Raw genomic sequence first — 115343 nt, 5'->3', positions numbered from 1 at the left:
GAAGTTATAGGTTATTGAGAGTTAGAAATGTACACCATTGAAATTGAAGCTGTTACCGAGTTTACGCCTGAAGTCTTCGAACTGATCCAAACAAGCTATTCAAGCATTCCTGAATTTGAGCAAGGTTATGCTAGCCAAGAGATCGCTACACGCTTACTCGCGGGCCCGGCATTATTGCTTATCGCAAGAGTAGAGGGTGAGATTGCAGGCTTTAAGTTGGGCTACCAAACTGAAGACCAAGTTTTTTACAGTTGGCTAGGTGGTGTTGCACCTGATTTCCGTGGTCTAGGCTTAGCTAAGAGCTTACTTGAGTATCAAGAGCGCTGGGCGACTGAGCAAGGCTATCAACGTATCGATGTTAAAACCCGTAACTGCTTCCCTAGCATGCTAAACATGCTTATCAGCAGCCAATACCAGATCACAGCAATGATTAGTGATACTCAGAATCACAGTCAAAATAAGCTGCACCTACAGAAACAGTTCTAACACTGGTTTTGTATGAGCTTAAGAAAAGTGAGTAAATTTGCTAAAAACGTGTAATAAAGCTTGCAAAGCCAAATGAGAATGATTATTGTTAACTTGCGTTCTAGAACTCGAATTAACAAATAAAGTTCTCATCATCTCGATTTGTTAAATGAGTTTTTACAGCATGATATTGCTCACACACTCTTAAGTGGCCGGGATGATTTCTCGGCTTTTTTTTGCCTGTAATTCACGGTCAGTCATATTTCAACTTGGAAGCAGGGTTTACCATGTAAACAATCAATCGTAATTGCATGTTTTTGCTGAAAATAATTAATTTACAGCAAAAAGTAGCACTTTTTTTACTATATATACTTGCAACACCAAATGATAATGATTATTATTTGCATGCGTTCCAAAACTCGGAAATAACTTAAAGGCATCTCATCTCCTGCAAGTTAGAGTTTATTTAAAGCACGACATTGCTCACACACTCTTTTGGCCGAGATATTATCTCGGCTTTTTTTTGCCTGAAATTCAGTTGCCATCTAGAGAAATAGAGAAGAGATTAGGAGCAGCGAATGGGCAAGCTATTCAGCACTACCCACACTCTGTATGATTTCTTGTATACCAATCAATGATTATTGTTTCGACATGTCATTGTGCTTACCGCTAAACAGCAAGCCTTCGTAGGGAGCATTACTCTGGTCTTCAATAGCCTTATGGTACAAGCCGATGGTAAATAAGCTCCCCTTACCCACTGTCGAACTCACTTCAATGGTGCCACCAATACGCTTAATAATGCCGTAGCTAAGCGATAACCCTAGGCCAGTACCGTCCTTACGGGTGGTGAAAAACGGATCAAAAATGCGGTTAAGTTCCTCTTCCGGGATCCCTTTACCTTCATCTTCCACTTCGATTTTTACCCCGATAGGCTCGCCATGCTGCACCCAATCGTAAGTGCGGATCCAGATCCGTCCCTTACCATTCATTGCATGGGCCGCATTTACCACAAGGTTAATCAACACCTGCAGCAGTTGTGGGCGATTGACCTGTATAGGATAGCTGGCATTAAGCTCTTGATTGAGCACCACCTCCTGTTTCTGAATAGAGTGGCGAACCAACACCAACATCTCTTCAATAATTGGCGTGATCTGATGCATCTCAAGTGGTGCATTAAATTCGCCTGGACGGCTGTACTGCAACAAACTACGAATAATGGTGCTAATCCGTCCCACTTGCTGAATAACCAGTTCTATCTCTTCTTCGACATCAACCGCTCTATCGCCTAGCTCGTATTTAAGTAACTCCATATTGCCTAGGATCACCGCGGTCGGATTGTTGATCTCATGGGCAATACCTGCCGTTAATTCACCCAAAGCGGTCAATTTCTCATTGATCACCAGCTGTTGGCGGGTCTCATTTAACAGGGCCACGTTGGCCTGTAGCTCTTCGGTCTTTTCTTGCAGGCTACGAGTACGCTCCTCAACCTTGACCTCAAGTTGCTCGGCGGCAGCTTGAATTTGGCTATTGCGTCGCTGCAACAGATCCAACATGCGGTCAAACTGCTCGGCAAGATTAGATAGCTCGTTGTCACTGTCTAATCCCAGTGAGCCTATACGCAAGTTTCGACCGGATTGCACCGCTTTAACCACATGGTGAATACGCTCAATCGGTTGCAATAAACTGTAGGCACCACGATATACCAACCAACCCGATACCAGCAGCACCAACATCAAGATGGTACCGAGCTCAATAATGTTGAGTAAGTAGTTATGGATAAATGGGGATTCAGAGAAGCCGGTATAGATCATACCGATCCGCTTACCGTTAATATCTTTAAGTGGTGAATAGGCCGAGATAAACCAGTCGTTAAAAACAAAGGCTCTATCGACCCACAGTAGCCCTTGATTTAGCACCTTCTCGCGTACTTCAGATGAAACCAAACTACCTAGCGCACGACCTTGTTTATCATCGCCTTGTGGAAAAAAGTGCAGCGGAACATTGGTACTGATGCGGATATTATCGAGAAAAATGGTGACGGTACCGATAGAGCGTTCAGGCAAAGTCCCTTTGTCGTACACTAAGTCTCGAATATGGTCGACAATACGCGTATCACGATTAAGCATGATGCCGCCATCTAGATACCAAGCCACATTGCCATTAATATCGGCAACTGGCAGCAAGCTTCTGCTTAACAGGCCACGCTTCTCTTCGTGTTTATTTGGCTCATGTGCCCGCAAGGTCTTAATGACGGTCACTTCCGCTCTTTCAGCGAGCTCTGGGTCGATGCGAGATAAACGACTTGGTTCGAGCACCATTAACCCAGAAAAAGGTGCTAATCCTTCAATATGCGGCAGCATCTGCCTAAGATCGGGGTCAGCTGCAGCCTCGGACACACTGACTAAACGTAAGAAATCTAAGTTAAGGTCTTTTTTTGCCTTATCCAAAACCTGTTGCAGATTATTGCGCTGCAGGGTGGGGTGGTTACCTATTTGACGAAAATCATTCTGAAATGGCCAAGATTCCATCACCAGCTCAAGCTGTTTCTCTTGATTGTCTTGAACGGTTATCAAGGTGCTATTGGCGACGGTCAAATCGGCTTTGACCTTCATAAACAGCTGCTTACCCGTATAGCTTATATTCCAATAGATAGTAATAAAAACCAAACTCACAAGTGTGAGTAGGATAGGCAACAAGGTCAAAATCAAGATACGATAACGCACCTTCGCCTGCATCTGCTGCCAACTCACACCAAACATATTGGAAAAAAACGACACCGATACTCCTCCTAGAGCGATCTCTTTATTATTCTTCTTTGTCGGCTTCGCCGCCAAACCACTCTTTATACTTACGATCTAGGGTTTTACGTGATACTCCTAGATCCCTTGCCGCCGCAGATTTATTACCACCATGCACGTCAACAACGCGAGTCACATGGTCACGCTCAACATCTTTAAGCGCCCATTGCAGTGGGTAACCCGATTCGCCCAACGTTTCAGCCTTAGGTTGTGCTTTCCAATACTCGGCAGGTGGTTTTCCCAGTAGGATACAGCGTTCAATCATATTTCGCAGCTCACGAATATTACCTGGCCATTCGTGTTGTTGCAGCTTTAATAGATCTTCATGACTCCAAACCACCTCTTTTACACCCAATTCGGCAGCTAACTGGCAGGTAAAGTGATGAGTTAGCTCTACAATATCTTCTGGGCGCTCACGCAGAGGCGGGATCACGATATCGAGCACGTTGAGGCGATAATACAAGTCACGTCTGAAGTTACCCGCTTCCACTTCTTCTGAAAGCTTACGATTGGTTGCCGCTAATACGCGCACATCGATGTTAATCTCTTTCTCACTGCCGACAGGGCGAATAGTACGCTGCTCGAGCACACGCAATAATGCCGTTTGCATCTTAAGCGGCATTTCACCAATTTCGTCGAGGAAGATAGTCCCGCCAGAGGCAAAGCTAAATAAGCCTTCTCTGTTACCTTTCGCACCAGTAAAAGCGCCTGCAGAGTGCCCAAATAGCTCACTCTCTAACAGTTCAGGGGCAATAGCGCCACAGTTAACCGGGACAAATGGACCTTGGCGGCCACTGAGAATATGCAGCTGTCTGGCCACCAACTCTTTACCAGTGCCTGATTCACCCTCGATCAAGACCACTGCATTGGTCGGCGCCACACGTTCGATAACATGCTTCACTTCTGTCATCGCATCGCTTTGACCAATAATGGTCGAAGACTGATTGAAAGACACTTCTCTGCGCAGCATCAAGTTCTCACGCTTGAGTAAGCGGCGTTCGATACAGCGGTCAACGGCCTTCATCATCTGTTCAAGGTGGAACGGCTTCATAATGAAATCAGATGCGCCAGCACGTAATGCCTTTATCGCCACATCCATATCGGCATAGCCGGTCATAAAGATAATATCAGAGCGTCTCTCTTGATCGTTAAGCGCCTCATGCCACTCGATCCCCGAGCGTCCAGGCAGACGAATATCGACAATTAGCAGATCAAAATGGCAGCGTGAACGCAGTTGCTCCGCATCTTCAACACTCGAAGCGGTTTCAACTAAGGCAAATTTCTTCGCTAACGCTTTCTTTAGAAAGCTGCGCATGCCCGGTTCATCATCGACGATCAATACAGATACAGCAGAAGGAAGTGGCTTCATATTATTCATTCTCTGTCCCACCCTGTCTTATGGAGGGACATTTTGACTCATTATGAACCGAGTCTATCATCGAACCAGTCCCAATAGGTCACTATGAACCATGTAATCGCGATCTTGGGACATAATGTCTGTGCTTTTTTTGTCATCGATGCGACTAAGCTCACACCGGAGTTACAAATGTGAACTGAAATAAGCCAATTCAAGCATGGCATCAAACTTGCTTTTCATGAGCACTGAATTCGATTTTTAACAGGCGCTCAGGTATCGAGTGGCCAATTTTAATTTTCCAAGGAGTAAAAATGCTAAACCTTAAACGCGTTATTGGTCTTGCGGTTACCGCAGCACTAGTTGTTGGTATGCCAGCCCAAGCTAACGAAGTTATCAAACTTGCGACAACAACCAGTACTGAAAACTCAGGCCTATTAAAGAACCTACTGCCAACCTTTGAAAAAGAAACTGGCTACAAGGTACAAGTTATCGCGACGGGTACTGGTAAGGCGCTTAAACTTGCTCGCCAAGGCGACGTTGACGTTGTAATGACTCATGCACCAGGCGCTGAAGCGAAATTTGTTGAAGAAGGTTATGGTCATCTACCACGCGGTATCATGGAAAATGATTTTGTTGTTCTAGGCCCAAAGAACGACCCAGCTCAAATCCGTTCAAGCAAAACAGCCGAAGAAGCTTTTGCTAAAATCGAAAAATCAGGCGTACCTTTCATTTCACGTGGTGACAACTCAGGCACCAACATGAAAGAACTACTGATCTGGAAGAATGCTAATATTACTCCAGACTTCAAAGGTTACACGGCTGTTGGTCAAGGTATGGGCAAAACCCTACTTATGGCTAGCGAATTAGAAGCTTATACACTATCTGACCGTGGCACTTTTGTTGCTTATTCAGGTAAAATAGACTTAGCAGTAGATTTTGATGGCGGTGCAGCACTGGCTAACCCATATCAAATCATACTAATCAGTGAAACCAAGTACCCAACACTAAACCACAAGGGTGCTAAGGCATTGAGCGACTGGCTGATCGGCGCTGAAGCGCAAGGCATGATCAACAATTATAAAGTTCAGGGAGAACAATTGTTCAAGGCAACTTATAGCGAATGAATGAAGGCTGGTTAGCCCTTATACAGCAGGCATTAAGCCTGCTGTTTTCATTGGACCCAGAAGTGTGGTCCATCATATCTGTCTCTTTTTCAGTATCATTTGCGGCTTTAGCGATCACGCTACTGCCTTCGATGGTATTGGGCTTTCTATTGGCCTTTGCACGCTTTCCCGGCCGCTGGTTAGTCACCAATCTCGTCCAAACATTGCAATCTATCCCTACGGTTGTGATAGGCCTGCTGGTCTATCTGCTACTCACCCGCATGGGGCCGCTTGGCGATTTGAAATGGCTGTTTACCCAAAAAGGCATGATTCTTGGCCAGATGCTTATCTGCGCCCCAGTACTTGTTGCCATGAGCCAAGCCGCCTTTACCAGTGTTGATCGCAGAGCATGGGAAACTTCCCGTACCTTAGGCGCACCAGCATTGAGTGCGATATGGGCGGTCTGCAGAGAGCTTAAAGTTCCACTATTATTAGCTATTGTTGCCGCGTTTAGCCGTATCTTGACGGAAATCGGTTGCTCCATGATGGTTGGCGGTAACATAGCGGGAGTGACTCGTAACATTCCTACCGCTATTGCACTAGAAACCAGTAAAGGCGACTTTGCACAGGCGATTGCACTCGGACTTGTGCTACTCGTCTTAGCACTGATTTTAAACTTTGCCCTAGGTACGTTAAGAGGCAAAGCCGAGCCGAGGAGTCATTAAGCAAAATGGCAACTATCAATAGAAAAATCAACGCTAGGATCATCGCAACAAATATTGAGATGCGTTTTGAGAACAAGCACCTTTTTAGCGCAACTAAACTGGTGTTCGAGCAAAACCGGGTGATCCACCTGCAAGGTGACAATGGCTGCGGTAAAACCACCTTGATGAAGCTACTCGCTGGATTTATCGAGCCAACGGCAGGAACCATTCAAGCACAAGGTTTCTCGGCTGCCCCATGGTGGCGCAGCAACTCTATTACCGGCAAAGCCATCTATCTACATCAGCACCCTTACCTTTTTGAAGGCAGTGTGATGTATAACTTAACTTATCCATTAAGATTTTTAAGTACAGATAGAGAGATCCTCAAGGACCGAACCGAGCAGGCGATAGATAAGGCGCAACTGCGTCACTTGCTCACTCAGGCCGCCTCGAGTTTATCTGGTGGTGAGAAACAACGTTTAGCGATCGCCAGAGCCTGGATTATTCAGCCCAAGCTATTAATGCTAGATGAACCTACTTCCAATATGGATAAGCACTCTCAACATCTGGTATTGCAGATGATTGCCGATCTAAAACAACAAGGCACAGGCATGCTAATTAGTAGCCATCAGACTTGTATGCTGACTAAAGTGTGCGATCATGCCTGGCTAGTTTGCGATAAGACCATTACAAGCAGTAATATCAGTGCCAATCAAGATATTGCTAAGGCTCACATAGATGTCTCAACGAGACTCAATGTGTCGATTGGGTAAATTCATTGGTAATTTCAAATAAAACTGCAATAAACAATAGGATAACAGTGATGACAGCACAAGTTGATGCAGTAATCCTTGCTGGCGGAATGGCCAGACGCATGGGTGGAAACGATAAGGGCTTAGTCGAACTAGAAAATCGCCCTATGATTGAACATGCAATCGAGCGGATACAACCTCAAGTTAAGGAGATCCTGATCAACGCAAATCGAAACCAAAACCGTTATTCTGAGTTTGGTTTTAAAGTGATCAGCGACCAAGATACTGGCTATTTAGGACCACTTGCTGGCATGATCACCGCAATGAGCAATACAGACGCGGAATATTTATTAGTCATTCCTTGCGATTGCCCACTGTTACCGACAGATTTAGTCGCTAGAATGCTAGCGAAATTGACGGCTGAAGACGCAGAACTCGCCGTCGCTAGCGATGGCAAGCGTGAGCAACCCGTTGTTATGTTGCTAAAGCCAAGTTTACGTGCATCCATGAAGGCATTTTTAGATGCCGGCGAACGCAAGATCGATTTTTGGTACGCCAAGCATCACTATGTGGTCGCCGAGTTTTCAGATCAGCCAAATGCATTCGTAAACGTAAATACGCCAGAACAAAAACAGCAGCTTGGCGAAGCCATAGCTAATGAGAAAAATTACTAGAGGTGTAAATGAGCATACCTTTTACTAATCCGTTACCTATTCCTGTACTCGGATTCTGTGCTTATAGCGGTACAGGCAAGACCACATTATTAAAGCAATTAATCCCGGAACTTAATCGCCGCGGTGTGCGACTCGCAGTCATTAAGCATGCTCATCATAATTTCGATGTCGATATCCCCGGTAAAGATAGCTATGAAATGCGCAAAGCCGGCGCAAAGCAGATGTTAGTTGCTTCCCATGTGCGCTGGGCATTGATGACGGAAGATGCAATAGACTCAGACCCAGAGCTACCTCACCTGCTGAAACAGATTGAAGCCGACAAGGTCGATATCGTCCTCGTCGAAGGATTTAAAAAGCTCGAACTGCCCAAGATTGAACTTCACCGCGCCGCTCACGGCAAACCTTTCATCCATACCCATGATGACAATATCCAAGCTATTGCCTGCTGTGATGACACCCAGCTACCAAGTGAGCTGCGCCGTCTAGATATCAACAATATCGCTCAAATCGCGGATTACGTTAGCGAGTACATTGCCGCGTGGAAACCTTGCCCAATCGACCTACCAATGGCACCAACCTGTGGCTGTGAGCTAGATAACAGCAGCACACTGTCTGTGCGCCAAGGTATCGATAGGATCCTATCTTATGTAACGCCTTTAACTGCCACTGAATCTGTTGAACTTGATGAGCTAGAGAGCCGTATACTAGCCAGTGATGCAATCTCACCAATAAATGTGCCACAACATATCAACTCGGCGATGGACGGTTACGCCTTTAAGCTAAATGACGAGCCAAACGCATCTTACAAGATGGTTGGCGAAGTGATGGCAGGCTATGCCTATGATGGCACACTCCAAGCGGGTGAAGCGGTACGCATCATGACAGGCGCGCCACTACCAGCCGGAGCCGATACGGTTCAGCTGCGTGAGCTTGCCAATGAGCAAGACGGCGAAGTACGCTTTGAAGGCAAAATGAGCCTAGGGCAACATATTCGCCAAGCGGGCGAAGATATTGCACAAGGTGCAACCGCTCTTGCTGCTCACACCCGCCTACACGCTGCAGAGCAAGGTCTATTGGCTTCATTAGGCTTTGGCGAGTTACCGGTATTTAGACGTCCTAAAGTTGCCGTATTCTCTACAGGCGATGAAGTTTGCCAACCGGGCGAGCCGCTGAAAGCTAACTGCATATTCGATTCAAACCGCTACACCATCAAGTCGATGGCGAAAAAGCTGGGTTGTGAAGTGATCGATTTAGGGATCATCCAAGATTCAGAAGCGGCGCTCGCTCAGGCGCTAAAAGATGGCGCAGCGCAAGCCGATATCGTGATCAGCTCTGGTGGTGTGTCGGTCGGTGATGCCGATTATATTAAGACGGTACTTGAGCAAGTTGGACAGATTAACTTCTGGCGTATCAATATGCGCCCGGGGCGTCCACTCGCTTTCGGTCAGATTGACGACTCGCTGTTCTTCGGTTTACCGGGTAATCCGGTTGCCGTGATGGTATCTTTCCTGCAGTTTGTGCAGCCAGCGATCCGTAAGCTTGCTGGTGAGCAAAACTGGGCACCGACTATGGTGCCAGCCATTACCGATAAACCACTGCGCAGCCGTACAGGTCGTACAGAGTTTACCCGCGGTATCTATCACTTAGCTGCCAATGGCAAGTTACATGTAACCACAAGCGGTGCTCAGGGCTCAGGGATGCTTAGCTCTATGGTAAAAGGAAACTGTCTCATCGTGATTGGCGAGAAAGATGAACAGTTAAATCCAGGTGACACAGTTTACATTCAACCTTTTGCCGACCTCCTTTAGGGGTCATGTAGGTAGTTAGTATGAGTTTAATCGTTGACACTTTTGGTCGCACGGTAGAATACCTGCGGCTATCCGTCACAGACCGCTGCGACTTTCGCTGCGTGTACTGCATGAGTGAAGATCCCTGCTTTTTAGGCCGGGAACATGTACTTAGCCTAGAGGAATTGGCTTGGGTCGCCCAAGCCTTTACCGAATTAGGTGTTAAGAAAATTCGTTTAACTGGTGGTGAGCCCTTAGTGCGCACTGACTGCGATCAGCTAGTGAAGCTATTGGGTAAGTTACCAGGGCTTGAAGAGTTGTCGATGACAACTAATGGATCGCGCCTGACCCGCTTCGCGCAAGAGATGCACGATTCCGGTTTAAATCGACTCAACATCAGTCTAGATACGTTAAAACCGGACCTATTCACAGAGCTGACTCGTAACGGCAAAGTCGATCGCGTTATCGCCGGTATCGATGCCGCTATTGCCGCAGGCTTTAAGAAGATCAAGGTCAATGCGGTGATCCTGCGCGGCCAAAACGATGATGAAGTCTTAGATCTGATTGAGTTTTGCCGCGAACGCGACTTAGATATCGCCTTCATCGAAGAGATGCCACTTGGGGTGATTGATGAGCGTAAGCGCAGCCGTCACTGCAGCAGCAAAGAGATCCAAGAGATCATCAAACAGCGTTATGAGCTCATCCAGTCCAATAGACGCACCGGCGGTCCAGCGCGTTACTACACCATGCCCGGCAGCGATATTCATGTGGGCTTTATCTCGCCTCACAGCAATAACTTCTGCCACGAGTGTAACCGCGTCCGCGTCACGGTAGAGGGCAAACTGCTACTCTGCTTAGGTAATGAAAACTCGGTCGATCTCAAAGCGATTGTGCGTGAATTCCCCGGTGATATTGAAAAGCTCAAAGTCGCGATTCTAGAAGGCATTCAGCACAAGCCAAAAGAGCACCATTTTGATCCCAATGGTGAAACGCAGATCTTGCGGTTTATGAATGCAACAGGTGGTTGATTTAACTGTTGCTTGAACAGTTAATTGTCGCTTGTTTGGTGGTCTGGTGTTTTCTGCAGCCACAGAGTTTGATTGTTAGCTTGTGCTATATACACAAAACCCGACGTCACTGTCGGGTTTTGTTTTATTTAGGGCTACGTCCCCAGAAATAAATTAGCCACGAGCCCTTTCAACTAGTGATTTAGCATCAATAATAACCTCTTCAAAAAACCTTGCAGCTAAACGCTCTCCAGAAGGGCAACCCAACCTTGGCTTATTATGACGAAGGCTTAAATTCTCGCACCACGTAACTATTTCCAATTCCTTAGCACTTGATAAAGCCAAAACCTGATTATCAAACCACTGCCGTACAGTAAGTCTATATTCATTTTGAGAATTACTACTTTCAAGTTTTTCAATACGTTCTTTTACTTCAGAAATATCACCACTAACAGCCTTTACTTCCTGCTCTAGTTTATCCTGTTTTAGAATCGTATCAGCTAGAGCTCTTGAGTTTTGAGCAATAATTTCAGCCATTTGTGATAAAGCAGAACCTTGCGGAGTTATAGGTGCGGGATATACTCCATGCTTCGTTAACGAGGGTACAACATCGTGATACAACCAACGCTGAAATTTACGACCTGCTGGAGAGTCATCAGACCCCATTACACGGTTTAATCCTGGTTGGGTGACAAAAGTTTCCACTTCTAACCCTGGAGTTGGTTTTGGATGTGGCAGATTCTTAAATTCATCGTCATCTAAATCATGGATTTGGCTTTTTATTAAATTAGGGATATATCTTGCAGGATTCCTTTCCCCCATGCCTTTGTTTTCTTTATTTAAAAGAATAAAAACATCATTTAGCGAAAAATGAAGTATGTTATCTATGTAAAGCGTTCTAATATCAGTTTCACCAGAAGTACCTTCATAACACACATTAACTAAATTATTATCCATCTAAAAGCTAACTCCAATGTTTCATAAACCCCACTAAAGTTTATTCTATAGCGGCATGATTCCCTCTTAATATCCAACCCACGTTATCACCACTAAGTAACTGTTGCAAATAAACTAATACATAAATCAGGTTTTAAAAAAACTTAAGATATCAGAGATGAAATGCATCTTATTAGTTATTAATTTTTGAATTTTTTTCTCGATGCTTACAGTCGTTCCATCGTGGTTCCAATTGCCTGCGGCAGGCGCATGTGCAGATACTTCTGAGGCTCGCTTGTCGTCATCCCTGACCGCTCAACGAAAACATCCATGTTTTCGACGGCCTCAGCCGCATCTACACCGAGTTTGAAAAGCACAACTTTTCAACTTCTGCGTTAGACCTATAAAAAGAAAGAAAAAAACAAAGACACAGCACGACCAATATCAACTCAAAAGTTAAAGGAAACACCGATTCCCCTTCGAAGTTGCCGAAATACGTTGGAATAAATCACGTGAGCCCGACAGGGATGTCGGGTTAGCTTTCGCGGGGCAGGATGCCCCATCGGAAGCGTTAGTGATTTATCCATAAGTATGAGGATCAACAACTTCGTCGGGGCGTCATGGTGGATGCAAGGGCGAAGTCCATAAATATGGACTCTCTGAGCGAGAGCCATGGACGGCGAACTGGCCATTGAACAAGGATGTTCTTGATAAGGACGAGCAGTCCTCCTTGCCGGGTGTGGGATGGAATCCCACGACGTTGGTCAGGCGCAGCCTGATAGATTTATCAAACGAAGTTTGATTGATCGAGTTGTTAGACGCCGTCTAACTTAAAAATCAGGCGCAGCCTGATGCATTACCAATGTGGAACGAAGCGCCACTACTTTAATTGTTAGACGAAGTCTAACTTAGAGGTCAAGCGAAGATTGAAAGCAAAATAAAGGGCACTATAAGCGCCCTTTATGGTATCGAGAGAAATGGCTAATGAATGGTAATCGGGATAGTAGTCACCAAAGTATCCACCCCATTTGGCGTTTGCACTTCGATTAACAGTGCACCCGAGTTTGCAGTATCTTCCCCCTTTACGAGTATGCCAAAACTTAGCCCGCCTGAAGCATTAGTCGAAGGCCAGATGTAACTGCTTTTACTCACAACCGTTCCTGCCGTTGCGCTGATACTCACCTTAGTTCCGGCTGGCATCTGTTGAGCATTGATATCTTTTATGATCAGTGAAACCTGCCCCGTCTCTTTGCCATATAAGTCCAATACACCATCGCCGTTGTCATTTGCACTGTCTAGCACAGTAATATCACTTCCATATGCAGTACTTCCCGACATGATCAAAACTAGACTACCTCGAACATTGATAGACTTGGAGTTAGAGACTCCATCAGCGCAGCCACTATGGACAGGATCGCTACACAACACACCATTATAGAGCTGGTCTCGCACAGTAAATGCACCGTCACCATTAAAGTCTATCAACTCCTCTAGCCCATCTTCATTGAAGATGCCATCTTCGTTGTAATCGTTAAAGGCTTCATCCATATCATTTGAGCGCCCCGCGACATCTTGCGCCAAAAAGGCCGTCATCTCGGTAGCATCGAAGCGACCATTACCATTAGAGTCTGGGAACGACTCTTCACCAATCGCAGTAGCCGTAATCGTCGCACGGCCATTTAGCGGGCGTGGGTTCTGACTCGTCCAAGTCACACTACACTCCCCACTTTCCGTGAAGCAAGAAGGGCCAATTGCTCCTCCCTCGGTGACAAATGAAACTGCGGTGCCATCGGGTGCGAGATTATTGAAAGCATCGGCTAACCTAGCGGTCACCTGCACCTGCTCGCCATCATAGCTCCAGCCCTCGGCGTTTAAGATCTCTGCAGAAAGTGAAAAACTATTTTGATCTGGGATCCCGGTCGATACGACTAGGGTACTAGATTGGCTGGATAAAAGTGGATTACTGCTGTCGATAGTTGCCGTGACTCTTACCGGAGTCGCCACAGTACCAGAGGTCACAATGGTTTGGACTATACCGCTTCCGTTGGTGCTCGCCTGTGTAGGTTGTATTTTTAGTCCACCAACTTCGGTATTCAAAGCAAAATTCACTGAAGCATTACTGACAGGGTTGCCATTGGTATCCAGCACCTTAAATAGAACCGTCGATGACTCCCCCCTTCCTGAGCCCAAGATACCAATATTACTCGGTGTCGCCGAAACAAATACAATACTGCCCCTTTCAGCCGCCAGAACACTAATGCTTCCGGTTGCAAACAGGTTGATCCCCCCAGCGTTGGCACTGATATTAATGGTATCGTCACCAACGCAGCCCTTGGCTAGATAAGTACTCGTTGCGACGCCATTGACTAGCATCACCGGCGAACTCATCTCCGCTAACGGCGTCGACAGTAAAGAGCAACCAGAGCTAAAGAAAACGTCTATGGCTTCCTTAAAAGGCTGCCCTTGTTCATCGACAATCATCACAGACACACTCGCAGTGCCGCCCGCCGACAGCGAACTTGTGCTCACCTCGGCAACACCAGGTTGAAGTGGATCGCCGCTGCCAATCTCTAAGTTGGTGGCACCGATGACGATAATTGCCGTATCTTGCTCACCAGACACAAGGCTTGCGGTTACCGTTCCGGCTCCGAGTTCACTACCGGCATAGATAACCACACTGGCATTACCTTCATCATCGGTAACTGCGGTTGTAATGGGTAATTCTCCAAGCGTGCTGCCAAAGGTGACAATAACAGACTCGGTGATACCACTGACATTAGCGACCAACTTACCCGGATTTATCGAGGAGATAGATGAGATCTCATTACCCTCAGCATCGGTAACGGTTAGAGAGACCTCATAGATAACAGCCGCTGTAGGCGCTGCATTATCGTTGATTAATTCACAGGGAACATTGTTAGGACATACGGGGCCATCACCATCATCTCCACCGCAAGCTGTTAATATGAAACTTAAAAAGACAAGAGCAAATATTTTATTGAAGGGCACCATATCTATCTCCATATAAAGCTTAGGTGTATACGAGGTGTATAAAAATAAAGCACTCAATAGGTATAGGTGAATATCCGTAATATTTCACATTTAATTTTGCTAAGCAGTGGAGTATCAACCCCTTGGTTCTGAGCTCTTAATCTCAGATTTTTCGCTTCATAAAACCACTGGTGACTGACTGTTGCTTGAACAGTTTGCTCGCTGTTGGTGGTTTGTTTTGCCTACGCGGTGAACCTTTGCTTCATCAATTCTTAGGTAGTTCTTGATACCCCTTTCAACATAGTGGTTCCAATGGCCTGCGGCCAGCGCATGTGCAGAGGTAGGGCTCACCCAAAGCGGTGAACCTTTGCTTCATCAATGCTTAGGCTGCATTTGATGTATCTTCCAACATCAATAGTTCCAATGGCCTGCGGCCAGCGCATGTGCAGACACTTCTGAAGCACGCTGCAAGCACATCCCTGTGAGCTCTACGGTTTCATCCCTGAAACCGAAGGCTTCAGCCGTATCTACACGGGTTAGAAAAGCACAAACATCACCCATTGAATTCTCAATAAAAATTCGAGACTGACGTTCATAGTGAACTTACGGAAAACACCGACTTCCCCATCGAAGTTGCCGAAATACGCAGATGACTCTTTATCTAAAGTAATGCCGTAGAGCCATCATGGATGATGGTTCAGGCTCGGGGGGACATGGATGTCCCATCTGAGCCGTTAGGCGATTTTTATTGGAGTATGAGGATCAACAACTTCGTCTGGGGCGGCGGGGACTCTTGTGAAAGAATTAGGCAAGAGGGGATTGCTGTTGATCCCCTCTTGGCCGAGTGTGAGCTGGAAGCTCACGATTTTTATCAAGCGCAGCTTGATTGCTTACCGCTGCAAAGCGGCGATCTGGGATGGAATCCCACGACTTTGGTCAGGTGCAGCCTGATAGATTTATCAAACGAAGTTTGATTGATCGAGTTGTTAGACGCAGTCTAACTTAAAAGTCAGGCGCAGCCTGATGCACCAAAAAGTGGTAAATGACGGTACACCCACCGTTAGCATAATTTGTGGTTACATCAACTTGCAGATACACTTATCAGATACCCATATCAAACAAAAAGCTGAAGTAACAATCATGGCTTTATCCCGTAAGAAGTGGAATACCATCATCATCCTCGCATCTATTTTGATGATATCGGTGCTGACCGTCATTGACGATAACAGTAAGATAACGCCACTGCAGACCCAAGCACTATTCGACAAGTCAGCACCATTGTCACAACTACAATATGGCGAGCTTTGGCTGCAGAAACGCCAGTCTGGCTGGCAATGCAGCGCTAGAGTGCTCAACTGTTTAGAGTGGGCTAATGCGTGGGATCAAGTGCATATTACAGCTCTAACCGATAAACCTGAGACTGAAGGTGAGCCTGTCGAACTGGTGATCCAAGTCGACGATCTGGTTGATGCCCAGCTGTGGATTTTATTTAGTCAGCAAGGCCTGCTAAAGTCACCTGCGGGCAATTGGTACCAGATCCCTCCAAGCTTACGAGAAAGTTTAGCTCCCATTGTTCGCGCTCAAGCAAACTAAGCTCGTAATCTAAGGCTGTAATCCAAGGCAGTAAGCTAAGCCTGCCTTATAACGAAGCTGCAGCTATCACTAAGATAACCATAAAAGAGAAAGCAAATGCCGGAACTCCCTGAAGTTGAAGTCACCAGGCAAGGTGTATCGCCTTACCTTATTGATAATCAAGTTACTGACTTAATCGTCCGTAATCCGTCACTAAGATGGCCCGTTCCCGAGATTGCTAAGCAGATTATCGGCCAAACAATTCGTAATGTACGTCGCCGCGGTAAGTACCTGCTGATTGATACCGACGCGGGTACCACCATAGTGCATCTGGGCATGTCGGGTAGCTTACGCATTCTGCCCGCCTCTACCCCAGTGGAAAAGCATGACCATATCGATCTGGTGCTCGCTAGCGGAAAAGCACTGCGCTTTAATGATCCAAGACGCTTTGGGGCATGGCTCTGGTGTGAACTACCTGAGCAAGCGCATCCGCTACTATCTAAGCTGGGCCCTGAGCCGCTGACAGATGCCTTTAACGCCCCTTACCTACTCGCAGCCTTGGCCAATAAGAAAAAGGCGATAAAGCTGTGCTTGATGGACAATCATATCGTAGTGGGTGTCGGTAATATTTACGCTAACGAGGCGCTGTTTGCAGCAGGCATTCACCCGCAAGCCGAAGCGGGTAAAGTGGATGCCGAGCGCATTGAAATTTTAGTCAGTGAAGTAAAACAGATCTTGGCTAGTGCCATTAAACAAGGTGGCACCACCTTGAAGGACTTTACCAATGCAGACGGTAAACCGGGCTACTTCGCCCAGAAGCTACATGTCTATGGTCGTGGCGGCGAGACCTGCACCCAATGTGGCCATCTACTGAGTGAGATTAAGCTTGGTCAGCGAGCAACGGTATTTTGTAGTTTGTGCCAAAAGCTTTAAAAGAAGGACCTAGGTTCTAGGGCGCTGCGCTTCGAGGACGGACTACGTCCTGCTAGGAAGAGCAAAAGCAAATGCCAAAAACACTACCTTTGCCCCTGCTTAGCTTTTACGTAGGTCGATATTTATGCCGACAAACCCTTTATGTAAAACCAAGCTTGATGGGCTAAAGCCCAACCTACAAAAGAACACATTCTTTCCCGGCTTTAACCGTCCTTGCTTGTACGGTCTTAGCTGTTATCGTCTTAGCTTTTCCTAGGTTTTTCCTAGAACCTAGATCCTAGGGCGCTGCGAGGGCGGGCTGCGTCCTGCTAGGAAGAGCAAAAGCAAATGCCAAAAACACTACCTTTGCCCCTGCTTAGCTTTTACGTAGGTCGATATTTATGCCGACAAACCCTTTATGTAAAACCAAGCTTGATGGGCTAAAGCCCAACCTACAAAAGAACACATTCTTTCCCGGCTTTAACCGTCCTTGCTTGTACGGTCTTAGCTGTTATCGTCTTAGCTTTTCCTAGATTTTTCCTAGAACCTAGATCCTAGGGCGCTGCGAGGGCGGGCTGCGCCCTGCTAGGAAAGCAAAAGCAAATGCCAAAAACACTACCTTTGCCCCTGCTTAGCTTTTACGTAGGTCGATATTTATGCCGACAAACCCTTTATGTAAAACCAAGCTTGATGGGCTAAAGCCCAACCTACAAAAGAACACATTCTTTCCCGGCTTTAACCGTCCTTGCTTGTACGGTCTTAGCTGTTATCGTCTTAGCTTTTCCTAGGTTTTTCCTAGAACCTAGATCCTAGGGCGCTGCGCTGCGAGGGCGGGCTGCGCCCTGCTAGGAAAAGCAAAAGCAAATGCCAAAAACACTACCTTTGCCCCTGCTTAGCTTTTACGTAGGTCGATATTTATGCCGACAAACCCTTTATGTAAAACCAAGCTTGATGGGCTAAAGCCCAACCTACAAAAGAACACATTCTTTCCCGGCTTTAACCGTCCTTGCTTGTACGGTCTTAGCTGTTATCGTCTTAGCTTTTCCTAGGTTTTTCCTAGAACCTGCTTTTCCTAGAACCTTTTTTAAACCGTCTCAGCCTTTCCGTAGGTCGGTATTTATGCCGACAAACCCTTTATATTAAACTAAGGTTGATGGGCTAAAGCCCAACCTACAGAAGAGAACATGCTTTTCCGTCTTCGCTTGAACCGTCTCAGCTTGTATCGTCTTAGCCTTTCCTAGGTCCTAGCCCCTGCCTTTCCTAGAACCTAGGACCTAAAATCAATCCATCCACCGTCCTGGTGTCGGGGTGAAATACTGATAACGCTTATCAGGCTCGGCACAGGTGGGCAGCAGATTGTCTTTGCTTAACAGTACCCAGTCATCACGGTGAGCAACACCCATGCTTTTCGCACCAGTAAAGTTAAAGCAGTTAAGCTTTTGATGATCGCCGACTAAGATAAAGCGCTTATCTCCTTCATGCATCCACTGCCATGCATTACGCTCTTGCTGCTCAAGGGGTGCAAGGTAGCTAAAGTGGGTAATATCCACCGGAGAGAACAATATGAACTGCTCTTTAAATTTAACTAAACCAAGCTGACCATCTGGGCCTATCGCCTTAGCCGCATTGGCCATCAGGGCTTGCGGCGTGCGCATAGGCTCTAAAATGCTGTAGCCCCATGTGCCCATTACAATCCAGGTTAGTGCTAGGCTGATCCCCATTCTCACCATGGCTTGTGAACGGCGCAGCAGCAATAGAACTGCAAACCAGATAATACCCACCGTCAGTAGCAGGTAGCCCATATGCGTTAAGTCAGCCGAATAATCGGCCATCGCCTTAACGATAGCGGGGTGATGAATAAGCGCTAAAACACCAGCTGTGGTGAATACCAATCCGAGCAACCAGAGTAAGCCTGTTAGGCCCCATTCAAACCAGCGCTTGGTATCTGCACCAGTAATAATCGCCGATAGTGCTAATGCGAGCATAGGCAGTGCTGGCAAGATATACACACCACGTTTGCCTGGGCTAATGCTAAAGAAAACCAGCACTAGCACGACCCAAACCAGCAATATGGCAATGATAGGCTCAGCTTTGATCTTGGCAACCACTCGTTGCCAGTGAGCAATAAACAGCAGCGGCAACGGGAACCACATTACCGGCACCACACTCACTAAGAAGTAATACCAAGGCTTGATATGGTGCCAAGCATTAACGTAACGCTCACCCGTTTGCTTAAATAGAATGTTGTTTTGATATTGGATCAGCTCTGGTGTGCCCTGACTTTGGACAATCAGCACCATAGGCACCAGCCAACAGGCAATCACTGCCAGCATCGCCAATGGCCCTGCTAGGCACCACCATTTAAGGCGGCCTTTAAAGAGATCTTTTTGGATTAGTGCGTAAGCGATAATCGGGAGCAGCATCAGCAGTGGCAAGAAACCCACGCCTTTGGTGATCACCCCTAGCCCCATAAACGCCCAGCCCGCGAAATACCAACGCCAATGAGGCCCCGTCATAAAGTGTCGCAGCAAACCATAGCAGCCCAAGGTGATCCAACACATCACCATGGCATCAATCTGCGCATTTTTACTCTGAATTAAAAACTGCGGAGCCAACATCAACAGTAGGGCGGCATTGCGGCCGACACGCACACTCCACAGTCTCGAACCTAGATCATAAACCAGAAATAGCGTTAGAAAACCAGCTAGGGCATTCGGCAATAAAAAAGCGACTTTTAAGCTGCCCGTTAAGCCATAAAATAGCGCGATAGCCCACATAAACACGGGTGGCTTATCAGGATAGAACTCGCCTCCGCGTTGTGGGAAAAACCATTGACCAGAATCCACCATCTCTCGGGCCACTTCGGCAAAACGAGGTTCGTCGGCCGGCCAAGGAGAACGCCAGCCAATGCCGACAAGCAAAATCACTGCGGCGAACAGCAATAGCATGCTCAGCACTTGATAATAGTCATCACTATTGAATCGTTGTTGTAGCGATTTCAATACCATTTTTATTAAACCTTGTTGTTAAAGCCAGTTGTTAAAGCTTGTTGTTAAATCTTATTATTCATCGGTGACGATCTCATCGACCTGTTTACGCAAGCGCGTTTTATACAGATAAGCACCAATCAGCGAGGAGAAAATAAACAGCACGATACTAATGATTAAATTGTTATGATCTGACAGACCGATGCCGGCACCTGCAAAGCTAAAAATAAGCATCTGCGGCAGATATCCAACGCCACTGCCCGCAAAAAACTTCCACGCACTCACATGCGTCGTGCCTGCAAATAAGTTAGTTAAGGCGTTACTGCCAATAGGCAGTAATCGAATCATCAGTACCTTCAAAAAAGTACGATGAATGATCAGCCGCTCAAAACGAAATAGTTTATCTTTAAAGCGTTTCTTAAGGCTGCTTCTGAAAGTTAATCGAGCAAAATAGAAGGTGATCACACAACCGAGCAGTGCTGATAAGGTTGCTAGCAGTGCGCCATACACACCGCCTAAGGCAAAGCCCAATACGAACGCTATAACTTGACGGGGTCCACCCACACTGGTGAACGCTGCCCCCATAAGAAACAGCACAACCAAGGCGCTGTTTCCGTTATTTTCGACGTAGTTTCCTACCCAGTTGCTATCAGTTAAGTGCTCAAATAGCCCCTGCTGGGCAGCAAACATCAGCAATACTAGTATCGCGATGACGACTAATGTTTTAGCTAAGCGCTTCATCGCTACTCAGCCCTTGTCGTCTCAGTTTTGACTACATTGGGTAAACGTGTTCTACGGTTAAGCCACATCACTCCCATGATATCGACAATCCCCACCCAGACGCGGTTCCACGCAGTGTACTTAGACTCACCCTCCATACGATCTCTATGATTCACCACCGACACTTTAATCTCGCCGCCATGACGACGAATAAGAGCAGGGATATAGCGGTGCATATGATCGAAATAGGGCAGCTTCAAGAAGCTAGCTTTAGGAAATACCTTTAAGCCACAGCCAGTATCGGGCACACCATCACCGAGTAGCGCATCACGAATTTTATTGGCGACGCGAGATTGAAAACGCTTCCAAGAAGTGTCTTTACGGTTCTTACGGTAACCCGCGATACAAAAATCACTGTGAGTCATGGTGGGAATAAGATCTAACATGGCGGGAATATCGGCAGGATCATTCTGACCATCGGCATCTAATGTCACGATAATGTCACCGCTAGCGTTTTGCACACCAGTATGCAGCGCGGTACTTTGGCCAGTACTTTTTTCATGGCGAATCGCTTTCGTTGAACACCCGAGTCGCTCACCTGTACGCAATAACTCTCCGAAGGTGTCGTCGTTACTGCCGTCATCCACCACGATCACTTCAAAGGGCGTTTTGTCTTTTAGGGCGCGATGGATCTCTTCCACTAAAGGGCCAATATTAGCTTGCTCGTCTTTTGCTGGGATTACGACTGAAATCAAAATACTTACTCCAAAAAGTGGTTAGAGCTAAAACATAGCTCTGTTCAATCTTTAACTGAAACCATTACAAAGAAGTGTGTTAACTCTTGGTGAGCGCAGGGAAATTCAGGCTTTCCTCTATTACTACCACCATGCCTCTCTATACCGAAACGACTTAAGTTTCCGGTGTAACTTACAGAAAAAGATAAGCTTTAAAAATACTAACTTACTTCAACCCATCATTATGTAATTTTTAGCAAATGGGCTCAAATAGAGAGCAGCACAAGTACCATCTTCTGCACTGCAGTTCTCATATTTTTCAATACGAAAAAGCCAACGCTTTTGGCGTTGGCTCTATTCATTTAGCTAGAACTTGTACTCGTAAGTACTAAATACTGTGGCATTGTTTTCGTTGTTTTGCGCCTCAAACTCTGATTGAGACACAGTGCCACCCACACTCATCATGCCCTTCCAAATTGGCATGCGATAGCTCAGTTCCAGCATCAACAAGTCCTCTTTAAGAGGTTGTGGCGCCCAACCATGGCTCGGACTCTTACCATCTTTATTGAGCTGAGCATAACGCAGCAGCGAGGTAAAACCTTTGCTATTAGCAAACTGACCAATCAAGCCCAAAACATAGACATTGGCGTCACTGTCATAGGTGCTGCCTAAGGCGCGGCCATAGTAACGTGAACCACTCTGATAAGTTGAATGCTCATAGAAACAGTTGAAGGCGTTCTCATCTTCGCCGCAGAACACCATGGTGTCGGTATACTCGAGAAACAACTTATACTGCTGACCATCTAAGTTAAAGCGGGTATCGGCACCAAACATCGAGCCACAATCTACGATATCCCATGGCGCAGAGCTTTTAGCATCCTCACAGGTTCTCTCGTAGTAAAGCCCAAACGGTACATTGTACCAAGTGTCGCTAAAGCGGATGTCGTAACCCGCCATCTGGTTGCCGTAGTTACTGCAACCCACTTCATCAACGTTATCGGCACGGCAATCGCGCTGACCCGTGATCGATTTAAAGGCACTTTCCCACGTACATTCCTGGCCATCACCACAAAATTGTGTGGTCCACGACAACCCGATTTCTAACTGTCTAAAAGGGCGGATAGAGCCGCGAAAATTCCATAACAGTGCATTAGGAGCATATCGCTCCTCTTCAAAGCGGCTAATACCAGCGGTAAATGTCCAAGGCCCAAGCCAAGACAGCCAAGGTGTCTCGAAGGCCTGAGCATTATTACGGCTCATCATGAGTGAGGGCATTGGCCTGGCATTATTAGACTTATGTAGCGCCGAGTCGAAACCTGGGCCCCACCACTGTTCGACGGCGCCAAAGGTAAACATCCAGTTGCCTAACGCCATGGCAAGATAGGAGTCATCGAAGCGAAACTCTTCGTCATCACTCGGTTTGTAATTGGCTGAAGCCGAGATCTTATAGGCAAACCTTTCACCTAAATACTCGTAAGATGCGCCCAGCTCACCCTGCTCACGGTAATCTGAGCCAAAGTGTTGAAAACGCGCAGGGTCACTCGCTGCTGCAAGCTTAATACTGGTATTACCGCGATTATCGACCGCATTACGGTAGTAGTAATTCACACGAGCAAAGGCTTCTACTAACCCAGGACTTAGTGTCGAGGGCTCTACCTTGGCTAAATCACCACCAATCCCCGACCACATCAAGGGGTAGGTATTAACCGGAACGGTAATGACTCCCGCATCGGCAAGAGCTTGAATATCGGCTCTCAGATAGATATCGGAGGTATCGACCCAAGGTGCTGCAATGCTAGCCCCTGAGAAGACTAAGGCTAAAACAGATAAGAACCTAACAATATAAAACCGAATAAACTTATGCATGGACAACTAGTTAGCCTTTTTTGTTAATGCATTTGCGACTTCTGCGTGAACAAACTGACTCACATCGCCACCATGAAGAGCCACCTCTTTCACTAAGGTCGATGAGATAAATGAGTTCTCTTCTGCAGGCGTGAGAAACACGCTTTCAAGATCAGGGCTTAAACGACGATTCATATTGGCTAGCTGAAATTCATATTCAAAATCCGATACCGCGCGTAAGCCTCTGACCAACACGCTGGCATTTTGCTCCTTTGCAAAATCAACGAGTAGACCACTAAACCCCACCACCTCGACATTATCTAGGTGCGCAGTAACCGTTTTGAGTAGCTCGACTCGTTCTGCAAGGGTAAATCTAGGCTGCTTTGAAGGGTTTGCCGCAATGCCGATGATGACATGCTCGAATAAATTTGCCGCACGCTCAATCAAATCGGCATGACCATTGGTAACAGGGTCAAAAGTTCCTGGATATATGGCTCGCTTGTGCACGTTAAAGTCTACCCTTAGTGTTGTAACTTAGCAGTCTGAACTACCTAGAAATTCATAGCCCTAATGTAAGGGCTTTTTAAGGCCCCTATCCTACTCGTTATCGAGTGAATTGTGAATGCAAAAGCCGAGATAAGCGACAATGCTCACCGAGCCATTAACTTATCCCGTCGATCGGAAACATAGGGTTAACACTATTAACTTGCACTAGCCTTTTTCAGTTTAGGCCAGTCTAATTGGTGGGGCTGCTGCCAAACGTTAAGCTGCTGGCAAACGGCACTATCTTGGAAGTGGTCACCGGTGACGGGGGCAACGGTATATTCATACTGTTTGTCTTGGTAATCAAAGTGCAGACTGTAGGCATGCAGATAGCCTCTATCGGCCTCTTCACCACCGTAAAGGGTATCGCCTAGGATTGGCACGCCTATGCTGGCCAGTGCCACTCTAAGTTGATGAGTTTTACCGCTATGGGGTTTGAGCAGATACAAACGCTCCCCCTCGGCAATAGAATGGGAAAAGAACTGGGTAATTGCCGGGTTGTCGGTACTGCGAAGCAGTTTATGCATACTACGACGAGACTTAGCCATATCACCAATCACCCAGCCTTGTTTCTTCTTCGGCTTACCCTTTGCTAGCGCTAAATAATACTTTTGCACCAGATGCGCCGAAAACATGCGGGTAAACTCTGCGGCAGCGGCACTCGACTTTGCCAGAATAATAAGCCCTGAGGTCAGGGTATCGAGTCTATGTACGGCGTAGAGCTTAATCCCGAGATCGGCCTCGGCTTGAGCGACAACGCCAGCGCTGCCATCTTGGCTATGAAAATGCACTTCAGTTGACTTATTAATAACAATAAAGTCGTGCTCATCGGCAATGACTCGATACATAGATAGGGGGTTCCACAGGTTGGCAGTAGCGTAGCTTGGCTAGCACAAAGATTAAAAAGTAATAATAACCTTTAGGCCAGGCTGATTATCGGTTAGCGCTATTTTAGCATTATGTCGCGACAGAATCGCCTTCACCATAGATAAACCTAACCCTGTGCCTTTGTGGTGACGACTGGGGTCTAAACGCACCAAGCGCTCGAATACCTTCTCACGAGAAGCCTCAGGGATCCCCGGACCATTATCTTGAATAGAGATGACATTGCGATTCTGTGAAATGCAAATTTCAGCACCTTCTCCAGAATATTTAACGGCATTATCGACCAAGTTAAATAGCGCTTGGAACAATAGATACTTGTCACCACGGACCTGAAACTCTTCACCCGTTGTCAGTTTCAATGATTGACCATTAAATTCGGCCATCGCATCCGCCATTTCAAACAGATCTTGGCTGATATTGATTAAGCTGACATCTTGTAACTCCAGAGTTTGCTGACCCTCTTCGATGCGCGTCAACGACAGCATGGCATCGAAAGTCGCTAAGCAATGATCTAGCTCTTCGGTGAGGATGGCACAGCCCTCTTCAAGCTCCTCTTTGGGTTTACTCGGCAGTTGCTCAAGCCCAATACGCAAGTGAGACAAAGGTGTACGTAGATCATGGGCGATATTGTCGGTGACCCCACGCACAGCCGCTAAGTTCTGCTCTAGTGCATCGAGTACTCCGTTAAACTGCCGTGCCAGCATATCAAATTCATCTTGACGCCAGCTCACTGGTAATCGAGTCGAATATTGCCCCTGTTCAATCCGCTTGCTCAAGCGGTTGTACTGTACGAGACGGCGTAAAATGGCTTTAGAAAATAGATAGCCCAGCGCCAGCGTCAGCACAAGGGTCAACATCAGTGCAGTAATTGCGGCATTGGTAAATTTATCGATTAAGGCACCGAGCTGATCCACTCGGGTCGCGATAAGCATAGGACCATAGCGCGTCATCACCATGCCACCAGTTAAGATGTGTAGCTTTTCGGGACCACCAGTAAATACCGGAAACTCATGCTTCTCGGGCAACATAGGCATATCTTTAGGGATCATGCTTAGAGAGCCGACAAGATCGGCGGTGTCGCGCCAGACAATCAAGGCAACTTTAGGATCGGCACCGCGTACCTGAGTCGCAAAGCTACGTCTATCCAGGGTCAGTGCCATCTGTTGATAGCGAGTCCTTTCAGCATCGAGATGCAGGTCCAACTGATGCTCTTGTTCATTGATCAGCTGACGATACATCCCCAGTAACAAGGTGCCAATAATGACGGTTACTAGGGCTGAAAATATGATGGTAATGCGCCAAGCACTACTCTGATAGGGCTTAATGCCCTTGGCGTAACCGATATCCAGCACCTCGAACCGTTTCGATTAATTCGCCATGGCCTAGCTCTTCAAACTTACGTCTTAGCTTAGCGATATGCACATCGATAACATTAGTACGCGGATCGAAATGATAATCCCACACAGCTTCAAACAGTAGCGTGCGACTGATAACTTGATTCACATGTTCCATCAGGTACTTAAGTAACTGGAACTCTTTCGGCTGCAGCAAGATCTCTTGCCCATCTAAGGTCACTTTACGTGTCAGCAGTTCAATAGTGAGCGGACCGACATTCAAGTCGGTAATAGTGGGCAGCGATTCACCACGTTGCATTAACTTTTCGGCGCGAACCAACAATTCAGAGAAAGCGAAAGGCTTTGTCATATAGTCATCGCCACCAGCACGCAAACCTTTGACTCGCTCGTCAACGTGACTGAGTGCAGACAAGATCAATACTGGTGTTTGACTACCCGTGGCGCGTAGCGCCGCTAACAGTTTTAGCCCGTCTAGCTGTGGCAACATACGATCCAAAATGATCAAGTCGTACTTCATGCTGGTAGCCAGCAATAAGCCTTGATGACCGTCTGTTGCCGTTTCTATATTGTGCCCTTGCTCAACAAATCCCTTTACGACATATTCGATGGTAGTCGCATCATCTTCAACCATGAGTATTTTCATGTTTTAGTTCCATTTGAGCAGTGGTAATAATTGTTTATTTTCAATATCGAAGGCTAACTGACGTTTACCATCAATATCAAGTATTTCTAATTCTATATAGCTGATCTCTAGATCATTATCAACTTCAGCTTTGACAATATGACCGCGGGTTTCTTCGCCGACTAGGATTAACATCTCCGACAGCGATAAACCATTTTGTTGTAGCATTACTACACCAGCAAGCTCGTCATTATCATCTTTTTTAAGACGCCCGACTTCGCGCTCTTTTAAGCTGCCATCTATCGCTCGATATTCGTAGCTTGTAATGGTTTTAGCTTGCGGATCGATTATCTTGAACTCATAAACCAATTCACCATTTTCGATATCCACTTCAAATTCAGAGATCACCCCTTCATGCTGCAGCTCAAGCTTCTGCATTATTTCTGTAGGCGAGGGATAATTCCCCGTAGACATCATTGAATACAAGCCTTGTCCAGCAAACGAACTACCAGAAACTAACAACAAACCAATCAGCCAGCGAGCCATGGCTCCTCCAAAAAATAAAACACTAAACCACTTTCAATAAAGGATTATTCAGAAACCAGACGTATGCTGTCAATTTCTATTTCAATACCTTGCCACTCATCATCAACTTTACCGACAAGTTTGACTTTAGAGTCATCCGATACTTCAATATCACGCCAAAGTACGTTATCAATTTCAACTTCTACCTCGCCACTATCGTCGCGAAATAGGTACTTTTCATCGCCTAGGTTTTGTACTAAATAACCCGTTAGCTCAACTGGAGTGTCATCTTTTGCTTTAGCTGCGTCTGACGCCGTCTTAACCTGAGTTGCAGGGCCTGGACCATTGTAAGCAGCGAAAGCTGGTAGCGTTAATACCGCTGATAATATGATTAAGCCGGTTAATTTTTTAGACATAAAATAGTACTCCTCTCAATATATGAGTCTAGTTTATGCCATTGTGCATAACATCTAGATGGAGCAAAGATTAAACTTTGATCATATGGCTAAAGCATAGGAGAACGCCGATAAACCCCACCTAAAAAGGCGACTTTTCCAGTATATGGATTAGCTCAGATTTTAACGCCACAGTGGTTTGTGTGCCTACGGTTAACTCCAATTCCTGCGCTAAGTGTAATGGCACTTCGGCATGGATCTTATGCTGTACGCCAGCGACACTAGCAAGCACTCGCACCGTCTCCCCCATGGCCAACATAGAGTCAATAGTAATATCGAGTTTATTGAAGCTACGGCACAAACGCCCCTTCTTAATCGAGTTAAAGCGCACGCCTTGGTTAGGCACCACCCAGCGCACCTTAGTGCCAACATCTAAGCTATCGAAATAGGTACTGGCGATCAGATGTTCACCAAACTTAAGCCAAGTGATCTGCCGCTCCTCTTCCTGAGCAATCACATGAGCATCGAAGATATTACGCAATCCCATCTGTTTAGCCACAGCCTCATCTCGCGGGCGCGTCAGCACCTCACGTGGTCGACCTTGTTGCAGCATCTTACCTTGGCTAATCAAGATCATGCTATCCGCTAACAGCATGGCTTCATTCAAATCGTGAGTCACCATCACCACAGGGATCGCTAACTGCTCTTTAAGGCGAGCCAGCTCTAGATATAAACGTTCACGGGTTTCTCTATCTACTGCAGAGAAGGGTTCATCCAGCAGCAATACCGAAGGCTCACGCGCCAAGGCACGAGCCAGTGCCACCCGTTGGCGCTGGCCGCCAGAGAGTTGCGCCGGCAATCTGTCAGGCAGACCATGTAGGTTCACCCGCTCAAGCCAATCTTTCGCTCGGGCTTCTCGCTCAGCCTTAGGGATATGATCCAGCGCGGCGACCACGTTCTCTAACGCGGTTAGGTTAGGAAACAAGCCAAAATGCTGCGGCACATAACCCAAGTGACGTTGCTGCGGCGTCAGCTGTATGCCCTGCTCTTTGCTAAACCAGTGTTTATCACCATAGCGGATCTCACCACCTTCAGGTAGCGTCAAACCTGCAATCATCCTCAGTAGAGTCGACTTTCCGCCCCCTGATGGGCCAACAACCGCTAAGACCTCGCCAGCCTTACAACTGAACTCGGCATCTAATTTAATGTGTTTAGTCTGTTTTATACGACAATATAGATCAGCGACGCTTTGCGACATACTGTCCTCCAACACGACGCGATAGACTTGTCGTTAACGCCAGTACGGTAATCGCAAACAGCAGTAATACCAGAGACATATTGCCCGCGCTGGCAAAATCAAACGCCTGCACGCTATCATAGATAGAGATAGCAATGGTCTTAGTCTCACCGGCAATATTACCGCCCATCATCAGTACCACGCCAAACTCACCGAGAACATGAGAAAAACACAATACCATTGCGGTTAACACGCCGGGCCAGACCATAGGCAGTTCAATTTTAAATAGCACTTTCAAGCGACTCATACCACAGCAAGCCGCCGCATCACGTACATCTTCAGGTACCGCTTCAAAGGCGCGTTGGATCGGCTGAATCGCAAAAGGAATATTAACGAGGATGGAGGCGACGACTAAGCCGGAGAAGTGAAATACCAATTGGTGGCCAAGTAGTTGTTCTAGCATTCGACCGAGCCATGACTCACTACCGAGCCCCACCAGTAGATAGTAGCCGATCACCGTTGGAGGTAGCACCAGCGGCACCATCACCAAGGCTTCGACCCAAGACTTACCGGGAAAATGTCGATAAGCCAAAAAGCGTCCCGCTAAAATTGCCAGCGGGATCAAGATAAGCACAGTCACACTACTGAGCTTAATCGATAGCAATAACGCTTCCCAATCCATTAATTCATCGCTCTCGAAAAGCCATAATTAGCAAATACACCTTGAGCCTGTTCAGACTGCAGATAGGTATAAAATAGCTTGGCCGTTTCACCCGCTTTTAAGGTTAGCACCATACGCTGATCCAATGGTGTATAGTATTTTTGCGGGATCACTACGTAGTTAGCACGCGCTTCGAAAGGTTTTGCCACGGCCAGCGACAAGGCAACGATACCACCTTGAGTCGCACCGCTCACGGCAAATTGCGCCGCTTGAGACACGTTTTCACCAAACACCAGATATGGTTGAATCGGCTGCCACAGCCCTAATTTTTTAAGCACCTCTTCGGCACGCTCACCGTAAGGAGCATGATCAGGATTGGCTATCGCAAAACGTTTTAGCTGGTTTGCGGCCATCAACTGCTTAAGCCCCTCTAAGTCAGGGTCTAAGGTTAATGGCGACGACTTAGGCGCGGCAATCGCAAGCTGACCTACCGCATAAACCACGCCATCATCGAGTGTCTGCTTAGCCATAGTCAGCTGCTTGATATAACGCTCGTCGGCAGAAAGGAACAGCTCAAATGGGGCTCCATGTCGGATCTGGGCAACAAAATTGCCAGAGGAACCATAGGAGATCCGCACTTTGCGCCCAGTCTCTTGGGTAAATTGTTTGGCAATATCATCGAGGGCAAACTTAATACTCGATGCCGCAGCTATCGCTGGTACATCTTGCGCCGCTGACGCGCCGTTACTTATTGCTAAAAAGGGCAGCAATAGAGCAAGCACCATAACCCTAAACTTCATTGAGCTGAACTCCTTGAATTAAAGCGTTTGCTACGCTTTTTTATCCCACATTTTTGCGGCTTGTTCATCGGCGTCACGGGCTTCAACCCAGTTTGCGCCTTTATCACCCGCTTCTAATTTCCAAAACGGTGCTTTTGTCTTAAGAAAATCGATCAAAAACTCACAAGCAGCAAAGGCTGCCTTGCGATGAGCACTCGTGACACCAATAAATACGATCTGCTCACCCAGAGCCATGGCACCAACACGATGAATAATGGTGACCTTGTTTAGCGGCCAACGCTCACGCGCCTCGACTTCAATCTGATTCAACACCGCTTCTGTCATGCCAGGGTAATGCTCAAGCGTTAGATCGGTCACTGCACTGCCATCGTTAAAGTCACGTACCTTACCGACAAACGTCACTACCGCACCATCGCTGTTATCTTGGCTGATTAAGTGATATTCCTCTGGGACATTAAAGTCTTGGGTCTGAACACGGATCATCTTAACCTCCAGTTACTGGTGGGAAGAATGCCACTTCGTCACCATCAACAATCGGCGTATCCCACTGGCTGATGGTTTGATTTACTGCAACCAATAGCTTGTCTGACGCCATAATCTTGGCCCACTTGTCATCGGTCGCGGCTAACGTTGCACGCAAGCCTTCGGCTGTTTGAGTGTGTTCACCCGCTTCAATTTTAACGCTAGCGGTGCCAAGCAGTTCTCTAATTTGTGCGAAAAATAATACGTTAATCATATTGGTCTCTATACCTTAAAGTGCCCAGACTTACCGCCACGTTTCTCTGTTAAACGAACCTGAGAAATCACCATATCTTTTTGAACTGCTTTACACATATCGTAGATGGTCAGTGCAGCAGTTGAAGCCGCCGTTAATGCTTCCATTTCAACGCCAGTCTTACCCGAAAGCTTACAAAGGCTACGGATCCATACGCGGTTATGCTCAGGTTGTGCTTCTAGCTCAACCTCAACCTTAGTCAGCATTAGCGGGTGACAAAGTGGAATGAGATCGGAGGTCTTCTTCGCCGCTTGAATGCCCGCAATACGTGCGGTAGCAAATACATCACCTTTGTGGTGACTGCCACTCATGATCATCTCTAAGGTTTCACTCGCCATCTCAATATAGGCTTCGGCTCGCGCTTCACGCTCGGTAACAGACTTATCTGTCACATCTACCATGTGAGCATTACCATCGGCATTAATATGGGTAAAAGCATGGGTCATTGGGTTTACGCCTTCTAATAAATTTGGGTCAAGGTACCTAAAAACAGCACCGTAAAACTTGTCTCGATGAGACCTATTCGGTGATTTTTTTTACATGCATCACAAAGTTACAAGGACGATGTGTTGCATCAAGTTGTTCTTTAATCAGCTTATTCCAGCCAGTCTTGCAAGCACCTGTGGAGCCTGGAAGACAGAAGATAGCGGTTTTATTGGCGATACCACCTAAGGCACGCGACTGCACCGTCGAAGTACCAAGCTCGGTATAAGTGATATGACGGAAAAGCTCTCCAAAGCCTTCGATATCTCTATCGAACAATGGCTTAACCGCTTCAGGGGTATTGTCCCTATCGGTAAAACCTGTTCCGCCAGTGGTAATGATCACCTGCACATCATCGGAGGCGATCCATTGGGATAGTACCGAACGGATCTGGTATTTATCATCTTTGATAATCTGACGTTCGGCAAGCTTATGCCCAGCCTCAAGCAATGCGCTCTCAAGAAAAGCACCCGATGTATCCGAATCAAAATCGCGGGTGTCAGATAAGGTTAAAACAGCAATGTTTAGCGCCGAAAACTGGCTTTGAGTGCAGTGTCCCATTATGGTCTCTTATTTATTCGAGTCATAGCGATAATTATACCTAGCTTCTGACGCAACTAAGTTGCGTCAGATCAGAGTTTAATTAGCCGCCGATAGAAGCGAGGTGCTGCGTAACACCTGTAATGCCATCGTGTAAGAAGTGCGTTTGCTTCTTCTGCGCGAGCTGGCCATGCAAGCGTTCAACTAACTCCGCTTGCTGATCGCTCGTTTGCAGTAGATCGCGCAGGTCAACGCCATTTTCGGTGAACAGGCAAAGATGAAGCTTTCCATTTGCCGACACACGTAGGCGATTACAACTGGCACAGAAATTCTTCGCGTAAGGCATGATAAGCCCGATGCGACCTTGGTAGTCTTGATGACTGAAGTTTTGCGCTGGACCATCATCAGCCGCAGGCGTATCGAATTGCCATCCCGCCTGTTCTAGCTGCGACTTGATGTCGTTACCCGCTAGATGGTGCGCCTTGAAATAATCATGGCCTAAACCCGTTTCCATCAGCTCAATAAAGCGTAAATCAATGGGGGTGTTTTTAATCCAGTGCAGAAAACGTGGCAGATCTTTATCGTTGAGGCCTTTTAGCAGCACGGCATTGATTTTAACGCGCTCGAAGCCTGCTTCTAGCGCCGCATCCACGCCACGCATCACCTCATCAAATTTATTCTCACCAGTGATCTGGTAAAACATCTTTGGATCTAAGCTATCGACCGAGATGTTGATACGTCTAAGCCCAGCGTCATACCACTCTTGGGCATGCTTAGCTAAACGGTAACCGTTGGTCGTGGTGGCAATGGTTTTAATCTTATCGTTGTCATTAACGATACGAATAATATCGGTGAAGTCTTTACGTAGGGAGGGCTCACCACCTGTGATGCGGATTTTTTGGGTGCCGACTTGCGAGAATGCCGAAACGAGGTGCTCGATTTCATTGAGATCGAGAAACTTGGGCTTACCGTCAGGGCGGTAGCCATCGGGGAGGCAATACGTACACTTAAAGTTACATACGTCAGTGACTGACATACGCAGGTAATGAAACCGTCGACCAAAATTGTCTTGTAGTTGGGACATGATCACCTTTCCAAGTAAGGGGAGGTGAGATCATTTCTTTTCTCACCCCGGTGGCGTTATTGCCACGGCTAAAAACCCGTATCTGTCTCGACGTAGGGTAAGAAGCTCGGAGAACCGTCAACCTTGATTATAGGCGTATTTTTGTGACAAACCATACCCCAAACCCCACATTTGCCGTCAAAAACCAACACATATAAAGTTTTTGTGACAGTTATCACGCCAAAAAATGCTTAAAATATCTGCATACTTAGCTTAGAAACGCTGTGCCCTTGACTGATTTTGAGGTAAGGTGCACTAAAACATTAAAACACCCGTTTATAGTCCGATGGATGCAATCGGCACTATTGTCATCGGGGGAAATAAGAAGGAAAGGTGATCTGATGGAACGCGAATCGATGGAATTCGATGTGGTAATCGTGGGTGCTGGCCCAGCAGGTTTGGCAACGGCATGTCGTTTAATGCAAATATCTCAAGACACTGGCCAAGAGCTAACAGTCTGCGTGGTCGAGAAAGGCTCTGAAGTCGGTGCACATATCTTGTCTGGCGCAGTGTTCGAACCCAAAGTGCTCGATGAGTTATTTGACGACTGGCGCGATAAGAATGCTCCTCTACTCACCGCCGTGACTCATGATGAAATTCATATGCTCAGCTCGGCAACCGCTGCGCGCGCCATGCCTAATGCACTTCTCCCTAAAACCATGCATAACGAAGGCAATTACATTATCAGTGTCGGTAACCTTTGTCGCTGGCTCGCCGAGCGCGCCGAAGAGTTAGGTGTCGAAGTCTTCCCGGGTTTCCCTGCAAGCGAGTTACTGTTTAATCCTGATGGCAGCGTTAAAGGCATTCAAATTGGTGACATGGGGGTCGGCGAGGATGGTCAACCTAAAGACGGCTATGAGCCGGGCATGGAACTACACGCTAAATATACCGTATTTGCTGAAGGCTGCCGCGGCCACCTAGGCAAGCAGCTTATCGAGAAGTATCACCTCGATAACGGCAAGACTGCGCAGCACTACGGTCTCGGCTTTAAAGAGATCTGGACGGTACCGAGCGAGCAACATGAACTCGGTAAGGTTGTGCACACCGGTGGCTGGCCGCTCACAGAGGGCGCCTCTGGTGGCGGCTTCATGTATCATATGGAAGACAACCAAGTTGCTGTTGGTTTGATTATCGACCTTAACTATAAAAACCCCCACCTAAGCCCGTTCGATGAGTTCCAGCGCTATAAGACACACCCCGTTATCGCTAAGACCCTCGCTGGCGGCGAGCGTATCTCTTATGGTGCAAGAGCCATCACGAAAGGTGGCCTAAACTCATTGCCTAAACTGACCTTCCCGGGCGGTATGATTATCGGCTGTGACGCTGGCACGCTGAACTTTGCCAAGATCAAAGGCACACATACGGCGATGAAGAGTGGCATGCTAGCGGCAGAGACACTGGCACAGGCTATGATGGCCGGTGTTGAACCGGGTAAAGATCTCGACTGCCTACAAGACCGTTTCGATGAAAGCTGGCTCAAAGAGGAGCTATATACATCACGTAACTTCGGTCCGGCCATGCATAAGTTTGGCACCTACTTAGGCGGCGCGTTTAACTTTATCGATCAAAACTGGTTCGGCGGTAAGTTGCCTATTACTCTAAGGGACGAGAAGCCTGATTATGCGCAGATGGCTGAATCCAGTGCCTACAGCAAGATTGACTACCCTAAACCTGATGGCAAACTGAGTTTCGATAAGCTCTCTTCGGTTTATCTGTCTAATACCTTCCATGAAGAAGATCAGCTCTGTCACCTGCGCCTTAAAGACGCTCGTATCCCCATAGAGGTGAACTTGGTGAAATATGATGAACCAGCGCTGCGCTACTGCCCTGCTGGTGTGTATGAAATTGTCGAAGAAGCGGGTGAGAAGAAGTTTGTTATCAACGGACAAAACTGCATTCACTGCAAGACCTGTGACATCAAAGATCCAAGCCAAAACATCACTTGGGTCACTCCAGAGGGCGGCGGCGGACCAAACTACCCCAATATGTAGTTGCGCTTACGACTAGCCCAAGTAAAGAACCAAACAAAAATGCCTATCGAATATCATCGATAGGCATTTTATTTTTCAGAGCACTTAAAATAGGTTAATTACACTCTTGGCTTAATGAAGTTAATCGTTAGCGGATATTTGTAACTCACGCCGTCACTCGCCTTAATCGCGGCGATAATTGTCACTATGACATCGAAGATGGCTAAAATACCAAATAGAAAAAATCCGATACCGACGAACATAAGTATTCCACTGATAATAAAGTAGATAATGATACTTATCTTAAAGTTAAGGCAGTTTCGCCCACAGCTTTCCACAAATGCATATTCATCGCGCTTCATCAGCCAAACGATAAGCGGGCCTAAAATACTGCCAAAAGGGATCAGGTAACCCGAAAAACTCGCCAGATGTACCAATACCCCCATATTCTTTTCATCTTGGGTCATACTCTCCACTCCTTGAAATCACTTGTGTCCATTAGTTTGCTTGCGGGCCATATAGGCGCATTTGCCAATCTTCGATGGCATTGTTTTCAATACGGCGTTGCAGGCTATGTACCCAAGCAACGGCTAACCCTTTGCAATCAGCTAAACGTTGATATTGTTCGGCATTAAATTCAGGTAAGAAATAGATATGCATCGCCTCGGCGACACTGATATCGGTCAAGCGCTCAAGCAACACCACACTGTCGGTTTCATAAATAGTTCCGGGCTTTATTACTCGATAAAACCAGCCGCAACGTCCACTTTGCTGCATAGCTAAAGCAAACTCGTTATGACCGAACTGCAAATTAAGTTTAAAGCAGGGTGAGCGCGGCTGAGTTACTTGCAGCTCGACTTCACCGATTTTAATAATATCGCCAATATGGACTTGGGTTTCATCTAAGCCAACGGTGCTGATGTTCTCCCCCATGGCAGGGGCATCTTTAAAGCTTGCCATCATGTCCCAACGACGATACTGACCGTAATGTTCTCGTGGAAAATGATGCAACACCCGATCAAGACCACCATGATGCTTAGGATCGGCTTGAGTATCACCGACAACAGCTTGGGTGCCGACTTGTAGCTCTGTGGCTCTACTCTTGTGATTGATCCCCGAAGTTACACTAGCTAGCTCTACTATCGCTTCACCTAGGTATAAACCAGAGATCTGCTCAACTAATATTTGAGATTCCATCAATATCGACTCTGTAGAAAAACGTAAACTATGCTAACACCATCACCTATGGATGTAGCAGCTTAATTGAGTTGCAAATTAAAGTGATACTCTATATCCGAGTTAACCCGCTAATAGGAAAGAACCACTCGATTACGTCCCTGCTCCTTGGCTTGATAGAGTGCAATATCAACACGATTGATCAGGTCTTCGGCCGTTTCAGATGCGCGGTGCTGCGCAGCACCACAGCTCAAGGTGACATTGATTTCACAACCATTGACTCGCAATAGTCGCCCTGCCACCAGCTCTCTTATCCTCTCGGCTAGCTCACTGCTCTGGCTTAAGCTGCAGTTAGGCAGCAAGATCAGAAACTCCTCACCGCCCCAACGACAGAGTAAGTCATCCTCTTTAAGCTGGCTTTTTAGCATATGACTAACGGTTTGGATAACCAAGTCACCAATATTATGCCCGTAAGAGTCATTGACTAATTTAAAGTGGTCGATATCCATTAATAGTAATGACATCGGCCTGCTATCAAGCACGGATCTCGTTAATGAGTTTGCAAAATGTTCTTCGAAAGCTTGTCGATTAGCCGCACCTGTTAGCTTGTCGGTTGATGCCATCAATTCCAACTTTCGCTGATATTTACCCAAGGTCATATTAGCGATGATCAGGACCCCGATGGTGACTAACAAACTTAATCCGATATTAGCCCAAAAGGTGGTTAACAGCTTTTGCTCACCCCGCGCTTCATCCTGCTCCACAATTAAGTGCCACTTAAACTCCGGCACCAAACGACTATTAAGGAAGATAGTTTTCCCCGCTTTTTGATACGAGAATGAAGTGCTTGGGCTGGCAAGTATTCGAATTGCTAGCTTTTCAAGGCCGAGGCTAGTTTGTAGGGTCGCAGCACCATCATACTGTTGACTATGCAAGGTAATATTGCCTTGCCTATCGGTAAAATATACGCTGCGGTTATAACGAGTTTGATAGAGTTCAATGAGACGCTTTACACTTTCAACCGCCAAGCCAACCCCGGTAACCCCTATAAAGTTTCCCTCAAAATCAAAGACCTTATAGTTAACGTAGATAACGGTTCGATTCTGATCTGCGGTATCTGGATCGATATTCACTTCATATTGTTCATATTCGGGTAGGGAGCGTACTCGAAAATACCAGGCATCTTCCGGATCAATATCTTTAATCCGTTTGAGCACGCCACTCGAATGGTAATAGTTACGCGTAGCTTCTGAAACAAAAAAGCTGGTGACCGTGCCATACTTATCTTGGATCTCTTTCAGATAGCGAATAAGTTTCTCAGGGTTCTGTTCTTGGTTAATGGTCCAATCTCGAACGAAAGTATCCTGTGCCATCAATGAAGAGATAAAAATAGGTTTAAGCAGATCTTGTTGAATTTCTGAGTAAATATTATCGCTAGTGAGGGGTAAATTATTTTCTTTTATTTGCTCAGTTAATGAATCATGGGCGACCTGATAACTAATTCCACTCGTCACCACGAAGGCAACTAATAGCAATAAGGATAAAATCCAAATAAAACGTTTCTTATCGTTCCAACCCTTATCACCCATAATAGCCCTCACTCAACATCAGCAAACTTAGCAGTTTAATTGCTCGATATTGTTAAACTTTTGTGAATAATAACTGAAAACTAAGGTGCTCGCATCGCCTTTTACTCTATTTAAGGCATAGATAAAAGGATACCCTGTCGGAACAACAGGGCATTAGAGTTATAAAATGGGGGTTTTCGGTCAGCTTGCTGAGCAGTAGAGCGGAGCAATACAAATATGAGACAGCTCCAATAGCACCGCTACTCCGCCGTTAAATAGTGTTTCAAACCCTTACCTGGAATTGAGCTATTACAGGCCACCGCAAAACCAGACCAAATGGCTGCTTCCTGCATTGCTGCGACGATCTCTTTTTGACTAACTAAGGCGTGAATAAGCCCAGCCGCATAGGCGTCCCCCGCCCCTGTGGTATCTACAACTTGACTGGGTACCGCCGCGACCAGTACAGACTCTGCTGCGCTATATAGCATCGCCCCGTTTTCACCGTCGGTAACCACAAAGTACTTTAGATCATTCCCTGATATCGATTTTGCAAACTCCCATGGGTCGCCTTCACAGCGGCCTTGCATATCACTCAGTGAAGCAATAAGTACATGACAGGGTCGTGCCCGTTGATCTTTTGCTAGCTGAGCGACCACCCAGCAATACGGCATAGCAGTCTTAGCCCAACTGGCAGCCCCCTCGCTTGAAGAGTTGATATAGAGGACATCGACATTTTGCCAGTTTGGCGGCAACGGCAGTTCGAACTTGGGTCGCTCGGGTCTGATGATGGTTCGCTCACCGTCCGGCGTCATCATCAACAGCATCTCACCAGTACTACCTGCACGGCGCTGGATCAGGCTGCAATTAATTCCTTGAGTGCTGGCCTCGGCGAGTAACCAGTCTCCCACATCATCGCGGCCTACCTCTGTGACCAGTGATACCTGATGCCCGGCCCAGACGAGGCCAATACCCGTATTGGCACCGCCGCCACCTAAGCGCTGACCACCATCTTTATAATGAAATCGACCACCGGTTTTAATGGGATGGTTAAGCAAAAAAATACGATCACAATTGAGGTTTGCTACCAATAATATATTCGCCATGACAGCTCGATAAGAATGACTATTAACTTGATAGTAAGAGATTTCGACAGAGGTGCCAAGTCAGGCTTTAGTTTCCAATGCTTAAACAAAAAGGGTGAGCCCTTAAGCATCACCCTTTCTTTGGTCTAGGCCTGTAATCCCAATCGGTATCATCACCAGCCTATCAAAATTAAATCAGCATACGATTACATATCGCAAGCTTTAAGTGGCTTACGTAGCTGAGCACGTACGTTATCCATACCCGAATAGAACTCTTTCATCATCAGCAGTCCCATCATCTTACCGTTATCGGTAACGATCAACTTATCCGGGTCTGTTGGATCATTTTTAATGGCGCCAATGGCTTTCATCGATGCCATCTCTTTGAACAAGGCAGTATCGAGATTCACCCCAAAGGTCTCACGGAAATACTTACGCGACAGACGACCAGAGAACATACCCAGTAAAAAGCGGTATTGCATCACTTCCTTGCGGCCATAATTCTTCTGCTGATCCACGCCCATACGACCAGTTGCAATCCGCTCTTGGTAATTTCTTAATGAGAAGGTATTCACATAGAGTGTATCGTTTAAGAAACTAAACGAGCCCGAACCTACACCTAAATACTCATCGTAATCGATAACGTATTCGTCGAAGCCTTCATTATTCGCCTTACCAAATGCCCATGCCGATAGCTGGTTATACTGACCATTCAAACTATTTAGGATCTGGCGGTACTGACGCGCCATATCGCCATGTGGGGCCGCCAACTTACCCTTTACGCTCTTACGTGTTTGGTGAGTAATCATCAGCGGATAAGTGGTGATTTGGCGTGGATCCAAACGAGACGCCATATCCAAGTCATGCTGAATCACTTCATCGGTTTGACCGCGGAAGCCAAAAATCAAGTCTACGTTGATAATTGGAAATAGCTCTTTTGCCGCCATGATCTTATCAAAAGTTTGCTGACCCGAGCCAAACTTCTCGATGCGATCTGTCATGGTCAGAATATCATCGTTAAAGCTTTGTACGCCGATAGACATACGATCGACCAAGCCTTCAAGCTGTTTAAAGCCAGGGCTATCAAGATGCTGTGGATCTGACTCACACGACACCTCTTTGATACTCGGGAATAGCTTTTTTGCGTGCTCAATGGTACGGGCAAGCTCATCTTCTAATACGGTTGTGGTGCCACCACCGATATACATGGACTCAAAGTCGTAACCTAGGGCTTTAACCATATCCATCTCTTTACGCAAAGAGATAAAATACGCGCGCGCCTTATCTTCTTTAAACAGAAAGCGGTGGAAAGTACAGAATGAGCATAGGGTGTGACAGAAAGGAATATGCGCATACAGCATGTACTTCTTGCCTTCGATAGGATTAGGCATCATCTCAGCCGAAACCGTGTCCAGTCTTAGATTGCGATCAACATAAAACTGCATGACTTTCTCCATACCGCTAATCATCCAGTTAGGTGTGGTGATATCTGCGTTATATGGTTGAGCAGTTTCAGGCAAAATAATTGAAGACATAAAAGTTCCTATAGAAGAATGCTAATTACAAAAGAACCGAAAAATTGGAATGCACTAGCGGGAGGCAAAATTAGCACTTTAAATAAGCACAAAACGTGATTTGGTTATAACTTAGCGTTTCCTATCAATGAAATGTAGGGATTTTTGTTAAGCGGGTCATACTTTAGCGATTGCGCATAAAACATACAACCCCATCCACATATAAAAACACCCCAACTACTAATAGCTGAGGTGTTTAGGCATTAAGTGTAAAGAGGATTACTCTTTGTACTTAAGAGTACCGTTTTCTTTGATCTCATCGAACCAAAGATTGTGGTGCTGGCTGGCCCATGTTTCATCACAGTAACCTGAAACCATACACTCCATACCACCTTCAGACATAACCGTTGCCATAAAGATATGCACGATTGAGAAAGCAGTAATGATGATTGCAGCGACAGAGTGAAGAATTAGTGCCACTAAGCTTAGCGTACGGCTAGGCTCGAACAGGTTCGGGAATAGCAACAGCATACCCGATGCTGAAACCACTAGACCGAACACAGCGAATGCCCAGAACCATAACTTCTCACCCGCGTTAGCAAAACCTGCATCAGGATGCTTGCCTTTAAATGGACCGAAGTTGATGTAACCACCAACAACCATCATCCACTTAAGGTCATACATCTTAGGCATTTGGTTCTTAGCCCACAGCACTGTCATAAGCGCCCAACCGATCATGAACGGGATCGCCATGATGTCGTGGATCTGCTTAGCAGCGTTAACTAGAGCGCCCCAGAAGCCTTCACCGATGTACGGCTGGAAGAAGAAGCGTCCAGCAAGTAGCGTTAAGCCTGTCAGGATCAATAGCAGGCAAGGGATCGCACCTAACCAGTGAATAGATACGTCAAACTTAGACCAACGGTATACCAGCTTACCAGAGTAACCGCCATGAAGCTTAGAGATGCCGTTCACTTTGATAAACAGTACAAAGATGATGATCATGCCGAAAAGGGCTGCCATCATTGCTGGAGCAAGAATATCACTACGCAAGTCAAGTACACGTAGGTCATACATGTTAATTGCTTGACCGTGGAATTCACTTGTTGAAGTCGTACGACCCTCTTCGCCAGCTTTAAGCTGGGCCCAGACTTGGCCGTTGTTCACTTCAATGGTGTCGCCTACTTTGTCACTTGCGTTAGCAAATATAGACACACTGAAGAACAGTGCAATTGCCACGCCTATGTGTTTGAACCATTTGTTCATATCAACTCCTGATTGCTGCAAGCCACCTAAAATAGACAGCTTGCAGCGATTATGGACTAACTTAATATTTAAGGTTTAGCCCCAAACATTTTTGTTAGAACCACGGTATGCAACACGCTCACGGAAGATGGCAGAAACAACTTCTGCGTCACCCGCTAGTAGTGATTTAGTTGCACACAACTCAGCACACATAGGTAGCTTACCTTCAGCAATACGGTTTGCACCGTACTTCTGACGCTCTGCATCAGAGAAGTTCTCTTCTGGGCCGCCGGCACAGAAAGTACACTTGTCCATAACGCCACGAGCACCAAACGCACCCTGTTTAGGGAACTGAGGCGCGCCGAATGGGCAAGCGTATAGGCAGTAACCACAACCGATACAAGTATCTTTGTCGTGCAATACGATGCCATCTTCTGTCTTGTAGAAACAGTTTGCTGGGCAAACAGCCATACAAGGTGCATCGCTACAGTGCATACATGCTACTGAGATAGACGCTTCGCCTTTCTCACCATCATTGATAGTCACTACGCGACGACGTTGAATTCCCCACTCTAGAGCAGAGTCGTTTTCGTTCTTACATGCTGTGACACAACCGTTACACTCGATGCAGCGCTTGGTATCACATAAAAATTTCATTGTAGCCATTCTGGCAATTCTCCTAGCGAATACTGCAATTATGCTTTAGCAATCTGACAAAGTGATGCTTTAGTTTCCTGCATCTGAGTCACAGGGTCATAACCATAAGTCATTACCGTGTTTGCAGACTCACCAACAATGTAAGGTTTAGTGCTAATTCCACCAGATTCTGGGTATTGCAGCTCTTCACCATGCATAACACCAGCAAAGTGATAAGGCATCCAAGTCACACCAGGCTTAACGCGTGGAGTTACCATCGCCTTGATCTTAATGCGTCCGCCTTCAGCACCTTCAACCCAAACATCATCACCGTCACGAAGACCGCGATCAACAGCATCTGCAGGGTTGATTTCGATGAACATTTCTTGCTGAAGTTCAGCAAGCCATGGGCAAGAACGAGACTCTTCACCACCACCTTCGTACTCAACCAAACGGCCAGAAGTTACGATTAGTGGATACTTCTTATCTAGATCGTCAGAAATCACTTTGTCTTGTAACGTTTTGAATAACGTTGGTAGACGGTGTACTTGCATGTCGTTATGAGTAGGATACTTCTCAATTAGATCACGACGTGAAGTGTAGATTGGCTCACGGTGTACAGGCACTTCGTCTGGGAAAGTCCAAACGCGACAACGTGCTTTAGCGTTACCGTATGGCACCATGTTGTGTGCTAGTGCAACACGTACGATACCGCCACCTAAGTCAGTAGACCAAGTACGGTTTTCAGCTAGTGCTTTCTCTTCAGCCGTTAGCTCATCCCACCAGCCAAGTTGCTTCAGCATCTTGTCATCAAATTGTGGGTAACCGTCTTGGATGTCAGCATCAACAGAAGCTGAATCTTCAGCTAGGATGCTAACGCCTTCATGCTCAACACCGAAACGAGCACGGAAGTTACCACCACCTTGGTTAACGTTCATACCTGTGCGGTATAGAATTTGTGAACCTGGGTGCTTCTGCTCTGGAGTACCCCAACATGGCCAAGGTAGACCGTAAGTCTCGCCCTTGTTCACGCCACCTGGTGCTTCTAGTGTTTCAGAAGAGAAATCCCCCCAGTTCATAGTGTGTGCACGGATACGCTCAGGGCTCCAACCGGTGTAACCGATTGAACGCATACCTTTAGCGTATTCACGCATGATGTCATCAGGATCAGGCATGTTGCCGTTAACCTTGATGTGCTTAGTCCATGTGTCAGCAATGCCTACATGCTTCGCGATGCGGTACATGATCTCTAGGTCATTCTTAGAGTCGAACATTGGCTCAACAACCTGTTGACGCCACTGTGCACTACGGCCAGAGTTGTTTACTGAACCTTCACACTCAAACTGAGTTGCTGCAGGTAGCAAGTAAACGCCATCTTTACGGCGGTGCATAACACCAGCCATTGTTGGGTAAGGGTCAACAACAACAACTGTTTCTAGCTTGTCCAATGCATCACGCACTTCCATCTGACGAGTTTCAGTGTTGATTGACTGACCCCAGAAGAATGCTAGACGTAGGTTATCTTTTTGAGCCAGCTTGTCTTTCGCTTCTAACACACCATCTTGCCAGCGAGAACATGGCATACCTGGTGTAATCATTGGGCTACGACCTAAGTAAGACTTTTGGTCGAAACGTGCTTTAACTGAATCGAATGGTAGATCCCATACGCGAGACCAGTGCTGCCATGCGCCTTCACCAACACCGTAGTAGCCTGGTAAGTTGTCGAATAGCAGACCCATGTCCGTTGCGCCCTGAACGTTGTCGTGGCCACGGAAAATGTTAGTACCACCACCAGACACACCCATGTTACCTAGCACTAGCTGCAGGATAGAGTACATACGCGTGTTAGCGTTACCAACGTGATGCTGAGTACCACCCATACACCAAATAACAGTACCAGGACGGTTAGTCGCCATCTGCTTCGCTGCAGCATAAACTGCATCGCGAGATACGCCTGTTACGTGTTCAACTTCTTCAGGAGTCCAACGCGCAGCTTCTTCACGGATCTTGTCCATGCCATAAGCACGTGTACGGATGAACTCTTTATCTTCCCAACCATTTTCAAAAATGTGCCACATCAAACCGTAAACCAAAGGAATATCGGTACCTGGACGTAATGGTAGGTGGATATCGGCGTGAGCCATAGTGCGAGAGAAACGTGGATCGGCAACAGTAATCGTCGCGCCGCGCTCTTTAGCGATCAAAATGTGTTGCATCGCTACTGGATGCGCCTCTGCTGGGTTTGCCCCAATCAGGAAGATATTTTTTGCGTTACGAATATCGTTGAAAGAGTTGGTTTGTGCACCGTAACCCCAAGTGTTCGCAACACCAGCAACTGTCGTTGAGTGACAAATACGTGCTGAATGGTCAACGTTGTTTGTGCCCCACATTGCCGCTAACTTACGGTACATGTATGCACCTTCGTTAGAGAATTTTGCGCTACCCATGAAGTAAACTGAGTCAGGACCTGATGTTTGATTAATCTCAAGCATCTTATCGCCGATTTCAGATACAGCTTGTTCCCATGAAAGCTTCTTCCACTTACCGCCTTCAAGCTTCATTGGGTACTTAACACGCTTATATGAATGCGTGTGGTAACGTAAGCTAGCGCCTTTAGCACAGTGGCCGCCTGAGTTGAATGGGTGGTCAAAAGCAGGCTCTTGGCCTGTCCACACACCATTTTGAACTTCAGCATATAAACCACAACCTACCGCACAAGCACTACATACGGTACGCTTGATTTCAGTTGGTGCATTGTGCGCAACAGTTTGAACCTTGGCTTCTGCTTTACGCATCATGCCTGTGCCCAATAAAGAAGCCGCTGCAATACCACCAGAAGTGATACCGGCTTGCTTCATAAACTGACGACGGCTGATACCTAGAGTCTTTTTCTCTACAGTAGGTGCCGCGTTAGATTTGCGAGTTAACTTCATCGCTTTACTTCTCCTAGACTAGCCGCGTAAGCTATTGTAATAACTGCGAATATGCGCAGTTTCATGATAGCCATTATCATTATTTGAGCTGACTTTACTTTCACTTGCTTGAGCAACACTAATGCCAGTTGCGGCGATAGCGACACTTGCAGTGCCACCAATAGTTAATGCTTTCAGCAAAGATCTGCGATTCAGATCAGGCTGTTGCTTCTTCATTTTCACTCCTAGTAGGAAGGAATAGTTTTGTTTATAAACACTTAAGATAGATCCAATAACGCTACGACTTGCAACGCAGGTTAATCGTTAGTTAATCAAACGCTTAACATTGTAAAAAGTGTATATTTATTAGAACCACCCCCAATATAGCCGGCGTAATATAAAGAATTTAAATAATCGAAAAGTTGATCCAAATCTGATTAAACCTCTGATTTTGACGCAATCGAAGCAAAAGTGTTAACTAGCGCATGTTTCAAAACCACAACTCAAGCCCAACAACAAAAAAAACCTAACAAAACGAACAGGAGGAACATTAAAAATCACTACTCATCATAAACTTACAAATTAAACTACCAATAACACCACCCATTAACACGTGTTGCACCGCAAGCCCAGTTAATCACAATCTAACGTCTAATTTAGTGTTTTTTAGCATTAGTTTGTTGCTTATCTGTAATAACCAAAGAAGCATCACAGCTAATAAAATCAAGCTATAATTTCCAACTCTGCCAACACTACACAGAGTAAGCAGTTGCAGTGCTTTCAAGGTTTATAGCGTTTGCGAGTGTTACCGTTGTTACTATTCTTGTAGGTGCCACGGTTTTATCTATCAGCTCTTTATGTGCCAGCCTTTTATCTGCAGCTTAGGGCGTAACAGCCTGTGCTTTGTTGTACGCGTTTTATAGCGATAAACGATACTTGCTCAGCACAGTCATTCGTCTGTTACAGAAAAGCCTGCGAGCATCGATAGAGGCCATCTGCAGTGCATGCCTTGAACGAACATCCAGCACTCTGCTTGATTAAGTAGAAGTCTATTGATGGGGGAAGATATTGATAGCGAGTTAGGTACTATAAAAGGGAGTTTAAGCAATTGTGCATTATCACAGTTAATGTGGCTTTCAAGATAGGGACTAAGCAAAGTCCAACAAGCTTATACAAACAAGGCGCCACGAATTAGGCGGCTATTAAATAAAAAAATGCCCCGACTGAGTCGGGGCATTTAAAGATAATAATCAAACGAGTACTAGTCTTTATACTTAAGGGTACCGTTTTCTTTGATCTCATCGAACCAAAGGTTATGGTGCTGGCTGGCCCATGTTTCATCACAGTAACCAGAAACCATACATTCCATACCGCCTTCAGACATAACCGTTGCCATGAAGATATGCACGATTGAGAAAGCAGTAATGATGATAGCACCGACAGAGTGAAGAATTAGCGCCACTAAGCTCAGTGTGCGGCTAGGCTCGAACAAGTTCGGGAATAGCAACAACATACCTGATGCTGAAACCACTAAACCGAACACAGCGAATGCCCAGAACCATAATTTCTCACCGGCGTTAGCAAAACCCGCGTCTGGGTGCTTACCTTTGAATGGACCAAAGTTGATGTAACCACCAACAACCATCATCCACTTAAGGTCATACATCTTAGGCATCTGGTTCTTAGCCCAAAGCACTGTCATCAGCGCCCAACCAATCATGAACGGGATCGCCATGATGTCGTGGATCTGCTTAGCAGCGTTAACGAGACCGGCCCATAAGCCTTCACCTATGTACGGCTGGAAGAAGAAACGCCCAGCCAGTAACGTTAAGCCTGTCAGGATCAATAACAGACAAGGGATCGCACCTAGCCAGTGAATTGATACATCAAACTTAGACCAACGGTAAACCAACTTGCCAGAGAAACCACCGTGCAGCTTAGAAATACCGTTCACTTTGATAAACAGTACAAAGATGATGATCATGCCGAAAAGGGCTGCCATCATAGCTGGAGCAAGAATATCACTGCGCAACTCAAGTACACGTAGATCATAGGTGTTGATTGCTTGACCGTGGAACTCACTTGTTGAAGTTGTATAGCCTTCCTCGCCCGCTTTTAGCTGAGCCCAGATTTGACCATTTACTTCATTAGTGTCACCCACTTTAGGGGCGTCGTGGGCAAATACAGACACACTAAATAATAGTGCAATTGCCACGCCTATGTGTTTGAACCATTTGTTCATGTCACCTCCTGATTGCTGCAAGCTAGCTCAGTAAGACAGCTTGCAGCGATTATGGACTAACTCAATATCTAAGGCTTAGCCCCAAACATTCTTGTTAGAACCACGGTATGCAACACGCTCACGGAAGATATTAGAGATAACCTCTGCATCACCCGCTAGTAGCGACTTAGTTGCACACAACTCAGCACACATAGGCAGCTTGCCTTCGGCAATACGGTTTGCACCGTACTTCTGACGCTCTGCATCAGAGAAGTTCTCTTCTGGGCCGCCGGCACAGAAAGTACACTTATCCATCTTACCGCGAGCACCGAACGCACCTGATTTAGGGAACTGTGGCGCGCCAAATGGACAAGCGTATAGGCAGTAACCACAACCGATACAGGTATCTTTATCGTGCAGTACGATGCCATCTTCTGTCTTGTAGAAACAGTTTGCTGGGCAAACAGCCATACAAGGTGCATCGCTACAGTGCATACATGCTACTGAGATAGACGCTTCGCCTTTAACACCATCATTGATAGTCACTACGCGACGACGTTGAATTCCCCACTCTAGAGCGGAGTCGTTTTCGTTCTTACATGCTGTGACACAACCGTTACACTCGATGCAGCGCTTGGTGTCACATAAAAATTTCATTGTAGCCATTCTGGCAATTCTCCTAGCTAATTCTGCACTTAGGCTTTAGTGATCTGACATAGCGATGCTTTGGTTTCTTGCATCTGAGTCACAGGGTCATAACCATAAGTCAATGCAGTGTTAGCTGATTCACCGATAACGTAAGGAACCGTACCTTCTGGGTAGTTAGCCGCTAAGCTTTCGCCGTGCATTTCACCCGCAAAGTGGTAAGGCATCCAAGTGACACCCGGCTTAACGCGTGGAGTGACCATCGCCTTGATCTTAATACGACCGCCTTCAGCACCCTCTAGCCATACCGTGTCGCCGTCACGAATACTACGATCAGCCGCATCAGCTGGGTTGATTTCAACAAACATCTCTTGTTGAAGTTCAGCCAACCATGGGTTTGAACGAGATTCTTCACCACCACCCTCGTACTCAACTAGACGACCAGAAGTCAGACCGAGTGGATACTTAGCCGCCGTGTCTTTCTCTTGGATTGATTTATACAGCGTCGGTAGACGATGAACTTGCATATCGTCATATGTTGGGTACTTAGACACAAGATCACGACGAGGCGTATATAACGGCTCACGGTGAACAGGGACTTGGTCAGGGAAAGTCCAAACAATACAACGTGCCTTAGCGTTACCGAATGGGATACAACCGTGCTTCATAGCTACACGTTGGATACCGCCAGAGATATCGGTCTTCCAGTTCTTACCTTCAGCTACTGCTTTTTCAGCAGCAGTTAGGTCGTCCCACCAGCCTAGTTGCTTAAGCATGTCAGCAGTAAACTCTGGGTAACCATCTTGGATTTCAGAGCCTTTAGAGTAGCTGCCTTCGGCAAGTAGGTTTTGACCTTTATACTCAACACCGTAACGAGCACGGAAGTTACCGCCACCCTCAAGTACGTGTTTGTTTGTGTTATAAAGGATCTGAGTACCAGGATGCTTCTGCTCTGGAGTCCCCCAACATGGCCAAGGTAGACCGTAGGTTTCACCTTTAGCAGGACCGCCAACAGCTTCAAGAGTCTTGTTGCTGAATGTGCCCCAGTTTTGAGTATGCAGCTTCAAACGCTCTGGGCTTTGACCTGACATACCAATAGTCCACATACCGCGGTTAATTTCACGAGTCACGTCTTCGATAACGAGAACGTCGTTCGCATCTTTAGCGATACGCTTAGTATACTCATCAGCAAAACCAAGCTTTTGAGATAGACGGTACATGATCTCAAGGTCAGTCTTAGATTCGAATAGAGGCTGGATAACCTGCTCGCGCCACTGCTGGCTACGACCCGAGTTAGACACAGAACCTTCAGTTTCGAACTGAGTTGCAGCGGGTAGAAGGTAAACACCATTCTTACGACGGTGCATAACACCCGCCATTGTTGGGAATGGATCCACAACAACTACAGTGTCCATCTGATCGAGTGCATCACGCACGTCGCGCTGACGAGTTTCGGTGTTAACTGATTGACCCCAGAAGAATGCCATGCGAACACGGTCTTTCTGAGCGAGCTTCTCTGGTGTTTCTAGAACACCATCGTGCCAACGTGAACAAGGAATACCAGGCGTGTTCATTGGAATACGGCCTAAGTATGAGTTTTGGTCGAAACGAGCCTTAACCCAATCGTAGTCCAAGTCCCAAACATTACACCAGTGCTTCCAAGAGCCAGTCTTAAGGCCGTAGTAACCCGGTAGCGTATCGAACAGTAGACCTAAGTCAGTCGCACCCTGTACGTTATCATGACCACGGAAGATGTTAGTACCGCCACCAGACACACCCATGTTACCTAGAGCGAGCTGAAGGATACAGTAAGCACGAGTGTTGGCGTTACCCACGTGATGCTGAGTACCACCCATACACCAAACAACCGTACCTGGACGGTTTTCCGCCATTAGCTTAGCCGCTTGATAAACTTCTTCTTCGCTACAACCTGTGATGTTAGCGACTTCTTTTGGTGGGAACTTCTTCACTTCCTCACGGATAGTGTCCATTTCGAATACACGCTGCTGGATAAATGTCTTATCTTCCCAACCATTTTCGAAGATGTGCCATAACATACCGTAGATGAATGGAATATCAGTACCTGGACGTAGACCACAGTGAAGGTCTGCGTGAGCAGCTGTACGAGAGAAACGTGGATCAACTACGATAATCTTAGCGTTGTTCTTCTCTTTAGCGATTAAGATATGCTGCATGGCAACAGGATGCGCTTCAGCAGGGTTTGACCCGATGAAGAAGATTGCGTTTGCATTCTGGATATCGTTGAAAGAGTTAGTTTGCGCACCGTAACCCCAAGTGTTTGCAACACCGGCTACAGTGGTAGAGTGACAAATACGTGCAGAGTGGTCGACGTTGTTCGTGCCCCACATTGCCGCAAATTTACGGTACATGTAGCAGCCTTCGTTCGAGAACTTAGCACTACCCATGAAGTAAACTGAGTCTGGACCCGATTCTTTACGAATGGTCTGCATTTGGTCGCCAACTTCGTTGAAAGCCTGCTCCCAAGATAGTTTCTTCCACTTGCCATCAACAAGCTTCATTGGGTACTTCAGACGCTTCTCACCGTGACCATGTTCACGTAGTGCAGCACCTTTAGCACAGTGACCGCCCGCGTTAAATGGGTGATCGAAAGCTGGCTCTTGACCTGTCCACACGCCATTTTGTACTTCAGCGTATAGACCACAACCTACCGCACACGCACTACATACAGTACGTTTGATTTCAGTTGGTACATCATGTGGGATATCTTTGGCTTCTGCTTTGCGCATCATGCCTGTACCCAACAAAGAAGCTGCTACGATACCACCAGAAGTGATACCTGCTTGCTTCATAAATTGACGACGGCTGATACCTAGAGTTTTTTTCTCTACGGTTGGTGCCGCATTGGATTTGCGAGTTAACTTCATCGCTTAAATTCTCCTAAACTAGCCGCGTAGACTATTGTAATAACTGCGGATATGGGCAGTTTCATGATAGCCATTGTCATTGGTGGTGCTGACTTTACTTTCACTTGCTTGAGCAACACTTACGCCAGTGGCGGCAATAGCGACACTTGCAGTGCCACCAATTGTCAGTGCTTTCAGCAAAGATCTGCGGTTCAGATCAGGCTGTTGCTTGTTCATTTTTACTCCTGGTAGAAAGGAATACTCTGGTTATAAAAACTTAAGATAAATCTAATAATGCTAGTGCTCACAATGCGAAACACGCAGTTGTTAAACCAGCGACCAACAATGTTAAAATTGTTTACTTATTAGAGGTATCCAAAAAAATTGCAGGGCTAATATAAAGAATTTTAGCTTAGAAAATATTGATCTAAATTAGGTTAAATTTCGACTTTGAGTCACTACCGGGTAGAAATGTTAAGTGGCGCATGTTTATAGACACGAAAACGGTATTAAAAAGCAAAACACCACCAATAAGCAGGCGATTTCATTTAATAAAAATTTAACAAATACAAAATATTAAAGGGAAAACTTATATAAATGCTAATTATTAACATCTAAAGCCATTTAAGTATGTTTTTTATACAGAATAACGCCTGGACTTATCACCACCCTCTATTAGCAACGAAACCTGTAACACAGATTTGCTACCAAAAAACAACAATATAAGAAGGACGTTATTCGAAGATCCACTTTCTAATAGAGGTCAGCCTAATGTAGCAAACTGATAATCAGTGGCTTAAGGGAAAAGCATTGTACATAACAGCTTAAGCGATCCCTTATGTAGAATGAGTAATTGAGGGAAAAGCAGCAATTGAAAACCTACAAAAATAAAAATGCCCCGACTGAGTCGAGGCATTTTTTATGCTGATAATGAAACTAGCGTTAGTCTTTGTAAGCGATACTATTGCTATCTTTCAATTCATCGTACCAAAGATTGTGATGCTGGACTGCCCAGTTCTCATCGCAATAACCCGATACCATACACTCCATACCACCTTCACTTAATACCGTTGCCATCCAAACATGGACGATAGTAAATGCGATAATAATAATCGCGCTTATAGCATGGATTAACAGTGCAGCCATCGAAGCTTCACGTGGTAGATCTAAACCTGGCAATACAAGCATTAACCCAGATGCGGCAATAAATAAACCGAAAATAGTTAATGTCCAGAACCACATTTTCTCACCGGCGTTAGCAAATCCACTATCAGGATGCTTGCCTTTGAATGGGCCGAAGTTGATGTAACCACCAACCACTAAGAACCATTTTAAGTCATACATCTTGAAGGTTTGCAGCGGCATCCACTTAACAACACACAGGATCCAAGACACGATAAATACCGGTCCAACCCAATCATGTATTGTCTTGCTACCATAAATCAGCCCAGCCCATAGACCTTCACCTATGTAGGGTTGCAATATGTACTTGCCTAGCATGATATTAAGACCGGTGAAGATCAGCGCCAAACAAGAGGTCGCCAACACCCAGTGGATCCATAGATCAGCTTTTGACCAACGCAAGACCATTTTTCCTGAAAAGCCCTTGCTCAATTTCGAAGGGCCATTCACTAAATAGAAAAATAGAAATGCAGCAAAAACAGCGACAACAGTAATCCCCATCACGGGAATTAAATACTCATTGCGGATATCCTTGCCTTCGTTACCCACGACATTGATTAGCACACCAGCCTCAACATTGTTTGCCGTGGTATAACCCGACTCGCCCGACTTAACGGCACGCCAAAGATCGACGTCATTGGTAGCAACTTGTTGCTGATTAGTTTGACCATCCGCAGCCATTACTGAAGCGCTAAGCCCCAACCCCATTGAAAGCACCAATGGAATTACTAGCAGTGCAAATAGGCTGCGCAGTGATTTCATAAACATATTCACTCCTTCATTGGACCGCAAGCCAAGGCCTGCAGTCCTATTCAGCCAGACTAGCCAGTTGTTGGTTTATAACCCCAAAGCGCTTCTGGTGCGCCGCGTGCGGCAGAACGTTCACGGAAAATATTAGAAATAACTAACGCATCTCCCGCTAATAGCGACTTAGTCGAACAAAATTCTGCACACAAAGGCAGCTTGCCTTCAGCAATACGGTTTGCACCGTATAACTTACGTTCCTCTTCCGAGAAATCAGGCGCAGGACCGCCAGCACAGAAAGTACATTTGTCCATCTTACCGCGACTACCAAATGCATTTTTCTGAGGGAACTGAGGTGCTCCAAAAGGACATGCATATAAACAGTAACCACAACCAATACAGGTCTCTTTGTTATGTAAGACGATGCCTTCATCAGTACGATAAAAACAATCTGCAGGACAAACTGCCATACAAGGTGCATCGGTACAGTGCATACATGCCACTGAAATGGATGCTTCACCCGGCTCACCGTCATTTAGCGTAACCACGCGACGACGTTGAATTCCCCAACCAATAGCTGAAGAATTGGCGTTTTTACATGCTGTGACGCAACCGTTACACTCGATGCAGCGTTTGGTATCACATAAAAATTTCATGTTTGCCATAATGGCTTATCTCCTCATCAAGTTAATTAGGCTTTGCTGACCTGACACAAGCTCGCTTTCGTCTCTTGCATCTGTGTCACAACATCATAACCATAAGTCATTACGGTATTAGCAGCTTCGCCAATAACATAAGGAACCGTGCCTTCGGGGTAGTTCTTTGCTAGGCTCTCGCCTTCAAATACACCCGCGAAGTGATATGGCATGAAACATTCGCCCGGTACAACTCGTGGAATGACCATGGCCTTAACGGTGATTTTTGCACCTTCAGGACTATGAACGAACACGTTATCACCATCACGAATACCGCGATCCGCCGCATCAGCAGGGTTGATCTCGATAAACATCTCTTGCTGTAGTTCAGCAAGCCATGGGTTTGAACGCGTTTCTTCACCACCACCTTCATACTCGACCAAACGGCCCGTCGTAATAATGAGTGGGAAATCTTTAGCGAAGTCCTTCTCCTGAATAGTCTTATACAGGGTAGGTAGACGAGCAACCATACGATCTTCGTAAGTTGGGTATTTAGCAACCAAATCACGACGAGGCGTATATAGTGGCTCACGGTGCAATGGAATATCATCAGGGAAGTTCCAGACGATACAACGTGCTTTCGCATTACCGTATGGTATACAGCCATGCTTAATCGCTACTCGCTGAATACCACCAGAAATATCTGTCTTCCAGTTCTTACCTTCAGCCGCAACTTTCTCTTCAGCAGTTAAGTCATCCCACCAACCAAGCTGCTTCAGCATCTTGTCAGTAAACTCAGGGTAACCATCTTTGATTTCACTGCCCTTAGAGTAAGAGCCTTCAGCTAAGATGTTAACGCCGTCATGTTCAACACCATAACGGGCGCGGAAGTTACCGCCACCATTCATCACTTCACGGCCGGTACGATACAGGATCTGGGTACCTGGGTGCTTAAACTCAGGCGTACCCCAACATGGCCAAGGTAGACCATAAGTCTCGCCTTTAGCTGGACCACCTGGCGCTTCAAGTGATTTGATATCGAAAGTGCCCCAGTTTTCTTGGTGCATCTTCAAACGCTCAGGGCTCTGACCGGTATAACCAATAGTCCACATGCCGCGGTTAAATTCGCGAGTCATATCTTCAATCAACGGCTCTTCGCCATTGATCTTAATATTCTTGAAGAACTCTTTATCGATGCCCCACTTCTTGGCTAGCTTGTACATGATCACATGATCAGGCTTAGACTCAAATAGCGGTTCGATAACCTTGGTACGCCACTGTAGTGAACGGTTAGATGCTGATACTGAACCATAGGTTTCAAACTGAGTACACGCAGGTAACAGGTAAACGCCATCGGTACGCTCGTGCATGACACCCGCCATTGTTGGGAATGGATCCACAACCACAACAGTTTTCATCTTGTTCAATGCTTCACGCACTTCACGACCACGAGTTTCGGTGTTAACTGACTGACCCCAGAAGAAAGCCATATGGATGTTATCTTTCTGAGCAATCTTAGACTTGTCTTCGAGTACACCATCGTGCCAACGAGAACACGGAATACCCGTTGAAGTCATTGGATCTTGGCCTAGACGCGGTTCTTGGTCGAAGCGGCCTTTAACCCACTCGTAATCCAAGTCCCAAACGTTACACCAGTGCTTCCAAGAACCCGTCTTAAGACCATAATAACCAGGCAGAGTATCGAACAATAGACCAAAGTCTGTTGCACCCTGTACGTTATCGTGACCACGGAAGATGTTAGTACCGCCACCAGATACACCCATGTTACCTAGGGCTAGCTGCAGGATACAGTATGCACGTGTGTTAGCATTACCTACGTGGTGTTGAGTACCACCCATACACCAAACGATAGTGCCTGGCTTAGTTTCAGCAAGTAACTTAGCAACGCGACGCATCTGCTCTTCGGTTGCGCCAACAATATTTGCAACTTCAGCAGGATGATACTTCTTCACTTCTTCGCGAATACGTTCCATACCGTATACACGTTGGTCGATAAAGGTTTGATCTTCCCAACCGTTTTCGAAGATGTGCCATAACAAACCATAAATGAAAGGAATATCCGTACCAGGACGAATATGCACGAACTCATCAGACTTAGCTGCAGTTCGGGTGAAACGAGGGTCGACAACAATAATTTTTGCGCCGCGCTCTTTACCGATCAAAATATGTTGCATCGCAACAGGGTGAGCTTCACAAGGGTTTGAGCCGATGAACATCATCGCCTTTGCATTGCGAATATCGTTGAAAGAGTTGGTTTGCGCACCATAGCCCCAAGTGTTTGCAACACCGGCTACAGTGGTAGAGTGACAAATACGTGCAGAGTGGTCGACATTGTTAGTGCCCCACATTGCCGCAAATTTGCGGTACATATAAGCTTGTTCGTTTGAGAACTTTGCACTACCCATGAAGAATACAGAGTCAGGACCCGATTCCTTACGAATATCTAGTGCTTGTTGGCCAACTTCTTCAATCGCTTGATCCCATGAAAGACGCTTCCACTTACCGCCTTCTAGCTTCATTGGATACTTAAGACGCTTTTCACCATGACCATGCTCACGCAGCGCTGCACCTTTTGCACAGTGTCCACCCGCATTAAATGGGTGATCGAATGCAGGTTCCTGAGTTGTCCATACGCCGTTTTGAACTCCGGCATAAACACCACAGCCTACAGAGCAGTGAGAACAGATAGTACGTTTAGTTTCGGTGGGGACGTCGTGGGGAATATCTTTAGCTTCTGCTTTGCGCATCATACCTGCGCCAAGCATTGATGCCGCTGCAATACCACCTGTCGCGAGGCTCGCGGACTTGAGGAATTGGCGACGGTTTAGACCTAACGCTGCCTTATCGCTTGTGACAGCTTGGTCTGTTTTGCGGTTTAATCGCATCACACTCTCCTTTTAATTATTAACTGCGCAATGTGTCGTAGTAACTACGAACATGGTCAGACTCTTGATAACCGCTGCCTTTTTTCGCGATAGGTGCGGCGTCAGGTTGTGCGGCAAGAGCTTGTCCACTTGCAGTTGCAACTGCGCCAGCCGCACCGCCGATAGCCAATGCTTTTAGCAGTTGACGACGGCCCATGTCGGAAGCTTGCTTCTTCATAGTGTCTCCTTAGATTTACTGAAATTAAGATAAAGGATTTATTGCTAAACTATTTATCCAGTTATTGTTGGGCTCTTGTTGAGAAGAATCCCATTTTTTGTCTATCTCAGCTCAGGCCTATCGATTAACAACAAACGCTGAGCTGACATAAATCCAAACCTCTACCGTTAGCGATTAAGACGCTAACTCATTGGTAGATGGCTCAATTTTTTCAGACGCTTCTGCTTCACTGCCTGGGCAGTTAACAGGAATGTCTAAGCTTAATTGTTCAAACTCATTGGCTTCGATAACGAAAAACGCCTTAGCCAACTGCGCAACCGTTGCATAAAATGCCGCGCTTGGCGCTTTAGCTAAGTTATCGCAGAAACGCTCAATCCAACTGCCCATGTGGCGCTGATAGAAAGCAAGTTGACGATAACTTGGAGCTTCCAAGATCAAGGTGCCCATGACTTCACACAGTGCAGCAACGTGATCTTCTGGCTCTTTAACGTCTTCTTCACGCTCAAAGCCAAGCTGCATTAAGTCATTGCGTAACAGCGCCAATGGCTTGTCCATCAATGAACCAGTCATGAACCAACTGCCGTAGGGTAGAATTTCACCACAGCCCACGCCTAGGAATACGTTGAAATACTCATCTTCAAGCTGTTCATCACTAAATTGCTGAGCGGCCAACTTTAGACCCACCCAAGCTTTAGTCATGTCGCTGTCATCATCGGCATCGATCTCTAAGCCAGATAAGAACTCAAGTAGCTCATGGCTTGGTTGACGACGTAATAATGCAGCTAGCAACTGATAAATATCGGCTCTTAACTGATCGTTTTCTGAAACTTCTCTTACAAATTCGGTCATGGTTAAACTCTTATCGCAGTTGCTTTTCAGGATCTTGAAGAATGTCTTCAAACATGTCTTTTACTCGACAGTCACCACACATTTTTAAGCGGTCGGTGTTGGCACTGAAGGCACTGTGGGTTCCCACCACATCTAACATCCGCTTCACCATGGATTGAGTCGCGAACGGCGTGCCGCAAGTAATACATTCGAACGGAGCTTCTTCATGCAAGGTTTGACGCGTCTGACGTGCCGCTTTATCAAGGTTGACCTGGGGTGTTAAGCTGATGACCTTCTCAGGGCAAGCTGTCTCACATAGGCCACACTGCACACAGTCTTGCTCAACAAAATGCAGTGCTGGTAGATCGCCGCCATCGGTCAATGCCATCGTTGGACAAGTCGATACACAAGACATACACAAGGTACAGTTCTCGGTATTAACACTTACTTGGCCATATGGAATATTGCTTTGAGAAAAACAGCTATCAACTGATGCCGCTTGCTCATTGAGGTGATCGATAGCGTTGTAAATTGTTTCGCGTTTAGTCGTTGCCACAAATTCTGCAGGAACAATGACTGGCCAGCTAGCGCTAGTGATAAGTAGCTCAGAAAGAGCTTTGGCACCCACTTCTGTTAGATGCGCTTCAGTGATCAAACTGATCCGCTGTGGCTGACCCATCTCATCAAGAATATCGTTGGCTAAGGACAGTTCACCATGCAGCATCTGGGTTAGTGTTGGCGCCGTAGCATCAGTTTGCAGGATTAACACCTGACGAGCGCCCCATGCCAATGCTGACATCCAGTGGTCCATACTCGCAACGGTAATCTCTTCCATCTCAATAGGAATGATTTCACCTGCTAACGCGTCAGTTACTAGCTCTGCACCTTTACCCATATCATGGAAAAGGATCACTGGGGCAATTTGCGCCTGAGAGCGGAAGCTAGTGACTAGCTTTTGCAGATAGGTATGCATGGCCTGCGGAGTCGGCAGGTCATAACTAATCGCGCCAGTTGGGCATGCATTAGTACAACTACCCGCACCGTGACATAGGTAAGGGTCGATTTCGATCTTCTTCTCTATACTCGCAATTGCATCGGCAGGACAGAAGTTCAAACAGCGGGTGCAACCTTCATTACCGCTACGGTAATGGGCACAGATATCGCTGTTCACTTTGACATAGCGTGGCTTATCGAACTGACCAACGAGAGATGGAAGCTGCTCAAGCGCTTCATCCAACTTAGCTTGATCTTGCCCCACGTAGAAATAGCCAGGTGGTAGCATTTCAAGGTTGATGCAAGGGCTCACGCTAAGGTCGAGGATCAAGTCGAAATGGGCTTTGCGAATCGCAACTGTACTTAATTCAGCACTGCCATCGCCATGCTCTACCTTAACTTGAAATTGGCCTAAGAAACCTTTGATTTCAATAAGCTTGTTATAATAACTTTCCACATTTTCTGCGGCAGTCATTACTTTTTCCAAGTGGGCTTCGTCTTGGCTAGTGATAGGCTCATTGGCTAAAATGGCACACTGCCCCATGCTAGATAACTTATCAGCCGCTAAACGTGCCAAGTCTTCTGGCCCGATAACGAGAACGTTACCCTCGGTGGTGTAGCTAACGGTCGGTGGGATCAGGTTTTGAATCACCTGAGTCCCAGCAAGGACCTTCTGTCGAATCTCTTTGAGTCCAACCTGTGTTTCACTATTGCTCACATTGCGTTCCTGAACAGTTCTTTGGCTGCTTCTGTATATGAGTGTCGCTGTTTTATTTCGCTCTTTTTATTAGCGCCAGCTATTAATTACACTCTATTACAGCAATTCACATACCAAATTTGTGGAATTTAAAACACTCTATAGTAACGTTAAACAACTTTACTCGTCGAAGCGTCGCTGCTTTCTGGTTCATTTTGGGTCACGTTGTCTTGGTGACCGTCCAAAATGTCCGACACAGAATCTGCATCATTAAGGCGTTCATTTTGATCGGAGTTCTCAGCGGCAATCATCTCATCTGATGCAGCCTCAACTCCCTCTTGCGTTCCCTCTTGCGTTCCCTCTTCATCGTCTTCATCTTTGACCATGTATCGGAATACTTTTTTAGCTAACTCCGCTGAGACTTCGGCCGACAATTTAGGCTGATTGCTGTAATCGAGCGCATATTCAAGCAAGCCATCAATCTCACTGTAGTGAGGCTGTTTCCAGAGCGCCTTTAACGCGGCGGACTTAGCTGCTGGGTCAACGTTAGCGCCCATAAAGCTGGCAAAACTACCACCGACTTCAATCTTCTCAGGATCAGGTAGATCTTCAGCAGTTAAGATTCTATCGGCATCCGCTTCTACTTGTGCATTTTCAATCGTTTGAGTTGAATCCTGCGCTGTAGACTGCTCCGCTTCAGCTTGCTTTTGTGCTGTAAGCGCCTGCTCTTCGGCGAGTTGTTGTGCAGCAGCTTCAGCCGCGGCAACTTCTGCTTCGCCTTCAGCCTCTACTTGCTGCTTTCGCAGATTCCAGCGAGATAAAAATCCGCTCATGCTCTATCCGCCGTATGATCGGTACTAGGGCCTTCATTCTTGCGACGGTTAACATGCTTACGACGATGAGCGCAGATTTCGACTTCACCATGACGAGTAATAAAGGCTTCGATCCAGCAGGCTATGGCTTTCGGCATAGGAATGTTTAGTACGGGAGTGTCGGCTTCTAGACAACCCGCTGCGACATTCTGATCAGCAGAAATAGCGACTGGTTTCCACTCACCCTCTTCTGTTTCGTCACAGACGATATAAAGCATGGCATTATCCATATCGATATTGATACGGTAGCTTCCGCGTTCATCTTTATGGAGTTCTAGCAAAATTAAGTAGGCACCCTCAGGTGCGGCGTGGGTGGCGGGAAGCATCTGGTCGACTTCCCACTGTACTGAGGTCCATCTTCCGACTTGTTTCTCTATCTTCTTAAGGGAAACGTACATTGGCCATTGGCTTTCGGTATGTTGCATTCAGTCTCCGTCTTGCCTGAGGTGGCTGCCAATATGGCAAGCCAACTAAATAAATACTCCCTAAAGCTAAAGCAATATGCGTGCCATACAATATCAATTGAATAGTTTGAACTAGATCAACTATTCCAAGCAAAGACTAGGACATTTTGTCCAAATTGCAATTAGTGATAGGACATAAAAGGGCGACCCAGCCCCGATAAATGTGATCTACTACTAATTTTACCCCCTATAAAATTGGGTACAGATATTGCTTAGCACTAGGTGCAATTATTTCCTTTAACAGATGATGGGTCATATGACAGCATACAAAAGCAATCCAACGTTAATTAAAACCAACACCGACGTCCCTCTCACGATTGCGGTAACCGCCATTAATGAGAATGGCGAAAAAGTGGATAAGTTCATTGCATGCGAGCGCCCCCTCACCGTCTATTTAAACTGGCAGCCGATCGTGACCTTAATGACACTCGGCGCACGCGCGGAAGCGTTGTCATTGGGCTATCTTAAAAACCAAGGGTTTATCTCCGATATCAACAAGCTTGAGTCCGTTATTGTCGATTGGGACGTAAACTCGGCTGCCATTATTACCAATGAAAAAATTGAAAATTTAGATGAAAAGTTATCAGAAAAAACCGTTACCACTGGCTGTGGTCAAGGCACGGTTTACGGCGACTTTATGACCGGCCTCGATGATATTGTTCTACCGACGCCGCAGTTGAAGCAGAGCATGATCTACAGCCTGCTAAAAAATATCAGTGCCTATAATGAAACCTACAAAAATGCAGGTGCAGTGCATGGTTGCGGCTTGTGTAAAGATGATCAAATTGTTGGTTTTGTTGAAGATGTTGGCCGTCACAACGCTGTTGATACCCTAGCTGGTGAGATGTGGCTAAATCAGGACTCAGGTAACGATAAGCTATTTTATACCACGGGTCGCTTAACCTCAGAGATGGTGATTAAGGTCGCTAAGATGGGGATCCCGGTGGTGTTATCACGCAGCGGCGCAACCCAGATGGGGCTTGAGCTGGCACAAAAGTTAGGGATTACCATGATTGCTCGTGCTAAAGGTCGTCACTTCTTAATTTATAACGGTGCAGAGAACGTTGAATTTGATGCACTTTCTTAAGCCAATACCCCTAATATTATCGATAAAATGCGTGACAAGGAATAATAATGACTGAGCCGACTGACCTGATCTATATGAGTGCCAAACAGGTATCTGAGTACCTAGATCTCAATGAGAAGAAAGTCTACTCAATGGCCAACGATCGGATTCTACCCGCGACTAAAATCACTGGTAAGTGGCTGTTTCCAAAAATTTTGATCGACAGATGGGTAATGGACTCCTGTCACAGCGGTATGCTGTCTGACCGTATGCACATCACAGGTAGTGATGACCCTCTGCTATCGATGCTTGTGGCAAGAATGATGTCGCAGGTAGGTAAAAGTGAACTGATCAGCTACAGTTCTACAGGTTCACGCTTAGGTCTAGACTTACTATCCCGAGGTTACGCCGATGTGTGCACTCTGCACTGGGGCAGTGTCGAGGAGCGTAGTGTACGTCACCCTGCATTACTACAGGGTTATGCCAACCATCAGCAGTGGGTTATGGTGCACGGCTATACCCGCAAGCAAGGTTTGATGATGCGTCCAGATATGCATCACCGCTGCCAGGAGCTGGACAAAGTGTCTCAACAGTCTTGGCGTTGGGTTGCTCGTCAGGCTGGTGCGGGTAGCCAACAACACCTTGAGCAGTGGTTAATGAAGCAAGGTGCTTCATTTGAAGAGCTGAACTCGAGTATTGTAGCTCAAAGTGAACGTGAGCTAGCGGGCTATATTGCTCGCAACAATGCCGATATAGGCTTTGGTTGTCAGTCGGTAGCACTTGAGAGCGGCTTAAGCTTTGTACCGTTAGTCACTGAATCATTTGATTTTGTCATGCCTCAAGGGATCTATTTTAGACGCCAGCTACAAAGACTGTTCAACTTATTAGCTGAGCCACAAACGCAACAACTTGCAGCGACCCTAGGCGGTTATGATTTAACAGATTGTGGGAAGTTGCTCTGGAATGGTCAGTAACCCTATCAAGCTGTAATAAGCTAAAACAGCTTATATTGGCTAACTTGGTGAAATATCATTTTCCATAAATCTCGATGCCGTCACCAGATAGAACTGCGTACTGAAAAGCTGATGAGCTGCTCATCAGCTTTTTAATTTTCCACATCTCGATATTGTGCCCACAATTCTCTTTGTTCAGGCTTAAGGAAGGTCCAAGCTAACACTCGGGTGATCTTATTACCTTGGTGCATCTCCATCTCTTTCACCTCTTCCGCCTTTACCTTAGCTAACAAGGCTTTTGCAGGCTTAAGGTTTTCCTTTTTAGACACTAGCGTGGTGAACCATAAGCACTGGCTAGCAAACTCATGACTCTCACTGATCATAGTTTGCAAAAACTGCAGCTCGCCTCCCTCACACCATAACTCGGCTTTCTGACCGCCAAAGTTAAGGGGCGTTTCAGTTTTAGTCACAACAGGCTTTGTACTACGTAACGGCTTAGCCTCTGATGATTTAGCTCTATTTGCCGCAAGGTTTTTAAGCTTACGCGCTGTGCCCTCACTCGCTTCTGCTAATGAAGCGTGAAATGGTGGGTTGCACAAGGTTATATCGAAGCGTTCGTTTGGCTCAATCACTCCATGGAATACATGTTTAGCATTAGTTTGTAGTCGAGAGTTGAACCTCGCTGCGATCGCTGGATTACTGGCAAACACCTGCTGGGCATTTGCAATAGAGAGTGGGTCTACATCACTACCTACAAAGCTCCAACCATAAGACTGAATTCCGAGCAGCGGGTAGATCACATTGGCACCAGTACCAATATCTAACACCTTAACTCTCGGCCCTTTAGGTACTCGCTTTTTGCTGGATTTTTTAACTGCGAGTAGATCTGCGACGTAGTGAATGTAATCGGCACGGCCGGGAATAGGTGGACATAAAAATCCAGCGGGAATATCCCAGTGTTCAACATCATAATGCAGTTTCAACAGAGCCGCATTTAGCATTTTAACCGCTTGTGGGTCGGCAAAGTCTATTGATAGATTACCGTAGGGATTAGGCTTAACAAAAGATTTTAGCGCGGCAAAGGCAGCGATCAAAGCAGGAAAGTCGTAACCCTTATTATGCACATTTCGCGGGTGCAGAGGCTTAGACGTTTGTGCCTTAACGGCCGTATTTTTCTGCCCCTTAACGATGGTCTTAAGCTTAGAATTTGGCGATTTAGAGATCACTTTTCGTTTAGGTGCTGAAGGCTTGCCAGCCTTGCGCTCTTGAGTAGAAGGTTTAGTTTTATGACTCATGTTTTAACGCGCTAGCACCTGTAAAAGAGCAAACACTACTGATGTTTGCATTGAAAATTAATCGTATAGATATTTAGTAAAGAGTAAATTTACAACTAGGGGTTTACCCGTTTCCTGCTCCAGAAGTTGATTCACTTTCTCGTAGCACTGACGGCGGATCTCTTCCTTACCCGTTAAAGACTTCACCTTAGCTTCAGTCTGGTTACCCAAGATCTCAACAATTGCGGCTCTTAACAGAGGATCGTGTCTCTCTAAACTGACCAATTGTTCGGGTTTCTTCACCATCAATTCAACACTGAGTCTGACATAGCCTAGTTTCTTTCTATTTGAAATGTAGTTAGTGACTATTTCAGGTTCGAAGCCATAGTAAGCGTACTCTTCTAACGGTTTCTTGTCGGCCGCCACAGCACCAAAGCTACTGCAAAGCGCCACAAGTAGTACGGCTATTATTTTATTCATCTTCAAACTTACTCCCTGATCGATATTCGATGAGACCCGCTCTCATTCCATGTTCCTGCATGCCAAGCTAATCACTCTGTGTCGACAACCTCTACCTGCAACTGCACTGACATGCTAGACTGCTTCGGTTTGCTGCATTGTACCGAGAATTAGATGACTGTGACTAGGTTAAGCTTTCCTTATGGTGAATCAATCCAATGGTTTTCGCCAGAACAAATCACCAACTTACCTACACCACCTTTTCAGGAATGGCTATTAAGCACCTGTAGCTTAACGCAAAAATTAAAAAAGCATTGCACTCATTTTGAAGTCAGAGTTCTTGGAGAAGACACCCTAATTCCACCAGCAAAAGAGGCCTTTGGCTGCGAGAGTATGTGGATTAGAGAGGTGTTACTGGTTTTAGACGGCATTCCATGGATCTTCGCGAGGACTCTAATTCCAGGGCAATTACTAGAGAAGAAACAACAAGAGTTTTTAGGTCTAGGCGTTAGACCCTTAGGCGAACTACTCTATTCCAAAGATGAATTTGTTCCGGGACGGATCGAGGTGGCTCACTTTGAAGCGTGCAGCAAAATCGCAAAACTCGCGGGATCACTACAACAAGATGTGAGTCAGGAGTTGTGGGGACGTCGTCGCTATTTTCAATATGAAACCGAGCAATTGGTCGTTAGCGAGGTTTTCTTACCCGCTGCACAAGAAGCCATCGCGAAGCTCTAGCTGCATAGCAAAAAATAAAAAACGCCCTAACTAGGGCACTTCATGCGGCGAGTTATGTCTATGAGGCTTGACGCCGATATAAGCTGAATAGGCCGAGCATAACAAGCGACAGCCAGCCTAAGCTACCTCCAGAAGAGCCACTGCGCTCAATAACCGCAGCAGTCACCGTTATTAACGCACTCTTTTGTGCTGTTTGCCCCATACTGTCCGTCACTGTTAGCATCACCGTATAACTGCCCGTCGCGCCATAGGTATAACTTGGAGATGCTGCAGAACTAGTATTACCATCACCAAACTCCCACAGGTAGCTCAGCTCACCGCTGCCACCTGTCGACTGATTGGCAAAGCTCACCATTAGATTTGACGTAGTTTGAGTAAAATTCACCTCAATCACCGATCCCACAACAAGAGTGGTGTTATTAGTAACACTAGCGCCATCACCATCGGTCACGGTAAGGGAAACTAAGTAATTACCATCGGTAGCGTAGGTGTAGCTTGGGGAGGCCTCACGGCTCGTACCATCTGTAGTACCAAAGTCCCATGTGTAGGTATAATTGCCATCACCGCCGCTAGCATTGGCAGAGAAGCTAGCTTCTCGACCTTGTAAGCTATAACTGATACTTGCATTCAGCTCTTGTAATTCTGGGGGCGTCTGGCTGGTATACCGAAACTGCACCATCGCATTACTGCTATTGCTAGATTGGGTCATCACCTCCATGGTTAAGCCAAGTTCAGGCAAAATGGTACCAGACTCTTTCTGTAGCGGCGCACTGAAATCATTGCCATCATCGAATAACTTAACCGCACTAAGGTGATTATCGTTAAAGTAGCTCGATTGGTTAAATAGGCTGAAAGCTGCATCTCTCACCTGAACACTAGAGTCATTACTACCGATTAAGTTTTGGTCTGCATCTACCACGCTAATTAAGCTATAACCTGGATGGCTGTTTACTTCATTGTTGATGTACTCCTGGTTTTCAAACCACAGTACGATCCCAGGATCATAAGATTCAGACTTAAGTCCTTTATCTACACCTTGTTGGCTTCTTAGCTGAACGATATAGCGCCGATCTTTACCTGGACGCTTGCTGCCTACCCGAGCAAACCCCGCATATGCAATGTCAGTCTCTTGCTCTGCACCATCGAAAAGCACGGTTTCGGTCGACTGTTTAATAGCGATATCGTCAAGCACTATGCCATAATCACCTACAGCCTGATCGGTCACGTAACGGATCGATATACGTACACTTCGGCCTGCATAAGGGCTTAAATCAAACTGAAGATCAACCCAAGCATTTGCACCTTCGGCTTCCGCCAAATCACTAGACTGACCTGTGATGATATTGCGTTCGTTATTAATCGAGTTACTCGACTTGGTATGATTTCCCATTATCGCTATACCGTCGACCATCAACTGAGCATAATCATAATCCAGCTCGATACTCCAATGTGCCAGCATGGTTAAGCTAAGCGGAGTTGCCGCCGGTAAGTCAACATCAAATGACATAGCATGGTTAATCATATCGCCTTGATCTGAGTAGTACTGAAACGCTCCGCTATAAGGTTCCTTAAACTCAATATCGACAGCGGGAACAGCAATAGAAAGCTGGTTCACCTGATCATGGTTGATAGCTTCAACAAGATTAATATCTAGCCCTGAAGCCGAAATAGAATCGAGCGCTACACTTTGCTCAGTGACCCAATTGCCTCCATAGATAGTCTGCAAATAGGAACGGGCATACGGACTAAAGCCTGAAGGCAAGGAGCCTGCAAGTGAGCCAGCCCAACTACCACCCGCCATAACTGACCAAAACCCTACCGGAGCGCCTTTGCCCAACTGAGTGGTATCGTATTCATCGGGCAGGCCCAGATCATGGCCAAACTCGTGTACACAGACTCCCAATGCAGCATCTATCGGTTGAATGGTATAGCCCGAAAGCTTTATCTCAGTCCCCGGCAGCGTATAGCTACCACCATCGACAAAGGATCGATGGGACCAGATAGCATCACTACCCAACATACCGCCCCCCGCTTCTTCACCAATACTCGAATGGAAGATCATCACATGATCGATAATGCCATCGGCTTCATTTGTTAAACCATTATTATTTAAATCATAAGGGTCTTCAATATCATAACTGGCCAATTCAGGCGCGCTCATACCTGCAACGGCCTCAGTAACGGCCTCTTTCACCAACTCAGAAACACCAATGTCGTTATCATCGTCATCGGGGTCATTGCCTCCATAAGCAGCTGCATTGCTTGTCGCGCGATACCAGCCCTTAACATCACCGGTAAAGAAGAAACTTCCACCCGATTCAGCCTGATAATATTGATACCCTGTCATCAAGGTTTGCCCTTGCGGCCCCTCATATCCTGTCTTTGAAAACAGCAGTGATTTGAAATGTTCTGGCGAATAGCTGTTATAAAACATCTGCGTATCGCTACTGCTTAAGCCATTATCATCGTGGCGTAAGTCTGGAAAGTCGATAAGCACGGTAAGCACTTTGACCGTTTTATTATTAAAGCTCTTCACTAAAGGTGATGAATAGTTTGCTGACTTTGCCCGCTGCTTAGCACGCTCGAGTCGCTTAATTTGTTGTTGTGCTTGGATCAGTGGGATTTTTTTGTTTCCATAGGCGCGTTTAGTAAAATCAGCTATCGCTTGCTGCTTTTCAGCTTCTGTTGCGTTAGCTGATAACTCACCGCGTTTAACCAGCCAATATAAAACCCGCTCTTTGTTAATCATGTTGGCATCAGCCGTGGTACCAGATGTCACAGGTACTGCGAGAGCAATAGGAGAGAATGAAATTATTGCTGCAAAAAATGCCGCTAACAATTTAATTTTAAGAAGTTTATTCATACTACTGACTTCCTTTTTTACAGTCTTGGAACGCTTTCTGACGCTTGCGAATATATTCAACAACAATTTGCTCAGCTTCGGCTTCAGTCATCTGTTCGGTGATTAAACCTCGCTCTTTAAGGTTAGCCTTAAGCTTAGTCGTATCTAGGATCGGGGGCGTTGAACTGCATAAGAGATGCTTACGAGGAAGATCACTGTGTGAGTCAGTGATAATAGACTGCTGATCTATTTCTTGAGAGCGGCTATTACAAGCCGACACAAAGACAATACTCAGAAAAATAACGACTAGGAGAGAAACTTTCATAGGCCACCCAATACTGCTGAATCACAAAACAATAACAACAACAGCAATACATTAACAGTCCAATTAATATATTTAGGCAGCCTATTTTAAAATGGCAGTATTATTAACTAAAAATCAAATGGTTATCAGTTTAGACTTCATGATTAATTATCATTCCCATCGACTAACCAGGATTGATAAAGAAGCAGTAGTACGGAAGCAGACCAGCTAAAGTTAGTGCAGTGTAGTCCCTCACCTGTTAGTGGGTTGTAATTTTCCCTAATCGGGCTTTGACCTAAAATACCCTCTCCTTGTGATACAAGTTGCTTCGCTAGTGCCTTGGCTTGTTGATGATAGCCATATCGCTCGACTCCCTGCAGGCCAAATAACGCCTGATCCAACCATACGGGGCCGCGCCAATACTTAGCAGCGGCAAAGTTAGGGCTATCGGCACTTACGGTCGGAAATGGAATTAAGGTGCCAAATTGTCCAGCCCCAAGGTGACGCTCAACTATAACTTTTGCTTGAGCCTCACTCGCCGCACCCGCCCAGAGCGGGAGCCAGCCTTCGACACCTTTTCCCTGCTCTACCATCAACTCGCTACCGGTTGCGGTATAACGAATATCATAGAAAAAGCCAGATTCTGGATCATACATCTGCATCTGGATCTGCTTAGCAAGCCGAGTTGCAGCCACATCCCATTTCACCACGGCACTATCATCGCCTAATACAGCCGCCATCTGTTGTAGAAAACGTTTCTCTGCGTAGAGGTAGGCATTAAGATCGACTGACTCCTGCGATACCGAGTAACCCACGAGTTGACCCGCCTGACGGTTTTGCCAAACACTCAGCGCCTCATCGACATCGAATCGTGGTGCGTTATCCATGCCCGACTCCCATGCAGCGGCTTCGATCACCGCTTCCACATCGATCGAACCATCTTCAGCCAAGTGGGCTGGATGTAAGTTAGCGCCATATTCGGCTAAGCCATTATCGTTATTGTCACGGTTGCGATACCACCACTCATGATAGGCCAACAGTTTGGGGTACATAGCCTCAAGAAAGCTGACATCCTTATCTTGCTCATAGATCTGCCACACCGCCCAAGCCGCTAATGGGGGCTTACCGTTACGCTCGTTCCAGTTGCCACCCTCACCACCGCGCTGACGATCTTTATTGTAGAAAATAGCATCGGGTAGGTTACCCGCATCTTGCGGCCTAACCGAGTCTTGCGCAGTAAATTGATAATCGAACATCGCCAGTACATTAGACTTGGCTAGGCTAGGGTCAAAACGTGCTAATGCAACCGCCTGCTTCCAACTGTCCCAGGCCCACACACCGTTAAACCACTTATAGGTAATCGACGGGGTAATCGCATCATGATCAAGTGCGCCCGCAGGACTGCGCCAATTGTGCAAAAGAGTCATCATGCTCTTAACCGCAAGTTGGCGAGCACTCTTATCGCCTCCTGTTATCGCTCTGTCTAATCTGGCTTGCCACTTGGCGCGATTATCGTTGAGCTGACCCGTTATCTTGCTCCAGTCGGGGGCCAGATGCGCACTGCGCTCGGCCTGAGTATGAAAATATCGCTGCGCCGAGACAAAAGTATGTTGCTGCCCCGCCGCCAGAGTCACGGGTTCGGCAAAGGCGCGATAACCCGATTGCTCATTGAGCATTATTTTCATATCGCGATCGAACCACAGCTCATACTCAGCATCGGCAAGCTGAATTCGCCAGGTTTCCATGATTGGATTGAGCTGCCAACTAATATGATTAGCATTCACTTCAGCCTGTTTGATGAGGTGGTAGTCCGGTTGCGAAGGGTGCGAATTAAAGGGAGAACCGTGCCATACCAACTGCCAAGTTTGTTCTTTTGGGGATAGATTGATCAATTCGGTACGGATGACCGCCGTACGATTATCACTATAACTGAGGGTCAAGTTAAGCTGAAAACCCGACCAGATGAACGTCTGCACTAGGGCGTCGGGCCTACTATAGATCTCGATTCGGCTGGCGCTGTCTAACGCGATAAATTCGTCTTTATCTATGTTGATCAACTGCAAGCGTTGCAAGCTGTCACTCAGATGCAAACTGTATTCTTGAGCGATAAACAGAGGCCCGGTAAAACCACCATAATAATCGGCATTATCGGGTAGGTGAAAGCCATGCCAAGCACCTTGATCGGTATATACAGAGCCAATAGTGAGATTGCCATTACTGTCACGCTGCTCCATCGAGGTTGGCGTGCCTTGGTAAGGCAGTAGATTTTGATAGTCGGCAGAATCCAGTGAAGAGAGGCTAGCAACACACAGTAGGAGGCAAGTTAGCATGATTTATTGTTATTTTTGAATATTATATCCCAAGTATTGCAGGCTAAAATTTAATCTGCAAGCGAGTTTAACTTTAGCTCACAATCCAGAAACGACAACTACCATGATCGACTATTAGATAACAGACAGCTTAAATTGATTCAAAGCCCACCGAGAGATGAGCTTTATAAACGGATCTACAGTCCTGTGTGACTGATATAATTGGCGACACCATCGAGGAACATCTGCACCGAGATCATCACCAGCACCATCCCCATAAGACGCTCGACAGCGGTTAACCCTTTCTCACCTAACACTTTAGTGAAAGCTTTGTAGAACAGCAAAATCACCGCACTCGCCCCCCAAGCTGACACTAGCGCAATAGTCCAATCAAACATGCGATCATTGTCGGTGTGAGCCAATAGGATCAACGCCGCTAACACTGAAGGTCCTGCCATGAGTGGAATGGCCATCGGCACGATAAATGGCTCCTCCCCCGCAGCGAGGCCAACGACACCACCAGGCTGTGGAAAGATCATCCGAATCGCGATCAAGAACAAGATAATACCGCCGGCAATACTCACCGACTCGGTGCGCAAGTTTAGAAAGTTAAGAATTGCCTCGCCCGCAAACAGGAATAGCATCATGATAACCAAAGCAAACAGCAACTCACGGATCAGCACTCGGCGGCGCTTCTTCGGCTCAATGTGGCGCAATATCGATGCAAAAATAGGCAAGTTGCCTAAAGGGTCCATTATCAGGAACAACATGACTGCCGCAGAAAAAGTATCCATAGATAAATGCTTCTATTTGCCGTAAAAAATACTATTCTATTAGCTTAACCGATAAATTAACAAGTGGATGCCAAAAAACACCGTATTAGTTCACGGTAACGGTACATTTAGCGGCAACTGAGTATCAATGTAAATTCAACACAGTACTCTGCTAATTACCTACAAGGCTGGTATACTATAGCGCTTTTTTCGCTCTCCCGGTTTAAATTGGAACTCCATGCTGTATCTATTAGCTAGCTGCATCGCACTCTTATTAGGTCCTTTGTTTTATCGATTCTTTTCGACAGGCAATGGGCTACAAAAAGGCCTAGACGGATTTATATTCGTATCGCTGGGCGGCTTAGTGCTGATCCATATTCTGCCAGAGCTGCTAGAGCACGGTGGGTTTCTCGCGATTGTATTTGTGATTATCGGCATGTGGGGCCCCACTCTCAGTGAGCGGCTATTTCACCGTTACTCCGAAGTCACTCACAATCTCACCTTAATTTTAGGTATTGGCGGCTTATTGCTGCATACCATCACAGATGGTGGCGCGATGATCTTAGCCCAGCAACAGGGTAACTCCATTCTGTTGGCGCTAGGGATTATTCTACATCGACTGCCCGTTGGTGTGGCGATCTGGTGGCTACTAAAACCACAAGTGGGCAGCCGCTGGGCGATGATAGTGCTCGCGGCCATGATGCTATTAACCTGCGTCGGCTACTTTGCTGGCGAACAGTTACTATCACAGTTAAGCTTAGAAAATACGGTTTATTTACAAGCATTTGTTACCGGCTCTATCTTGCATGTCGTGCTACATCAACCTCACGGTTCACCGGATACCGATAAGCAGGGCAAGTTCGAATACCAAGCGGGTATAGGCAGTTTACTGGGTATCGTTTTACTCGTACTACTACTAATGATGGATTCAGGTGGACACGAACATCACCACCACAGCCACTCGACCGAACATCTACTCGACTGGATGCTGACAATTGCACCAGTGTTATTGGTCGCCTATGCAGTGGCGACTCTGCGCTTTCATTTTGGTCTCACGCCTCATGTTCAGCAGTTAAATCGTCTCTGGTTGCAACGCTTGTTAGGCCCAGAAGCCATTATCATTACCGGCTTACTTTTAGGGCCAACATTTGCACTATTACAAGCAATCTCAGTACTGATTATTGGCTGGCAACTGACACGCTGCAATGTAGAGCCGACGGATCCCCATGACTACCTTCCCGATTCAGCTTGGCGATTTGGTTTCGCTCACTTGGTTGACCGTAGTGCACCGTGGATCCTATTAAGCCTAGTGTTAGCCAATCTGATTGGTCACCCAGCGGTGCCATTATCTAGCCCGCTAGTACAGGTCATTGTGTTGTTATTGGTATTTTTACCGATGCGCTTCTGTAATTTAGGTGCCGCGGTACTGTCTTTGTCACTCGCCTATAGTGGCTGGACGACCACTGCAGTGATGCTGCCATTAATTGCCGCGCCCATATTCAACTTAGCCCAGCTAAAACTGATGAATTGGACGCAAAAGGCCAGCTTGTTTGCACTGTTAATTACCCTGCTTGGGGTCATTGAGCTACTGCATCCTAAGTGGCAAGCCATGATTCACCTACCTGCCACGCTAAACAACATCAGCCTGATCATTGTGGCTATCTTGTTCGCTGCCAGCTTGCTTCGTCTAGGACCACGCAAATTCTTAAGTCGACTTATGCTGCTGAAGCCAAAGACTCACCATCACGCACACGGTGATGGACATGGCCATCAGCACAGCCATGAACCCGATCATCACAATCATGGCCATGAACACAGCCATGAGAGCGCCCATAAGCATGGGCATGACCATAAGCATCGCCATTAACGACGGCTTTATCTGAGTCGTTCTAGCTAGCTTTTCTAAGTCATGGGCATTAACCTGTATCCATGACTTAGATTTGAGCTATGTTTATGTGCATCCTATTTGTCGCGTTGCAGACTCACCCACAATTTCCATTAATCATCTGTGCCAATCGCGATGAGTTTCATCATCGCCCTACAGAGGCCGCCCATTTTTGGCCAACCTCAAACAAGCTAGTCGCCGGAAAAGACCTAGAAGCTGGAGGGACTTGGCTAGGAGTGAATCAACAAGGCAAGATAGCGGGGCTTACCAATATCCGCGCACCAGAACTCAACCAAAATGATATGAGAAGCCGTGGAGAGCTGGTATTAAAGGCCTTAGAAGACGATGCTCTCAATCATGACTGGTTACAGATCCATAGCCGTTTCTACAACCCATTTAATTTACTCTTTGGCGATGAAGAACAACTACAGTGCTTCGATAGCCGCAAGCAAAAATTAACCCGACTCACCTCAGGGTTTCACTCCATCAGTAACGGTGCTCTCGATGATATTTGGCCTAAAATGGCACGAGGCACTCAGGCAATAGAGCAGCATATTAGCAACCACCCTATTCCCGATGTCGATGCTCTGCTTACGATTATGATGGATAACACCCAGGCACCGGATGAAGAGCTGCCCCAGACAGGGGTAAGCTTAGAATGGGAAAGACACCTGTCTTCGGTCTATATTCGACATGAAGAGTATGGTACTCGCTCGACTAGCATCATTTTGAAAGACAAGCAGGGCAAGATACATTTCACCGAAGTGAGATATGACGGCAAGGGGCGCAACTTAGGTCGAGATGAATTCGTTATAGAGGCAGCAAGTTAGACTCGCTTTATTGCGAGCCATTTATTTGCCTCATCTTACAGCTAGCTCATGCAATAGTAAGATGAGCTTATAAAGCATTAATCTTTTGCGTCACGCTCATTTATCACAGCATGCCCAATCAAAAAGAGTGAACCAATAACCAGTACTGCTGCAGGTAATATAAACGCCATATAAGCTCCTTTTGTTCTAGCTCGTCTAACTTTACTCATATTAATTCAGTCTAGCAGGATCAATCTGAGGTATGGTCGTGAGTGATCACCCAGCGGTCATCGATTTTCTCAACCAACAGAGTAAACACACCATTAGGGTTATCTTTAGCTCGCTCTAGTGACCAGCGTCCGACAACAATCGCCGCATAGTTGCTGAGCATTTTGGTTTCTTTGATCGTGAAAGTGAGCGTTCCTAAGGTCGCCTTATCGGGGTAATGCTTCTTGTAAGCTGCTAAAGTTTTATCCCAGCCATAGCTAAATTTGCCATTGGATACGAAACGCATTTTGTCGTTATTCCAATAACCCAGCATATAAGCATCCAAGTCACCGCGGTTCCATGCAGCTTCTTGTTCTGCCAAGATATTCGCAATATCATCCGTTGGTACAGCATTAGCGTTAAATGCCAAGCACAACAATAAGACACTTAATCCTTTTTTAAACATTGCCACTCTCCGATCGGGCTTTATTAGGTGTACTATACCCCAAATCTCTATCTGAGGTCTTATAACCAATCATAACGAGTGATTGGCTAAAGCTGCAGAAAACATCAATACTCTTAAAAAAAGGCCGGAAGGTTTTCGTTATATGTTTCAATTATTTTGGAAAGGGCTGCTAAAACTCATCGGCTGGAAAATATCCGGCGAGCTGCCAAAAGATAAACAATTTATTGCCATTGTTGCGCCGCATACCAGCAACTGGGACTTCATCATTGGCGTTATCGCCCGTGGTGCCCTCGGCGTACAAGTAAACTTCTTGGGCAAACACCAACTGTTTATTCCACCTTGGGGCTGGTTTTTCCGCGCGATTGGTGGCACACCTGTCGATAGACGTAAAAGCAATAATTTGGTCGATGCGGTGGCAGATCTATTTAAAACTAACCCCCATTTTCGCCTAGCTCTGGCCCCTGAAGGCACCCGTAGCCCAGTGTCTCGCTGGAAAACAGGTTTTTATCATATCGCCAATAAAGCTCAAGTGCCGATCATCACCGTTGGACTCGATTTCGGCAGCAAGACCATAGTGATTGCCGAAGGCAAGGTGCCCACTGGCGACATCCGACAAGAAATGAATGAGATCATCGACTTTTATCGCTCAATCCAAGGCCGTCACCCTAAGGCCATTCCTGACTATACGGCCTAATTAAAGGCTAGGCTCATTGCTGACTTTATTTCAGTCTAGATTGCCTAAATAATGTCTGGCGGCTATAGTGCTGCCAGTCATTTTAAATTGTATAAAATCTATGAGCTTTGATACTTGGTTACTCTACCTGTTTGCCATTTTGTTAATTGCAGTGTCTCCAGGCACCATGGCTGTATTGTCTATGGGTCACGGCATTCATTATGGTAAGAGCCGCAGCATAGCCACTGCATTTGGCAGTGTGACTTCAGCATTGATATTAATGATGGCATCGGCTGCGGGCTTAGGTGCACTGCTAAGTGCAACAGAATATGGCTTTACGGTATTAAAATGGTGTGGCGCAGCTTACCTGCTGTTTCTGGGCATAAAATTACTGCTCACTAAAGGTGATGGCAAAGGGCTGCAACTAAAAACCACCGAAGGCAAGGGCACACCTAAGCAACTATTCAAGCAAGCCTTTCTCGTTGGGATCAGCAACCCTAAAGATCTGCTATTTTTTGCTGCGCTGTTTCCTCAGTTTATCGACATCAGTGCGCCTCAAGGCCCACAGTTAGCCATCTTGGCTGCAACTTGGGCGGTAGTGGATTTCAGCTTTGTGATGATCTACGCCAGCATGGCGAATGTATTGGCACCAAAATTAAAGGCGAGCAACAAGCTGCATTGGTTCGACAGAACCAGTGGAGGGGTATTTGTGGCATTAGCCGCTATCTTGGTAAGCCGCGAGAACTAGCTTTCAATAGGTAAAAAATTTAAATAACGACTTTCTGAGCAGGCAAAGCCTAATTGATGATAACTCGCTACTGAAATAGGTGATTCAAGCCTGAAAATAAAAGCCAGCTTTCAAGCTGGCTTCTTATACCAATCACCGCACTAATGCTTCAAGCTACGCACATCAGCCCCTGTTGGCCCTTGGAATACCCTAAGATCAAACTCTGGCAATATCGCAAAGAGGTGATCGAAAATATCAGCTTGAATGCCCTCGTAAAACTCCCAGCGTGTATCGTTAGTAAAGATATAGAGCTCAATAGGTACACCCAGTTCGGTTGGTGCAAGTTGGCGCACCATCAGTGTCATGTCTTTACGGATCTTATCGTGCTGAGTTAAGTACTCCTGGATATAGGCTCTAAAGGTACCGATATTGGTCAAATGACGGCTATTCACGTACATATCCGCATCTTCAACATGGGCATTATATGTAATGATCTCCGCCGATTTCGCAGAGAAATAGTCTTTAAGGTGATTGATCTTGTTTAAGCTGCGCATATCGTCTTCAGTTAAAAAACGCACCGATTGAATATCAATTTGTATCGCGCGCTTAATCCGTCGACCGCCTGATTCAGACATGCCACGCCAGTTTCTAAAGGACCCTGAAGTTAAAGAATAGGCAGGAAGCATGGTCAGGGTTTGGTCGAAGTTACGCACTTTAACTGTGGTTAACGACACCTCTTCGACGGTACCGTTGGCACCGAAGTTATCCATCTCGATCCAGTCTCCAGGACTCACCATGCGATTAGCCGCCAACTGAATACCCGCAACGAAGCCTAAGATAGTATCTCTAAATACCAACATGACTAAACCAGTCGCGACACCTAAACCGCTTAGAAAATAGACGGGTGATTGGTCTGCCAAAACTGAAATAGAGATGATGATGGCCACAAAGAACATGAACAGTTTAGCTAGCTGCACAAAGCTCTTGATCGGCAACCTTCGACTGACTAAGTTATAATCCGCAATCTCATTAGCGGCATCTAAGGCGCTGTAAATAGTACGGATAAATAACACCACGATAGTGACGTCTAGTAGTCGATCAGTCAGGCTGCTAAGAACAGTGTGATCATACAAGGCTAACGGCAACAGAATATTCAAGATAATAACGGGGACAAGTACGGCCATCTTCTCCAATACTTGATGACGCATGAAAATGTCATCCCAATGAGCTTTAGAGCGCAGGATAACTAGATTCATCGTGGTCACGACACCACGTTTTACGAAGAAATACCCGATAAATGCCACCACAAAACATGCAAACAGCATAATCGTAATCGAAACACCATCAGATGGCTGAGTGTCGATACCAATATTAGTTAACCACTGAGCAATCGCAGCGCGTAATTCCTGATCCAAAGCTATTCTCCAATATTTTCGCGCTCAAGGGAGCACTCAACGAATTAAAATAGATCCAACATAAACAACTAAAGGTTGAAACAAAGGCATCACAAACCTCTATTGTATCAATCATTTTAGCACTGTTAGTTGACTGTAAACCAAAGATTTAGAACAATCTATCACCATCAGCAAGCCATTTTATTGAGGGAACGATGATTCGATACTTGATAGCCAGTCTAATTACGCTTACCAGTTTAAACGCCGTAGCAAATGACTTCAGTCTAGAACCCGATACTAAGCCCGCCCCAGTGATGGCTGTAACCGTAGACTATATTCCCGCCGCAGAAGATATGTATGGCATTACCTTTGCTCCTCGTCATTATGACCGTGACTACGCCGACTGGGGGTATTACATAGGCTATGCCCAGAGTAAAAAGGAAGACGTTTATGTTGAGCCACCAGGTGAAGCCTATACCCAAGACTCTCTATGGCGCTTTGGTATTAGTTACACGTTAACGGGGGATTTGAGCCTCTATGGCGGTGCGACCGCCTATATTACCGAATACTCTTCAACGACCAATATTGTGCCTTATGTTGTCGGTGCAGAGCCCGTTTGGGAAACGGAGAAAGGTACCACATGGGGCGGCGAAATCGGTATACGTTACGTAATAGGAAAACATCTTATACTAGGCGCTGGCTATAACTCGGCGACAGAATCGGCGGTATTTAGTATCGGTTACTCTATGTAACGTTACATTGTTATCGCTAAAAACACTGCCCTATACCAGTGGACGCTATTGCGATATTTTCGCGACTGGCGCCCTCTGTAATCCCCTACCTGACACTATCGCCGCAACATTGTAATAAAGCTAAATCTTCTTAAACACCTGTGGCTCGACATACCATTTAGCCTTGTTAGTAAAGTGCAGTTTCTCACCACACATTATTACTATTTCGTAAAAATCATTTTCAATTAAGCCCAATTATCATTTCACTTGCAAAGAGTAAACTTGCTCCATCGATTGAGAGCAGGCAAGTCACCCTCAAATATTCATAGATCATTTTTATATTCTCAACCCATTTAATTTTTCATTTAAAACTTTGATTTATAAACTTTAGGAAAACATTATGAGCAGCGTATTTTACATGCCTCCAATGACCCTCATGGGCCAAAACGCAATACAGTCACTCGGTTCTGAACTTACAAGCAAAGAACTCACAAAAGCGCTTATCGTGACAGACAGCGTGCTAGTTGAAATCGGACTCGTTAATCGTCTAACTGATGAGCTTAAGGCACACAATATTGACTTTGCGATTTATGACGGTGTTAAGCCAAATCCAACAGAGAAAAATATCGAAGACGGTCTTGCTTTATTGAATCAAGAAAACTGTGACTTCGTTATTTCATTTGGTGGCGGCTCATCACACGATGCAGCAAAAGGTGTCGCCTTAGTTGCCGCTAATGGTGGTCATATTCGTGACTATTCAAAAGGTGTGCACACATCTAAGAAACCACAACTTCCACTAGTCACAATTAACACGACTGCTGGTACGGCTTCTGAAATGACAGTATTTGCCATCATCACTAACGAAGCTGACGAAACTAAATACCCTGTTGTAGATAAGCATTTTACACCGATCATTGCTGTTAACGATTCTGAGCTCATGGTTGCTATGCCTAAGTTCTTAACTGCAGCCACAGGTATGGATGCGTTAACACACGCTATTGAAGCCTATGTTTCTACTGCGGCAACACCTATCACCGATGCATCGGCAATCAAGGCGATTGAGTTAATCTCACAAAACTTAACCACCGCAGTTGAAAATGGTGAAGACCGCAAAGCACGTGATGCAATGCAATACGGTGAATACCTTGCGGGTATGGCGTTTTCTAACGCTTCACTAGGTTATGTTCACTCTATGGCGCATCAGTTAGGCGGAGTTTACGACTTAGTACACGGTCTATGTAACGCAATTCTTCTTCCAGAAGTCTCACGCTTCAACGCTGTAGCAACACCAGCACGCTTTGTTGATATCGCTAAAGCTATGGGTGTTGATGTGTCAGCAATGACACAGGCTCAAGCTATTGAAGCGGGTATAGAGGCAATTGAAGCACTATCTCGTCAAGTCGGCACGGCACAACGTCTAAGTGACTTAGGTGTTACTGAAGAGAAACTCGCATTCATGGCGCAAAACGCGCTAAACGATGCTTGTTCTTTAACTAACCCACGCAAAGCGAGTCTTGAAGAAATTATCACTATCTTTAGAGCGCGTTTGTAATCCGATCTTAAAGCAATCAATACGTTAGCTCACAAGTAACAATGAAGGGAAATCTGCATTTCCCCTCATTCATTATTCTAGGATCCCTATGACAACCCTAACCAGTCAAAGCAACAAAATTACCCTGATCAAATCAGGCTCTTTCGCACTTAATGATTTAAGTCAGTTATTAAACATCGAAAACCTAAAGAGTGATATGGCTGAAGTTAGTGTCACTAACAACAGCAATGCCCTCACTATTGGCCACTTTACGATGGCACCGGGCACTGAATTTGAGTACTTCTATGATTCTGTAGAATATAAGGTGATCACCAAAGGAAAGATCGTCGTACGTGACACTGATAACATTAAGTATGTAGCTGAAGTCGGTGACGTATTACTCTTCTCTCCAGATGTCACAGTCATTTTTGACGCTGAAAGTGATGGAGAAGCCATCTACACGGCTCACCGTCTAGCTTCTGCTGACTTTGCACCAAAAGCTTAATTAAGCACTCGCTTTACTGACACCAACCTAACCCTAACTTAGGGTTGGTGTTTTACGTTCACTAAACCCAGCGACCCCTTTCAGCTCCGATGATAACTACGTCTTATTCTGACTAACACCTGTATTAATCCCGCACGACTTTGTCTATGCTAAGGCAATCAACTTAAACAGGTTATTTCCCATGTATAAAGCTCTGCGTACCTACATCTCGATTGCATTATTACTATTTTCTATCCCAGCAATAGCTGGAGAAGTGGCGCGCGTCACCTTAGAAAACGGTGCCACGGTCAAACTCAACGACGACTTTAATTGGGAATATGTCATTCTTGAGAGCCAAACCAAACCCGATACCGCGGTGCCAGTCACCTTACCAGCAACTGTCAGTACAGTCGCTGTAGCTGCAAGCACTGCTCCGGTAGAAACTGAAGCGCTAGCAAAAGTCGAAGCCGTTCCTACGACGCTACCGGCTAATATCGAAACTCTGACCTCAACAGCGATAGCCCAAGCAGAACTTTTAAAGTCGACGGCCAAAAGTGGTGTAAAGGTTAGCTTGCTTAACAGTCAGTGGGATGATGATGGTCGTCTTGGGCTAACTTTTGAGCTTAGCAGCACCAGTCCAGAACACTACGTGATGATCGAGCTAGAGGTCAGTCTGTTTGCCGACTCCGGTGCACTAATTGACAAAGAAACCATCAAGGTATGGCAAGCAATTTTCAGAATGCCGGACTCTTACCTACGTAAAGGCCAGACTCGTGAAAGTCGTACCTTCTGGATTGAAGGCATCGACAAAGCCCAGTGGACTAAAGAGTTGATGAGCCTAAAAATCGGTGAGATGGATTCAAGAATGTAATCTCACAAAACAGGTTTAAAGACAGCCGCAAGGGTAACCTCCTTGTGGCTTTTTTCGTTTAAGCGCCTTGTAAAAAGTGGGGAACTATCGATCTGGATCGACTTTTTCCATCAAATGTAGCCTAGCCTAGTTTTTAGCATAACATTTAGTTATAGCTGATAAATATTTAGTCAATTGACCCAAATAGGGGTCATAAACATATAATCCATCCATAGATTAAATATATTATTTTGGTTAACTCATGGAACTCTCATTATTATTAATGACAGTGTTTTTCGCAGCAACACTACAGGCTGCAACAGGATTCGGATTTGGATTAATTGGCGTTAGTATTTTACTTGTTTTATTACAATCTAATTCTGCAGTTCAAATTGTCATTATATTAACCTTAGCCATGTCGCTAGTTCACTGGATTAAAATCCGTAAAATAGCACCAATGGATTTAGTAAAAAAAATAATGCTCGGCTGTGCCCTCGGCTACCCTATCGGCATTATTATATTCAGTAATTTCGACCTTACTGCACTTAAAATTTCTGTCGCTCTACTTATTATTGCGATCACGACTCAAAATATCATAGAGATGATTAAATCTCGTAAAGGTCATGAAACTATCCCAGCCAACATGGGTAGAGGTTCATGTTTTGGTGTCGGTACTATGTCTGGTGTGATGGCAAGTGCAATGGCGATGCCAGGCCCGGTTGTAGTGGCATACCTAACACGTAGCGTGCTCACTAAAGATCAGATCCGCGCCACAGTGATCACCTGTTCAACTTTTTCTTACATAGTGGCTTTAGGCCTACAAGCGTCTTTTGTGGGTATTGGAGCAGACACTTTTAAAACATCCATGATGTTAATTCCAGCGACTTTCGCAGGTGCATTTTTCGGTGATTACATATCTAAGTTTATTAATCAGGAATTATTTAAAAAAATAACACTCTTCGTTTTATTTGGTAGCGGCGTAAACATCCTACTAAACATATAAGTTACAAAATTAAAGTATAAAAACATAACCAAATACAAAAGCCATTCTTATAAATATTGATACAAGAATAAATTAATATAAAGGAATCAAAAATGCTTACAGATAAATACCCAAAAGCTAAATTAGCTCATACACCAACACCTTTCGAATTTATGGCTAATATGACCAAGAAATTCGATGGTCCTAAATTATGGATTAAACGTGACGATGCGACAGGTTTAGCCATGGGTGGTAACAAGGCTCGTCAATTAGAGTTTTATGTAGGTAAGGCACAAGCTGACGGCTGTAATGCCCTGCTTACTACTGGTGCAGTTCAATCTAACCACGTTCGTATGACGGTAGCTGCGGCACGTAAGATGGGCTGGCATGTTGAAGTACAGCTAGAGCACCGCGTCGATGGCAGACTACCTGAATATGAAAACAGCGGTAATCCATTCTTAGATAAGTTGATGGGTGCAAAAATCCATGTTTACCCAGAGGGTGAAGATGAGAACGGTGCCGATCAGGTGATGTATGACCGAGCCGACGAGCTAGTGACAGAAGGCTATAAGCCTTTCGTTATTCCGCTAGGTGCTGTGGGTAAGACACCGTGGGGCGCACTCGGTTATGTAGATTGCGTTGAGGAGTTATTACTTCAAGCACAAGCGACCGGTATGAAGATCGATGCCATCGTACTACCAACGGGTTCTGCAAACACTCACGCCGGTGTATTAGCAGGTTTGATCGCCCTAAACAGCGATATCCCAGTATACGGTTTCTGCGTTCGCCGTGACAAGGTGGCTCAGTTCGAGCGCGTATTAGTTAAAACTCGCAAAGTGCTACAACTACTTGGTGTAGACGAGAATAAAGCCACTCACGACTTAGTTAAGTGTGAAGATTGGGTTCTAGGCCCTGGATATGGCCAATTGACGACTGAAGTTCATGAAGCAATCGAGATTTTAGGTCATGAAGAAGGGATATTATTAGACCCTACCTACACAGCGAAGAGCATGGCCGGCATGATCGGCATGATCCGCGACGGTCAATTCACTAAAGATCAGAACGTCGTATTTTTACATACAGGTGGTACACCAGCCCTATTCGGCTACCCTGAACTGATTGCCAATAAGTAAAAACAAAATAAAAAAAACATGCCTGAGAGTTTTCTCAGGCATTTTGGCCAAACTTTATATTCCTCGTCCCAACAGGCTACCCCTGCAGCGATGACGAAGGAATAGGTAGAATCTATTATGTCTCAGTCAACAAAGCTTGAGTTTCATATAGGAAAAATCGGTGGAATGGTTCCACTGTTGACCATGGTCGGTCTGATGTTACTGCTTACCTTTAATGGTGTTGGTGGCCCTAAAGCCGCATGGGCACCTGGCTTTATCGCCATTATTTTAGGTATGTTCCTAGTTAAGAGTAAACGTGACTATTTTCAGTCGATTTTAGACGGTATTGCTGATAAAACTGGTGTTGTGGTGATCACAGCCTGGATCTTCGCCGCCGTACTCGGCTCGTTAATGAAGGCCGGTGGCCTAGTCGACGGTATTCTTTGGTTTGGTATGTCGACCGGTATTCAGGGCAGCATGTTCCTTATTATCGTGTTCATGTCTACTGCCATCTTCGCCATGGGTACTGGCTCGTCAAACGGTGCCAACTTAGCCCTTGCTCCTATCCTATTCCCAGCCGGTGTTTACCTAGGCGCAGATCCAGCTTTTGTTGCTCTTGCTCTACTGTCTGGTGCCGTATTTGGCGATAACATTGCGCCAATTTCCGATACTACCATCGTAGGCTGTACCACACAGGGAGCCGACTTTGGCGCCACGGTTCGCCAACGTATGCCGCTATCACTGACTGCCGGAGCTATAGCACTCGTCGCCTTGGTATTCTTTGGTCAAGGTGATGGCCTAGTCGAAGCGGCCACCCAAAGCGGTGATAGCGCCCGCCCAGAAAGCCTACTAATGTTGCTCTCTGTTGCTGCCGTTGTGTTCTTCGCCCTAAAAGGTCGCCACCTGTTAGAAGCCCTAAGCTACGGTATCCTTGTTGCAGCCGTTGTTGGACTCGGCATCGGTGCCTTCGCGATTTCGGATCTATTCACCGTTCCATCTCAGCGCGGCGTCTCTAACGGTATCATCGAAGACGCTATTGCCGGTGTAACTGGTGCGGTCGTATTCGTAATCCTAATTTTGGGCGTTATTAAGATCTTCATGAATAGCGGCATCATGGATGACATTCTCAAGTTCATCACAGAACGCGTTTCAAATAGTACCCGTAGCACCGAGCTCTTGATGTTCTACTCAACATCAGTGTCGTCACTATTGGTGAGCTCGAATGCACCGTCTCAGCTACTCGTTGGCCCGACTCTAGTCAAGCCACTAGGTGAGAAGAACAACATTACCCCTGAGCGTCGCGCCAACCTAATGAGTGCCTCTGTGTGTTCAATCTTCTACATGATGCCTTGGTGTCTTGCGGTGATGGTCTGGTACTCGGCAATCGAAACCTCAGCTATCTCTTCTGGCTTAGCGGTTCCGAGTGCATCGATCAGCTTTATGGCACCTTACCCATGGGCCCTACTGGGTGTAATGATGTTCTCTATCATCACGGGTTGGAAGCGCTACGGCAAACAGGCTCAACCCCAAGCTCAAGTACAGCCAGCCTAATTGCAACTAATACAATAAACGAATAACAATAACTGTGGCGGCGTAGTCCGTCACAGATAAAAACAGGAAATAGAAATGACTAAAGCACTTAACACTGAATCAGCACCTGCAGCTATCGGCCCATATGTTCAAGGTGTCGATCTAGGCAGCATGATCTTTACTTCTGGCCAACTACCAATCGACCCAGCTACTGGTGAGATGTCTGCAGATGTTGCAGAGCAGGCACTACAGTCACTAAAGAACGTTCAGGCTATCGTAGAGTCTGCGGGTCTGACTATGGCAAACGTGTTCAAGATGACGGTTTTCGTTAAAGACTTGAACAACTTCCCAATCGTGAATGAAGTTTATCAAAACTTCTTCGATCAGCTTGGTGCAAGTTACCCAGCTCGTTCATGTGTAGAGGTTGCCCGTCTACCTAAAGATGCACAGATTGAAATCGAAGCGATTGCAGTAAGAAGCTAATCAGAATTCAATGACCCGCGAATCCCCCAAAAAATACCGCAGCATGCTGCGGTATTTTTTTAATTGTTTTTCCATTTTAAAATTAACGGTCAGGCTCTTTATTCAGCGAGGGGCTTTCAAAATACTCAAATAAGATGTCTAGAAAAGCATTCACCATTCTAGGAGTCTGGATGCCTTTTGCCTGAACCACGTGGTATTCCCACTCAGTTACAGGCTCAAATGGACGACTCACAATGCCATCAGCTCCTGAGTGCAGTACGAAAGGATCTAAAATTGCGATGCCAACTCCCTTTCTTACCAACTGAAATAGCGTACTTTGCTCTCTCGCTTCGAGGATAATATTACGCTTAACACTCTGCTTAAGAAATGCATCTTCGACTCGGGTTCGAAACGGGCTGCCATAAGCCAAGGTCATAAAGCGTTCATGTTTCAGATCGATCGGTGAGAGTGAGCTTTTTTGTGCTAATGGGTGCCCCTCATGAAGCAAGACCACCGCTCGGTGTCTGCGCAGAAAGCGACAGCTGAACTCATCTTCATCCGCTTCAACGTTAGTCGTTATCGCGATATCGATTCTATGACTTCGTACCATCTCCAATAACTGAATTCTCGATGCCGACTCCAGCTCAATCGATACATTAGGGTGCAAGCTTAAAAACGCCGCAATCACATCGGGCATAAAGCTGTTAGAGCAGATAGGCATGACTCCGATACGCAATCGCCCCTGATTATTACGGGCGATGGCATCAGCCGAAGAGGTTAAACTGTTCATGCCCACAAATACTCGGTTAACATCCTTATAGAACAGCTTGGCCTCAGGTGTCGCCTCTAACTTATTGTGTGTACGGATAAAAAGTGGAAAACCGACACGATACTCAAGCTCGGACAACAATCGACTCACTGCAGGTTGAGAGATATACAGGAGTTCGGCAGCTCCCGTTACCGTGCCTGACAACATAAAGCAGCGAAACGCTTCAATTTGACGAATCTTAATTTTCGAATCCGCAAGCATTATAACTTCACCTAATTTAGATATAGCCTTTGCTAAATAGTATCGAAAAACTCATTTGACTACCGAGCATTTGCTCCCAAAATCAGTAACTTCTATAGCTGAGATTAAAACTATCAGGCAGCAAAGGAGCCCGCTAGATTAAGGCAAAAAAGATAATTTTTAATTGATTAGGCTTCTTTCTGTAAAGTAATATTCAAGCTCAGCAGCACGGTTAAACGCATGTGTAACCCACTGTTAAAGCAGAGCAATTTAACGATGAATTAGCTTCCACTGTGCTACACCTTTTTAGCTAATCCATGAAAAGCCCCCAATGATGGCGATACACAATCAGGATCGAAGTAGATATGGACTTTCAAATTGAACTCAACGGCCTCATAGAAGAAACCGAAACGATTGAACTCTATCAAGCAAATGAGTGGTCTTCAGCGGATAAGCCCGATCTGTTAATCCTTGCGCTTCGCAACTCTCATACACTTGTTACGGCACGCTATGAGGGTAAATTGGTGGGGATCGGCAACGCCATCTCTGACGGCCATCTCGTTGTGTATTATTCTCACATGCTCGTTCATCCATCTCTACATGGTAAAGGTATCGGCCGCAAGATGATGGCTGCGATGCAGTCTGTCTACTGCGGTTTTCACCAACAAATGCTTACCGCTGATGGCGATGCCGTCGAGTTTTACAAGGCTCTAGGCTTCGAGCGTGCAGGTAAAACAGAGCCTATGTGGATATACGCAGGTACTGAGCATTAAACGCTAACATATGCCCTTTAAGACAAAAAGGGCCTTAGGGCCCTTTTTACTATCTGCTTACTTAACCCATACTACCTATAGGCTAGGTAAGATATCTGCTGGCAGGTAAGCATTAAAACTGGCTGTAAGCAAAAGGCCCGTTGCCGCCTCGATATCTGGGCCGAAGAAACGGTCCTTATCATAGTAGGCCACCAGCTCACGCAACTCGCCCTTAGCCCGTGCAACCGCAAGCGCGGGTTGCAGTGGTGCACGGAAATCCAAACCTTGCGCCGCTGCCAACAATTCAACCGCCAGCACTCCACGAGTGTTTTCAGACATGTCACGTAGACGGCGCGCCGCAAAGGTGGCCATAGACACATGGTCTTCTTGGTTCGCCGAAGTTGGTAAGCTATCGACTGACGCAGGGTGCGCATAGGTCTTGTTCTCTGATGCCAATGCCGCAGCCGTCACCTGGGCAATCATAAAGCCTGAGTTGACCCCGCCGTTCTCAACCAAGAATGGGGGTAGCTTCGATAGGTTCGAGTCAATCAATAGCGCTATACGACGCTCGGCAATAGAGCCAAGTTCTGCGATAGCAATTGCCAAGTTATCCGCCGCCATAGCAACAGGCTCGGCATGGAAGTTACCGCCAGAGATAATATCGCCCGTATCTTGGAACACCAATGGGTTATCGGTGACGCCATTCGCTTCTGTGCCTAATACCTCGGCCACATGGCGAATTTGGGTTAAACAGGCACCGAGCACCTGTGGCTGACAACGTAGTGAGTAAGGATCTTGCACCTTTTCACAGTTAAGGTGAGCGAGACTGATCTCAGACTCATCCCCGAGCAGATGACGGAACACGGCCGCCGAATCGATCTGACCTTTCTGACCACGAGCCGCATGGATACGAAGATCAAACGGGCTACGACTGCCCATTGCCGCCTCAACACTCATGGCACCAATCACTGAGCTTGCGGCAAATAGATCTTCAGCATTAAACAAACCTTCGAGTGCTAAAGCCGTCGATGCCTGAGTACCGTTAAGTAGTGCTAAGCCTTCTTTCGCCGCCAATTCGATTGGCTTAAGGCCCGCGATTTCAAGACCTTCAGCCGCGCTAATCAGCTGACCTTGGTAGCTCATCTCACCTTCACCAAGTAGTGGCAAACACATATGTGATAGCGGTGCTAAGTCGCCCGATGCGCCGACAGAGCCTTTCTCTGGTACACATGGATAGACACCCGCGTTAACCAGCTTAATCAGGAAGTTGATCACCTCTAAACGAATACCGGAGAATCCACGGCTCAGTGAGTTAATCTTCAATACCATCATCAAGCGCACGGTTTCATCGCTCATGTGCTTACCTGTACCTGCCGCATGGGACAGTACAATCGAGCGCTGCAGCAGCTGTAAATCCTCGGCGGCAATCTTAGTGTTGGCTAATAAGCCAAAGCCAGTGTTGATGCCGTAAACCGTGCGGCCTTCATCCAATACCTGCTGTACTAAACCTGCACTGGTATTGATATCGGCGATCGCACTCTCAGCCAGCTCTAATGTCACCTTGCCACGGCTAATTTCACGGATTTGCGCCAGGGTTAACGTACCCGGAGTTAATACTAAATGACTCATGTTAATGCCTCTTATTCTTTTTATAGCATTGGCAGGTCTAGACCCTGCTCTTTTGCACAATTTTTAGCGATATCGTAACCCGCATCAGCGTGACGCATCACGCCGGTAGCCGGATCATTCCACAGTACGCGACCGAGGCGCACTGCCGCGTCGTCGGTGCCATCGGCCACAATCACCACACCTGAGTGCTGGCTAAAGCCCATACCAACACCACCGCCGTGATGCAACGACACCCAAGTTGCGCCACTTGCGGTGTTAAGCAGAGCATTCATCAATGGCCAATCCGATACCGCATCAGAGCCATCGAGCATTGATTCGGTTTCGCGGTTAGGGCTGGCAACTGAGCCTGAGTCTAAGTGATCGCGACCAATCACGATTGGCGCTGAAAGCTCGCCATTTTTAACCATTTCGTTAAAGGCTAATGCCAAACGCGCACGGTCTTTTAGACCCACCCAACAGATCCGTGATGGCAGACCTTGGAAGGCGATACGCTCGCGCGCCATATCGAGCCAGTTGTGTAGCTGCGGGTTATCAGGAATAAGCTCTTTTACCTTGGCATCGGTCTTGTAGATATCTTCAGGGTCGCCAGACAGTGCTACCCAGCGGAAAGGGCCAATACCTTCGCAGAATAGTGGGCGTACATAAGCCGGTACGAAGCCCGGGAAGTCGAATGCATTCTCAACCCCCTCTTCAAATGCCATCTGACGAATGTTGTTACCGTAGTCGGTGGTCGCCGCGCCAGCAGCTTGCAATGCTAGCATCGCCTTAACCTGTACCGCCATCGACTGCTTAGCCGCCTTAACTACAGCCGCCTCATCTTTTTTACGCATCTCGGCTGCATATTCTAGCGTCCAGCCCTGTGGCAGGTAGCCATTTAGCGGATCGTGAGCAGAGGTTTGGTCGGTCACCACATCAGGGGTTATACCTCGTTCCACCAGCTCGGCAAACACATCGGCTGCGTTGGCTAATAGTCCCACAGATACCGGCTTGCCGCTGTTGTTGGCTTCTTCAATCATTGCCAAGGCTTCATCGAGTGAAGTCGCTTTTTTATCAACATATTTTGTACGAAGACGGAAATCGATACGGGTTTCGTCCACTTCACAAGTGAGTACCGAGTAACCCGCCATGGTACCCGCAAGAGGTTGCGCACCGCCCATACCGCCAAGACCGCCGGTTAAGATCCACTTGCCAGCAGATACACCATTAAAGTGTTGCTTAGCCATCGCCACAAAAGTCTCGTAGGTGCCCTGCACGATACCTTGCGAGCCGATGTAGATCCACGAACCTGCCGTCATCTGGCCGTACATGGCCAAACCCTTTTTATCGAGTTCGTTAAAGTGTTCCCAGTTTGCCCAGTGTGGTACTAGATTAGAGTTAGCAATAATCACCCGTGGCGCATTGCTGTGAGTCTTAAATACTCCAACTGGTTTGCCCGATTGCACCATCAGCGTTTCATCATCTTCAAGACGCTGCAATACTTCAACAATTTTGTCGTAGCATTCCCAGTCACGTGCAGCACGGCCGATACCACCGTAAACCACGAGGTCTTCAGGACGCTCAGCAACATCAGGATGCAGATTGTTCATCAACATCCGCATCGGTGCTTCAGTTAACCAGCTCTTACAGCTTAGCTTTGTTCCTGTCGGCGCGATGATGCGGCGGCTTGGATCGTGTCTCTTATCCATCGGTACTACCTCGTTCAATTTGTTTTTGTGTTTTTCTTATCAGCTTATTTTTAAGCTTTTATATTTACGGTCTTTTTAATTTTTTAGAGCATTTTATAAATCGTGTTGTTGAGCGTTTTTACTTGTGGAACGGTAGCCAGCTATCCCTAACGGCCAATAAGCTTTAGCTAAAAGTCAGGTGACCACCTAATCTAAATCGACTTCCCGGGTGCACTAAACGTGCAAAACTCACCACACCTTGGCGCGACCAAGTACGGCGAGTGATCTGTAAACAGGGTTCTGACGCATCGATGTTGAGCAAAGCTAACTGCGCATTATCGGCGAGCTTAGCCTCGATGGTGTGCTTGGCTTCGGTAAGCGGTGCCACCATAGATAGATATTCGTGGGGAGTCTGCTTGGTAAAATCTTGGGCTAAATAATCAGGCACCAGTTTCGGATTAACGAAGCGCTCTTCTAACTGCAGCGGTGTGCCTTGCTCGCAGTGTACTAAAACCGAACGATACACATTGCCGCCCTCCTCTAAACCTAGCGCAATAGCGATGGCACCAGTCGCATGGGTCTGGGTCAGCTCAACTTGCTGCACACTATAGCCGTGGCCACGGTCTTTAATCTCATCGGCAATGTTACGAATTGCCATCATAGAAGACTGGGTTTTGAGTCCGGCAACGAAAGTACCTAAGCCTTGAGAACGTTCTAATACACCGGATTCTGTCAGCTCAGTTAAGCCTCGACGCGCTGTCATGCGGCTACAGTTAAACAACTCGGCTAATTGATTTTCAGACGGCACGCGGCTGTCTTCGGCCCACTCGCCAGACTCAATTTGCGCTAAAATATATTGCTTAATCTCTTCAAACTTTGGCGTCGCCATTAACCTTCCCGTTGCAGCTGAACTTGCAAACAGCTATTTACATGCTTAAAAACTCGGCTACAATCCTAGCTTGTATATACAAGTAAATACAAGCGGGCTCACAAATTATTTTTAGTGCTGATGTTTGGTGTTAGTATTCAGCCACTGCAAAAACAACCAAAAAGAGAACTGCATCATGTCGTGGGATCAAGTCTGGATAGATATCAACATAGCTACAATGTCGCCAAAGATTTCAGAGCCTTACGGCGCAATTACCGATGCGGCACTCGCCGTACAAGATGGCAAAATTGCTTGGGTAGGTAAACGTAGCGACTTGCCTGAATTTGATGTATTCGGCACACCGATTTACAAGGGTAAAGGTGGTTGGATCACCCCGGGGTTAATTGATGCCCATACTCACTTAATCTTTGCAGGCAATCGCGCTAATGAGTTTGAGCTACGCCTAAAGGGCGCCAGCTATGAAGAGATCGCCCGCAGTGGTGGCGGTATCATCTCGACCGTCAACGCCTGCCGCGAAGCCGATGAAGCCGAGCTGTTTGAACTGGGTCGCCAGCGTTTAAACGCGCTGGCTAAAGAGGGCGTGACCACAGTAGAAATCAAATCGGGTTACGGCTTAGATATCGAAACCGAATTAAAGATTTTGCGCGTTGCCCGAGAGCTAGGTAAGCACCATCATGTAGATGTTAAAACCACCTTCTTAGGCGCCCACGCCATTCCACCTGAGTACAAAAATGATAGCGATGCTTACGTCGACTTAGTGATCAATGAGATGCTACCTAAGGTAATGGCAGAGAACCTTGCCGATGCCGTGGATGTATTTTGCGAAAATATCGCCTTCAACCTAGAACAGACAGAGCGCGTACTGACCGCCGCTATCGATGCAGGACTCGACATCAAGCTACATGCCGAGCAGCTCTCTAACATGGGCGGCTCAGCCATGGCAGCTAGGCTTGGGGCAAAGTCTGTGGATCATATCGAATACCTTGATGAAGCAGGTGTTAAAGCCCTGAGTGAAAGTGGCACCTGCGCGACCTTATTACCCGGCGCATTTTACTTTCTACGTGAAACCCAGCACCCGCCAATCGATTTGCTGCGCAAATACCAAGTCCCTATGGTGGTCGCCAGCGACTACAACCCCGGCTCATCGCCACTTTGCTCAAGCCTATTGATGCTCAATATGGCCTGCACCCTGCTACGTTTAACCCCAGAGGAAGCATTAGCAGGTATGACGCGCAATGCCGCCAAGGCATTAGGTATTGATGATCATGTCGGCGTTATTGAAGTCGGCATGACCGCCGATTTCTGCATATGGAATATCAGCACCCCAGCGGAGCTAGCCTACACCTATGGTGTCGCCTCGTGTGTGGATGTGGTGAAAAACGGCAACCTTGTACACCAGTAGAGTGTAATGCCTGAGCGATGAGGCATGCTCATCGTTTGGGTGTCGCTGTTAGTTTTTATTTTATTTGGAACTTCGGAGTCGCTTCCGGCAGCCGTGGTTCCTATTTTCCTACGGCTGATGCTGGACAGGATTTAGTATCTAATCACCTCAGTTATGACTGTCTGCATCTGATGCAGCTAATGACCTGCGGTCAGCGTATGTGCAGACACTGCCATGACACGCTGTAAATCCATCCCTGGAAGCTCGGCCATGACAAACAACACCCCTGTTTAAAGGCCAGTTCGGCATCCTGCCTCTCGTTCGAGAGCTTAATAACTCCGTTATCTCTCACCATGTCATGGACGGTCACGGCCGCATCTACACTTGGTTAGAAAAGCATGATCATTAAATTTCTACGTTCACCATCGAAGTTGCCGAACTGCGGCACTAGTTGATCAAAGGTCCAAGTAATTCATTCAAGTCTTCATCATCAAGAATACACCACTTGATAAATGCTGAGTATTGAGACTGATCAGACATAAGCACTTGAATTCTCTCTAATGCATCTTCACGCTCAGCTTCTAGCGCATCCTCGGCATAATATACATTGAGCCATTTGTGAAATAATGCAAACTGCGTATTTATTTTTTTCCTCAAGTAGCTTCCTGTGACAGCTTTATTAACCGTATGATCACTGTTATAAATTTTCTCTAAAAGCTGTTCAGTTTCTACAGACCTAGCATCTTCACTCTGTCGTTCTACAACTAACTTCCTTGCGCCAGGAGTTCTAGGTGGCAACAGTTTTATCTCTCGAAACACATCTTGATTCGGGGCACAGCAATCCAATAGATTATTGAAATACTGCAACTTTATGTTGTTACATCGCCCACAAGAAAAATACAAATTACTCCAATCGTACTTTAAATCATCATTATTTTGATGAGCTACAAAATGTTCAACATTGATATCTTGTGGTTCTTTCGTCTCACAAAGATAACACTTCTTATGAAAAGCACGTTCAAGCGCTTTTACCACATCTTCATCTTTGTAGCTTCTTCGTGCTGCAAGTGAAGCGGGGACTTCATCTCCTCTCTTTACATTAAACATCTGTACTTTTCGCCTTAGCTTTAAGCACTGATAGTTGAGCAGACTCTAAGAAATATAATGACTCTGAATCCAACTTAGATTCACTCTGTCGCAGCTCTGAAATCAAAGACTCAACCTTGCCGATATCTAGTTGAAGTTTTGTTGCCTCTTCATTTAGCTCTTTTACTTTTGCGTTTAATAAATCTGAACTAGATGAAACTCCAAATAGCCCATCTAAGATAGATTCATACGAATACATTGATAGGTCATCAATTTGTTCGAGCTTTGATAAGTCATAAATGACAGCATCACTTACTGATGAGACAACAAATGGTGAGTGAGTAGTAACAATAAATTGAATCTTAGGAAATGACTTAGTCAGAAATGCAAATATCTTACGTTGCAATGAAACGTGCAAATGAGCATCAATTTCATCGATAAATACAACACCTTCAATTTCATCAGGCGTTATCTCTGTTAATTGAATAGTAGTAACTAAATCAGCATACACTGCTAGGATAGAAGAGAAGCCCGATGAAAGCTTTTGAAAACGAAACTCTTCCTTATGTTCTTGCTGAATAAAGAAAGTTTGAAGTTTAGAGTCAAACCTCAACTTAAGAGTTTCATCTTCAAACAGATACCTCAAGTTATCCTGCAAAAACTCAAACCAACTTTTTACTTTAGAAGCTAATGCAGGATCATTATCGATACTCGGGGACTCAGCATAAGCTTGCACCGTTTTATAGCTCACCAGGTATTGCTCAAACAGCGACCCGGCGGAAGACCCTCTACGTTTATTTGTTACTTGATCTGCAAGGTTAGAGGTGCTTAAAGCCGAAGTTGATTCAGCGATTTTGGCTTCACGAACTGCTTTAAACATTGTTAATAATGCTTTATCAGATTGATAATTCACTACATAATTATCTAGGTTACTTAAGGACAGAATTGGATTTTCGAGCTCAAATAATTTGTCATTAGCTATCTCTAGAGCTCTTTTCCAGCCCTCATAGCTTTCATGACTTGCCCCGTATTGAGCCATAGATTGAGATAGGGAATTTATACGCCTATGTAAATCTAAAGGATCTGCATTCTTTCGATTAATTACCCGCTCCGTCAAATACTCCAACAAATGGTTTAAAAAGTTTGTTTTACCACAACCATTTCCACCAGTAAGAATAAGGCTCTTACCTTGTAGTTCTATATTGACGACTTTATCTGTGAAAGGAATCTTGGTATTAATATTTTGAATGTAACCAGTCATAAAATCTCACATGTTTATTTTTGCATTGCAGTAAGAGTACACCTTGTAAAAAACAATATAAATTAGTTATTTAAATCATCATAGAAACATAGTCCTCAAATTAACCTCCTTAATCACAGGAAACATCCATCCCCCATCGGAGTTGCCGAAGTGCGTTGGAAATTCTTTATAAACCAGAGTCACGTGATGCCGACAGGGATGTCGGCGTAGCTTTCGCGGGGCAGGATGCCCCATCGGAAGCGTTAGTGATTTATCCATAAGCATGAGGATCAACAACTTCGTCGGGGCGGCAGGGGTGATCCAAGAGGGGATTGCTGTTGTTCCCCTTTTGGCCGAGTGTGAGCTGGAAGCTCACGACCTTTATCAAGCGCAGCTTGATTGTTTACCGCTATTAGCACCTATGGGGGATTCCATCCCACGACTTTGGTCTGGCGTAGCCTGATGCTCTATAAAATGGGCGTATAGCCCATAAATTTTTATCAAACGAAGTTTGATCGATTTAAAAAATCGAAATCCAAACTACACAAAAAACAACCAAAGTTTGAAAAATAAAACCTCAACTATGAGGGTTATGCCCAACCATTGTATAATCAAGCCACAAAAACCTAACCCTCTGATAAATGTCTAAATACTTATTCCAGCTACTCATTGCGATCTACTGCCTAATCGCTATCACCCTAGCGAATATCGCTAGCGCTAACAGTAGTGAATTAGACTTGAGTGACTACGATGCCGACGTCGCGGCATTGCTACTCGAATATCAGGGGCAAGACTCCTATTCTCGGCCAATTATGCCATCGGTTTTGGTGTTTAACGAGAGCGAACAGGCCTCGACCTATGTCGACTTTAAACGCGGCTTAATATTGGTCGAAACCCGCAGCAAAACGCAGCTTAAAGACGCGGTTGTGCAGGTACTGCTGACTCAAATCGATCCAAAAGTGATTGATGCACAAACCGCACAAGACTTTGGTCTGATCAGCAAAAAGAAAAAGCCATTCTTTTGGGGACAAGTGCTCGATAGAGAGGGCAAGGAGATTGAGTTCCAATGGCGTGCATCGCGTTACGCCGACGACTTGGTCGCGAAAAGTAAACGAGTGAACTCGCGCTTTCGGGTGGCGATCCATATGGTGAAAGAACACACCCAGATTGCCGGTAATAAGTATATCAACTATGCCCGCAGTGCCAGCCGCAAACACGGCATCAGCACTGATTTGATCATGGCGATTATGGAGACCGAAAGCTCGTTTAACCCACTGGCGCGCTCACGTTCTAACGCTCTTGGACTCATGCAGATTAAGGCCAATACCGCAGGTCGTGACTATTTCAGCTTAATCCAAGGCTATACACATACGCCCTCATCGGCTTATCTCTATGATCCCGCCAAAAATATCGAAGTTGGCACCGGCTATCTAAAGATCTTATCGACGCGTTATCTTGCGGGCATTAAACACCCAAAGAAACGTGAATACGCAGTGATCTCAAGTTACAACGGCGGCGCGGGTAACCTGTGGAAGAGCCTCGACCCACGGGGTAATCGCACCAAGGCACTGGCGCGAATTAATAAGATGACCGTTAGCGAGTTTTATTGGTTTTTGACCCACCGCCACAACCGCCAAGAGACACGTAACTACTTGAAGAAAGTCAGTAGTAGGCAGAAAAAGTATCTTTAACTCAGTAGTAAAAATACAACAACTTTAAAACGACTCAGTCCTCCAGCCAGATAGCGCAAGGTTGGCATACCGTTAATCAATAACTCAGACTCGGCCATTAATGCCGAGGGCAAAGCATCATAAATAGACTAAAACTGAAAATTTAGTACAAACACAGGCGCGATTACACTAGCCAAATCGAACGATTCAGCTTAGGATCTGAGCAATAAACCGATCTCGACTACACGTTATATACATTGCGGAGTGACCAAACATTATGGGTATCAGAGCCATCGTCGTTGATACAGCCGGTACGACTACCGACCTTAACTTTATTGAAGAGATTCTCTTTCCTTATTCAGCTAAGGCCTTACCCGCTTTTCTTGAAGAAAATCAACATAATGTACTCGTAGAGAACTGTATTTGCGATGTGCAAGATATTGCACTTGAACCAGATGCCAGTCTTGCTCGTGTAACTGAAATTTTACTGCAGTGGATTAAAGAAGACCGTAAAGCTACACCACTGAAAACCATTCAAGGTTTGATCTGGAAACAGGGCTACGCCAATGGTGAATTTAAGGGCCATATCTTCCCTGATTTTATCGAAGCATTAGATGGCTACAAGCAGCAAGGTCTACGTGTTTATAGCTTCTCTTCAGGCTCTGTTGAGGCGCAAAAGTTATTGTTTAGCCACAGTGATGCAGGTGATCTCAACGATAAGTTTAATGGCCACTTTGACACTCGCACAGGCAACAAGCGCTTTAAGCAGGCATATTGCAATATCGTCAACACTATCAGCCTAAGCCCGAAGCAGATTTTGTTTGTTTCTGACGTACTTGAAGAGCTTAAAGCCGCTAGTGAAGCAGGCTTAAATGTGGTGCAGATGGTACGCGACGATAGCCAACGCACGGGCGACTTTAAAACGATTAGCAGCTTTGCAGAGCTAAGCATTTAGCTCTATTGATTAATTAGAACGAAAGGCATTCTTTATGAATGCCTTTTTTGTCTCTATAACTTCCATTCTGTAATAGACATATAAAGCTTTTCACGACATTGCTCTCGCTTGTTGCTGCGACGGCATACTGTTATGCTGTTCACAAATTAAACAGCTGTTTAAACAAACACTGTCACGACTAAGAAAATATTATGGATAACTTTCTCGAGCAATACCCCGTCAACACCAAGATAGCAGTCGCTTGGGGAGAAATGGATGCTCTGCAACACGTCAACAATGTAGTGTATTTCCGCTATTTTGAAACTGCGCATATCGATTTTTTTAATCAGATAAACCTACTCGATGAGCTACAAACTACGGCGGTGGGTCCGGTGATCAGCGAAAATCAAGCCAAATATAAGCGTCCTGTCACCTTCCCCGATACCTTGACTGTTGGTGTGAGCATAAGCGACATTAAGGATGACCGGTTTATGATGCACTACAGTGTCTATAGTCAGAGTCAGCAGACGGTGACCACATTAGGCTCATCTCAGGTGGTGATGTTTAACTTTAAGACAGGGAAAAAAGCCAAGCTGACGCCTGAGTTAATTAACGCCCTAAAAACCTACCAGCAGGCATAAACGATTTGTGCGAGATGATTTGTACGAAAGAGTTTGCCAGCTTCGCTGCGCCCCAATGCTATAGATAGGATTGCTATTATGAGTGAAGTTATTCACCTAGCCGACGAGAGTCGCTTCGTTATCAATGTTGACGGAGCGCAAGCCGTGCTGGCTTATGAGTTATATGAAGATCAGACTGCCGCAGACTCACCGGGTCGTCGCTGTAATTTCAACAACACCTATGTGCCACCAGAGCTGCGCGGCAGAGGCTTGGCAGAAAAACTAGTTCGTCGTGGCCTTAAATGGGCCAAGGCTGAGGGGCTAGAAATTGAAGCGAGCTGTTGGTACGTGCAAAAGTTTTTGGGTAAAAAATAACAGCTCACTCAAACTAAAGGCCCATGTTCAAGGGCCTCATACCAATTGCATTATTCGCCAGTCAGCAGAGCTAACTGCGCTCGAATATTGGCGCTTAGCGGCTGGCTCTTTTCACTGACATAGTCGTAATGCACCATGGCTGTTTGCGCTTCGGCGGTTTTCTTACCGTTTTGCCAGCAGCTTTGGGTTAACTCAAAACTGCTATTACCGATACGACTGACCCAGGTTTTTACCGTAACGTCGCTAGCAAAGTAGGTCGGAGCGTTAAAGCCGATGGTGAAACCCGCCACTATCAGGTTCCACTTAGACAAGTCTTGTGTCGGATTAAAAATCTTGAAAATCGGTTCACGTGCCGCCTCAAACCAAACCGGGATCACCGTATTATTGATATGCCCTAAGGCGTCAGTTTCACAAAATCTTGGCTGTAGGGTTAAACTAAATGCAGTCTCTGACACTGGAGAGCTTCCTTGTTGTTATTGTTATTGCTGTGATCGTTACGAGAGTTTTCTCGCCACCATTCTACCGATAAATTACAGCCTTAGAAGAGTAAAAGACTAAATGCCATGTTTAGCAGTGGAATCCCCACATTCCATAAATAAATACCAACGCTTTCCATCCATGGGCTTTTAAATAAAGCATGGGCATAAAAAAGGCACGCTAATGCGTGCCTTTATTTATCTGTTTCAAACCCGTTTAGCGGCTGTACATCTTGTCGATTTCACGAGCATACTTGTTGTAAATCACCTTACGACGTAGCTTCATGGTCGGGGTAATTAAACCCGCTTCCATCGAGAAAGCATCTGGCAACAAGGTAAACTTCTTAATCTTCTCAAAGCCAGCGAGCTCGCTTTGCAAAGTTTTAAGACGCTGCTCAAAAAGCTCAACCACACGAATATTGCGTAGTAGATCAAGCTGGGTTTCGTAATGAACGCCCTTCTCTTTCGCCCAAGCTTCTAACGACTCAAAGGCTGGCACAATCAAGGCGGTCACATAGTTACGCGCATCGGCAACAATCGCAACTTGCTCGATGAATGGGCAACACCCCACTTTACCTTCTACACGTTGCGGAGCGATATACTTACCGTTTGAGGTCTTCATCAACTCTTTAATGCGGTCGGTGATAAACAGGTTGCCATTTTCATCCAGACGACCCGCATCACCCGTTTTCAACCAACCATCTTCAAACGCATCAGCGGTTTCTTGTGGACGATTGAAGTAACCGCGCATTACGGTATCACCACGAACCAGAATTTCGTTGTCTTTACCTAGCTTGATCTCAACTTCAGGTATCGCCTTACCGTTAGAACCTGGCACGCGATTACTTAAGGTATTGCAGGTTGCTGTCGCCGTGGTTTCTGTCATGCCATAGCCACACAGTACTGGCACGTCGATGCTTTGGAAGAAAGCACTGACATTTGGATCGAGTGCCGCACCGCCGCAAGGCATAAACTTAAGGCGTCCACCTAAGACCTGCTTTAACTTGCTGAAAACCAGCTTATCGGCCAGTTTCCACTGCAGACTTAAGCCCAACGAAGCCTTGTGTCGGCCTTGGCCCACTTCAGACTGCTTATGACCCACAGACATCGCCCAAGTGAACATCTTCTGTCTCATCTCTGGCGCTTTAATGACCTTGTCTTGTACCGCGCTATACACTTTTTCTAAGAAGCGTGGCACGACACAAAGAGTGTGCGGGCGAACTTGTACAATTGCCTCTTTCACAGCCATAGGGTTAGACAGGTAGACGTTATGGCCGCCACGACATAGGACGTAGAAGCTCCAACCGCGTTCAAACACGTGACTCAGTGGCAAGAATGCCAATGACACATCACCCGGTGTAAATGGCAAGAGTGTGTCATGCTGACGTACCATAGAAGCAAAATTACGGTAATCGAGCATCACCCCTTTAGGGTCACCAGTTGTACCTGAAGTATAAATCAGCGTTAATAAGTCATCTAAACTTAAGTCCGCTAAGCGCTTTTCAAGCTCTGCTGCTGCGACTAAGTCAACCTCACGTTCGAGTAGGTCGTCTAAGTAAAAATGATTTTGCTGATCTTGTAGCTCAACAGATTTGTCGAATACCACAACTCGAGTCAAGCTGTCACACTGAGCAACGAGATCACACGCCATCGCGTACTGATCTTTATCATCGACGAAGACAAGTTTCGCTTCGGCATCGTTAACTATGTAAGTAGCTTGTTCAATTGTGCTAGTTGGATAGATAGGTACAACAACGGCTTTAGCCTTTAGTAGGCCAAAATCAGCACAAGTCCACTGTGGACAGTTCTGTGACAAAATCACTGCGCGGTCATGGGATTCAATACCAAACTGAATCAACACCCGTGCAATTTTAGAGGTGATGGTATCAAATTGAGCCCAGCTCACTTGATGCCATGGCGCTGCTGTTTCGAATCCTTCGAGCGCAATAGCGTCGCCAAGTGCTTGGCTTTGTTGCTGTATTAATCGTACTACGTGATATTGCTCGAGCGACATAAAATGGCTACCTTTTAGCTTACAAGTGTTCCGCTTTGGCGCAAGTTTACTCGAAGACGCACTAAACACTAAGAGTTTTTGCTCTATTTTTGTTAACTCAAACACAAAAAAAGGCCGTCACGTGAAGTCAACCGCCCTTATTTAACAACAACTCTTTTAAGCTAAGCATATCAATTAAAACAGAAATATTTTGTTAACAAGTGTACCTGTACAGTACAGTTTTTAGCGCAACAAATTAGATTAAACTTTAACCATCTTAATGGGGTTTTCAACTTAATACGCTTTATCAGTGCGGCATTAACATTATGCTCGCAGCAGATCGACCAACATAAACCTTGTTGAGCTGAGCAGAGCGTCAGCATTATTTGTAATGCCTCTATATTCCGCGCCCCTGTTTCTTCGCTCACTCAATTAGCACATTGACCTGAGGAAAAGTAGTTAGCCACTGCATAAAGACATTGATACAGTACCTCATATAGATACGCTAAATTGCAAAAAGGAATCAGTATCATGCTTCATGGAATGTACTCACAATTACGCGCTCGGGTTTCACCAGCGTTATGGCGTAAAAAACCAGTCGCGGCGGCTATATTACTCGGTGCAGGACTGATCATTCCTTCTGCTCAGGCGGACACTTCAGCTAAAACACCTCAGTCTAACTCAAGCAATCAACACGCTTGTTATGTCGATGGTCTATCGGAGCAGATGCAGTGTGGCTCAATCTCGGTTCCTGAAAATTATGCCAAGCCAGACGGTAAACAGATTGAGATCCACTATGTCGTAATGCCAGCCATTAAGCCCAGCGACAAAGTTGAAGCCCTACTCGCGATTGCTGGCGGCCCGGGGCAATCTGCCATAGAAAATGCCCAAGGCTTCGATCGCATGCTCACTAAGGTGCGTCAGACTCAGGACGTGATCCTTATCGATCAGCGCGGTACAGGCCAATCCAATCCGTTGCAGTGTATCGGTGACGGTTTCGACAGCGCGCTGGCGGTTAACGAAAGTGATTTTGATACCCGGGTCGAGACTCAAAAATGCCTCGACAGCCTCGATGCAGATGTCACCCAGTATGGCAGCCTCAGTGCACTTAAAGATTTTGAGGCGATAAGACAGCATTTAGGTTATCAAAAGCTCCACCTTTATGGCGTATCTTACGGCACACGTATGGCGCAGCTTTATATGCGTCACTATCCAGAGCACCTCGCAACCGTCACCTTAGATGGTGTGGTCCCTATGCAGCAGAGCGTGCTAGCCATTGGTAATGCTATCGCCCGCGCCTTCGATCTACTGATTGCCGACTGTGCGAATAACCTGCTTTGCCATAAGCAGTTTCCAGAGCTTAAAGCCGATCTAGAGAAGGTCGATGCAGAGCTAACTCAAGGCCCTAAGATCAGCCAAGTCCCCGACCCGCTTACCGGTGAAATGACCCAACTGACACTGACCCGCAGCAAGCTTAAGGGGGCACTACGTATGGCGCTTTATAACCCCAGCACTCGCTCACTCATGCCCCATGCGATTCATCAAGCCGCTAAAGGTAACTATCAACCTATCACAGGCCTCTATGCCATGGGCATAGACAACGCGGGTATCGCCATGGGTATGCACGCCTCTGTGGTATGCAGTGAGGACTGGCAGCGTCTGACACCTGAGCTGCGTGCAAAAGCCAGCGAAAGCTACTTTGGTAAAGAGATGCTCAAAACCTTTGCAGAGTCCTGCGCGGTATGGAATATGCCAGCGGTCGATACCGACTTTAGCGACCCCATTGCCAGTGATATCCCGACACTTTTACTATCAGGCGAGCTTGATCCTGCCACTCCACCAAGTTGGGGAACACTCGCCATGGAGAAACTCACCAACGCTAAACACTTTATCGCCCCTTATGCGACTCATGGGGTGGCGTATCAGTCCTGCGGGAATGATTTAATCGCAGAGCTGGTAGAGCAAGGTTCGGTAGCCGAGCTCAATGCTGAGTGTCTGAATGAGGACATTCGCCGTAACTTCTATCTCAATGCCAGCACGGTGGAAGCGATTCCAAGTGACAGTACTGAGCAAAAAGATGAGCAAATAGACGAACAAACAGCCCTGATTAAGTAAGGAAACCACCATGATACAAGTATCAAATTTATCAAAACGCATCGGAGATGTGCAGGCGCTGAACGATTTAAGCTTTTCGGCACTCGATGGCCAGATCACGGGTCTACTTGGCCCTAACGGCGCAGGCAAGACCACCTGTTTGCGCACGGTGTTTGGCTTATTAAAGCCTGATAACGGCATCGCCGAAATCGATGGTATCGATATCGCAAAATCGCCAGTTGCCGCCAAGCAGCAATTAGGCTTGTTCCCCGATCCATTTGGTTTATATGAGCGCTTAACGCCGCGGGAATATATTAGCTACTTTGCCGAGCTAAATGGCTTGTCACGCAAAGAGGCGAAGATAGCGACCAGCAAGGTCATCGATAAATTGCACCTTGCCGATATCGCCGATAGACAGTGTAAAGGCTTCTCTCAAGGCCAAAGAATGAAGACGGCGCTGGCACAAGCGATTGTCCACCAGCCTACCAATATCATTCTCGATGAACCGACTCGTGGGCTGGATGTAATGAGTACTCGCGTACTGCGCGACATCTTGCGCGATCTAAAAAACCAAGGTCATTGTGTATTGTTTTCCAGCCATGTGATGCAAGAAGTCGCCGCACTTTGTGACCAAGTGATAGTTATGGCCGAAGGCCGTGTTGTTGCCGTAGGCAGCCCAGATGCATTGTGCCAGCAAACGGGTAAGGACTCTCTCGAAGATGCCTTTATTCAACTGATTGGTACCGATGAAGGCATAGCAGCCTAAATACTGGCGATAAAAGGATTTTAAAATGAGTAATAAAATAATTTCAATGATCCGCAAGGAGCTGATCGATGCCGCTCGCGATAAACGCTCGGTAATGGCAGGTCTTTACTACGCAATGGGCGCGCCATTGCTAATGTGCGGTATGTTCTTTCTGTTGATCGGTCAACTCACCAGCCCAGAAGATCTTAATATTAAGATCGGTAATGCCCAAGGTGCACCGGATCTGGTGAAGTTTCTATCGAGCCGCGGCATTTCCCAAGGTGATGGCGAGGACACCAAAGATATCCAGCTCATTATTAGCGATGACTATGCCGCCAATATGGCAAAGGGTTTGAGCGCTGAGGTCACTTTGATTGCCGATGCATCAAATGAAAAGCTACAGATCTCGATTCGTCGTTTAGAGAAAAGTTTGCAAGAGTACAGTGGTGAGATGGGCAGCCTACGTCTTATCGCTCGCGGTATTGACCCTCGCGTGATGCAGCCGATTAAGCTTAATGTCGAAGATAAGGCTACTCCAGACTCTAAGGCGGGGATGATCTTAGGCTTAGCAACCATGACCATGATTTATGCGGTATTCATCTCTGGCATGAACTTAGCCATCGACACCAGCGCTGGAGAGCGTGAGCGTAATTCACTGGCGCTACTACTGAGTCATCCGGTTTCTACCTGGGAAATCGTTATCGCCAAAATTACTGCGGTCACCATTTTTGCCATGGTGGGCCTGATCCTCACACTCATCGTCTCAAAATTCGCCTACGCCTTTGTACCTTGGCAGGAGCTTGGTTTTGCCGTGAGCGTTAACACTAACTTTATTCTGATGATGATTGTTGTTGGTGCGCCAGTGGCGGTTATGGCGGCCAGCTTGCAGCTGTTTGTCTCCTTTATGGCTAAGAGCTTTAAGGAAGCCCAGTCGTATATCACTATCGTGCTGATGGTACCTATGATGTTAGCCATGGCGGCCAGCTACAATATCGCACCAGAGACGATTCAATGGTTGCCGGTATCGGGCCAACTACAGGCATTGATTGAGTTTATTAAAGGCCGCGAACTACCGCTCACTCAGCTTGCCGTGTCTTCGGCATTCACCCTCGCCATTGCCCTTGGGCTTGCGATTGGCATGCAAAAGTCTCTCAAGAGCGAGAAGATCGTGTTTGGTTTATAACTGGCTAGCGCGGGTAATCACTCATTACCCGCACAAGTTGTGCCCTCAGAAAAGAAAGACCACTATTTAGATGAGTTATTAGATTTTAAACTCTTGCACCAATACCGACAGCCGCTTAGCCATATGTGCTAAGTTTTCGCTCTCCTGAGAGCTAATATTCGTGCCATTGGCTGTTTGCTCTGCCGCATGGCTGATATTAACGATATTTGCGTTAATCTCTTCAGATACAGTGCTTTGCTCCTCGGCAGCAGTGGCAATCTGGGTGTTCATGTCGGTAATCGTTGCAATTGCAACAACGATACTTTGTAGTGCCTCACCCGCACTGCGAGCATGACTTACGCTATCATCGACATACTGCCGACTATCCGACATCGCACTCGCAGCAAGCTTGGCGCCGCCCTGCAGTTTCTCAATCATGGCTTGGATCTCTTCTGTCGACGCTTGAGTACGACTCGCCAAGGTTCTCACTTCATCGGCAACCACTGCAAATCCACGCCCTTGCTCACCCGCTCTCGCCGCTTCTATCGCCGCGTTAAGCGCTAACAAGTTAGTCTGCTCAGAAATCCCTTTAATCACGTCCAAAATAGAGCCTATCTGATGACTGTCACGCTCTAGGTCATGAACGACCTGCGATGCACGCTCAATACCAACAGCTAAATTCTCAATGGCTTCAACCGTACTATTCACCACAGCCAAGCCAGCTTGAGATTGACCATCTGTTTGCACTGCGGCGTCGGCAGCATCATTGGCATTTTTAGCCACTTCAACCACTGTTGCTGTCATCTCATTCATGGCAGTTGCAACCATCTCTAGTTCGTCACGCTGAGTTTGTACTGAGTTAGCTGCATCAGCCGTTATCGCAGCCATTCCTTGAGACGACTCAGCCAACGAAGTCGACGTTTCAGCAACGCCTTGTAAGCTTGCTTGAAACTTATCGAGCATCAAGTTGAACGACTGCGATAATTGACCTAATTCATCTTGAGAGGTGATCTGAATTCGGCGAGTAAGATCTGAGTCCGCTTCAATCGAGGTAATGGACTGCTGCATGTTATCTACAGAACGTAAAATCGCACGGGAGACAAAAAACAAAACAATACCGGCAAATGCAAAAGAGACCAGTGTTAAACCAAGTAATTGCAACCGCATAGATGCCAAAGCACTGATTGCCTCAGCCTGAATCCGTGAACGAAGTTGCGCTTCCCCCTCGGTCAGCTTTTTAAATGTTAGTCTGGCCTCGTTTGCAAAAGGGCTTGCCCCCTTACTGTATTCCGTCCATGCCTTTTGCAGGACCTCTGGTGTACGCTCGACAGATTTCAGTGCTAACATTCGCGTACGGCCATCTTCTAAAAAGGCTGTAGTGGCTTGTTTAGAATTATTCGTAAGCTGATAGATATGTTGTCGATCTGCATCCATAACAATGAAGTCAATCGAAGTATCTAGATCATCGAAATGCTTATAAATATCCTGAATACGTGTTTCTAGCAGGTTAAAGTTTTTGCTAAAGTCATCCCCCAACATAATGCTACGAGATAAACGTGACACGTAGTTCATATCACGGCTAATTGATAACAAGTACTTCTGACTATTAACTGCCGCTTGATCGTATTCATTAAAACTCTGTTCGACCTCTGCAGTGCGAAACACCACATCTACCAAAATTGCACATCCGGTAAAGCCAAATACCAACATTACAGCCATCAACTTTCGTTTAATGCTCAAAGAAACAAGCCAATCCATTCTACTACTCCGTACAATCATCCTGCGCATAGGCGCTATTTGATCTCAGAATAAGTCATGCCTTTTTAAGTTATTGAGATATAAATACATAAAGACTATAAAAGTTTGTGAATAAATATAAAAAGCCAGTAAACAAAAAGCCTAGCAATAGCTAGGGATTAGATAGAAATCGAGAAATAATTGAGTGATTTATTTTGTTTTAGGTCTAAAAAATTGATTAGCGACTCATTACACTCTCACAAAGGCTTTTCCATTAGACCTGAACGGCTTATACCAATCAGTATAAGAAGTTGATCTACTCAGAGCATTTTTTGGCAAACTAATTCAAGGCGAGTAGCTGAAAGAATGGTTATTCCCTTGTGAAGCTGTTTAACGCAGAAGTAGGCAGCCAAAAACGCTCCAGAATGACGAGTTTTAGCGGCTCTGATGCTGTGTTAACGAGCTTAACCGTAGAACAACTATGCTCTTCACTCGTTGCCTTGCCTCATAACCGCTAAACTCTCGCTGAGCGACCAAATCTTTATACTGATTGGTATTAATAACAGACTCGTCGCACTCAAGGAATGGGCCGTCCATTAGGTCGATACAGTAAGGAATAGCGGGGAAAGATTGAGAGCGCATCTAAACACGCTCTTTATTCTGTCGGATCTAGCTAGGACTTACTTGGCCTTAGGTCTGAACGGCTTAATAACAGACTCGTCACACTCTAAGAATGGACCGTCCATTAGGTCGATACAGTAAGGAATAGCGGGGAAAGATTGAGAGCGCATCTAAACACGCTCTTTATTCTTCCAATTCCAAATAGGACTTACTTGGCCTTAGGTCTGAACGGTTTAATAACCGACTCGTCACACTCTAAGAATGGACCGTCCATTAGGTCGATACAGTAAGGAATAGCGGGGAAAGATTGAGAGCGCATCTAAACACGCTCTTTATTCTTCCAATTCCAAATAGGACTTACTTGGCCTTAGGTCTGAACGGTTTAATAACCGACTCGTCACACTCTAAGAATGGACCGTCCATTAGGTCGATACAGTATGGAATAGCAGGGAACACAGCATCTAAACACTCACGGATAGACTTTGGCTTACCCGGTAGATTAACGATAAGTGAGTCACCACGTAGGCCTGCTGTTTGACGCGATAAAATTGCTGTCGGTACAAACTTCAATGATTCCGCGCGCATCAACTCGCCAAAACCCGGCATCATACGGTCGCATACCGCTTCTGTTGCTTCAGGAGTCACATCGCGCTTAGCCGGACCAGTGCCGCCTGTAGTCACGATAAGGCTACAGTTTTGCTCATCGGCCATCTTAATCAAAGTCGCAGAAATCACATCCTGCTCATCTGGGATCACCTCATAAATAGGCTCCCACTCAGACGTCAGGTATTCGTTAAGTACATCAATAATCGCCTTGCCTGAGAGATCTTCATAGACACCCGCACTGGCTCTATCACTTACTGTCACAATACCGATTCTAGCTTTGCTCATTCTCTGTTCCTTCAATCTGATCATGGATAAACTGCTTATTTGAAAGTTTATCGTGAACGTTAGCGTCTCTATAGTGTGGCGTTAAAGTAGCACAAAGTTAACTAATTAAACTCGATAAATTTAGCGTTAAATACAAAAACTGCGAGCCGATGATTTATTGGTTATTCACTAGACAACACACCACACCTATTCAAAAAACAAACAGAAGCTAATACATTTGCTGTAAACGAGATATTGGTCGCAATATTTTTGATGTAACTGCCTATGGCAACGCTTGTTTTCAATAATTTCTACCGTACTCTTGCCTCTACTCGAATCGACGAGAATTCACACGAATTCAGGTGACACTATTGAACAGCTCACAGGACTTATTGCGCGTTTGCCTAGCGTTAGCAACTATCCTTTTTTCCAACATCATCAATGCCGAACAGTCTCTGCAAACTTTACCGACAAAAAGCAGCGAACAACCCTTTTTCAGCAGCCAACAACAGGCTGAAGAGCGCAGCCAAGCCTATGATGATGCGATCGATACACTCGATAACAAAGAAGATGATTGCAGCACAGAGCAAGCTTGTGATGAGCTAAGCACTGCCATCACGGATCTCGAGTACGCCAAGCGCAACCATATCGACAAAAATGGCTTAGCCATGTTCGATATTTTAGGCGGCCCGGCGTTCACACCTGAAAACGGTTTAATGATGGCTCTTGGTGGCCTCTACTCCTTTAAAACTGAGCGAGAGCAGAGTGAATTGCAACGCTCTAGCGTGTCTCTGTTTGGCATAGTCAATAAGGGTGAAGGCGACGTGGGCTACAGCCTGCGTTCGAGACAAAACCTATTTTTCGATAACGATGACATCCGTTACAGTGGCCTATTCGTATTAGCCGATCAGAGTGAGAACTTCTGGGGCGTGGGTTATGACGCAGGTAAAAAACAGCCAGCATCGGACGATACCCTATTAAATAAGACCTCGCTGACCTATCACGCGAACTTGGATTTTAAGAGTGATTACGGCTTCTATTTTGGCCCCGCCCTACGCCTAAATTACTTCAAACCAGACCAAACTAACCTGCCACCAACGGCAATCGATGATGAGAACTTTCAGCAATTTAAAGATAAGCCGTTATCGATAGGCTTAGGCTTCTCGTTCAATTACGATAGCCGCGATGTCACGGTAAACGCTTGGCAGGGTCAGTACCTCAACTTTGAGTACATCAACTATAACCCAAGCTTTGGTAGCGATAACCAGTACCAAAAAATTCTGATCGACCAACGCTATTACCTAACACTGTCGTTAGGGAAGGTGCTGGCTTTCTATAACGCTTACCAGTGGAGTGAAGGCGAAGTGCCTTACTACGATCTGCCTACACTCGGCGGACAGTCATCACTGCGTGGCCTCTATCAAGGGCGTTACCGCGATAAGTCTGCTATCGAACACACCTTAGAATATCGCCATACTTTCTTGCGTGGCAATGGAGAGCTATCGGCTCATGGGGCAACGATTTGGGCAGGTGTCGGCTCCATCGCTGGCACAGATATCCAACTGTACGAAAAACTTCTATATAGCTATGGCTTTGGTTACCGCTATGAGTTGCAACCTCGGATGAACGTACGCGTCGATCTAGGTTTTAGTGACGATGACAGCGGCTTCTACCTTACCTTTACCGAAGCTTTTTAAATTTAATCTAGAGATCGAGATAAATGAACAAACACCTTGTTACTGTGATGCTACTGAGTGCTATCACCTTTAATTCGTGGGCCAACACCAATAGCGACACAACAGACATCGAGCGCAAACAACCTGCCCACTGGAGCAATCTGCCTATTTGGGGCGATAAGGCGCGTGAGCTAGGTTATCAGTTACCTATTCCTGTCGGTTTTAATATTTACTACAACAAGCAATCGGTTGCTTACGATGCCAAAGACAATTTCAACCTCGGCCTAAGAGGCAGTGGCTGGCTAAACAAGCTTAATGCCAATGTGGTGATCCCTGCGGACGATGTGATCATCACCGGAGAAGATGAAAGTATTCAGCTTAGGGCCGATGCTTGGGTGCTGCCATTCCTGAATATCTATGGTCTTGCAGGTTACACTAAGGGTCACAAAGATATTCTAGCGGACTTGAGTAACGCAGAAGGCTTAGGCAATAGCGGTATCGATATGGTGTTGCCTATTCCTATCGAGTACACGGCTTATAATTTAGGCTTAGGCGCGGTACTGGCAGGGCAAGCCGAGGTGATCCCAGGCATGCATCCGTTTATCTTCACTGGCGTAGCTGCCTTTACCAACTCGTGGACAACCACTACAGATAGCACGATTCAAACCTATATCGGCTCGGTGCGTATGGGGCAAAGATATGATGTTGGCGGCGACAAGCTAGCCTTCTTAGTCGGCTATAACTATCAGATGATCAATCAGAAAATTGGTGGTAGTTACGACTTCAATATTCCGCTACTCGGAAGACCTGGCGGGATAGCCATCGATTATGATGTTCACTTAGTCAGCTCTGAAAGCCACAATATGTCGGTCAGCATGGTGTACGATTTCGGTCCAAAAGATGAGTGGAACGTGTTTATCGAATACGGATTCTTAAACTGGGATCAGCTGCTACTTTCGGTCGGTCGTCGCTTCTAATCGCAATTACTATCAAATCTCAGCAAAATATCGCCTCAGAATGCTAACTCAAGCTTGCTAGCACTTTGAGGCACTCCAATCACAGTCTCCTCGATAACCAGTACTTTTGCTTCCAATAGCTATTATTCAAGCTAGAGATCATCACACCTTGGCTAGTCGAGGCATGCAGGAACTGGGAATCCCCGATGTAAATCCCCACATGACGAGTGCTCCAACCCGTTTTAAAAAACACCAGATCACCAGCGCGTAACTGGCTCTTACTAACGCTCTTACCCATCTCTTTCTGTTGCGCTGTGGTTCTAGGCAGTTGCACTCCAAAACGGCTCTGGAGGGTCAATAACACAAACCCCGAGCAGTCGATACCGCCCTTACCCATCCCCCCTAAACGATATGGAACGCCCTTCCACTCTCGATGCATCTGTATTAATTGATTTTTTGTCTCAGGAGTATTCGATAAAGAGGGTGTTTTATCCGCTGAGTTCAACTGAGATGGCGCACTAGAACAGGCGCTCAACAATGCTGCAAAAAATAGAACCGCTAAAAATCTCATTTTTATCCAAATCTTAAAACGCTCATTTAAACTTTAACTCAGCGAGCTAAAAATAAGATTAAATAATAGCAAACAGTAAATAAATTTTCCCATAAGGCGATCAAAGCTGTTTTTTAAACTATACATAATTAAACAGGCAAGCTAATTAATGGAATGCTTATATGGAAAACTACTTTTTGAATATCTATCACCAGAGCGATTTTGCTCTATGTAAAATCCCCGATAGTGAGTCCGAGTTAAAACAAGAGCAGGATCAGACAGAAGAACGAGAAGATGAAACCCCTAGCTATATCCTAGGTTATAACTAGTGGCTGACGATATAGATTAGCCTAAATTCTTTTTAAAGCGCATCGATGCCACGATGAGACCAATAATCGTAAATGCCGCCAACCAAGTCACGTCATAGGTCATATCGATAATTTCAACATCTCGCAACACCACACCACGAATAAGTCGCATAAAGTGCGTGGCAGGCAGCGCCTCTGCAATATACTGCGCCTCAATAGGCATCCCCTCGTAAGGGAACATAAATCCAGATAAGAGAATCGAGGGCAACAGCACAAAAATGGTCATCTGCATCGACTGTAGCTGGCTTTTGGCTATGGTCGAGATCACGAGCCCCAAGGTTAGACTCGCCATAATAAACAGTAAGGTCGCCCCGGCCAGCTGCAGCAAACTACCGTTTATCGGCACATCAAAAACACTATATCCCAGACCAAGAATAATGATGACCTGCACAATGCCGATAAACATGTAGGGGATAATTTTACCCAGCATTAGCTCTATGGGGCGAATTGGCGTGGTGATCAGCATCTCTAAGTTTCCCCGTTCACGCTCACGTACAATGGCAGCCGAGGTAAACATAATCATGGTCATGGTCAGAATGACCCCCACCAGTCCAGGTACGATATTCACCGCGGTGCGCTGCTCTGGGTTATAAAACAACGCCACCTCAAATGTCGGAGTGGTTCGATTAGCGGGCATCCCAAGCAGCGCAGTTAATGGCATGGCACGCAGGCTTTTTATCGCCGCAGCCACCATAGTATCTGAGCCATCCACAATCCACTGCGCCACAGGGCGACTGGTTTCTTCATCACTGGAGGGTGGCGTGCCGAGCCCCACAGTTTTGTGGCGTACTAAACGCTGACTGACATCGTTAGGGATCACTAATACCGCTCTAACTTCACCACGGGCGATAGCAGCATGAGCACTCTCGGTATCATAAAAATGTTCGGTGAATTCCACCACCTGAGTGGCTCTTACGGTTTGAATTAGCACACGACTCAAGGCGGTTTGGCTTTGATCAACAACCCCGACCGGGATATCCCGAATATTGGTATTAATGGCAAAACCAAATAGCATCAACTGGATCAGTGGGATCATCACCACCATACCAAAGGTCATTCTGTCGCGCTTAAGCTGAGTTAGCTCTTTCATCACTATCGCCTGTAGTCGGTAAAGCGTCTTCATTGACGCCCCTTACCCGTACAGGTGACGAATACATCCTCAAGGCTCGGCCTCACCAGTGTTAGCGCGTCGAGTGCAAGAGACTGCTTTTGACTCAGAAAAGCGATGGGATCATGACAGCTGGTTTTAACTAAGACTCTTAATCTGGAACCGAGCTGAGCGGCGCTAATTACTTCAGGAAGTGCCAGCAACTCTTGTTTAAGTCTTCTTAGGCTTGTCGATTCAACCTCAACCACCTGTGCGCCCATATTTTGCATCAGTTGTTCAGGCGAGCCATCGACACGCTTAACGCCAGCCTCGAGTATAGCAAGCTTATGGCAACGCTCGGCCTCATCCATATAGTGGGTCGAGACTAAGATAGTGGTGCCCTGTTCACACAGATCGAATAGCTTCTCCCAAAAATCACGCCGATTCTCAGGATCCACAGCCGAGGTAGGCTCATCTAAAAATAGCAGTTCAGGCTTATGCATGGTTGCTGCCGCCAAGCCTAGGCGCTGCTTCTGGCCACCACTCATGCTGCCAGCCAGCTGGTCGGCTTTTTGTTCTAGTCCATAGGTGTTCAATAACTCTTGAATACGAGCGGTTTGTTCACGACGAGATAAACCGTAGATTTTAGCGATAAATTTAAGGTTCTCTTTAACGGTAAGATCATCATACAGAGAGAACTTCTGCGTCATATAACCGATCTTCAACCGTAGTTTCTCAGCATCTCGCGGCAACTGAAGCCCTAAGATCTCAATATCACCCGCCGTTGGCAGCAGTAGACCGGTCAACATACGAATTGCGGTGGTTTTGCCGCAGCCGTTGGGGCCGAGAAAGCCGTAGATCTGCCCCTTCTCAACCTCAAAATCTAGATTTTGGATCGCCTTCAAGCTGCCAAAGTCGCGACATAACTGTGTAGTTTTGATGACCGTTTCGCTCATGGCATCTCTACCTGAGCTGGCACGCCACTGGGCAGTGCTGCCGAGCTATCGGGGAGCTGCACCTCGGCGAGGTACATCAGGCGTGAGCGCTCCTCTTGATTAAGCGCATAATAGGGGGTGAAAGCGGGTTCATTGGAGATCCAGCGCACCTTACCTTCGATGGGATTGTCGATGCCATCGACATGGACTAATAGCGCATCACCAATGCTGATCTTCACCCGGTAAGGCTCAGGCACGTAGACTCGTGCAAAGGGAGCCTTACCCGCCAACACCACCGCCAACGGACTACCTTGAGTAACGCGCTCACCCAAATTCCAAGGCAAATTATCCAGAATACCATCGCGGGTGGCTCGAATGGTTAAGTCATCGAGTTTCTTCTGCTCACCCAACAACACAGCCTCGCTGGCCTGCAGGTTTGCCAAAGCGAAGCGAATATCCTCTTCACGGGAACCACTGACGAGTTCCAACAGGTTTTCCTGAGCGCTCTCAAGGTTAGCAGCATCCGCATCACGGCTGGCCAAGGCACGGTCGAGATCGGCTTTACTGGCAAGGTTATCCTTGGCCATACTGGCTATGCGACGGTAATTTGCTTCACTCTCTTGCAGCCGCGCTCTAGTCCCTGCCACCGCAGCTCTGGCCGCTGCGATCTCCTCTTCACGGGCACCTTTAAGTAATTTCTCATAATTGGCAGTGGCTTGAGCAACATCAGCCAATGCCTTGGCGACGTGGGATTTTTGCTGTGTATCATCGAGTTGCACCAGCACAGTGCCTTTGGTGACTATGCTACCTTGCGCTACAGGTAAGGCGACCACAACCTCATTGGTAGTTGCCGTCAGTGCGATACGTTGCCGCTCAAGACTACCTAACGCCACATGTTTTGCGCCGCTATCGCATGCATTAAGCGTTAGGCACAGAGAAATCATCATCAGTATGCGCACAGAAACCATCCTTAATCACTTGTAGCAGACTCGCCGTATTTAATCACAATACGCCTAATCTTTGACTAATCAAGTCTGTTACTTACTAAAACGACTCTGTTTTTTGTCGGGAGGAGGAGATAATAAAGCCCTGTTTTATGGGCTTTAAAACTAATAATAGACAGGGTTTCTAGAAGAAGGCGATCTTGTACTCTAGACTCACCTCTTTATCCTCGTCGATACCGACACGAAAACGGTGGCTCTTATACTGATACCCCAAAAAGGTGTCGACGACAAAGGAGTCAAAACTATCGGTACCTATGGTGTAGAAGGGATCGACACCTAGATGAAAACCTGATCCGAAGTTATATCTAAAATAAAACCCAGTACTCATAATCGGTGTCACATCATCACTGACTTCATCATTGATATATCCCCCCATAATCACAGGGTAGAGCTTCATGCTTTCGGCCAGTGAAAACGTCGTAATATAACCAGCATTGACTGAGCGCAGATCTTTATTAAAGGTGGTCTCGGCATACAAGCCCGAACCTTCCGTCATTCTGGCATAGGTCAGACTAACAGAGTCTCCTCCCCCCTTAGTTTCAATCAGTAGCTGATTCACACCCCAAGCAAAGCCACCATTCA

106 protein-coding genes and 1 riboswitch (1 of these 107 only partly in view) are annotated in these 115343 nt (G+C 46.2%); of the genes, 38 read left to right on the top strand and 68 right to left on the bottom strand.

Annotated elements, in window-relative coordinates; genetic code table 11:
* Window positions 1-27 precede the first annotated feature (27 nt).
* On the top strand, window positions 28-486 hold the full coding sequence (locus SHAL_RS00775; protein WP_012275285.1) for a GNAT family N-acetyltransferase: 459 nt from the start codon (window positions 28-30) through the stop codon (window positions 484-486).
* Window positions 487-1103: 617 nt separating this feature from the next.
* Here SHAL_RS00775 and SHAL_RS00770 read toward each other — a convergent pair.
* Window positions 1104-3242, bottom strand: a complete 2139-nt coding sequence (locus tag SHAL_RS00770; RefSeq protein ID WP_012275284.1) for a sensor histidine kinase — start codon at window positions 3240-3242, stop codon at window positions 1104-1106.
* Window positions 3243-3270: 28 nt separating this feature from the next.
* Window positions 3271-4653, bottom strand: coding sequence for a sigma-54-dependent transcriptional regulator (locus SHAL_RS00765; protein ID WP_041415781.1), 1383 nt, complete (start codon window positions 4651-4653; stop codon window positions 3271-3273).
* Window positions 4654-4931: 278 nt separating this feature from the next.
* Here SHAL_RS00765 and SHAL_RS00760 point away from each other — a divergent pair, with 278 nt between their 5' ends.
* From SHAL_RS00760 to moaA (SHAL_RS00735), 6 genes are read left to right on the top strand one after another with little or no spacing between them, the layout of a single operon-like run.
* On the top strand, window positions 4932-5744 hold the full coding sequence (locus SHAL_RS00760) for an ABC transporter substrate-binding protein (protein WP_012275282.1): 813 nt from the start codon (window positions 4932-4934) through the stop codon (window positions 5742-5744).
* Window positions 5741-6448: an ABC transporter permease gene (locus SHAL_RS00755; RefSeq protein ID WP_012275281.1), complete on the top strand. Its 708-nt coding sequence runs from the start codon at window positions 5741-5743 to the stop codon at window positions 6446-6448. Before SHAL_RS00760 ends, SHAL_RS00755 begins: the two co-directional genes overlap by 4 nt.
* 5 nt (window positions 6449-6453) lie before the next feature.
* Complete coding sequence (locus SHAL_RS00750; protein WP_012275280.1) at window positions 6454-7200, top strand: ABC transporter ATP-binding protein; 747 nt, start codon at window positions 6454-6456, stop codon at window positions 7198-7200.
* Window positions 7201-7250: 50 nt separating this feature from the next.
* Window positions 7251-7853, top strand: a complete 603-nt coding sequence (mobA, locus tag SHAL_RS00745; protein ID WP_012275279.1) for a molybdenum cofactor guanylyltransferase MobA — start codon at window positions 7251-7253, stop codon at window positions 7851-7853.
* An 8-nt stretch (window positions 7854-7861) separates the two neighbouring features.
* A complete protein-coding gene (locus SHAL_RS00740; RefSeq protein ID WP_012275278.1) occupies window positions 7862-9661 on the top strand; it encodes a bifunctional molybdopterin-guanine dinucleotide biosynthesis adaptor protein MobB/molybdopterin molybdotransferase MoeA in 1800 nt (599 codons plus the stop codon).
* Between the two features lie 20 nt (window positions 9662-9681).
* Complete coding sequence (moaA, locus tag SHAL_RS00735; protein ID WP_012275277.1) at window positions 9682-10668, top strand: GTP 3',8-cyclase MoaA; 987 nt, start codon at window positions 9682-9684, stop codon at window positions 10666-10668.
* A gap of 153 nt (window positions 10669-10821) precedes the next feature.
* On the opposite strand, the gene SHAL_RS00730 is transcribed toward moaA (SHAL_RS00735), so the two are convergent.
* The 3 genes from SHAL_RS00730 to SHAL_RS23180 all read right to left on the bottom strand — a co-directional run bounded on the left by SHAL_RS00730 (window position 10822) and on the right by SHAL_RS23180 (window position 15135).
* The gene (locus tag SHAL_RS00730) at window positions 10822-11604 is read right to left on the bottom strand and encodes a BRO-N domain-containing protein (protein ID WP_012275276.1); all 783 of its coding nucleotides are present in this window, start codon (window positions 11602-11604) and stop codon (window positions 10822-10824) included.
* 960 nt (window positions 11605-12564) lie between these two features.
* Entirely contained in the window at window positions 12565-14595 is a 2031-nt protein-coding gene (locus SHAL_RS00725; RefSeq protein ID WP_012275275.1) for an Ig-like domain-containing protein, read from the bottom strand.
* 390 nt (window positions 14596-14985) lie between these two features.
* The gene (locus SHAL_RS23180; RefSeq protein WP_190273617.1) at window positions 14986-15135 is read right to left on the bottom strand and encodes a hypothetical protein; all 150 of its coding nucleotides are present in this window, start codon (window positions 15133-15135) and stop codon (window positions 14986-14988) included.
* A 579-nt stretch (window positions 15136-15714) separates the two neighbouring features.
* Here SHAL_RS23180 and SHAL_RS00715 point away from each other — a divergent pair.
* Together SHAL_RS00715 and mutM are read left to right on the top strand one after the other, a co-directional pair.
* The gene (locus tag SHAL_RS00715; protein WP_012275274.1) at window positions 15715-16167 is read left to right on the top strand and encodes a hypothetical protein; all 453 of its coding nucleotides are present in this window, start codon (window positions 15715-15717) and stop codon (window positions 16165-16167) included.
* A 96-nt stretch (window positions 16168-16263) separates the two neighbouring features.
* Window positions 16264-17079: a bifunctional DNA-formamidopyrimidine glycosylase/DNA-(apurinic or apyrimidinic site) lyase gene (gene mutM / locus SHAL_RS00710; protein WP_012275273.1), complete on the top strand. Its 816-nt coding sequence runs from the start codon at window positions 16264-16266 to the stop codon at window positions 17077-17079.
* Between the two features lie 1259 nt (window positions 17080-18338).
* On the opposite strand, the gene SHAL_RS00705 is transcribed toward mutM, so the two are convergent.
* The 18 genes from SHAL_RS00705 to moaA (SHAL_RS00620) all read right to left on the bottom strand — a co-directional run bounded on the left by SHAL_RS00705 (window position 18339) and on the right by moaA (SHAL_RS00620) (window position 33249).
* Window positions 18339-20060 carry an ArnT family glycosyltransferase gene (locus tag SHAL_RS00705; protein WP_041416190.1) on the bottom strand — a complete coding sequence of 574 codons (1722 nt, stop codon included), beginning with the start codon at window positions 20058-20060 and terminating at the stop codon, window positions 18339-18341.
* A gap of 60 nt (window positions 20061-20120) precedes the next feature.
* Entirely contained in the window at window positions 20121-20786 is a 666-nt protein-coding gene (locus SHAL_RS00700; protein WP_012275271.1) for a TVP38/TMEM64 family protein, read from the bottom strand.
* Window positions 20787-20788: 2 nt separating this feature from the next.
* Window positions 20789-21520: a glycosyltransferase family 2 protein gene (locus SHAL_RS00695; RefSeq protein ID WP_012275270.1), complete on the bottom strand. Its 732-nt coding sequence runs from the start codon at window positions 21518-21520 to the stop codon at window positions 20789-20791.
* A gap of 345 nt (window positions 21521-21865) precedes the next feature.
* Window positions 21866-23365: a capsule assembly Wzi family protein gene (locus tag SHAL_RS00690; protein ID WP_012275269.1), complete on the bottom strand. Its 1500-nt coding sequence runs from the start codon at window positions 23363-23365 to the stop codon at window positions 21866-21868.
* Window positions 23366-23371: 6 nt separating this feature from the next.
* On the bottom strand, window positions 23372-23851 hold the full coding sequence (gene coaD / locus SHAL_RS00685; protein ID WP_012275268.1) for a pantetheine-phosphate adenylyltransferase: 480 nt from the start codon (window positions 23849-23851) through the stop codon (window positions 23372-23374).
* A 194-nt stretch (window positions 23852-24045) separates the two neighbouring features.
* Window positions 24046-24735, bottom strand: coding sequence for a TIGR01621 family pseudouridine synthase (locus SHAL_RS00680; RefSeq protein ID WP_012275267.1), 690 nt, complete (start codon window positions 24733-24735; stop codon window positions 24046-24048).
* A 51-nt stretch (window positions 24736-24786) separates the two neighbouring features.
* A complete protein-coding gene (locus SHAL_RS00675; protein ID WP_190273634.1) occupies window positions 24787-26010 on the bottom strand; it encodes a sensor histidine kinase in 1224 nt (407 codons plus the stop codon).
* Between the two features lie 82 nt (window positions 26011-26092).
* Window positions 26093-26770, bottom strand: a complete 678-nt coding sequence (locus SHAL_RS00670) for a response regulator transcription factor (RefSeq protein WP_012275265.1) — start codon at window positions 26768-26770, stop codon at window positions 26093-26095.
* 3 nt (window positions 26771-26773) lie between these two features.
* A complete protein-coding gene (locus tag SHAL_RS00665; RefSeq protein ID WP_012275264.1) occupies window positions 26774-27295 on the bottom strand; it encodes a PepSY domain-containing protein in 522 nt (173 codons plus the stop codon).
* A 44-nt stretch (window positions 27296-27339) separates the two neighbouring features.
* Window positions 27340-27690, bottom strand: a complete 351-nt coding sequence (locus tag SHAL_RS00660) for a NirD/YgiW/YdeI family stress tolerance protein (RefSeq protein ID WP_012275263.1) — start codon at window positions 27688-27690, stop codon at window positions 27340-27342.
* A 121-nt stretch (window positions 27691-27811) separates the two neighbouring features.
* Window positions 27812-28927: an ABC transporter ATP-binding protein gene (locus tag SHAL_RS00655; protein ID WP_012275262.1), complete on the bottom strand. Its 1116-nt coding sequence runs from the start codon at window positions 28925-28927 to the stop codon at window positions 27812-27814.
* Window positions 28908-29588 carry a molybdate ABC transporter permease subunit gene (gene modB / locus SHAL_RS00650; RefSeq protein ID WP_012275261.1) on the bottom strand — a complete coding sequence of 227 codons (681 nt, stop codon included), beginning with the start codon at window positions 29586-29588 and terminating at the stop codon, window positions 28908-28910. The genes SHAL_RS00655 and modB overlap by 20 nt, the downstream gene beginning before the upstream one ends.
* Complete coding sequence (modA, locus tag SHAL_RS00645; protein WP_012275260.1) at window positions 29588-30367, bottom strand: molybdate ABC transporter substrate-binding protein; 780 nt, start codon at window positions 30365-30367, stop codon at window positions 29588-29590. The genes modB and modA overlap by 1 nt, the downstream gene beginning before the upstream one ends.
* Window positions 30368-30397: 30 nt before the next feature.
* A complete protein-coding gene (gene moaE / locus SHAL_RS00640) occupies window positions 30398-30850 on the bottom strand; it encodes a molybdopterin synthase catalytic subunit MoaE (protein WP_012275259.1) in 453 nt (150 codons plus the stop codon).
* Between the two features lies 1 nt (window position 30851).
* On the bottom strand, window positions 30852-31103 hold the full coding sequence (moaD, locus tag SHAL_RS00635) for a molybdopterin synthase sulfur carrier subunit (RefSeq protein WP_012275258.1): 252 nt from the start codon (window positions 31101-31103) through the stop codon (window positions 30852-30854).
* An 8-nt stretch (window positions 31104-31111) separates the two neighbouring features.
* Window positions 31112-31588 (bottom strand): cyclic pyranopterin monophosphate synthase MoaC, encoded by a 477-nt coding sequence (gene moaC, locus SHAL_RS00630; RefSeq protein WP_012275257.1) that lies wholly within the window; start codon window positions 31586-31588, stop codon window positions 31112-31114.
* 73 nt (window positions 31589-31661) lie between these two features.
* Window positions 31662-32186: a molybdenum cofactor biosynthesis protein B gene (gene moaB, locus SHAL_RS00625; protein ID WP_012275256.1), complete on the bottom strand. Its 525-nt coding sequence runs from the start codon at window positions 32184-32186 to the stop codon at window positions 31662-31664.
* An 82-nt stretch (window positions 32187-32268) separates the two neighbouring features.
* Window positions 32269-33249 (bottom strand): GTP 3',8-cyclase MoaA, encoded by a 981-nt coding sequence (moaA, locus tag SHAL_RS00620; protein ID WP_012275255.1) that lies wholly within the window; start codon window positions 33247-33249, stop codon window positions 32269-32271.
* Window positions 33237-33373, bottom strand: a riboswitch (molybdenum cofactor riboswitch). (Overlaps the previous gene by 13 nt.)
* A 256-nt stretch (window positions 33374-33629) precedes the next feature.
* On the opposite strand from moaA (SHAL_RS00620), the gene SHAL_RS00615 reads away from it, so the two are divergent.
* Window positions 33630-35279, top strand: coding sequence for an electron transfer flavoprotein-ubiquinone oxidoreductase (locus tag SHAL_RS00615; RefSeq protein WP_012275254.1), 1650 nt, complete (start codon window positions 33630-33632; stop codon window positions 35277-35279).
* A gap of 98 nt (window positions 35280-35377) precedes the next feature.
* On the opposite strand, the gene SHAL_RS00610 is transcribed toward SHAL_RS00615, so the two are convergent.
* From SHAL_RS00610 to SHAL_RS00510, 21 genes are all read right to left on the bottom strand, one after another.
* The gene (locus SHAL_RS00610) at window positions 35378-35725 is read right to left on the bottom strand and encodes a DUF4870 domain-containing protein (RefSeq protein ID WP_012275253.1); all 348 of its coding nucleotides are present in this window, start codon (window positions 35723-35725) and stop codon (window positions 35378-35380) included.
* A 31-nt stretch (window positions 35726-35756) separates the two neighbouring features.
* Entirely contained in the window at window positions 35757-36455 is a 699-nt protein-coding gene (locus SHAL_RS00605) for an MOSC domain-containing protein (protein WP_012275252.1), read from the bottom strand.
* Window positions 36456-36565: 110 nt separating this feature from the next.
* The gene (locus SHAL_RS00600; protein WP_012275251.1) at window positions 36566-38023 is read right to left on the bottom strand and encodes a sensor domain-containing diguanylate cyclase; all 1458 of its coding nucleotides are present in this window, start codon (window positions 38021-38023) and stop codon (window positions 36566-36568) included.
* A 239-nt stretch (window positions 38024-38262) separates the two neighbouring features.
* A complete protein-coding gene (locus SHAL_RS00595) occupies window positions 38263-39105 on the bottom strand; it encodes a PfkB family carbohydrate kinase (protein WP_012275250.1) in 843 nt (280 codons plus the stop codon).
* 185 nt (window positions 39106-39290) lie between these two features.
* Window positions 39291-40619 (bottom strand): coproporphyrinogen III oxidase family protein, encoded by a 1329-nt coding sequence (locus SHAL_RS00590; protein ID WP_012275249.1) that lies wholly within the window; start codon window positions 40617-40619, stop codon window positions 39291-39293.
* Between the two features lie 258 nt (window positions 40620-40877).
* Entirely contained in the window at window positions 40878-41861 is a 984-nt protein-coding gene (locus tag SHAL_RS00585) for a formate dehydrogenase subunit gamma (RefSeq protein ID WP_012275248.1), read from the bottom strand.
* 75 nt (window positions 41862-41936) lie between these two features.
* Window positions 41937-42506, bottom strand: coding sequence for a formate dehydrogenase FDH3 subunit beta (gene fdh3B, locus SHAL_RS00580; protein WP_012275247.1), 570 nt, complete (start codon window positions 42504-42506; stop codon window positions 41937-41939).
* 29 nt (window positions 42507-42535) lie between these two features.
* Window positions 42536-45409, bottom strand: a complete 2874-nt coding sequence (locus SHAL_RS00575; protein ID WP_012275246.1) for a formate dehydrogenase subunit alpha — start codon at window positions 45407-45409, stop codon at window positions 42536-42538.
* A gap of 18 nt (window positions 45410-45427) precedes the next feature.
* Complete coding sequence (locus SHAL_RS00570) at window positions 45428-45625, bottom strand: twin-arginine translocation signal domain-containing protein (RefSeq protein ID WP_012275245.1); 198 nt, start codon at window positions 45623-45625, stop codon at window positions 45428-45430.
* 1024 nt (window positions 45626-46649) lie between these two features.
* Window positions 46650-47630: a formate dehydrogenase subunit gamma gene (locus SHAL_RS00565; protein ID WP_012275244.1), complete on the bottom strand. Its 981-nt coding sequence runs from the start codon at window positions 47628-47630 to the stop codon at window positions 46650-46652.
* Window positions 47631-47705: 75 nt separating this feature from the next.
* Entirely contained in the window at window positions 47706-48275 is a 570-nt protein-coding gene (gene fdh3B, locus SHAL_RS00560) for a formate dehydrogenase FDH3 subunit beta (RefSeq protein WP_012275243.1), read from the bottom strand.
* A gap of 29 nt (window positions 48276-48304) precedes the next feature.
* Window positions 48305-51160, bottom strand: coding sequence for a molybdopterin-dependent oxidoreductase (locus SHAL_RS00555; protein ID WP_012275242.1), 2856 nt, complete (start codon window positions 51158-51160; stop codon window positions 48305-48307).
* An 18-nt stretch (window positions 51161-51178) separates the two neighbouring features.
* Window positions 51179-51376, bottom strand: a complete 198-nt coding sequence (locus tag SHAL_RS00550) for a twin-arginine translocation signal domain-containing protein (protein WP_012275241.1) — start codon at window positions 51374-51376, stop codon at window positions 51179-51181.
* A 705-nt stretch (window positions 51377-52081) separates the two neighbouring features.
* Window positions 52082-53089: a formate dehydrogenase subunit gamma gene (locus tag SHAL_RS00545; RefSeq protein ID WP_012275240.1), complete on the bottom strand. Its 1008-nt coding sequence runs from the start codon at window positions 53087-53089 to the stop codon at window positions 52082-52084.
* A 53-nt stretch (window positions 53090-53142) separates the two neighbouring features.
* Window positions 53143-53730: a formate dehydrogenase FDH3 subunit beta gene (gene fdh3B, locus SHAL_RS00540; protein ID WP_012275239.1), complete on the bottom strand. Its 588-nt coding sequence runs from the start codon at window positions 53728-53730 to the stop codon at window positions 53143-53145.
* A 26-nt stretch (window positions 53731-53756) separates the two neighbouring features.
* Window positions 53757-56606: a formate dehydrogenase subunit alpha gene (locus SHAL_RS00535; RefSeq protein WP_012275238.1), complete on the bottom strand. Its 2850-nt coding sequence runs from the start codon at window positions 56604-56606 to the stop codon at window positions 53757-53759.
* Window positions 56607-56625: 19 nt separating this feature from the next.
* Window positions 56626-56823, bottom strand: a complete 198-nt coding sequence (locus SHAL_RS00530; protein WP_012275237.1) for a twin-arginine translocation signal domain-containing protein — start codon at window positions 56821-56823, stop codon at window positions 56626-56628.
* A gap of 174 nt (window positions 56824-56997) precedes the next feature.
* Complete coding sequence (locus tag SHAL_RS00525; RefSeq protein ID WP_012275236.1) at window positions 56998-57672, bottom strand: TorD/DmsD family molecular chaperone; 675 nt, start codon at window positions 57670-57672, stop codon at window positions 56998-57000.
* Between the two features lie 10 nt (window positions 57673-57682).
* On the bottom strand, window positions 57683-59362 hold the full coding sequence (locus SHAL_RS00520) for a 4Fe-4S binding protein (protein ID WP_012275235.1): 1680 nt from the start codon (window positions 59360-59362) through the stop codon (window positions 57683-57685).
* A 149-nt stretch (window positions 59363-59511) separates the two neighbouring features.
* A complete protein-coding gene (locus SHAL_RS00515) occupies window positions 59512-60174 on the bottom strand; it encodes a DUF3306 domain-containing protein (protein ID WP_012275234.1) in 663 nt (220 codons plus the stop codon).
* The gene (locus SHAL_RS00510; RefSeq protein WP_012275233.1) at window positions 60171-60638 is read right to left on the bottom strand and encodes a DUF3305 domain-containing protein; all 468 of its coding nucleotides are present in this window, start codon (window positions 60636-60638) and stop codon (window positions 60171-60173) included. The genes SHAL_RS00515 and SHAL_RS00510 overlap by 4 nt, the downstream gene beginning before the upstream one ends.
* A gap of 295 nt (window positions 60639-60933) precedes the next feature.
* On the opposite strand from SHAL_RS00510, the gene SHAL_RS00505 reads away from it, so the two are divergent.
* The gene (locus SHAL_RS00505) at window positions 60934-61764 is read left to right on the top strand and encodes a formate dehydrogenase accessory sulfurtransferase FdhD (protein ID WP_223296229.1); all 831 of its coding nucleotides are present in this window, start codon (window positions 60934-60936) and stop codon (window positions 61762-61764) included.
* 47 nt (window positions 61765-61811) lie between these two features.
* On the top strand, window positions 61812-62717 hold the full coding sequence (locus tag SHAL_RS00500) for a substrate-binding domain-containing protein (RefSeq protein WP_012275231.1): 906 nt from the start codon (window positions 61812-61814) through the stop codon (window positions 62715-62717).
* A 131-nt stretch (window positions 62718-62848) separates the two neighbouring features.
* On the opposite strand, the gene rlmF is transcribed toward SHAL_RS00500, so the two are convergent.
* On the bottom strand, window positions 62849-63991 hold the full coding sequence (rlmF, locus tag SHAL_RS00495) for a 23S rRNA (adenine(1618)-N(6))-methyltransferase RlmF (RefSeq protein ID WP_012275230.1): 1143 nt from the start codon (window positions 63989-63991) through the stop codon (window positions 62849-62851).
* A 57-nt stretch (window positions 63992-64048) separates the two neighbouring features.
* Window positions 64049-64450, bottom strand: coding sequence for a flagellar basal body-associated protein FliL (locus SHAL_RS00490; RefSeq protein ID WP_012275229.1), 402 nt, complete (start codon window positions 64448-64450; stop codon window positions 64049-64051).
* A gap of 153 nt (window positions 64451-64603) precedes the next feature.
* Here SHAL_RS00490 and SHAL_RS00485 point away from each other — a divergent pair, with 153 nt between their 5' ends.
* Complete coding sequence (locus SHAL_RS00485; RefSeq protein WP_012275228.1) at window positions 64604-65167, top strand: chorismate--pyruvate lyase family protein; 564 nt, start codon at window positions 64604-64606, stop codon at window positions 65165-65167.
* Between the two features lie 58 nt (window positions 65168-65225).
* On the opposite strand, the gene SHAL_RS00480 is transcribed toward SHAL_RS00485, so the two are convergent.
* From SHAL_RS00480 to SHAL_RS00465, 4 genes are all read right to left on the bottom strand, one after another.
* Window positions 65226-68030, bottom strand: a complete 2805-nt coding sequence (locus tag SHAL_RS00480) for an immune inhibitor A domain-containing protein (protein ID WP_012275227.1) — start codon at window positions 68028-68030, stop codon at window positions 65226-65228.
* Window position 68031: 1 nt separating this feature from the next.
* A complete protein-coding gene (locus tag SHAL_RS00475; protein WP_012275226.1) occupies window positions 68032-68334 on the bottom strand; it encodes a hypothetical protein in 303 nt (100 codons plus the stop codon).
* A 143-nt stretch (window positions 68335-68477) separates the two neighbouring features.
* Window positions 68478-70643, bottom strand: a complete 2166-nt coding sequence (locus tag SHAL_RS00470; RefSeq protein WP_012275225.1) for an MGH1-like glycoside hydrolase domain-containing protein — start codon at window positions 70641-70643, stop codon at window positions 68478-68480.
* A gap of 176 nt (window positions 70644-70819) precedes the next feature.
* Window positions 70820-71416, bottom strand: coding sequence for a YhgN family NAAT transporter (locus SHAL_RS00465; protein ID WP_012275224.1), 597 nt, complete (start codon window positions 71414-71416; stop codon window positions 70820-70822).
* 217 nt (window positions 71417-71633) lie between these two features.
* On the opposite strand from SHAL_RS00465, the gene SHAL_RS00460 reads away from it, so the two are divergent.
* Window positions 71634-73262, top strand: coding sequence for a hypothetical protein (locus SHAL_RS00460; protein ID WP_012275223.1), 1629 nt, complete (start codon window positions 71634-71636; stop codon window positions 73260-73262).
* A gap of 86 nt (window positions 73263-73348) precedes the next feature.
* Window positions 73349-74110, top strand: coding sequence for an NRDE family protein (locus tag SHAL_RS00455; protein ID WP_041416186.1), 762 nt, complete (start codon window positions 73349-73351; stop codon window positions 74108-74110).
* A gap of 229 nt (window positions 74111-74339) precedes the next feature.
* Here the strand turns inward: SHAL_RS00455 and SHAL_RS00450 are convergent, their stop codons facing one another.
* Window positions 74340-74762: a YybH family protein gene (locus tag SHAL_RS00450; RefSeq protein WP_012275221.1), complete on the bottom strand. Its 423-nt coding sequence runs from the start codon at window positions 74760-74762 to the stop codon at window positions 74340-74342.
* A 142-nt stretch (window positions 74763-74904) separates the two neighbouring features.
* Between SHAL_RS00450 and SHAL_RS00445 the strand changes: the two genes are divergently transcribed.
* Both SHAL_RS00445 and SHAL_RS00440 read left to right on the top strand, forming a co-directional pair.
* Entirely contained in the window at window positions 74905-75456 is a 552-nt protein-coding gene (locus SHAL_RS00445; protein WP_012275220.1) for a lysophospholipid acyltransferase family protein, read from the top strand.
* Window positions 75457-75556: 100 nt separating this feature from the next.
* Window positions 75557-76183, top strand: coding sequence for a LysE family translocator (locus SHAL_RS00440; RefSeq protein ID WP_012275219.1), 627 nt, complete (start codon window positions 75557-75559; stop codon window positions 76181-76183).
* A 140-nt stretch (window positions 76184-76323) separates the two neighbouring features.
* On the opposite strand, the gene SHAL_RS00435 is transcribed toward SHAL_RS00440, so the two are convergent.
* Window positions 76324-77577 (bottom strand): mechanosensitive ion channel family protein, encoded by a 1254-nt coding sequence (locus SHAL_RS00435; RefSeq protein WP_012275218.1) that lies wholly within the window; start codon window positions 77575-77577, stop codon window positions 76324-76326.
* A gap of 194 nt (window positions 77578-77771) precedes the next feature.
* Here SHAL_RS00435 and SHAL_RS00430 point away from each other — a divergent pair, with 194 nt between their 5' ends.
* From SHAL_RS00430 to SHAL_RS00395, 8 genes are all read left to right on the top strand, one after another.
* The gene (locus SHAL_RS00430; protein ID WP_012275217.1) at window positions 77772-78308 is read left to right on the top strand and encodes a hypothetical protein; all 537 of its coding nucleotides are present in this window, start codon (window positions 77772-77774) and stop codon (window positions 78306-78308) included.
* 379 nt (window positions 78309-78687) lie between these two features.
* The gene (locus tag SHAL_RS00425; protein WP_012275216.1) at window positions 78688-79839 is read left to right on the top strand and encodes an iron-containing alcohol dehydrogenase; all 1152 of its coding nucleotides are present in this window, start codon (window positions 78688-78690) and stop codon (window positions 79837-79839) included.
* A gap of 88 nt (window positions 79840-79927) precedes the next feature.
* Window positions 79928-80323, top strand: coding sequence for a cupin domain-containing protein (locus SHAL_RS00420; protein WP_012275215.1), 396 nt, complete (start codon window positions 79928-79930; stop codon window positions 80321-80323).
* Between the two features lie 181 nt (window positions 80324-80504).
* On the top strand, window positions 80505-81173 hold the full coding sequence (locus tag SHAL_RS00415) for a DUF3157 family protein (protein WP_012275214.1): 669 nt from the start codon (window positions 80505-80507) through the stop codon (window positions 81171-81173).
* Between the two features lie 241 nt (window positions 81174-81414).
* The gene (locus tag SHAL_RS00410; protein WP_012275213.1) at window positions 81415-82155 is read left to right on the top strand and encodes a sulfite exporter TauE/SafE family protein; all 741 of its coding nucleotides are present in this window, start codon (window positions 81415-81417) and stop codon (window positions 82153-82155) included.
* 92 nt (window positions 82156-82247) lie between these two features.
* Window positions 82248-83267 carry a D-cysteine desulfhydrase family protein gene (locus tag SHAL_RS00405; protein ID WP_012275212.1) on the top strand — a complete coding sequence of 340 codons (1020 nt, stop codon included), beginning with the start codon at window positions 82248-82250 and terminating at the stop codon, window positions 83265-83267.
* Between the two features lie 117 nt (window positions 83268-83384).
* The gene (locus tag SHAL_RS00400; RefSeq protein ID WP_012275211.1) at window positions 83385-84797 is read left to right on the top strand and encodes a Na+/H+ antiporter NhaC family protein; all 1413 of its coding nucleotides are present in this window, start codon (window positions 83385-83387) and stop codon (window positions 84795-84797) included.
* A gap of 75 nt (window positions 84798-84872) precedes the next feature.
* A complete protein-coding gene (locus SHAL_RS00395; RefSeq protein WP_012275210.1) occupies window positions 84873-85259 on the top strand; it encodes a RidA family protein in 387 nt (128 codons plus the stop codon).
* 82 nt (window positions 85260-85341) lie between these two features.
* Here SHAL_RS00395 and SHAL_RS00390 read toward each other — a convergent pair whose 3' ends face one another.
* Window positions 85342-86268, bottom strand: coding sequence for a LysR substrate-binding domain-containing protein (locus tag SHAL_RS00390; protein ID WP_012275209.1), 927 nt, complete (start codon window positions 86266-86268; stop codon window positions 85342-85344).
* A gap of 344 nt (window positions 86269-86612) precedes the next feature.
* Between SHAL_RS00390 and SHAL_RS00385 the strand changes: the two genes are divergently transcribed.
* Window positions 86613-87020, top strand: coding sequence for a GNAT family N-acetyltransferase (locus tag SHAL_RS00385; protein ID WP_012275208.1), 408 nt, complete (start codon window positions 86613-86615; stop codon window positions 87018-87020).
* Between the two features lie 75 nt (window positions 87021-87095).
* On the opposite strand, the gene hutH is transcribed toward SHAL_RS00385, so the two are convergent.
* From hutH to hutC, 3 genes are all read right to left on the bottom strand, one after another.
* Window positions 87096-88628 carry a histidine ammonia-lyase gene (gene hutH / locus SHAL_RS00380; RefSeq protein ID WP_012275207.1) on the bottom strand — a complete coding sequence of 511 codons (1533 nt, stop codon included), beginning with the start codon at window positions 88626-88628 and terminating at the stop codon, window positions 87096-87098.
* Between the two features lie 20 nt (window positions 88629-88648).
* Window positions 88649-90313 (bottom strand): urocanate hydratase, encoded by a 1665-nt coding sequence (hutU, locus tag SHAL_RS00375; protein WP_012275206.1) that lies wholly within the window; start codon window positions 90311-90313, stop codon window positions 88649-88651.
* Window positions 90314-90476: 163 nt separating this feature from the next.
* The gene (gene hutC / locus SHAL_RS00370) at window positions 90477-91181 is read right to left on the bottom strand and encodes a histidine utilization transcriptional repressor HutC (protein WP_012275205.1); all 705 of its coding nucleotides are present in this window, start codon (window positions 91179-91181) and stop codon (window positions 90477-90479) included.
* Between the two features lie 175 nt (window positions 91182-91356).
* Here hutC and hutI point away from each other — a divergent pair, with 175 nt between their 5' ends.
* Complete coding sequence (hutI, locus tag SHAL_RS00365) at window positions 91357-92583, top strand: imidazolonepropionase (RefSeq protein WP_012275204.1); 1227 nt, start codon at window positions 91357-91359, stop codon at window positions 92581-92583.
* A gap of 426 nt (window positions 92584-93009) precedes the next feature.
* Here the strand turns inward: hutI and SHAL_RS00360 are convergent, their stop codons facing one another.
* Together SHAL_RS00360 and SHAL_RS00355 are read right to left on the bottom strand one after the other, a co-directional pair.
* Window positions 93010-93669, bottom strand: coding sequence for an HNH endonuclease family protein (locus tag SHAL_RS00360; protein WP_012275203.1), 660 nt, complete (start codon window positions 93667-93669; stop codon window positions 93010-93012).
* Window positions 93662-94909 (bottom strand): AAA family ATPase, encoded by a 1248-nt coding sequence (locus tag SHAL_RS00355; RefSeq protein ID WP_012275202.1) that lies wholly within the window; start codon window positions 94907-94909, stop codon window positions 93662-93664. Before SHAL_RS00355 ends, SHAL_RS00360 begins: the two co-directional genes overlap by 8 nt.
* Window positions 94910-95171: 262 nt before the next feature.
* On the opposite strand from SHAL_RS00355, the gene SHAL_RS00350 reads away from it, so the two are divergent.
* The 5 genes from SHAL_RS00350 (at window position 95172) to SHAL_RS00330 (ending at window position 98487) form a co-directional block, all read left to right on the top strand.
* Complete coding sequence (locus SHAL_RS00350) at window positions 95172-95351, top strand: hypothetical protein (RefSeq protein WP_041415779.1); 180 nt, start codon at window positions 95172-95174, stop codon at window positions 95349-95351.
* Between the two features lie 178 nt (window positions 95352-95529).
* A complete protein-coding gene (locus SHAL_RS00345; protein WP_012275201.1) occupies window positions 95530-96579 on the top strand; it encodes a murein transglycosylase domain-containing protein in 1050 nt (349 codons plus the stop codon).
* 256 nt (window positions 96580-96835) lie between these two features.
* Window positions 96836-97513, top strand: a complete 678-nt coding sequence (gene mtnC, locus SHAL_RS00340; RefSeq protein ID WP_012275200.1) for an acireductone synthase — start codon at window positions 96836-96838, stop codon at window positions 97511-97513.
* 191 nt (window positions 97514-97704) lie between these two features.
* Window positions 97705-98133, top strand: coding sequence for an acyl-CoA thioesterase (locus tag SHAL_RS00335; RefSeq protein WP_012275199.1), 429 nt, complete (start codon window positions 97705-97707; stop codon window positions 98131-98133).
* A gap of 78 nt (window positions 98134-98211) precedes the next feature.
* On the top strand, window positions 98212-98487 hold the full coding sequence (locus SHAL_RS00330) for a GNAT family N-acetyltransferase (protein ID WP_012275198.1): 276 nt from the start codon (window positions 98212-98214) through the stop codon (window positions 98485-98487).
* Between the two features lie 50 nt (window positions 98488-98537).
* On the opposite strand, the gene SHAL_RS00325 is transcribed toward SHAL_RS00330, so the two are convergent.
* Window positions 98538-98942 (bottom strand): acyl-CoA thioesterase, encoded by a 405-nt coding sequence (locus SHAL_RS00325; protein WP_012275197.1) that lies wholly within the window; start codon window positions 98940-98942, stop codon window positions 98538-98540.
* 238 nt (window positions 98943-99180) lie between these two features.
* The gene (locus SHAL_RS00320; RefSeq protein WP_012275196.1) at window positions 99181-100977 is read right to left on the bottom strand and encodes an AMP-dependent synthetase/ligase; all 1797 of its coding nucleotides are present in this window, start codon (window positions 100975-100977) and stop codon (window positions 99181-99183) included.
* A gap of 510 nt (window positions 100978-101487) precedes the next feature.
* Between SHAL_RS00320 and SHAL_RS00315 the strand changes: the two genes are divergently transcribed.
* Genes SHAL_RS00315 through SHAL_RS00305 form a run of 3 tightly spaced genes read left to right on the top strand, consistent with a single transcriptional unit; the run spans window position 101488 to window position 104978 of the window.
* Window positions 101488-103071, top strand: coding sequence for an alpha/beta hydrolase (locus SHAL_RS00315; protein WP_012275195.1), 1584 nt, complete (start codon window positions 101488-101490; stop codon window positions 103069-103071).
* Window positions 103072-103081: 10 nt separating this feature from the next.
* Window positions 103082-103816, top strand: coding sequence for an ABC transporter ATP-binding protein (locus SHAL_RS00310; protein ID WP_012275194.1), 735 nt, complete (start codon window positions 103082-103084; stop codon window positions 103814-103816).
* Between the two features lie 25 nt (window positions 103817-103841).
* Window positions 103842-104978, top strand: coding sequence for an ABC transporter permease (locus tag SHAL_RS00305; protein WP_012275193.1), 1137 nt, complete (start codon window positions 103842-103844; stop codon window positions 104976-104978).
* Window positions 104979-105056: 78 nt separating this feature from the next.
* Here SHAL_RS00305 and SHAL_RS00300 read toward each other — a convergent pair whose 3' ends face one another.
* The 3 genes from SHAL_RS00300 to mog all read right to left on the bottom strand — a co-directional run bounded on the left by SHAL_RS00300 (window position 105057) and on the right by mog (window position 108206).
* Window positions 105057-106715, bottom strand: coding sequence for a methyl-accepting chemotaxis protein (locus SHAL_RS00300; RefSeq protein ID WP_012275192.1), 1659 nt, complete (start codon window positions 106713-106715; stop codon window positions 105057-105059).
* 414 nt (window positions 106716-107129) lie between these two features.
* Window positions 107130-107336 carry a hypothetical protein gene (locus tag SHAL_RS23635; protein ID WP_012275191.1) on the bottom strand — a complete coding sequence of 69 codons (207 nt, stop codon included), beginning with the start codon at window positions 107334-107336 and terminating at the stop codon, window positions 107130-107132.
* Between the two features lie 336 nt (window positions 107337-107672).
* Window positions 107673-108206 (bottom strand): molybdopterin adenylyltransferase, encoded by a 534-nt coding sequence (gene mog / locus SHAL_RS00295; RefSeq protein WP_012275189.1) that lies wholly within the window; start codon window positions 108204-108206, stop codon window positions 107673-107675.
* A gap of 350 nt (window positions 108207-108556) precedes the next feature.
* Between mog and SHAL_RS00290 the strand changes: the two genes are divergently transcribed.
* Window positions 108557-109882, top strand: coding sequence for a BamA/TamA family outer membrane protein (locus SHAL_RS00290; protein WP_012275188.1), 1326 nt, complete (start codon window positions 108557-108559; stop codon window positions 109880-109882).
* 23 nt (window positions 109883-109905) lie between these two features.
* Window positions 109906-110838, top strand: a complete 933-nt coding sequence (locus SHAL_RS00285) for a hypothetical protein (protein WP_012275187.1) — start codon at window positions 109906-109908, stop codon at window positions 110836-110838.
* A 79-nt stretch (window positions 110839-110917) separates the two neighbouring features.
* On the opposite strand, the gene SHAL_RS00280 is transcribed toward SHAL_RS00285, so the two are convergent.
* A complete protein-coding gene (locus SHAL_RS00280; protein ID WP_012275186.1) occupies window positions 110918-111388 on the bottom strand; it encodes an NlpC/P60 family protein in 471 nt (156 codons plus the stop codon).
* Window positions 111389-111549: 161 nt separating this feature from the next.
* Here SHAL_RS00280 and SHAL_RS23175 point away from each other — a divergent pair, with 161 nt between their 5' ends.
* Window positions 111550-111696 carry a hypothetical protein gene (locus tag SHAL_RS23175; RefSeq protein WP_190273616.1) on the top strand — a complete coding sequence of 49 codons (147 nt, stop codon included), beginning with the start codon at window positions 111550-111552 and terminating at the stop codon, window positions 111694-111696.
* A 16-nt stretch (window positions 111697-111712) separates the two neighbouring features.
* Here the strand turns inward: SHAL_RS23175 and SHAL_RS00275 are convergent, their stop codons facing one another.
* The 4 genes from SHAL_RS00275 to SHAL_RS00260 form a co-directional block, all read right to left on the bottom strand.
* Entirely contained in the window at window positions 111713-112858 is a 1146-nt protein-coding gene (locus SHAL_RS00275) for an ABC transporter permease (RefSeq protein WP_012275185.1), read from the bottom strand.
* Complete coding sequence (locus SHAL_RS00270) at window positions 112855-113778, bottom strand: ABC transporter ATP-binding protein (protein ID WP_012275184.1); 924 nt, start codon at window positions 113776-113778, stop codon at window positions 112855-112857. Before SHAL_RS00270 ends, SHAL_RS00275 begins: the two co-directional genes overlap by 4 nt.
* Window positions 113775-114725, bottom strand: coding sequence for an HlyD family secretion protein (locus SHAL_RS00265; protein WP_012275183.1), 951 nt, complete (start codon window positions 114723-114725; stop codon window positions 113775-113777). Before SHAL_RS00265 ends, SHAL_RS00270 begins: the two co-directional genes overlap by 4 nt.
* 160 nt (window positions 114726-114885) lie before the next feature.
* Window positions 114886-115343, bottom strand: partial view of a hypothetical protein gene (locus tag SHAL_RS00260; RefSeq protein ID WP_150102042.1) — the 3' portion only. 145 nt of this gene lie beyond the right edge of the window; only the last 458 of its 603 coding nucleotides appear in the window; its start codon lies off the right edge, out of view; it ends in the stop codon at window positions 114886-114888.

Source organism: Shewanella halifaxensis HAW-EB4 (assembly GCF_000019185.1).
In the GTDB taxonomy this organism is placed as follows: domain Bacteria; phylum Pseudomonadota; class Gammaproteobacteria; order Enterobacterales; family Shewanellaceae; genus Shewanella; species Shewanella halifaxensis.
The sequence above is the reverse complement of the archived record's forward strand: the minus strand, read 5'-3'. Positions and strand labels throughout refer to the sequence as shown.

Excerpts from the sequence above, each read along its gene's own strand:
- SHAL_RS00775 (WP_012275285.1), top strand. The coding sequence starts at position 28 with ATGTACACCATTGAAATTGAAGCTGTTACCGAGTTTACGCCTGAAGTC.
- SHAL_RS00760 (WP_012275282.1), top strand. The coding sequence starts at position 4,932 with ATGCTAAACCTTAAACGCGTTATTGGTCTTGCGGTTACCGCAGCACTA.
- SHAL_RS00755 (WP_012275281.1), top strand. The coding sequence starts at position 5,741 with ATGAATGAAGGCTGGTTAGCCCTTATACAGCAGGCATTAAGCCTGCTG.
- SHAL_RS00750 (WP_012275280.1), top strand. The coding sequence starts at position 6,454 with ATGGCAACTATCAATAGAAAAATCAACGCTAGGATCATCGCAACAAAT.
- mobA (WP_012275279.1), top strand. The coding sequence starts at position 7,251 with ATGACAGCACAAGTTGATGCAGTAATCCTTGCTGGCGGAATGGCCAGA.
- SHAL_RS00740 (WP_012275278.1), top strand. The coding sequence starts at position 7,862 with ATGAGCATACCTTTTACTAATCCGTTACCTATTCCTGTACTCGGATTC.
- moaA (WP_012275277.1), top strand. The coding sequence starts at position 9,682 with ATGAGTTTAATCGTTGACACTTTTGGTCGCACGGTAGAATACCTGCGG.
- SHAL_RS00730 (WP_012275276.1), bottom strand. The coding sequence starts at position 11,604 with ATGGATAATAATTTAGTTAATGTGTGTTATGAAGGTACTTCTGGTGAA.
- SHAL_RS00725 (WP_012275275.1), bottom strand. The coding sequence starts at position 14,595 with ATGGTGCCCTTCAATAAAATATTTGCTCTTGTCTTTTTAAGTTTCATA.
- SHAL_RS23180 (WP_190273617.1), bottom strand. The coding sequence starts at position 15,135 with ATGGGTGATGTTTGTGCTTTTCTAACCCGTGTAGATACGGCTGAAGCC.
- SHAL_RS00715 (WP_012275274.1), top strand. The coding sequence starts at position 15,715 with ATGGCTTTATCCCGTAAGAAGTGGAATACCATCATCATCCTCGCATCT.
- mutM (WP_012275273.1), top strand. The coding sequence starts at position 16,264 with ATGCCGGAACTCCCTGAAGTTGAAGTCACCAGGCAAGGTGTATCGCCT.
- SHAL_RS00700 (WP_012275271.1), bottom strand. The coding sequence starts at position 20,786 with ATGAAGCGCTTAGCTAAAACATTAGTCGTCATCGCGATACTAGTATTG.
- SHAL_RS00690 (WP_012275269.1), bottom strand. The coding sequence starts at position 23,365 with ATGCATAAGTTTATTCGGTTTTATATTGTTAGGTTCTTATCTGTTTTA.
- SHAL_RS00680 (WP_012275267.1), bottom strand. The coding sequence starts at position 24,735 with ATGTATCGAGTCATTGCCGATGAGCACGACTTTATTGTTATTAATAAG.
- SHAL_RS00675 (WP_190273634.1), bottom strand. The coding sequence starts at position 26,010 with ATGTATCGTCAGCTGATCAATGAACAAGAGCATCAGTTGGACCTGCAT.
- SHAL_RS00670 (WP_012275265.1), bottom strand. The coding sequence starts at position 26,770 with ATGAAAATACTCATGGTTGAAGATGATGCGACTACCATCGAATATGTC.
- SHAL_RS00665 (WP_012275264.1), bottom strand. The coding sequence starts at position 27,295 with ATGGCTCGCTGGCTGATTGGTTTGTTGTTAGTTTCTGGTAGTTCGTTT.
- SHAL_RS00660 (WP_012275263.1), bottom strand. The coding sequence starts at position 27,690 with ATGTCTAAAAAATTAACCGGCTTAATCATATTATCAGCGGTATTAACG.
- SHAL_RS00655 (WP_012275262.1), bottom strand. The coding sequence starts at position 28,927 with ATGTCGCAAAGCGTCGCTGATCTATATTGTCGTATAAAACAGACTAAA.
- modB (WP_012275261.1), bottom strand. The coding sequence starts at position 29,588 with ATGGATTGGGAAGCGTTATTGCTATCGATTAAGCTCAGTAGTGTGACT.
- modA (WP_012275260.1), bottom strand. The coding sequence starts at position 30,367 with ATGAAGTTTAGGGTTATGGTGCTTGCTCTATTGCTGCCCTTTTTAGCA.
- moaE (WP_012275259.1), bottom strand. The coding sequence starts at position 30,850 with ATGATCCGTGTTCAGACCCAAGACTTTAATGTCCCAGAGGAATATCAC.
- moaD (WP_012275258.1), bottom strand. The coding sequence starts at position 31,103 with ATGATTAACGTATTATTTTTCGCACAAATTAGAGAACTGCTTGGCACC.
- moaC (WP_012275257.1), bottom strand. The coding sequence starts at position 31,588 with ATGACCCATGCTTTTACCCATATTAATGCCGATGGTAATGCTCACATG.
- moaB (WP_012275256.1), bottom strand. The coding sequence starts at position 32,186 with ATGGGACACTGCACTCAAAGCCAGTTTTCGGCGCTAAACATTGCTGTT.
- moaA (WP_012275255.1), bottom strand. The coding sequence starts at position 33,249 with ATGTCCCAACTACAAGACAATTTTGGTCGACGGTTTCATTACCTGCGT.
- SHAL_RS00615 (WP_012275254.1), top strand. The coding sequence starts at position 33,630 with ATGGAACGCGAATCGATGGAATTCGATGTGGTAATCGTGGGTGCTGGC.
- SHAL_RS00610 (WP_012275253.1), bottom strand. The coding sequence starts at position 35,725 with ATGACCCAAGATGAAAAGAATATGGGGGTATTGGTACATCTGGCGAGT.
- SHAL_RS00605 (WP_012275252.1), bottom strand. The coding sequence starts at position 36,455 with ATGGAATCTCAAATATTAGTTGAGCAGATCTCTGGTTTATACCTAGGT.
- SHAL_RS00600 (WP_012275251.1), bottom strand. The coding sequence starts at position 38,023 with ATGGGTGATAAGGGTTGGAACGATAAGAAACGTTTTATTTGGATTTTA.
- SHAL_RS00595 (WP_012275250.1), bottom strand. The coding sequence starts at position 39,105 with ATGGCGAATATATTATTGGTAGCAAACCTCAATTGTGATCGTATTTTT.
- SHAL_RS00590 (WP_012275249.1), bottom strand. The coding sequence starts at position 40,619 with ATGTCTTCAATTATTTTGCCTGAAACTGCTCAACCATATAACGCAGAT.
- SHAL_RS00585 (WP_012275248.1), bottom strand. The coding sequence starts at position 41,861 with ATGAACAAATGGTTCAAACACATAGGCGTGGCAATTGCACTGTTCTTC.
- fdh3B (WP_012275247.1), bottom strand. The coding sequence starts at position 42,506 with ATGGCTACAATGAAATTTTTATGTGATACCAAGCGCTGCATCGAGTGT.
- SHAL_RS00575 (WP_012275246.1), bottom strand. The coding sequence starts at position 45,409 with ATGAAGTTAACTCGCAAATCTAACGCGGCACCTACTGTAGAGAAAAAG.
- SHAL_RS00570 (WP_012275245.1), bottom strand. The coding sequence starts at position 45,625 with ATGAAGAAGCAACAGCCTGATCTGAATCGCAGATCTTTGCTGAAAGCA.
- SHAL_RS00565 (WP_012275244.1), bottom strand. The coding sequence starts at position 47,630 with ATGAACAAATGGTTCAAACACATAGGCGTGGCAATTGCACTATTATTT.
- fdh3B (WP_012275243.1), bottom strand. The coding sequence starts at position 48,275 with ATGGCTACAATGAAATTTTTATGTGACACCAAGCGCTGCATCGAGTGT.
- SHAL_RS00555 (WP_012275242.1), bottom strand. The coding sequence starts at position 51,160 with ATGAAGTTAACTCGCAAATCCAATGCGGCACCAACCGTAGAGAAAAAA.
- SHAL_RS00550 (WP_012275241.1), bottom strand. The coding sequence starts at position 51,376 with ATGAACAAGCAACAGCCTGATCTGAACCGCAGATCTTTGCTGAAAGCA.
- SHAL_RS00545 (WP_012275240.1), bottom strand. The coding sequence starts at position 53,089 with ATGTTTATGAAATCACTGCGCAGCCTATTTGCACTGCTAGTAATTCCA.
- fdh3B (WP_012275239.1), bottom strand. The coding sequence starts at position 53,730 with ATGGCAAACATGAAATTTTTATGTGATACCAAACGCTGCATCGAGTGT.
- SHAL_RS00535 (WP_012275238.1), bottom strand. The coding sequence starts at position 56,606 with ATGCGATTAAACCGCAAAACAGACCAAGCTGTCACAAGCGATAAGGCA.
- SHAL_RS00530 (WP_012275237.1), bottom strand. The coding sequence starts at position 56,823 with ATGAAGAAGCAAGCTTCCGACATGGGCCGTCGTCAACTGCTAAAAGCA.
- SHAL_RS00525 (WP_012275236.1), bottom strand. The coding sequence starts at position 57,672 with ATGACCGAATTTGTAAGAGAAGTTTCAGAAAACGATCAGTTAAGAGCC.
- SHAL_RS00515 (WP_012275234.1), bottom strand. The coding sequence starts at position 60,174 with ATGAGCGGATTTTTATCTCGCTGGAATCTGCGAAAGCAGCAAGTAGAG.
- SHAL_RS00510 (WP_012275233.1), bottom strand. The coding sequence starts at position 60,638 with ATGCAACATACCGAAAGCCAATGGCCAATGTACGTTTCCCTTAAGAAG.
- SHAL_RS00505 (WP_223296229.1), top strand. The coding sequence starts at position 60,934 with ATGACAGCATACAAAAGCAATCCAACGTTAATTAAAACCAACACCGAC.
- SHAL_RS00500 (WP_012275231.1), top strand. The coding sequence starts at position 61,812 with ATGACTGAGCCGACTGACCTGATCTATATGAGTGCCAAACAGGTATCT.
- rlmF (WP_012275230.1), bottom strand. The coding sequence starts at position 63,991 with ATGAGTCATAAAACTAAACCTTCTACTCAAGAGCGCAAGGCTGGCAAG.
- SHAL_RS00490 (WP_012275229.1), bottom strand. The coding sequence starts at position 64,450 with ATGAATAAAATAATAGCCGTACTACTTGTGGCGCTTTGCAGTAGCTTT.
- SHAL_RS00485 (WP_012275228.1), top strand. The coding sequence starts at position 64,604 with ATGACTGTGACTAGGTTAAGCTTTCCTTATGGTGAATCAATCCAATGG.
- SHAL_RS00480 (WP_012275227.1), bottom strand. The coding sequence starts at position 68,030 with ATGAATAAACTTCTTAAAATTAAATTGTTAGCGGCATTTTTTGCAGCA.
- SHAL_RS00475 (WP_012275226.1), bottom strand. The coding sequence starts at position 68,334 with ATGAAAGTTTCTCTCCTAGTCGTTATTTTTCTGAGTATTGTCTTTGTG.
- SHAL_RS00470 (WP_012275225.1), bottom strand. The coding sequence starts at position 70,643 with ATGCTAACTTGCCTCCTACTGTGTGTTGCTAGCCTCTCTTCACTGGAT.
- SHAL_RS00465 (WP_012275224.1), bottom strand. The coding sequence starts at position 71,416 with ATGGATACTTTTTCTGCGGCAGTCATGTTGTTCCTGATAATGGACCCT.
- SHAL_RS00460 (WP_012275223.1), top strand. The coding sequence starts at position 71,634 with ATGCTGTATCTATTAGCTAGCTGCATCGCACTCTTATTAGGTCCTTTG.
- SHAL_RS00455 (WP_041416186.1), top strand. The coding sequence starts at position 73,349 with ATGTGCATCCTATTTGTCGCGTTGCAGACTCACCCACAATTTCCATTA.
- SHAL_RS00450 (WP_012275221.1), bottom strand. The coding sequence starts at position 74,762 with ATGTTTAAAAAAGGATTAAGTGTCTTATTGTTGTGCTTGGCATTTAAC.
- SHAL_RS00445 (WP_012275220.1), top strand. The coding sequence starts at position 74,905 with ATGTTTCAATTATTTTGGAAAGGGCTGCTAAAACTCATCGGCTGGAAA.
- SHAL_RS00440 (WP_012275219.1), top strand. The coding sequence starts at position 75,557 with ATGAGCTTTGATACTTGGTTACTCTACCTGTTTGCCATTTTGTTAATT.
- SHAL_RS00430 (WP_012275217.1), top strand. The coding sequence starts at position 77,772 with ATGATTCGATACTTGATAGCCAGTCTAATTACGCTTACCAGTTTAAAC.
- SHAL_RS00425 (WP_012275216.1), top strand. The coding sequence starts at position 78,688 with ATGAGCAGCGTATTTTACATGCCTCCAATGACCCTCATGGGCCAAAAC.
- SHAL_RS00420 (WP_012275215.1), top strand. The coding sequence starts at position 79,928 with ATGACAACCCTAACCAGTCAAAGCAACAAAATTACCCTGATCAAATCA.
- SHAL_RS00415 (WP_012275214.1), top strand. The coding sequence starts at position 80,505 with ATGTATAAAGCTCTGCGTACCTACATCTCGATTGCATTATTACTATTT.
- SHAL_RS00410 (WP_012275213.1), top strand. The coding sequence starts at position 81,415 with ATGGAACTCTCATTATTATTAATGACAGTGTTTTTCGCAGCAACACTA.
- SHAL_RS00405 (WP_012275212.1), top strand. The coding sequence starts at position 82,248 with ATGCTTACAGATAAATACCCAAAAGCTAAATTAGCTCATACACCAACA.
- SHAL_RS00400 (WP_012275211.1), top strand. The coding sequence starts at position 83,385 with ATGTCTCAGTCAACAAAGCTTGAGTTTCATATAGGAAAAATCGGTGGA.
- SHAL_RS00395 (WP_012275210.1), top strand. The coding sequence starts at position 84,873 with ATGACTAAAGCACTTAACACTGAATCAGCACCTGCAGCTATCGGCCCA.
- SHAL_RS00390 (WP_012275209.1), bottom strand. The coding sequence starts at position 86,268 with ATGCTTGCGGATTCGAAAATTAAGATTCGTCAAATTGAAGCGTTTCGC.
- SHAL_RS00385 (WP_012275208.1), top strand. The coding sequence starts at position 86,613 with ATGGACTTTCAAATTGAACTCAACGGCCTCATAGAAGAAACCGAAACG.
- hutH (WP_012275207.1), bottom strand. The coding sequence starts at position 88,628 with ATGAGTCATTTAGTATTAACTCCGGGTACGTTAACCCTGGCGCAAATC.
- hutU (WP_012275206.1), bottom strand. The coding sequence starts at position 90,313 with ATGGATAAGAGACACGATCCAAGCCGCCGCATCATCGCGCCGACAGGA.
- hutC (WP_012275205.1), bottom strand. The coding sequence starts at position 91,181 with ATGGCGACGCCAAAGTTTGAAGAGATTAAGCAATATATTTTAGCGCAA.
- hutI (WP_012275204.1), top strand. The coding sequence starts at position 91,357 with ATGTCGTGGGATCAAGTCTGGATAGATATCAACATAGCTACAATGTCG.
- SHAL_RS00360 (WP_012275203.1), bottom strand. The coding sequence starts at position 93,669 with ATGTTTAATGTAAAGAGAGGAGATGAAGTCCCCGCTTCACTTGCAGCA.
- SHAL_RS00355 (WP_012275202.1), bottom strand. The coding sequence starts at position 94,909 with ATGACTGGTTACATTCAAAATATTAATACCAAGATTCCTTTCACAGAT.
- SHAL_RS00350 (WP_041415779.1), top strand. The coding sequence starts at position 95,172 with ATGAGGATCAACAACTTCGTCGGGGCGGCAGGGGTGATCCAAGAGGGG.
- SHAL_RS00345 (WP_012275201.1), top strand. The coding sequence starts at position 95,530 with ATGTCTAAATACTTATTCCAGCTACTCATTGCGATCTACTGCCTAATC.
- mtnC (WP_012275200.1), top strand. The coding sequence starts at position 96,836 with ATGGGTATCAGAGCCATCGTCGTTGATACAGCCGGTACGACTACCGAC.
- SHAL_RS00335 (WP_012275199.1), top strand. The coding sequence starts at position 97,705 with ATGGATAACTTTCTCGAGCAATACCCCGTCAACACCAAGATAGCAGTC.
- SHAL_RS00330 (WP_012275198.1), top strand. The coding sequence starts at position 98,212 with ATGAGTGAAGTTATTCACCTAGCCGACGAGAGTCGCTTCGTTATCAAT.
- SHAL_RS00320 (WP_012275196.1), bottom strand. The coding sequence starts at position 100,977 with ATGTCGCTCGAGCAATATCACGTAGTACGATTAATACAGCAACAAAGC.
- SHAL_RS00315 (WP_012275195.1), top strand. The coding sequence starts at position 101,488 with ATGCTTCATGGAATGTACTCACAATTACGCGCTCGGGTTTCACCAGCG.
- SHAL_RS00310 (WP_012275194.1), top strand. The coding sequence starts at position 103,082 with ATGATACAAGTATCAAATTTATCAAAACGCATCGGAGATGTGCAGGCG.
- SHAL_RS00305 (WP_012275193.1), top strand. The coding sequence starts at position 103,842 with ATGAGTAATAAAATAATTTCAATGATCCGCAAGGAGCTGATCGATGCC.
- SHAL_RS00300 (WP_012275192.1), bottom strand. The coding sequence starts at position 106,715 with ATGGATTGGCTTGTTTCTTTGAGCATTAAACGAAAGTTGATGGCTGTA.
- SHAL_RS23635 (WP_012275191.1), bottom strand. The coding sequence starts at position 107,336 with ATGCGCTCTCAATCTTTCCCCGCTATTCCTTACTGTATCGACCTAATG.
- mog (WP_012275189.1), bottom strand. The coding sequence starts at position 108,206 with ATGAGCAAAGCTAGAATCGGTATTGTGACAGTAAGTGATAGAGCCAGT.
- SHAL_RS00285 (WP_012275187.1), top strand. The coding sequence starts at position 109,906 with ATGAACAAACACCTTGTTACTGTGATGCTACTGAGTGCTATCACCTTT.
- SHAL_RS00280 (WP_012275186.1), bottom strand. The coding sequence starts at position 111,388 with ATGAGATTTTTAGCGGTTCTATTTTTTGCAGCATTGTTGAGCGCCTGT.
- SHAL_RS23175 (WP_190273616.1), top strand. The coding sequence starts at position 111,550 with ATGGAAAACTACTTTTTGAATATCTATCACCAGAGCGATTTTGCTCTA.
- SHAL_RS00275 (WP_012275185.1), bottom strand. The coding sequence starts at position 112,858 with ATGAAGACGCTTTACCGACTACAGGCGATAGTGATGAAAGAGCTAACT.
- SHAL_RS00270 (WP_012275184.1), bottom strand. The coding sequence starts at position 113,778 with ATGAGCGAAACGGTCATCAAAACTACACAGTTATGTCGCGACTTTGGC.
- SHAL_RS00265 (WP_012275183.1), bottom strand. The coding sequence starts at position 114,725 with ATGGTTTCTGTGCGCATACTGATGATGATTTCTCTGTGCCTAACGCTT.